Raw genomic sequence first — 90,796 nt, 5'->3', positions numbered from 1 at the left:
CACCCCCAAGTCATCCCGAGGCACCACCCTCGGGAACAGCGCCAGTAAGGCGCTGCGCGCCATGCCTGGCGCACACGCGAAAAAACCCGGCCTTGGCCGGGTTCGTGTGACAGAAGTCGATTTACTTTGCCATCTTCTCAAGCATGGCGTTGACCGCTTCCAGATGCTCCGGCTCGTTGTGGCACATGCCCTGGAACACGGCACACAGGTCGAGAAAGTCCTTCAGCTCGGTGCGCTGAGCCATCTTCATCAGCCGCTTGGTCAGGCGCGTGGCCTTGGGCGGCTGGGAGGCGATCTTGGACGCCAGTTCGCCCACCCTCTCCATCAGCGTCTCGGGCTCGGCGACCTCGAGTACGATGCCGTACTCCTTGGCCTCCTCGGCGCCGATGATGCGACCGGAAAGGGTCAACTCGAAGGCGCGCTGATAGCCGATCAGGCGCTGCATGAACCAGGCGCCGCCGTCGCCGGGGATAATCCCCAGATTGAGGAAGGTCTCACCGAACTTGGCCTTGCTCGAGGCGATGCGGATATCGGCCATGTTGGCCAGGTCGAAGCCGGCCCCGATGGCCGGGCCGTTGACCGCGGCTATGACCGGCACCTCCACGGCCTGCAGCGCCAGAGGGATACGCTGTATGCCGCGCCGGTAGCGCCCTGCCACTTCGGCCACATCGCCGGCGAAATCGCCGCCGCGGCTGGCCATGTCCTTGACGTTGCCGCCGGCGGAGAAGGCCGAGCCCGCGCCGGTGATGACCAATACCGAGACCTCGTCACAGCGATTGACCCACTCCGCCACGGCGACGATGTCATCGGCCAGCGCCGTGCCGGTCAGTGCATTGCGCACGTCGTGACGATCCAGGGTCAGGGTCGCCACGCGTCCCTCCAGGGTGAGCAGCGCATCCTGGAGGACGGGTTGGGGTGGGCAAGTCGAGCGCTCGCTCATGCAACGGACTCCTTGGTAGCGACGTGTTCGCGGTCCACGATAACCCGGGCATCCACCACGGCATAGCCGTCACTGTTGACGATGACCGGGTTGAGGTCGAGTTCGCTGAGTTCGGGGTAGGCATCGGCGATACGCGAGACCTTGAGCAGCAGGTCGACCAGGGCCGACTTGTCCACTGCCTTTTCACCGCGTACGCCGGCCAGGATCTTCCTGGCCTTGATCTGCTCCACCATGTCTTCGGCATCGTGGCGCGACAGTGGAATCGAGCGGAAGGCCACGTCCTCGAGAATCTCGACGAAGATGCCACCCAGGCCGAACATCAGCACCGGGCCGAATATAGGATCGCGGATCACGCCCAGAATCACCTCGACCCCCTTCTTGGCCATAGGGGTGACGAGCACGCCTTCGATTTCGGCGCCAGCGTCGTAGGCGAGGCATGATGCGAGAATCGCCTGGCGGGCTTCGCGCATAGCGGCCTCCCCCACCACATTCAGCTTGACCCCACCCGCATCCGACTTGTGCAGAATGTCCTTGGAAACCACCTTCATGGCCAGCGGCGTTTCACCGAAGCGTTGTGCTGCCTCGGCAAGCTCCGCCTCGTTACGCACTACCAGCTCGAGCGGCACCTCGATGCCGTGGTCGCGCAACAGCTGCTTGGCCTCATATTCGAAGAGGTCGCGCCCCTCTCTCTGGGCACGCTGGAACATGGCGCTCAGCTCGGGCAACGGTGTCACGCTGCGCTCACGGCTCTGGCGCTCCACCTGGGCCAGGTATTGGCCGCGCTCGCCCAGCGCCGAGAGCACCCGCACCGCATGCTCGATGGAGGCATAGATGGGCAGCCCCGCCTCGTGCAGACGTCGCAGCGCCGGCGGCTTGATGGGGGTATAGAGGCTGTAGACCACCAGCGGCTTGCCGGTCGCCTTGGAAAGATCGACCATCGCCTCGGCGCCGCGCATTTCGTCGCCCAGCAGCGACTCGGCGAAGCGGATGCTGTAGCCCCCGAACATGCCCACCAGGAAGACGCTGTCGACGTTGTCGTCGGCGGCGACGATCTCCATGCAGGTGGCCAGCAGCGAAGGATTGGCGTCGGTGGAACCGGCCACGTCCACCGGGTTGACCGTGGAGGCCTGGGGGAAGAGCACTTCGCGCAGCTTCTGACGGGTCTGCTCGGAGAGCTCGGCAAGCTCGAGACCCGCCTCGGAGAGGCGGTCGGAGGCGATGGTCGCCTGGCCGCCACCATCTGAGATCACTGCCACCCGCTTGCCCCTCGCCTTCTGCAAGAGGCCCAGTCCCTCGGCCACCGGCAGGATCTCGTCGGAATGCTGCACCACGCTGACCCCAGACTGCTTGAGCAGATCCACGGTCATGGCGTAGCTGCCGGCCAAGGCACCGGTGTGGGAGCTGGCTGCCTTCTGGCCCGCCGCGGTGGAGCCTGACTTGTAGACCACCACCGGCTTCATGGCGGTGACTTCCCGCGCCACGTCGAGAAAATTGCGCCCATCGCGGAAGCCTTCCACATAGAGCGTCGCCACCCGGGTGTGCTCATCCTCGCCCAGGTAGCGCAGATAATCGTTGAAGCCGATATCGCTCTGGTTGCCCGGCCCGACATAGGTGGAGAAGCCCACCTGGCCGTTGTATTGCGCCTCCAGGGCCAACGACAGCAGCATGTTGCCCGACTGGGAGATGATCCCCACGTCGCCCGGCCTGACATTGTCCAGCGCCAGCAGATTGAGGCGGTGGTGGAGGTTGAAGACACCGGAAGTGTTGGGGCCGATGATGCGCACGCCATGCGCCTTGGCCCTGGCCATCATTTCGCTCTCTAGCGCGGCGCCCTCTGCATCCATCTCGGCAAAGCCGCTGGCAAGTATCACCGCCCCCTTGATGCCCCGGCGGCCACACTCGGAAATCAAACCAGGCACGCTGGCGGCCGGCGTACAGATCAGTGCCAACTCGGGATTGCCGGGAATCTCGGCAATAGAAGGCCAGGCCTTGACCCCCAGGATCATGTCGGCCTTGGGGTTGACCGGATAGATGTCGCCGCGAAAGCCGTCCTTGATCAGGCCGACCATCGCCTTGTAGCCGCGCTTGGTGGGGTCGCTGGAGGCGCCTATCACGGCGATGCCGGTGGGCGCCAGGATGTCGTGCAGCGGACTGCGTATCGGCAGATGTCCTTCGATCGGGTTCATGTCTCGCTCCTTGAGTCTGTCAATGGCCCTTGAATTCAGGGGGTCGCTTCTCGGCGAAGGCGTCTACCCCTTCCTGCCAGTCAGCAGTCGTGGAGCAGGTGAATACGGCATCGAGCTCCTGCTGCAGTTGGCTCTCGAGCCCGGTATCGCTGCCCTGGTTGACCAGCCGCTTGAGCATGGCGATCGAGACCGGTGCCTGCCTGGCCAGGGAGTCGGCCAGGCGCCGAGCCTCCGCCATCAGCTGCTCACTCGAATGAGAAGCGGTCGCTAACCCGATATGCGCAGCCTCGTCGCCATTAATGCGCCGCCCGGTGTAGAGCAGCTGGCGCGCCTTGCTCAGCCCCACCAACTGCGGCAGCAGCTTCGACACTCCGCCGCCGACACAGGTCCCGATACTGGTTTCGGGAAAACCGATCTGGGCCTCCTCGGCCATGACAATGAAGTCGCATGCCACCGCCATTTCGGCACCGGCCCCCAGGGCATAGCCGTTGACGGCGGCAATGACCGGCTTGGGATGGCGCAGGATCGCCTCGCAGACGTCGTTACCCAACTGCAGGTACTGGCGACGCTGGAACAAGGTGCGCTTGGCACCGCCATGCTCCTTCATGTCGGCACCGACACAGAAGGCCCGCCCCTCTCCGGTCAGGATCACGCAACGCACCTCAGGGTCGGCCTGCGCCTCGGCCAGGACCGCAAGCAGCTCGGTATAGAGGGTCTCGATCACCGCGTTGAGGCGATGCGGCCGATTGAAGCGGATCTCCAGGATCGCACCATGGCGGCTGACGAGAAGGGTTTCGGGACTGGCAGTGTTCATGGGGTCGTTCATGGGGTCTTGGGGCACTCTGACGCTGGGATGGATTTGGCATTACGTTCGGCATGACTTTTACCGAACAGAAACAAACGTACCATTATAACAATAGCAACGACACAGTCGTTCTATCGAGCATCCTAGCCAAGGCCAATATCGGCGTCAACACAGACGTGCCGAATTCGAATCAAGGTGGAAACGATTGTTTCGTTTTTCACCGTAGCCATGCGTTACAATGTCGGCTCCCTCCTGGCTGCCCAGTCTTCGGGGCCGCATCGTATCGAGGAGACCAATGTGCTGGAACATGATTCCCATAGCGCCGAGCTGCCGCATGAAGCGCCGTCCCCACCCACGGGGCTGGACGCCGTGAACCAGCAGCTGGCCGCCGCTTATCCCGAGCTCAGTCCGCAACTGAAGCTCGCAGCCGGTTATGTGCTGGAACATCCGGTAGAGATCGCCTTCCAGTCGATTCGCAAGTCGGCCAACGCCGCCCGGGTCACTGCCTCGACCCTGGTGCGTCTGGCCAAACGCCTCGGTTTCGATAGCTACGAGCAGTTTCGCGAGGTATTTCAGTCCGCCGTCCAGGCCGGCCCCGTGGAGCTGTCGGGTCGCGCCAGCAATTTGCGGACCCTGGCCAGCCAGACCGACGACCAGGTGTTTCTCGACGTTGGCGACGCCGCCTTCGACAACATCGGGCGGCTGTTCACCGCCGATAACCAGGCCCGGGTACGCGATGCCGCCATGATGCTGCTCGAGGCAGAGAAGATCGCCGTGGTCGGCTTTCGTGACACCTTTGCCTGCGCCTATCACTTCGCCTACGTCGGCCGCATCGCCATGCCCAACATCCAATTGGTACGCGGCCAGGAAGGAGGACTTCTCACGGAGCTGGCATGCTTCGGTGAAGCAGACGTCGTGGTCGCCTTCGGCTTCGAGCCCTATTGTGCCGAGACGATGCGCGCCCTGGAGATTGCCCGTGCGGCAGGGGTCAAGCCCATCGTCATTACCGACACCCTGCGCTCACCGCTGGTGCCCGGCGCCGCGATCACTTTTACCGTGGCCAACGCCACGCCGCATTTTTTCCCTTCGATCCTGTCCGCCATCACCCTGATCGAGGTATTGCTGGCCGAGTGCGTGGCCTTCGGTCCCGACGACCTGGTCGACAACGTGGCAAGTTTCGAGTCGCGCATGCGCGCCATGGGCGCCTACGTCAGCAACGAATAGCTGTTTCCTTGGCCCAGCAACGCAGAAGCCCGCCTCACGAGGCGGGCTTCGTTTCACCTGATGCGTGCCGGCTTCAGGGCAGCAGTATGGTAGACCCGGTGGTCTGGCGTGCGGCCAGGGCATCCTGGGCCTTGGCCGCGTCGGCAAGGGCGTAGCGCTGACCGATATCGACCTTGACCTTGCCGCTGCCGAGCATCTCGAAGAGGTCGCGACACATCATCTCCAGTCGCTCGCGGGTATCGGCATAGCCGTTGAGGCTCGGGCGGGTCACGAACAAAGACCCCTTCTGGTTGAGGATGCCGAGGTTGACGCCTTCCACGGCTCCCGACGCGTTACCGAAGCTGACCATCAGCGAGCGCGGCTTGAGGCAGTCCAGCGAGGTGATCCAGGTATCCTTGCCCACCGAGTCGTAGACCACGTCACACATCTCACCGCTGGTGAGCTCCCGCACCCGCTCGACCACGTCCTCGCGGGTGTAGTCGATAGTCTCCCAGGCGCCGTTGTCCTTGGCCAGCCGGGCTTTCTCGGGAGAGCTGACGGTGCCGATCACCTTCACGCCCAGCGCGCGAGCCCACTGGCAGGCGATGGAGCCGACGCCACCGGCGGCGGCATGCCACAGGATGGTCTCGCCCCCCTTGAGTGGATACGTCTGGCGCAGCAGATACTGTACGGTCAGCCCCTTGAGCATACTGGCCGCGGCAGTCTCGAAATCCACGCCATCCGGCAGGACGACTGCCTTGTCAGCCGGCAGCACGTGATACTCGCCGTAGGCGCCCAGCGGGCCTTGGGCATAGGCAACCCGGTCGCCCTCCCTGAGGTGATCGACGCCTTCACCCACAGCATCGACCACGCCGGCCCCCTCGGTACCCAGCCCGGAAGGCAGCGACGGGGCGGGATAGAGCCCGGTACGAAAATAGATATCGATGAAATTCAGGCCCACGGCCTGGTTCTTCACCCGTACCTCGCCGGGGGCCGGGTCGGCCGGGGTCCCGTCGACCAGCTCGAGGACCTCGGAGCCGCCGGTGCGGGCAAACTGGATGCGCTTGGCCATCTCTCTCTCCCTTCGTTCCAGTGAGTGAATCTCGCTTTTAACCGCCCTGCCCCATCGTGGCAGAGCACCCTCGCGGTGCCTGGCTCAACCGGGAAAGGCAGCCAGCCGCTCGACGAACAGGGCCTTCTCCTGCTCGAAGAAGCGTGGGTCATGCTTGAAGCGGCGCAGTATCGCTTCGTCATCGAACCCGAGTGCCGGCTGCAGGTCATCGACGCCGCGCGCCGGATGATGCGGCGAGAGCCCGATACGCTTGCCGCCAGGCGCGACGAACCAACGCTCGATGCCGCAGCGCCGAAAGAAGGCCTCTTCGTCCTGATCCCCAGCATCGACCCGCAGCGGCGCCTTCTTGGACAGCTCTCGAATCAAGCGGCGAAGGCTTTCCCGATCGCCTCCTGGAGAGGCGTAGAGCCACAGTGACATGCCCTTGCCCGAGGCATCGAGGGCGAGCAGGGCCAGGGCGCCAGGCCTCCCCTGGTCGTCCACCAGTGCCCAGAGCCGCGCGGCTTCCTGGGCGAACAGCAGCTGGCGCGTACCGGTAAAGGTCACCAACGGCGACAGCCCCGCCTCCTTTCCATAAACATCGGCGCACAGGCGGGCGAGCCAGGCATCGCGCTGCTCGTCACGCTCGGGGGTCATCACCTTCATGCCTTGCCTCGTTGCATACTCAAAGGAGGCAAGCCTAGCATAGTCGCAGGAGATTCCACGCGCCGTGGTTCGTCAAACTGTCATCTCGCATCGCTTAGCCTGTCGCGATCGCCCTGCGGAGCCCGACATGTCCTCATCCCATCCCGACATCGCACTGCCGCGTCTCATTGCCCACCGCGGGCTCGCCGCTCACGCCCCGGAAAATACCCTGGCGGCCGTGCGCGCCGCCCACGAGGCAGGCTGCCGTTGGGTGGAGCTCGACGTGCAGCTGCTGGGCGACGGTACCCCGGTCATCTGGCATGACGCCACGCTCAGTCGCTGCTCCGACGGGAATGGCAGGCTGGCCGCGCTCGACCTCGCCGCGGCACGCAGGTTGGACGTCGGCAGCTGGTTCGGCGACGCCTTCCGCGGGGAGCGCATGGCCACGCTCAACGAAATGCTCGAGCTGCTGCTGGAGCGCAACATGGGCGTCAACATGGAGCTCAAGGTGACCGGCAAGCGCAGCGGCACAGAGCTGGCCGAGGCCGTGGTGCCGCGGCTGCTGGAGGCGCTGCCTGCGGAGCGTCTGATCCTTTCGTCCTTCGACCGACTCGCCCTGCAGCATGCGCGTTCGCTGGCCGACGCTTCGCTGCTGCCCATTGGCGTATTGACCGAAAGCGTGCCGCACAAGTGGCGCTTCCGCTGTGAGTCGCTCGACGCCTTCAGCATACATACCGACTGGACGAGGCTAACCGCCCACCGTGCCAACGAGATCAAGGCGGCCGGCTATCGCCTGCTCTGCTACACCCCCAACGATCCTGCCGCTTTTGCCAACCGCTGGGCCTGGGGGGTCGATAGCGCCATCAGCGACGATCCCACGCTGTTCGACAGCATCGCCCCGCCCCCTGGCGAAGCCCGGGCCTGAGGCTCCCGGGCTCAGGCAAAGATGCCCAGCTGCCAGCGCTGTGACAGCGTCCTTAGCATGCGCAGGCCGGCAACGCTGTTGCCGTGCTCATTGAGCGCCGGGCCGATGACACCGAACCCCAGCCGCCCCGGTGCCACGGCCATGATGGCGCCGGAAACCCCACTGGCAGCCATACCTTCATCGATACACTCCATGTATGCCTCCTCATGACCACGCAACCCCTGGAAAAGTGACCTAGGGTGTACGTCAGGAACACTGCCGCTGGCCACTCAAGCTAGTCGGCTCCACGGAGGAGAGGCAATGGAACTGCTCGACCGGATCACCGATTATCTGATCGACAATGAACTGAAGCTCGCTACCGCCGAATCCTGCACCGCCGGGCTGATCGTCTCGGAGCTGGCGCGGGTGGCTGGCAGCGGGCAGAGTATCGACTGTGGCCTGGGGGTCTATTCCCCCCAATCGAAGAACCGCTACCTCGGCGTCAGCTTCGACACCATCGAGCGCTACGGCCTGACCAGCGAAGCGGTGGCCAGCGAAATGGCCGCCGGGGCGCTTGCGAACAACGATGCCGACGTGGCCCTGGCCAATACCGGCATTGCCGGGCCCAATCCCGGCGACGACGATACACCCATCGGCACCGTCTGCTTCGCCTGGGCATTTCGCCACGCTGGCGACCACTATGATTATTGCGAGACTCGCCGCTTCGACGGCACGCGCAACGAAGTCCGCCTGGCCGCGGCTCATTACGCCCTGGAGCGTCTGCCCCATTACCACGGGCTGTGCCTCGATGCCGCCTCGAGCGGAAACGACAATCAGAGCAGTCGCCACGCCGAGCAGCGCGCCATCGGCAGCCAACTCTACGCCAGGGGCACCATCGACCCCGGCCACGAAGTCGAACGACGGCGAGACTTCCTCTGCCGTGCCATGGCCGAGAGCGGCCAACAGGCACTGGTGCTGGGCATCAGCGGCGGGGTCGACTCCACCGTGGCTGGGCGGCTGGCGCAGCTGGCCGTGGAGAAGCGCCGCGAACAGGGCGAGCCGGCGACTTTCATTGCGATGCGCCTGCCCTACGGTGAGCAGCAGGATGCCGACGACGCCGACCGGGCGCTGGCCTTCATCGAACCGGACGAAGTGCTCGATGTGAACATTCAGGACGCCAGCGATTCGGTGCTCATGGCACTGGAGAGCGGCGGGATGAGATTCAAGGATGCCCATCAGCGCGACTTCGTGCTGGGCAATATCAAGGCACGCCAGCGCATGACGGCCCAGTACGCCGTCGCCGGTGCCCGGAGCGGCCTGGTCATCGGCACCGATCAGGCCGCCGAGGCCTTGATGGGCTTCTTCACCAAGCACGGCGATGGTGCCTGTGATGTCGCGCCCCTGACCGGGCTGACCAAGCAGCAGGTGCGCCGACTGGGGGCGCAGCTGGACGCGCCGGAGTCGCTGGTGCACAAGGCCCCCACCGCCGATCTCGAGTCGCTGGCGCCCCAGAAGCTCGACGAGGAGGCCATGGGCGTCTCCTACGCCGAGATCGATGCCTTCCTGGAGGACCGTGAGGTCTCTAACCAGGCCTTCGAGACCATCGTGAGAACCTACCGGGCCACCGCGCATAAGCGCCAGTTGCCCCGCGCTCCGGACTGAAGGGCCAGCAACGCAAGCGGGCCGACACCCAGAGTGCCGGCCCGCCAAGCATGGCCAAGTGAGGAAGGTCGGGTTATCGCGTCGCCGGCTGGGAGTGCACAGCGTCTTCCTCGTCTCTCTCCACCACCATGTCATCCTCCACCGCGATGGGCTCCTGCTCCTCGGCTTCGCGAGCGCCGCGAGCACGGTGCTCGATCAGGAAATAGAGGATCAGCCCGATGCCCAGGCCCCAGGCCGCGCCGTGGGTGGCCAACACCACGCCCATGATGCCCGCCACGCCCATGGCGGTGGCGTTCTTGATCTGCTCTACCGCCACCGCGATGCACAGGTAGCCGGTGATCAGCAGCGTGATGGAGAGTGCGATGGGCAGCACCGGGCGGAAGAAGGTCACCAGCGGCAGCAGGAACAGGGCGAAGAAGCCGACGATCCAGAATACCCCGGTGCCGGAGTAGATGGTGTCCATCGCCTTGCGTCCGTAGCGGTAGCGCTCGGTCACCGTGGCCATGCCGCCGGTGAAGAGCGGCCCGGCCAGGCCCGGATAAGGGGCCAGCAGCGAGTGCATCAGGTTGCGCAGGCCGGTGATCAGGTGCACCCGGTCGACGTTGACCTCGATCTTCTCGTCGGGACGCAGATGGTCGACGCGCTTGAGCAGGGTCTGCCCCACCACGATGTCGCCGAAGGCGATGATGTAGGCAATGATCGCGGTGGGAATTGCCGCCACCATCAGCTCGATGGGCGGCGCGCCGATGGAGAACGGCAGATAGGCCCAGATACCGGCGAAGTCGGGCGCAGCGAAGCCCCACTCCACGGTGGGCATCGAGTACTCCCCCACGCCCCAGCCGATGGCCATGGTGATCAGCATCCCTGGCACCATGCCGAAGGCGACGATATTGCGCGCCCAGCGATACTTCTCGGCCAGGTCGCGGAAGGAGAGCGAAAACAGCACGTAGAGGGTGATCAGGCCGCCGATACCCAGCGAAATCGGCGTGTTGTAGAGTCGCCCGCCCTCCACGATTTCGCCGCTGATGGCGGCAATACCCGCGCCAAGCAGAATGCCCGCCTTGATCGAGGCCGGTACGTTGTTGACCAGCTTGCTGCCCAGCCGCGTCACCGCCATGAACAGGAAAATGGCCGTGACCATCAGCTGCAGTGCCACCATGGCGCGAATCGCCTCGGGTCCCGGCTCATACTGGCCGATGAACAGCAGGACCACGGGAATGGCCGGCGTGATCCATCCGGCAATGAATGGCACCCCCAGCAGCGGCGGCAGGATGAAGCCGATGCCGCACACCACGACGAAGGCCAGGCCGACCTCATAGGGCACGCCCAGGTACTGTTCGAGCAGTGGGATCATGCCCAGGGAGATGACGAACATCACCATGGCCTGGATGGTTTCCGGGATGGCCCATTGGAAATGGATGAAAGGCAGGCGGACCTTGAAGGGTCCCAGCGGCCAGTATGGGTGCTCCTGGCCATATTCGCGTTTGAGCAGCACGGTATTTCCTCGTCGATTTCTGGTTGTTGAGCGGTCCTCTTCGTCGGTTGTTGTTGTTCTTGGCCTAGGGCGGTTTTACGCGTCTCCGCAACGGCAAGACATTCGACCATGGAACGAGTCGACAAGGTGAGGAAACACGGAACTTGTCGACAACATTACAAACGGAAAAGCGGTTACGAGCTTAAAATCGACCTGCCTTGCTTTCCCAGCATCTCCATTGGCCGAAGTTGTCGACAAGATTTCAATCATTTCGAGGAAGTTTACGTCAACGTCAATAGGACCCAACAAGCCTTGCTGCTGCGGATGACAGGTTGTTTAACAGAGGAGAAACAATGCGGCTCCTGCGGTGCATTGAACTAAAGAACAATGCCGGATCAGCGGTTGAGCATCCGCTCGATAGCGCGCATGTCGAGGTTCGCTTCCAGGCAGTCGGCCAGCCGGTCGAGCTCCCGCTGGCGATGCTCCCGGTAGTCCACTGCCGCCGCCGGTGCGTCGAGCCCGCAGCGAGCGAGCAGCGCAGCGCACGCCTCGGGTCGGTCGAACAGGCCATGCAGGTAGGTGCCCATGACCTGGCCGTCTGCGCTGACGGCACCGTCGGGCCGGCCCTCCAGCTCGATGAGCGGTCTCGCCAGGGCAGACCCCTCGCTCACCCCGTTATGGATCTCGTACCCGGCGATCGGCACCTCTTCGACTAGCAAGCGCCCACTCACATTCCGCAGCTGCTTGCCCGCCACCATGCGCGTCTCAAACTCGAGCAGCCCCAGACCGGGAGTCGATCCTGCCGGCCCTTCCAGGCCTTCTGAGTCGTGCACCACCCGGCCCAGCATCTGAAAACCGCCGCAAATGCCGAGCAGCCGGCCGCCATAGCGCAGGTGCCGCCGGATCGCTTCCTCCCAGCCCTGGGCGCGCAGCCAGTCGAGATCACTACGGGTACTCTTGCTGCCGGGCAGGATGATCAGATCCGCCGCTGGGATCTCCCGGCCCGGCCCGACGAAGGTGAGTTCGACCTGTGGATGCAGGCGCAGCGGGTCGAAGTCGTTGTGATTGCTGATGCGCGGCAGCGCCGGTACCACGACCTTGAGCGTGGCGCCCGGCTCCACCCGGCCGCTGCGACCGATGCTGTCCTCAGCGTCGAGCAACAGCCCTTGCAGGTAGGGCAGGGTGCCGAACACCGGTTTGTTAGTGCGCTCGGTGAGCCAGTCGAGCCCCGGCTCGAGCAGGGCGATGTCGCCGCGAAAGCGGTTGACGATGAAGCCCCGGGTACGTGAGCGCTCGCTCTCGCTGAGCAGTGCCAGGGTGCCGACCAGCTGGGCAAAGACCCCGCCGCGGTCGATATCGCCCACCAGCACCACCGGGCAGTCGACCATCTCGGCGAAGCCCATGTTGGCGATGTCGCCCTCGCGCAGGTTGATCTCCGCCGGGCTGCCGGCCCCCTCGGCGACGATCACGTCATAGCGCGCCGACAGCGCCTGCCACGCCGCCAGCACGCTCTCCCGCGCGGTGCGCTTGTAGGCGTGATAGTCGAGCGCGTCCATGTGGCCGTGGACCCGGCCGCGCAGGATCACCTGGGCGCCGCGGTCGCTCTCGGGCTTGAGCAGCACCGGGTTCATGTCGCTGTGGGGCTCGACGCCTGCCGCCAGCGCCTGCAGCGCGGTGGAGCGGCCGATCTCGCCGCCGTCCACCGTCACCGCACTGTTGAGCGCCATGTTCTGCGGCTTGAACGGCGCCACCGACACCCCGCGCCGCGCCAGCACCCGACACAGCCCGGCCACCACCGTGCTCTTGCCGGCGTCCGAGGTGGTGCCCTGGATCATCAGTGTCGCCATGGGGTTAAAGCTCTATTCCTCGTTGCGCCTTGACGCCCTGCTCCTTGAAGGCGTGCTTGACCACCTTCATTTCGGTGACGGTGTCGGCCAGCTCGATCAACTGCTCGGGGGCGTAGCGCCCGGTGACCACGACGTGCTGCATGTCCGGCCGCGCCTGCAGGTCGTCGAGCACCCGGTCGAGGTCGAGGTAGTCGTAGCGCAGGGCGATATTGAGCTCGTCGAGCAGCACCAGATCGAAGCTCGCATCGTCGAGCATCCCACGCGCCACCACCCAGGCGGCCTCGGCGGCGCGGGTATCGCGCTCGCGGTCCTGGGTATCCCAGGTGAAACCCTCGCCCATCACGTGATATTCGACGCCCGGCACCTGCCGAAAGAAGGCCTCCTCGCCGGTCTCCCGCGTGCCCTTGATGAACTGCACCACGCCCACCTTCATGCCGTGGCCGAGCGCCCTGGCCAGCATGCCGAAGCCGGAGCTGCTCTTGCCCTTGCCGGGGCCGGTCAGCACCAGCAGCAGGCCCTGCTCCTTCTGCGCGTCGGCGATGCGCGCCTGCATGATCTTCTGCTTGGCCGCCATGCGCTGGGCATGGCGCTGGGGGTCCTTGGCGTTGTCGCGCATGGTGGTCTCCTCAGGCTTCTTTCATCTGGGTGAAAAGCAGCGGTTCGCCGCGGAAAATGGCAGCGGCAAGGGCCGGCGCCGAGGGGAAGTAGCCGTGGAAATAGCTAGCCACCAGCTTGCCCTCCACGAAGACCGGCTCAGCGGGGCTGCCGGCCAGGCGGCGGGCATGGGCGGCCGGGGCCAGCGGCGTCTCCAGCAGCGAGTGGTGGTAGGTGTGGCCGCGCAGCTCGCCGGCGTCCGTCGTCAGGCTCTGCAGCCCCAGGGCGCTCAGCTTGCCGGCCATGCGGGCAGTACCGGGCATCAGCCCCAGCATGGCGTGCTCGCGCTCTTCACCGTCGACCAGGGTGTCCATGCACGCCATCAGCCCGCCGCACTCGGCCAGGATCGGCCGGCCGGCACCGTGATGGTCGCGTATTGCGGCGAGCATCGGGGCGTTGGCGGCGAACCTTTCGCCATGCAGCTCCGGGTAACCGCCGGGCAGCCACAGCGCATCGCAGCCGGGCAGCTCACTGTCGCCCAGCGGCGAGAAGAAACGCAGCTCGGCGCCCATCTGGCGAAGCAGGTCGAGATTGGCGCGATAGAGAAAGGCGAAGGCGTCATCGCGGGCCACGGCGATACGCACACCCTCGAGCAGCCGTGGCGGCGGCTCGGGGGCCTCGGCCTCGAGCGTCACCCTGGCCGGCAGGCGGTCGAGGCCCGCCTCCTTGAGCACCTCGGCGGCGGCGTCGAGCTGGGCATCGAGCCCCGCCAGCTCGCCGGCCTGTACCAGCCCCAGGTGGCGGTCGGGGATCTTCATCGCCTCGTGGCGGGGGATGGCGCCGAGCAGCGACAGCCCCGCCGGCATGCTCTCGGCCAGCAGCTTGCCGTGGCCGGGGCTGCCGACACGGTTGGCGATCACCTCGCGGATGGCAAGCTCGGGATGGTAGTTGGCCAGCCCCTGGGCCACAGCGCCGAAGGTCTGGGCCATGCCCCAGGCGTCGATCACCGGCAGCGCCGGCAGCCCGGCCAGGATGGCCAGGTCGGCGCTGGAAGGGTCGCCGTCGAACAGCCCCATGGAGCCCTCTACCAGGATCAGGTCGGCCTCGGCGGCGGCTTCGGCCAGGCGCCAGCGACACTCCTCCTCGCCGGTCATCCAGGGGTGCAGCTGGTAGACCGGCTGGCCCGAGGCCACCTCCTGCACCATGGGGTCGAGGTAGTCGGGGCCATGCTTGAACACCCTCACCTTGCGGCCGGCATTGCGGTGCAGCCGCGCCAGCGCCGCGGTGACCATGGATTTGCCCTGGCCGGAGCCAGGGGCGCTGATCAGGGCGGCATGGGCCTCGCCGCGGATCGTTGTAGTCGTCATATCACCTCACGGGTACGAAAACGGGGGCGCCGTCGATCTCGGCGGTGGCCAGACGCTGGCCATAGAGCCGCTCCAGGGCGGCGGGCACCAGCATCTGCCTTGCCGGCCCCCAACACGCCTCGCCGTCGGGATAGAGCAGCAGCAGGTGATCGCACCAGCGCGCCGCCAGGTTGAGATCGTGCAGGCACATCATCACCGCCCGGCCCTCGGCGGCCTGCTCGGCGAGCAGGGCCATCACCGCGCTCTGGTGATGCAGATCGAGATGGTTGGTGGGCTCGTCGGCGAGCCAGATATGCGGCGCCTGGGTCAGCACCGTGGCGATGGCCAGGCGCTGGCGTTCGCCGCCCGAGAGCGTACTGACCAGACGCTCGGCCAGGTGCGCGACGTCGAGGCGCTCGAGGGCCGCCTCGGCCAGGCGCAGGTCCTCGCCGCTCTCCATCTGCCACGCCGAGAGCCAAGGATGACGACCAATCAGCGCGGTCTCGCGCACCGTGGCGGGAAAGCCATCATGACGCTCCTGGAACACCAGTCCCAGGGTACGCGCCACCTGCCGCCGGCCCAGCGCCGCCAGCGGGCTGCCGTCGATCAGCACCTGGCCACGGCGAGCGGCACGCAGCCCGGCCAGGGTGTGCAGCAGGGTGGTCTTGCCGGCACCGTTGGGACCCAGGACGCCCCACACCTGCCCCGGCTCGACGCTTAGCGCGAGTGCTCGTCCATCGCGCCGCCCCGGCACGTCGATCACCAGCTCGCGGGTCTCGAGGCGGTTCATCAGCGGCTCCGGTACAGCAGATAGAGGAAGGTGGGCACGCCGAGCAGCGCGGTAATCACCCCCACCGGCAGCTGCTCCGGGGCGATCATGGTGCGCGCCAAGGTGTCGGCCAGCACCAGCAGGGCGCCGCCGGCCAGGGCACAGGCCGGCAGGATCAGGCGCTGGTCGTTGCCCAGTACCAGGCGCAGCATGTGCGGCACCACCAGGCCGACGAAGCCGATGCTGCCGGCGGTGGTCACCGCGGTGGCGGTGAGCACGCTGGCGACGAGATAGATGGTCCACTCCAGTGGGCGCACGTTGACGCCCAGGGCCGCCGCCTGAAGTGGGCCTCGGGCCATGACGTTGAGGCTGCGCCCCAGCGGCAGCAGCAGCAGGCAGATGAGCAGCAGCAGCGCCAGCGGCGGCCAGGGGGAGCGCGAGTAGGAGAGATCGCCCATCAGCCAGTAGAGCATGCCGGGCAGTCGCTCGGCGGGGCTTATCGCCAGCATCAGGGTGATCACCGCGCCCCAGCCAGCGGCCACTACCACGCCGGTGAGCAGCAACCGCGAAGGGGTCCAGCTGCCGGTACCGTGGGCCAGGCCGAACACCAGCAGCGTGGAGAGAAAGGCCCCGGCGAAGGCGGAACCGGTGATCACCGCCCCGCCCAGCCCCGCCAGCATCGCCGCCAGCGCCCCGACCGAAGCGCCGCCGGAGAGGCCCAGCACATAGGGGTCGGCCAGGGGGTTGCGCAGCAGCACCTGCATCAATGCCCCGGCCACGGCGAGCAGGCCGCCCACGGCGAAGGCCGAGAGCGAGCGCGGTACCCGCAGGTCGAGGATCAGGGTGCGCGCCAGGGGGCTGCCCTCGCCGCGAGCGACCGCCCATACGTCGCCTAGCGACACGGCGGCGCTGCCCACCGTGACCGACAGCAGTAGCGCCGCCAGCCCCAGCAGCGCCAACGTGGCCAGCGGCGGCCACAGCGAGCGCCGGGGCATGACCATGCCGGCCTCAGCGCTTGCCGCGGGCATGGTCGAGCTGCTCGCAGAACAGGCGGCTGCCTTCCAGCAGCCGCGGCGTGGGGCGCTGAATCAGCGAGGGCGGCACGAAGTAGAGGTTGTCGCGTTCGACGGCGGTCATGCTGGGGTACTGCTGCCAATGGGTCAGCCAGCCGCGGTTCTCCTCGCCCATGCCACCGGCCAGGATCGCCTCCGGGTCGGCGGCCAGCACCGACTCGTCGTCGATGCGCGGCACCAGTCGCGGCAGCTCGCCAAAGACGTTGACCCCGCCGCACATCGATACCACCTGGCCGATCAGGTGCTCGTCGTTGATGGTCATCAGCGGCTCGTCCCACACCTGGTAGAAGACCGAGACCGGCTCGGCGTCGGCGTAGCGCTCAGCCAGCGCCGCCATGCCGTCGCGGAACTCGGCGGCGACACGCTCCCCCTCCTCGCGGGTAGCGGCCAGCCGCGCCAGACGCTCGATGGCGCTGGAGACGCCCTCGAAGTCCCGCGGCTCGATGTAGAACACCGGCATGCCCAGCGCCTCGATGGTCTCGAGCTGCTCGGGCGGGTTGCCGGTCATCCAGCCGATCACCAGGTCGGGGGACAGCGTCACCAGGGCCTCAAGATCCATGCGGGTATGGCTGCCCACCGACTGGACCTCCTGCGCCTCGGGCGGGTAGTCGCTGTAGGCCACCACCGCCACCACCTTCTCCCCCGCCCCGGCGGCGTAGACCAGCTCGGTGGCGCCGGGCGAGAGCGCGGCGATACGCTCGGCGGGCTGCTCGAGGCACACCTCGCGGTCGCGGTCGTCGATGGCACACGGTGAAGCGGCACGCGTCTCGCCGGCTACCGGCCCCGACAGGGCCAGCGCCAGCAGGGCAGCGACAGCGGGGCCCGAGGCCCCGCCGAAGCGCCTGCTACTGGCCGAAGTGAACACTGACGAAGGCCGCGCGGCCGGCGTTGATGTAGTCACGAGCGGTCTCGTACTCCTTGTCCAGGGCATTCTCGACCGTCAGGCGGGCCGACCACATGGGCGCGAACGCCCAGCCGGCGCGCAGGTTGACCAGGCCGAAGCCGCTGATGCGATCCTCGTTGGCCGCATCGTCGTAGCGGTAGCCCTGCAGGATCCAGGAGCCGCCCAGCGACCAGTCGCCCAGTTCGCGGTCGACGTCGAAGCGCGCACTCTGACCGGCACGGCGCTGGATGCGATTGCCCGCATTGGCGCCGCTGCGATTTTCCGGGTCGAGCCAGGTCAGCGCTGCCGCGAGCGTCCAGTCATCGATCTCCGCCCCTGCCGAGAGTTCGATACCGCGGATGCGGGCCTCGGCAACGTTCTGCGGCGCCAAGAAGCCACCTTCGGCCGGCGCCCAGGCAATCATGTCATCGAGATCGGTCTGGTAGGCCGCCAGGTCCCAGTACCAGGACTGATAGCTGCCACGCAGACCGACTTCGACCGTCTCGGACGTCTCCGCCTCAAGGTCGGGATTGCCCGAATTCGGCCAATAGAGATCATTGAAGGTGGGCGCCCTGAAGGCGGTACCGTAGCTGGCCCGCAGCGTATGGGAGCCATCCAGGTCATAGCCCAGCGCCAGGCTGCCGGTGACCTCCTCGCCATAGGCCTCGTTGTCGTCATAGCGCAGGCCTGCCTGCAGCGCAAAGGGAGCAAAATCGAGCAGCCCCTGGGCGAAAACGGCCGTATTGTCACGGCGGCTCTCATCGAAATCCGTGGTCCCCGAGACCCGGTCTTCGCTGTACTCGGCGCCGGCGACCAGCTCGTGCAATCCGAACGCCAGGGTATTCTGCCAGCGGGCCGTCTGGGTGCGCGTCTCGATGAGAGAGGGGAATGCCGTATTGAAGGTGTCGAGTTCGTCACGCGCCTCGCTGAGGGTCAGGCGACTGGTCCAGCGATCAGTCATCGGCAGCTCGGCATAGACACCGGCCACCTGCTGGACGAAGTCGCTCTCCCCGCCATCGAACTCGTTGCTACCACGAGCCCGCAGCGCCAGCACACCCAGCTCACCCCCGCCGTCGAAGGTATGGGAGAGCCGCGCCAGACCGGTGGTATTGTCATAGCCTTTGTCCTCGCCATCGCGGCGCACCGGGGTGCCGTCGGTGTCGAAGCGGCTGCCGGCGAAGCTGTAGTGGGTGCCGCCGCTGCTGCCGGAGAGGGTGGCGCTGTAGCGCTGGGTATTGAAGGAGCCGCCGCCCACCGACACGCTCGGGTGGGGGCCGCCCTCCTGGGCCCCGTGGGTGAAGAGCTGCACTACGCCCCCCACTGCATCGGCGCCGTAGAGGCTGCCTCTGGGGCCGCGGACGATCTCGGCGCGCTGGAACATACGCGGGTCGAGATAGTGCCAGGCCGCACCGCCAGCCGTGGCAGAGCGCAGGCGAATGCCGTCGATCATCAGCACCGTCGACTCGTTGCCGGTACCCCGCAGGTAAACGCTGCTGTTCTTGCCGAAGCTGCCGCTGGTGGTCACGTCCACCCCCGGCTGGCCGCGGAAGAGGTCGGTCACGCTGGTGGGGTCCTGGCGGCGCAGGGTGGCCTCGTCGAGAAGAGTCACCGAAGAGAGCGTCTCATCGGCGGTACGCGGCGCCAGGGTGGCAGTAACCACCATGGGGTTGAGCGCAGCGGTGTCGGTGTCTTCGGCGGTGGTGGTCTGGGCTTGAACGGCCAGAGGAAGTGCGGCCAGGCCGAAGGCGGCCAGGCCCTGCGCGGCCATGTATTGCTTGGTTTTCATTTTGATTCCCTTGCTCGCCGTGCCTACCCGCACGGTCTTCTAGGCGAAGCCGGGGCGGCATGAAGGGGATCGAGAAAGGGAGAAAAACGGCCCTGCCTCGAGATTGCCCACCGCAACCCGGCAAATTACCTCAGGCCGGTCTCCGGGCTGACGAGCGAAGCGAAACGCTTCTGGGCCATCGCCTTCCCATGCCGAAGCACAGTGGCGTATTGATGGACCCACACTCGATCACCGTTGCGGGGGCAGCGTCGGAGTGCGCACTCTTCGACTCAGAAGAGGGTCACCGACTTCCCGTTTAACCTCGATAGCACGATTGAGGCACCTGAGAGTGGGCGTAAGCTAGCAACAGGCGCGGCGTGCGTCAACGCATCGTTGCGTTCAGGGTGATATGGATCAACGACTTAGCTCTTTCACCAGCCCATTCCAGACGTACCAGACCCGCTCGCAGCGGGCCGCGGCGTCCTGGGCCAGCCAGCCGTTGAGGTCGCGCAGGCGCCTGTTCTCCCGGCCGATCGGCACGATGCCGCGGCCCATTTCGAGCAGGATCAGCACCGCCTCGCCACCCCATTCGGCCTCCCAGGCATGCAGCGCGTCGAGCTCCCGCATCATGGCCCGGCGCAGCCGGTCGTCGTTCGGTTCATCGGCGAGCTGCTCGGCGATCCAGCACTCCCAGCCCTCCAGCACCAGGCAGCGCGCCGCGCCCCGCGAACGCCAGGCTTCGAGCCGGCACCCGGCATGGGCGGAGTGCCAATGCGGAGCGTCAAAGCGCTGCGTTACGGCGTCGCGCTTGCCGGCACAGGTACCGCCGATGAAGAGCTGCATTGCCAGCCCTCCCCGTCATGAATGAAAGTAAATCGGCGCCCTTCTGCCTGAACGACGCCGCCCTCCCAGAAGCCAATGCCCTCGAAGCGGCGGCGCAGCTCGCGGGTCACGCCGCCATGGCAGACCACGAGCGTGCGATGGTGGCCGTGTGGCGAGCAACCATCCACGAGGTCGGTGAACCAGGCGTCAAGCCGTCGGCGCAGGTCGGCGGTGGACTCGCCGCCGGGCGGCGGCTGCCTGCCTTCGCTGTCGATCCAGGTGCGATAGAAGGGCTGCGATTTCAACTCATCGTAGGTGCGCCCCTCATAGTCGCCAAAGTCGAGCTCGCGCAGGCGCGCATCGAAGTGCGTCGGCCAGGCCCTCTCGCGCCCTTCGATCACGTGCGCCAGGGTCTGCCGGCAGCGGGTCAGGTCGCTGCAGTGCACGGCGTCGAAGATCTGCTTCTCCAGCTCCCCCCGCAGCCGGTCGAGGCCCGGCAGGGCGTCGGGCAGCAGCAGCGGGATGTCGCGCTGCCCCTGGTAGCGACGCTCGCGATTCCACTGCGTCACCCCGTGACGAACGACCACCAGCTCCAGGCGACCAGCAGCAGCCATAGCTCTCCTCCCTCGATTGCGGTTCCGACGATATCGCCGTTGATGCCCTTGAAGGCACGCAGCATGCCCCAGGCATAGAGCATCAGGAACGGCGCCAGTGCAAGGCACAGCCACATCCCACCCGGCACCAGCACGGCCAGCGGCAGCAACGGCAACACCGCGAACCAGAGATCCCGCGGCGCCAGGTCACGCTGCCAACTGGCGGCCATGCCCTCGGGCCGCGCCGCCGGAGCCAGCACCAGCAGCGCCACGGCAGAAAAGCGCCCCAGCCCCAGAATCATCACCAACAGCAGCAGGCTGGCCCCGGCGTCGAGCAGCACGAACAGCAGCGCGGCCTTCCACAGCAGCAGGAACACCAGCGCCAGGATACCGAAGCTGCCGACATGAGGGTCCTTCATGATCTCCCATTTGCGCTCCAGCGGCGCGTTGCTGCCCAGGGCGTCGGCCACGTCCATCAGGCCGTCCAGGTGCAGCCCACCGGAGAGCGCCACCCACAGCGTGAGCAGCGCCAGTGCCAGCAGGGCGTCGGGCAGCAAGTTCTCGAGCAGCGCGGCGGCCACTGCCAGGAGGCCGCCGAGCAGCATGCCCACCAGCGGATAGCAGCGCACCGCCCAGCGCCGGGTGGCCGGCGTCCAGGGGCAGGCGAAGGGCAGCGGCAGCCGGGTCAGGAACTGCAGCGCCAGCACCAGGCCGTAGGCGGCGTCTTTCATGATGGCTCTCCATCACGGCGTTTCCACACCAGCGGCAGCCCGGCCATCACCTGGATCACCTCGTCCGCCTCCTGTGCCACCAGGCAGTGGACTCGCTGCAGAAAGGCCAGGTAGCGCCATACTTCGGCGTCCTCAGGGGGCATGCCCTCGTTGACGTCGTTGGAGACGATCACCAGCGCCACGTCGCGTCGCCGGGCCTCGGACAGCAGGCGCTCGAGCATGGCAATGCCCTGCGCCTCGGCAAGCTCGCTGGAATAGAGCAGTTGGCTGGCCCATAGGGTCAGGCAGTCAAGCAGCAGCGTGCTGCCCGGCTCCACCCGCTCGAGAGCGGCGATGAGACCCACCGGCTCCTCCAGGGTGATCCAACCCTCGCCCCGGGCTTGCCGATGGCGGCCGATGCGGGCCTGCCACTCGCCGTCGCCGCCGCTCCTGGCGGTCGCCAGGTAGTAGCGCGCTCCGCCCCGCTCGGCCTGCCAGCGTCGTGCCAGAGCTTCGGCATGAGTGCTCTTGCCGGAGCGCGCCCCGCCGCTGATGAAAGCGATCATGGATTTCTCCAGCGGGCGATGGCCTCGACCAGCGCCCGGTTCTCCAGCCGCGAGCGCACCGCCACCCGCAGCCAGGCGCCCTCGAGACCGATGAAATTGTGGGTATGGCGCGCCAGGATGCCGCAGCGCGCCAGGTGTGCCAGCAGCGCCGGCATCGACTCGCCGTGCGCATCCCTGAACAGCAGGAAGTTGGCGTGGGAAGGCACGACATCGAGCCCCAGCGCCTCGAGCTCGCCCTGCAGCCAGGGCCGCTCGGCGTCGAGCCAGGCGCGGGTCCGAGCAAGATAGTCACGATCCGCCAACAGCGGCGCGACCAGACCCGCCGCCAGGGCGTTGACGCTCCACGGCGGCTGCAGCTCGCCGATACGCTCTACCGCTGTGGCCGAGCCCAGCAGGTAGCCCAGCCGCAGGCCGGGAATGGCGTACAGCTTGGTCATCGAGCGCAGCAGCAGCAGGTTGTCGAAGCGGGCCAGCAGCGGCGTGAGCCGCTCGTCCGGCGTGACGAAATCGACGAAGGCTTCGTCCACCACCAGCGTGGCACCATGGTGCTGGCCTGCCGCCAGCAGGTGCTCGATGATCTCTCGCCCGAGCAGCGTGCCGGTGGGGTTGTTGGGGCGGCACAGAAACAGCGCGGCGGCATCGCGCATGGCCTCAGCGGCACTCGCCTCGTCCAGCGCAAAGCTCCCCGGAGCCAGCTCTACGTGCTCCACGGCGATGCCGTAGTGGCGGCAGGCGCGCGCATACTCGCCGAAGGTAGGCTGCACGATCGTGGCCCGGCTCACCCCCTGACTGGCCAGCAGCGCCGCAGCGAGGAAGATCGCCTCGGCGCCGCCGTTGGTCAGCCGCACCTGTTCGGCGGGCAGACCTTCGGCGCGGGCGATGGCCTCTCGCGCCTCGCGATAGTCGGGGTCGGGATAGAGGGCGAGTTCCGCCACGCTGGCGGCGAGCTGCTGCGCCAGCCACACCGGCGGCCCCAGCGGGTTGAGATTGGCGCTGAAGTCGATGATCTCATTGTCGCCAGCGAGGCCGAAGCGCGGCAACAGCTGCTCCGGACGCCCGCCATGGCTCGGCCAGTCGCTCATGCGTCCCTCCCCTCGCTCATATCCATGCGCTCCACGTCCCGGCCATTCCCGCCATCATCAGGAAGAAGACCACCCAGGCGCCGTGCATGTAAGCCACGGCACGCCGGACATGGTCGACTCGCAGCGGCTCACAGGGCTCACCCATCAGTGCCCGCTCGGACACCTGCCCAGCGTAATGATTGACGCCGCCGAGCTGCACGCCGAGCAGGCGCGCCATCATACCCTCGGGCCAGCCGGCATTGGGGCTGGGGTGGCCCGGCGCGTCACGCCAGGTGCCGGCCAGCGCTCCCTGTCTACGCGCCCCCGGCAGCGCCAGGGCGGCCAGCCACATGCTCAGGGCGGTGAGCCGGGCCGGCACCCAGTTGGCCAGGTCGTCTAACTTGGCCGAGGCGTAGCCGAAGTCGGCGTAGCGCTCGCTGCGGTGGCCGACCATGGAGTCCAGCGTGTTGACCGCCTTGTAAGCCAGCACCTGCGGCGCCCCGCCGAGAAGCGCCCAGAACAGCGGCGCGGTGATGCCGTCGACCGTGTTCTCGGCCACGGTTTCCACCGTGGCGCGGGTGGTCCCGGCCTCGTCGAGGGCCTCAGTATCGCGCCCCACGATCATCGACACCGCACGGCGCGCAGCATCGAGGTCACCCTGGGCCAACGGACCCGCCACCGCGAAGGCAGCATCGCGCAGCCCCTTGATCGCCAGCGCGCTGGCCAGCAGCAGCAGTTCGCCGATGAGTCCCAGCCAGGGATGCAGCCCGGCGAGCAGCGTCAGCACGCCCCAGGCCAAGGCATAGGTCAGCCCCACCACGCAGCCGGTGAGCAGAAAGCCCTTGAGCCGGCGAGCCCGGGGCGAGCCCCGGTTCCAGCGGCGCTCCAGCGCTTCGATCAAGCGCCCCATGGCAACCACCGGGTGCGGAAGCCAGCGCGGGTCGCCGATCAGCAGGTCCAGCACAATGGCCCCTAGCAGCAGCGCCAGCAGGGCCAGGCTCAGCGGCTCGGTGCTCATGCTTCGGCGCTCATGACTCGAGGGCAGCGCCAGCCACCCCGGCCGAATCGAAGGTGGCCATCTCACTCAGCATGCGGCAGGCGGCTTCCAGCAGCGGGAAGGCGAGCGCCGCTCCGGTGCCCTCGCCCAGGCGCAGCTGCATGTCGAGCAGCGGCTCGGCGTCGAGCAGTTCCAGCGCCACGTCGTGCCCCGGCTCGCAGGAGCGGTGGCCAAAGATCAGGTAGCCGCGCAGGGCGGGCTGGAGCCGGCAGGCCACGAGCGCCGCCACCGTGGCAATGAAGCCGTCGACCAGGATTGGCATACGTCGGGCCGCCGCGCCCAGGTAGGCGCCGGCCATGGCGGCAATCTCCAAGCCGCCGAGCTTGGCCAGCACCTCGAGCGGCCGGGCCGGGTCCGGCTGGCGCGCCGCCAGCGCCCCTTCGATCACCCCGGCCTTGTGGGCCAGGCGCGAGATATCGATCCCGGTACCTTGCCCCACCAGGCGGGTCACCGGTCGTCCGCTCAGGGCAGCCAGCAGGGCGCTACTGGCGGTGGTGTTGGCGATGCCCATCTCGCCGACGATCAGGCAGCGGCAGCCGGCGTCGTGGCTGCGCCCGGCGGCGCGCATGCCGACTTCGATGGCCCGCGCCGCCTCGGCCTGGCTCATGGCGTCCTCGCGGGCGAAGTTGGCGGTGCCGGGGCGCACCTTGTCGATGACCACGCCGTCGCCTTCGACGACTCCTTTCACGCCCACGTCGACGACTTCGAGCCGCGCGCCGATCTGGCGGGCAAAGACATTGATGGCAGCGCCGCCGGCGGAAAAGTTGGCCACCATCTGCGTCGTGACCTCCTGGGGAAAGGCCGACACGCCCTCGTCGGCCACACCATGATCGGCGGCGAACACGATCACCCCGGGGGGGCTCACCCTGGGTGAAGCATTGCCGCTCATGCCGGCCAGCGACTTGGTCAGGGCCTCGAGGCGCCCCAGGCTGCCAGGGGGTTTGGTGAGGTTGTCGAGGCGTGCCTGCACGGCGGTGGCAAGTGAGTCATCGACCGGCACGATGGCGGCCAGGGTATCGGCAAGCATGAGCGTTTCCTGATAGGGCGTGGGGCAGCCGCCATCTTAACAGGCTGGCTCGGCCTGTCACGGCGCCGTGCCCAGCGCTCCCACCTGTCGGCTCTGCGGTGGCTGCTCGGGCTCCCGCTCGCCGGCCAGGGCCAGGCGTGCCGAATTCGCCACCACGCTGAGCGAGCTGGCCACCATGGCCAGTACCGCCACCAGAGGCGGAATCGGCATGGCCACCGCCAGCCCCAGCGCCAGCAGGTTGTAGACCCCGGAGAGCACCAAGTTCTGGCGCATCACCCGGCGCGTGCGGCGTGCCAGGCGCCAGGCCACCTCGACCCCGGCCACCCCGGGCTTCAGCAGCGCCACGCTGGCCCCCTCCTGCACCGTGGTATTGGCACCCAGCGGCGCCACGCCGACGCTGGCGGTGGCCAGCCCCACCACGTCGTTGAGCCCGTCGCCCACGTAGAGCGACGGCTGGGGCATGGCCGCCAGCAGCTTGGCCTTGGCCTCGGGGCTGCGCCCGGCATAGCACTCTTCCGCCTTGATACCCACGGCATCCGCCAGCCGCCTCACCGCCGACGCCCGGTCACCGCTGATCAGGGCCAGGGCGAGCCCCTCTCGGCGCAGCTCTGCCAGCGTCTCGCTAGTACCGGGCAGGGCCGTCTCGCCCAGGGTGAAGCGGGCCAGCAGGTTTCCGTCGCAGGCCAGCAGTACTTCGCTCTCTCCCGAGTCGCCGGCCTGCTCGGTGGCAACGCCCTGCTCGGCGAGCCAGGTACGGCTGCCCAGCCGCAGCTCTCGCCCGTCGCCAAGCGCAACCTGCCGGCCCCGGCCGCCGACCTCTTCGGCCTGCACGATGTCGAGCTCCCCGCCCGCCCCGGCATCCTGGGCCCCTCGGGCATCTCGCACATCTTGAACATAGCGGCGCACGGCCCGCGCCAACGGATGCTCGCTGCCGCGTGCCGCCACGGAAGCCAGCGCCAGCAGCTCCGGTTCAGACAAACCGGCTGCCGAGTGCATGGCCTGCACCTGCGGCTCCCCGGCGGTGAGCGTGCCGGTCTTGTCGAAGGCGGCGCTGCGAATCCGCGCCAGCGTCTCGAAGGCACCCGGGTCGCGGATCACCACGCCGCGCTCCAGTGCCTGACCGCTGCCCGCCAGGCCGGCCAGGGGAATCGCCAGACCCACGGCGCAGGGGCAGGCTACCACCAGCACCGATAGCGCCCTCACCCAGGCCTCCTCGATCGGCACGCCGGCCAGCCAGGTGGCCACCAGGGTGAACAGCGCCAGCACCACCGCCAGGGGGCTGAGCCAGCCGGCGAAGCGATCCGCCAGCCGCTGCAGCTCGCCCTTGCGCGCCTGTTGCCACCACATCTGCTCGCGCAGCCGGTCCAGACGACACTCGCCAGCGGGCGCAGTGACCTCGAAGACCAGCGCCGCACCGAGATTACGGCAGCCGGCCGCTACGGCATCGCCCGGCAGGCAGCGCCGCGGCGCGCTTTCACCGGTCAACGGCGAGAGGTCGAGCAGCGCCTCGGCATCGCTGAGGGTGCCGTCCAGCGGCAGCGCTTCGCCGGATTCGACGCGCAGCCGGTCGCCCACCGCCACGCTATCCAGCGCACAGGGCTGCCAGGCATCCGCCTCCCAGCGCTGCACCTGCGTCGGCGGCCGATGCAACGCCTGGAGCGCACGCAGCCCGCGATGGCGGCACAGGGTTTCCACCAGCCGGCCGACCAGCAGCAGCGTGACCAGCATCACGGCGGTATCGAAATAGACCTCGGGCGAGCCGCGCGCCAGCAGCCACAGCGATACGCCCACCGCTGTCAGCGCGCCCAGCGCCACCAGCGCATCCATGCCGGGTCGCCACGCCCGGGCCGTGCGCCAGCCGGCGCGGTAGAACGGCAGCGCCACGTAGGTGACGACCGGCAGGGCGAACGCGCCCGAGACCCAGGCCATGATCAGGTCGAGTTCCGCCCTGGGCATGGCACCGGCATAGATCAGCAGCGAAGCGAGCATGGTCCACATGCCGAAGGCCACGGCCATGAGCAGCCGCAGGGTGAGATAGCGGCTCTCGGCATCGAGTCGCGCTTCGGCATCGCCGATCGCTTCCGGGGGACCGAGGCGGTAGCCGAGCCGGCTCAAGGCAGCCGCCAGCCGCGCTTCTTCGAGCGCCTGGGGCTGCCCCTGCACCAGCAGGGTGGCACTGGGGTAGTGCACGCTGGCGGCGCTGACGCCGGGCATGCGCGCCAGCTGCGCCTCGACGGCCAGGGCGCAGCTGGTGCACCACAGGCCCTGGACCGAGTAGAGCGCCTCGCCCTGGCGCTCGAATTGACTGTCGGAGATGGCATCCATACGAAAAGCGTAAGGGAAACCCGAGACGAATGCCCGCGAGATGGCACCGTTCACGATTGGCACGCCTGCCAAAGCCGCCATATACTGGGTATAAATACAGTGAATTGGAGGCTCGCCATGCCCAACTTCGACATCAAGCAAGCGCGCAAGGGCCGCGGCGCCACCTACAACCCCAGCAACCGTTTCGCCCCCACCCACAGCGAAACGGTGGACGACGGCTGGTGGCAGGAGGAGATGCCGACGCGCCTGGCCACGGTGGTCAGCGAGGAGCGGGCGCGCAGCGCGCTGGCGTGGAACGACTCTCCCGACCTGGCCTTCGACCGCTCGCTCAACCCCTACCGCGGCTGCGAGCACGGCTGCATCTACTGCTATGCGCGACCGAGCCATGCCTACTGGGACATGTCACCGGGCATCGACTTCGAGACCCGGCTGATTGCCCGCAGCGGCCTGGTGGATCGCCTTCGCGAGGAGTTCTGCAAACGCAGCTACGAATGCCGCCCCATTGCCTTCTCCGGCAACACTGACTGCTATCAGCCGCTGGAGGCAGAGCGCGGCACCAGCCGCGAAATACTGGATTTCCTGCTCAAGTGCCGCCACCCGGTATCGATCATCACCAAGAGCGCGCTGATCCTGCGCGACCTGGACCTGCTAGGGGAATTGGCCCGCCAGCGGCTGGTGCGGGTCTCGATCAGCCTGACCAGCCTGGACACCGAGCTCAAGCGCAGCCTGGAGCCGCGGGCCGCCTCCCCCACCGCGCGCCTGCGCACCGTGCAGCGCCTGCACGAGGCCGGCATTCCGGTGGGAGTGATGGTGGCGCCGGTGATACCGGGCTTGACCGACCATGAGCTGGACCGCCTGCTGGCAGCGGCACGGGACGCCGGCGCACAGTGGGCCGGCTGGACGCTGCTGCGCCTGCCACGGGAAGTGGCGCCGCTGTTCGAGGATTGGCTCGAAGCCCACTACCCCGAGCGGGCACGCAAGGTGATGAGTCTGGTGCGGCAGAGTCGCGGCGGTGCCGACTACGACAGCCGCTTCGGCAAGCGCATGCGCGGCGAGGGGGTATTCGCCGAGCTGATCGCCCAGCGCTTCGACAAGATCTGCCGGCGGCTGGGCCTCAACGACCCCGCCACCAGCGAATCGCGGCAGCTCGACGTGACCGCGTTCCGCCCGCCGCGAGCCCAGGGCGAGCTGTTCGAGTGACGGCTCAAGGCACGATGACGGCGGCCCCCGTGAGGCGGCCATCACGCAGATCGCTCAGCGCCTGGTTGGCCCGTTCCAGCGGGTAGGCGCGCGTCTCGGTGCGAATCGGCACCGTAGGCGCCAAGGCCAGAAACTCCTCGCCGTCCTGGCGGGTGAGGTTGGCCACCGACTTGACGCTGCGCTCCTGCCACAGCAGGCGATAGGGAAAGGCGGGAATGTCGGACATGTGGATACCGCCGGAGACCACCGTGCCCCCCGGGCGTACCTGCGCCAGGGCCAGGGGCACCAGCTCTCCCACCGGCGCAAACAGCAGCGCGGCATCGAGGGGCTCCGGCGGCGCCTGGTCGGCATCGCCGGCCCAAACGGCCCCGAGCCGCCGGGCGAAGGCCTGGGCCGCGTCGTCGCCCGGCCGGGTGAAGGCATACACTCGCTGCCCGCGCGCCACGGCGAGCTGGACGAGGATATGCGCGGCGGCGCCGAAACCGTAGATCCCCAGGCGCCGGTTGTGCTCGCCTCCGGCCAGACGCCAGGTGCGATAGCCGATCAGCCCCGCACATAGCAGCGGTGCTGCGGCCTGGGCGTCTTCCGCCATCATGGGGAAACAGTAGCGGGCATCCGCGACGCCGTACTCGGCGTAGCCGCCATCGAGGGTATAGCCGGTAAATCGCGCTTGGTCACATAAATTCTCGCGACCGGCCAGGCAGGCCTCGCACTCGCCGCAGGTCCATCCCAGCCAGGGTACGCCGATGCGCATGCCCGGAGAGAGGTGTTCGACGCCCTCCCCCAACAGGGTGATTTCCCCAATAATCTCGTGTCCAGGCACCAGCGGCAGGGAGGGGGAGTCAAGCTCGCCGTCGACCACATGCAGGTCGGTGCGGCACACGCCACAGGCCAGCACGCGGAGCTGTACCTGCCCTGCCCCGGGCTCCGGTCTGGGCACGATATCCAACTGCAGCGGATGGCCGGGGGCATGCAGTCGCATGGCACGCATCTGGGTCATGGCAGGCTCCCTCGAGTTGGCTTTCTTCTCTCGGGAGCATAGCCCAGCGCCACGGCTGAGATCAGCCGACCGCAACCTCGTAGCCGGTGAACTTGCGCAGGTTGATCACCCCGGTATCCAGAATCAGGTACTGCCCCTTGAGTCCCAGCAGGGTGCCGGCCGCCTCGGCCTTCTTGTCGAAGTTGTGCGAGACGATCTTGCGCGGGAACTCCAGCACCGGGTATTCGAAGCTCACTGGCCTCTCATCGAGAACATGCAGGAAGTCGGCACCGAAGCGCTCGCGGAGGCCCGACAGCCCGCCGTCCAGGCTCGCCAACAGGCGATCGCGCTCGGCTTGCAGGTCCAGTGGTTCGACCTCCCCCTTCAACATGGCACGCCAGTTGGTCCGGTCGGCCACCTGTTCCTTGAACAGTACCTCCACCAGGCCGGACTGCTGCCGGGTTTGCACCTCGAGGATCGGCAGCGCCTGGATCGCGCCCTGGTCGAGCCAGCGGGTCGGCACCTGGGTCCCTCGGGTGATGCCAACCTTGAGGCCGGAGGAGTTGGCGAGATAGATCACGTGGGGCTGGAAACAGTGTCGCTCGGCCCATTCCGGCTCGCGGCACGTGCCGGCATCGAAGTGGCAGGTCTCGGGCTTGACGATGCAGGTATCGCACTGGGCCAACTTCTTGAAGCAGGGGTAGCAATAACCCTGGGCAAAGCTCTTCCTGGTCGCCCGGCCGCAGTGAGTGCAGGCGATCGACCCGGTCCACTCCAGCCGCAGCGGCTGGCCGAGCCGCGCGTTCAGGTCGAGGCGATGCTCGCCGGCACGCAGCGTGTAGCGCACCGCGCCGCCCTGCTCGCCCGGTGCGATGGCCATCTTGCTCAGGCAGCCCTGCACCGCGGGCGCGACCTCGATCATGCCGTTATCAATCACGTGACGCATCCCGAGCTAGTCCAGCTAACTCCGGCGGTACGTCAGTGCCGCTGCTGGCACTGCCGCAGGTACGCTGTTGCAGGTAGCCGACCCGCTGTTCCTCGGGCACGTGGTTCTCGTACTCGTAGCGAATCACCGCCTCGAGGCAGAGCTCGGTCTGCTCTGCGGTCAGCATGCGCCCGTCCGGCCATTTGCGCAGCGCCACCGCCTGCTTGAGGCTCTCGTAGACGGCCGGCGTCATCTGCCGGATCATGCGCTCGAAGGTCATATCGCTCATTGGGAACTCTCTCATAGGGGAAACGCTGCCATAAATCGGCGAGCGGGATGAAGCGCAAGGCGCACGGAGCACAGGAACCGGAGCATATGGGGTATATGTGAGGATTCCGCGCACCGCGCAACGCAGCGATTCGCCCGCGCAGCCATTTAGGCAGTGTTTCCTAGCGGCGTGCACGGCCCGAATAATACCATCCCATCGCCAGCCCCACGACCAGACCGCCCAGGTGTGCTTCGTTGGCCACGTTGCCGAAGCCCACGGCGGCAGCCATGTCGGTCATGGTGAAGACCATCCAGCCGAGCATGAATACCACCAGCATCTGGGGCACGAAGAAGCCGCTCTGTGGCGCCCGGCGAGACATCAGCCAGACATAGCCGAGCAAGGCGAAGTCGACGCCCGACATGCCGCCGAACAGCACGGTACCGGTAGCATACTGCGCCAGGTTGGCGCCAACGCCGGCCACCAGCAGGATCGCCAGCATGCGGCCGCTGCCCTGCAGCGTCTCGACCTGGCGGCCAAAATACCATAGCCACAGCATGTTGAAGATCAGGTGCATCCAGCCAAAGTGCAGAAAGGCTGGCGACAGCAGCCGCCATACCTGCCCCGAGGTCAGCGCATCGGAGAGGCTGCCAAAGGCCAGGCTGCCGTTGACGACCCCCACCGGCACGATGGTGAGCATCGCCACCACGATATCGCCCAGCACATGCATCAGGCCGAACACCAGCAGCGAAATGGCCAGCGCCGTAGCCGTGACCGGCGCCTGGCGGAAGGGAGCCGAGAGCGACGCATTGCCGGCGGATGTGCGGCGACGTTCCGGCATGATTCGCTCCCCGCGCTGCCAGCGAGTCAGCAGTTGCATCAAGGCATCATGCTGATCGGGGTCGGCAAGCCACAGCACCTGCCCCTCCGACTCCTCGGTAAAGCGGTGTCCGATCCGGTGGGCCCAGAGTGCACGGCGAAGCTCACGGGTATCCGTCTCGTGGGGAAACAGCATGATGCGGTACATGAACTCTCCCTGGACCATTACATAACAGTATCTTGCGCCGAACAGGGTCGTTTCTCAAATCGACCGGGCGCACAAAAAGAAAAATCCGGCGGAAGGGGGGCCGCCGGACAAGAGCAAGGGATCATTCAAGGGAACACCTATTCAGACGAGCGAGTGGTGAGGAAGTTCAGGACGTTCAGAAAAAAAGTTGTAAAAGTTTGTATCCTTGACTCAGTCGAAGTCGATTTCCCACGGCCGCGGCCTCGCCGCCGCCTCCTGGGGCACTCTCACCCACACGAAATGATTTGCATCGAGCCTTGTCTCCCCGCTCCAGCGATAGGCCACCAGACGACCGAACTTCACCGCGCTGTAGTCCAGACAGGCAATATTGGCCGTCGGCAACGCGGGCACCCCCTCGCACCAGTAGTGGCCGATGAACAGCGGCGGCTGCTCGAGGCCATAGTGAGGCAGACGCTCGAACTCGGCTTCGGTCAGTTCACGCTCCTCAAGATCGCCCGGTAGATTGTCGGGCTGAAAAATCACGTCGCCCCAGACACGCGGCTGCCGGGCCCAGAAGTGTGCCCTGAAGCTGCGCCGGGTAAAGCCATCGCCGGAGTGAATGGCAACCCCTTCAGGCAGTGGCAAGTGTACGCCACGGGTCAGGCGGTCGAGTACACGATAAGCCAGTGTGTCCGGCTGCACGGACTGCTGCAGGAACGCCTCGTCGATGATGCCACCGGGACATTCGCGTTCCAGCGCACCGATCAGCGACTGGTCCCAACAGGCGTGTACGACGCGAAAGGAACCGAAATCGAGATAGAGCGGGATGTCCATGAACCAGGCCAGGGTGTCGTCCCACTCCGCCGGATGATCGCGGTACTGGTCGAGGGTTTCCTTGATGATGCGGTTGTGGCGAGGCGTGTGTTCGCGCAGCCATTCACGGCCCAGGTGCTTCGGTGCACGATGGCAGTAGGCCAGCGCGTTATATTCATGGTTGCCCATGACGATATGCGCCTCGCCCTCTTCCACCATGCGCCGGACAATGCTTACCGCCAAGCGAATCCGCGGCCCCCGGTCGACCAGGTCACCGAGAAAGATCGCCTTGCGCCTTGGGTGGCGATAGACGCCGCCGCGCTGGTGATAGCCCAGCTTCTCGAGCAGTGCACCGAGGGTGGCACCGCAGCCATGCACGTCGCCGATCAGATCGTAGCCTTCGATAGCCGCCTCTCTCACATCAATCCCCCAGCCGGTTGCTCCAGCCCAGCTTGCTGCGTAGGACCTCGTAGAAGTTATGACCGAGCGGATGCACCAATTGCACCCGCTGGGCCTTGCGCTTCACCACCAGCACGTCGTCGGGCTTGGCCACGGCGCGGGTCTGGCCGTCACAGCTGATGTGGGGATAGGTCTGGTTGGTCTCGCCAATGTGCACGTGAATCTCACTGGCAGCATCGATGACGATGGGACGGCTGGAGAGCGTATGGGGAAACATCGGCACCAGCTCGATCACGTCCAGCTTGGGGTGCATGATCGAGCCGCCACCTGACAGCGCATAGGCGGTGGAGCCGGTAGGCGTGGCCATGATCAGGCCATCGCTGCGCTGGCTGCAGACGAACTGCTGATCGATGAACAGCTCGAATTCGATCATGCGCACCGCCTTGCCCGGATGCAGCACCACCTCGTTCAGCGCATCGCCACTACCCACCAGGGTGCCATCCCGATACAGCTCGGCATCCAGCAGGAAGCGCTCCTCGACCTCGAACTGACCATCCAGCACCTGGCCGACGCGCTCCTCGAGTTCGTCGGGTGAAATATCGGTGAGAAAGCCCAGCCGCCCACGATTGACTCCCAGCATCAGGGTGCCGCTGTGGCACAGCGTACGGGCCGCACCAAGCAGGCTGCCGTCGCCGCCCACCACGATGACCAGGTCGCAGAGCTCACCTAGAGTGCGCCGGCTCGCCTCCGGGTGACCATGATCGAGCAGCACGGTCGCAGTACGATCCTCGACAATCACATGCAAGCCGCGCTCATCGAGAAAGCGCATCAGCCGCTTCAAGGTCTCGACCACCTTGGCACTGCCCAGGCGGCCGATCAGACCGATGTTCTTGAACCCGTCGTGCTCTTTTTGCATGCCCTGGCCTCTCGGATCATGGCCGCTCATTATGGGCGTTGGCGAGTACCCCGGCAAACGCGCTCAGACCGTGACCGTAGCCCGGCGCTTCAGCCACCACTCGTTGAGCAGCAAGGAGCCGACGATGATGGCGCCCCCCAACGCCAGCCTCACCAGATCGGCATCTCGGTTCCAGATCACCAGGTTGACCGCAAGTCCAGCGGGTATCAGCGCATTGTTCATGATTGCCAGCGCACCGGCATCCACGCGGGTCGCACCAAGATTCCACAGGAAGTAGCCCAGCCCCGAGGCGACCAGACCAAGCCAGGCCAGCACTCCCCACTGCATGCCGGTAACAGGCATGGCTGAGGCGTTGCCGAGCAAGGCAAAAGCCGGCAACGCGATAACCAGGGCGCCGAGGTAGAACCAGGCAAAGACACTGTGACGCGGGAGTTCAGCGGGCAGGCCCGCAGAAAGGCGCCGATAGCCGACCTGTCCAAGCGCAAAGCAGAAATTGGCCCCCTGGACCACCAGGAAACCAAGCCAGAAGCCGCTGTCGACGCCGTCATAGCGGATTACGGCCGCCCCCAGTACTGCCAAGGCGGCCGTCAGCAGGTAGAACGGTGTGAAGCGCCCGAACAGGGCATCGTCCAGCAGCGTCACGTAGAGCGGCGTGAAGATGGTGAACAGCAGCACCTCCGGCACCGATAGCAGCAGGAAGGACTGGTAGAAAAAGATGTACATGATACCCAGTTGCACTGCACCCAGGCCCATGAGCGCGAGACGCTGACGACCTGCAAGCAACCTGGGACGCAGGAACGGCAGGAAAACCAGGGCTGCCAGACCGACGCGTATCAGCACCGCCAAGTAACTATCCACCTGACCGGCAAGGTAAACGCCGATCAGCGAGAACGAGAAGGCCCAGAGTACGGTGACGCCGACGAGATAGCCCACTGTTAACCTCTTATGCATTGACTGGTTGACCAGGGGGATTATACCGCTCTTGCCTTGCGCTTCAATGAGCGCTCTTCACACCCGGTCGCCTCGACAGGATTGCAAGGTCAATTCATGGACGCGGCGCCAAACCGTGAACTCTCTACTCCTATTGGCGATTCAGCCATCTCCATGCATAGAGACAGCCAGGCAGCCACCCCAACAGGGTCAGCAGCAGACTCACTACGACACGCCGAGCACCTCCCTGGGCAAGGCCGACGGCCAAGGGAGGCAGCATGATGGCAAGCGCCTTGAACGCAAAGCGCAGGGCGGGAGACACTTGCCAGGCCGGTGACACCGTCGAGGTCTTCGATGTCACCGTGCCACTGGCAGGGGGCAGGCCGTCATCGGGAGATGGTATGTACTCCTGCACCCCTGACACGTGCTGTTGCTTTCTCTTGGCCCTTTCATGTGCCTGACGGTGCGCCTCATGATCGATCTTCTGCTCGATGCCATCGGCACCTTCGGCCAATTCCTCATGGTAGCGCTCCCACTCCTCCCAGTCGTAAGGCGTGCCGGCTCTTGGCTTGTGCCCGCCGGCATGGCGAGCGCGATCCCACGCCTTTTCCTCCAGGGTATTGGGGCGCTCATCGTCGCGGCTACCGTCGAGCCCCTTACGCGCCAGGTACTCTCGTGCGTCCACCTGCTCCTCCTTCGCTGATCGCGACGCTGGATTTACCGCCCCAGCCTGCCAGTCGATATCTGCCTGCTTACTCCTCTTCGATCCACTTTGAGCCCGCGGTGTTCCGGCACACGACAGGCGACCGCCAGGAAAGCGCAACGTTGGCCAAGTGTTGAAGAGACTCATCCGGCGCGCAGCGTCTTGGCTATGCTGGGAGTATCCCCGCGCTCAAGAAGGAGATGCGCCATGCAGAACAGGGCACCCACCATCGTTCGTGAGATCATGTCCCGGGATTGCTATCGCGTCACAGCCAACACCTCGATCACCACACTCGCTGAAGGGTTGGCCCTGCACCGCCTGCCCGGCGTGCCGGTGGTCGACGAACACGATCATCTCATCGGCTTCATCTCGGAGCAGGATGTGCTGGGCAAGCTGCTGCAAAGCGCCTATCTCAACGATGAGGCTCCCTTGGTCAAGGAGTTGATGCGAAACGAAGTCCTTTCCGTGTCGCCCACCAAGAGCATCGCCGACCTGGCCCAGGAAATGCTCGGCCTGAAGCCCAAGGTCTTTCCGGTGACGGAGCAGGGCCGTCTTTGCGGCATCGTGACCCGGCGCGATGTGCTCACAGCCATCCTGCGCATGCGACATAGCTGACCTTTCCTACCCTCCCACCTCGCCGACCACCCACCTTCCCACCCTGCTGCCGGCCAGCCCGGCAGCAGGGTGGCTGCCTTTCCCTCGTGCACGCCATGCCTGGCGCACATAAAAAACGCCCATGACAGGGTCATGGGCGGAAAGATCGAAACTGCGAGCCAGAGCAACAGTGTTAGCGACTGCCATCGCGCTGTTGCCTGTATCAAATATGACAGCAGCAAGCAAAAAAGTTCGCCACTGTTCGATAATTTTTTGCCCGGACGGTGACCTGACCGCAAACCCTCCATCCGGAAGACCCCGGCTCAGGTACCTGGCGACCAAAGTGGTACAGGATGAAGCCTTGATAAAACAACAGGCTAGACAATCAGGAGCGGCAAAGCCATGGGACAGCTTGCAATACCCAAGCCCTTGGTTTTACTATCGAAACGCCTCGCGGGTGTAGCTCAATGGTAGAGCAGAAGCTTCCCAAGCTTAAGACGAGGGTTCGATTCCCTTCACCCGCTCCAGAACTCGCAGTGTGCGCTTGAGCAAGCTCCGCTTCGGCCTGCGCACCTGCCCCCAGCGCGGCTTCACCATGGCACTCTTCCTGCTCATCTTCGCCGTTTGCCTGCTCATCATTGGCGGCATGGTATTGATCCTGCTGTTTTCGCGCACTCCGCGCTATCGCACCGAGCCAGAACAGCTGCTGGAGCTGTTCGACAAGGCGCTCGACAACCAGGTGGGAGAGACCGAGTGGAACGTCGTGATCAACTACCCGATTCGCCACGATGACTACCTCGACGGTATAAGACGCCGTGCCCAGCACCTGATGCAGGAGCATGGCCGGCCCTGGCAGGTGGCCCAGGGCAAGTCCCTGCTCGACAAGACCGGTCGCGAGGAGTTGGCCGCCCTGCGCAACCACCTCGCTTCTCACCAGCGGCTGCGCGAGAAGCGGCGCGACGAGACGTAGGGTCGAGCAGGGTGTGGTATGCTGTACATGATAGCCAAGGGCGGAGGTCTTCATGTCCAGCATCATTCGCCAGATCCCTCTCGATACCGCAACCCAGCATCACGCTCACGACTTCCACCAGATCGTCATCGGTCTGCAGGGCCGGGCGGAGTTCGAAATCGAGGGCCTGGGAGGCGCCATATCGGCTTTCTCCGGCTGCATCGTGCCAGCCAACCATGTGCATTACTATGTCGGACAGGGGGAGAATCGCCAGCTCATCCTCGACCTCCCTGCCGATGCCCCCTCGCTCACCGGCTACCACCACGAGCTTTCACGCCTCTTCGATGCCCCGCGTTTCTTCGCCCTCGACCAGCCGCTCAAGCACTACCTCGATTTCCTGCTGCTGGAACAGAGCGGTTGCCCGGAGGATATGAGCGCTGCCCAGAGCGACCGGCTGGCTGCGACCTTTCTCGGCTGCCTGCATGCAAGGCTCGGTGGCACGCCTCCCCAGCCGAGAGTTCGGCAGCTGGACCTGGCCAAGCTCGACCACTTCATCGACCGGCACCTGGCCAACCCCATCGCGGTGGCCGATCTGGCCGCCCAGGCTTGCCTCAGCGAAGCCCATTTCCGCAGCCGTTTCCGTGAGCAGACCGGGCTTTCTCCTTGGCAGTACGTGCGCCGGCGCCGTCTTGAAGCAGCCTGTCGACTGCTCGAGGAGGGACGCATGCCACTCTCGCAAATCGCGTTGAACACCGGGTTTGCTCATCAGAGCGCTCTGTCCCACGCATTTCGCAGCGCCTATGGCTGCCCTCCCAGCCAATTTAGACGCAGCCTGCCGGATCGCCCCCCTGCCAGCCTGAACCGGCTAGATCATGCGACTTAAGTCTAACTATCAGGTTTTTCCCTGCATTCTGCCGCGTTTTACGTAAATTTTTCCGAATTTTTCACAAGCAGCCTTGCCAGTCCCTCCCTACAGTCAATGAAACATACCCATGCTCGGGCGGATCGCCCTGTGCATAACGTTTTGCCGTTTATGACGGTGGCAGTTCGGGGGACACCAATGCTCAACGCCAATTCCATGCTGGATGCTGCCTCATGGCAGCAAGAACTCGATAGCCTTTTTGCACGTATCAGCGATCACTATGTGGTTGACGAGGAAGTCTTCGTCAAGGAACTGGTCGATGTTCTCAGCGCCAACCCGGAAGATTTCCGGCGTATCGCAGGCAAGACTGCCGAACTCGTCCGCGAAGTCCGTGAAATGGACACGGCCGTCGATACGATCGACGAACTGCTGCAGCAATACAGCCTCGATACCCACGAAGGCCTGATGCTGATGTGTCTGGCCGAGGCCATGCTGCGCATCCCCGACAGCGCCACGGCCGATGCCCTGATCGAAGACAAGCTCGGCCCTGCCGACTGGAAGGCCCACATGGGCCAGAGCGACTCCTGGCTGGTCAATGCCTCGACCTGGGGCCTGCTGATGACCGGCCGTGTGGTGACGATGGACAAGCCTCGCGAAGGCAAGCCCTCCGGCTTCATCAACCGTATGGTCAACCGCATGGGCGAGCCGGTGATCCGCCGTGCCATGTACGAGGCGATGAAGATCATGGGCAAGCAGTTCGTGCTCGGCCGTGACATCGACGAAGCACTGAAGCGCTCCCGCCCGCTGTTCGACAAGGGCTACACCTACTCTTATGACATGCTCGGCGAGGCAGCACGTACCCGTGACGATGCCAAGCGCTACTTCGACGACTACGCTCGTGCCATCGAGCGAGTCGGCTTGACCGGCACCAAGCTCTCCGAGCGCACCCCGGCGCCTTCGGTGTCGATCAAGCTCTCGGCACTGCACCCCCGCTACGAGTTCGGCCGCCGTGAACAGATACTGCGCGAGCTGGTGGCCAGTGTGCGAGAGCTGGTCGTGCTGGCTCGCAAGCGTGATGTTGCCCTGACCATCGATGCCGAAGAGGTCGACCGGCTGGAGCTCTCGCTGGAAGTCTTCCGTGCCGTCTTCGAGAGCGAAGCCTGCAAGGGTTGGGGTCACTTCGGCCTGGTGGTGCAGGCCTACTCCAAGCGCGCACTGCCGGTGCTGCACTACCTCAACCGACTGGCCGACCGTCAGGGTGACGAGATCCCCGTACGCCTGGTCAAGGGTGCCTACTGGGACAGCGAGATCAAGGAGTCACAACAGCTTGGCGTCGAGGGGTATCCGGTCTATACCCGCAAGGCGTGTACCGACGTTGCCTACCTGGTCTGCGCGCGCTTCCTGCTCTCCGACCAGACTCGCGGGCGCATCTTCCCTCAGTTCGCGACGCACAACGCCCACACTATCAGCACTATTCTCGAGATGGGCAACGAGACAACGCGCCCGTTCGAATTTCAGCGCCTGCACGGCATGGGCGAAGCGCTTTACGATGCGGCGCTCAAGCGCGCCCCCAAGGGCACCTACTGCCGTATCTACGCACCGGTAGGGGCACACAAGGATCTGCTGCCCTATCTCGTGCGTCGCCTGCTCGAGAATGGCGCCAACTCCTCGTTCGTGCACCAGCTGGTCGATCCCAAGGTGCCGGTGGAATCGCTCTGCATCCATCCGGTCGAGACACTGGGGCAGTACAAGACCTATGCCAATCCGCGCATCCCGCTGCCCAAGGACATTTACGGCCCGAACCGTCCCAACTCAAAGGGCGTAAACCTCAACGTTCGCAGCCATTACGATCCACTGATGAAGGCCATGTCGGGGTTCATGGAGCGCAGCTACGAGGTCGGCCCGCTGCTGGCTTTCGAGGTGCCTCGCGATCCGGCCAACGTGCACGAGGTCTTCAGTCCGTATGACCGCAGTCAGCGCGTCGGCAGCGTGCAGTGGACCAGCCGCGACCAGGCCGCCCGCGCGGTGGATGCCGCCTGGGCCGCCTTCCCGCGCTGGGAGGCCACTCCCGTGGCCGAGCGGGCCGCCATCATTCGCCGCCTGGGCGACCTGATGGAGGAGAACCTGGCCGAGCTGATGGCGCTGTGCTCCCGCGAAGGCGGCAAGCTGCTCACCGACGGCGTGGACGAGATCCGCGAAGCGGTAGATTTCTGCCGCTACTATGCCATGCGTGCCGAAGAGCAGTTCGGCGAGGCCATCGAACTCCCTGGTCCCACCGGCGAATCGAATCGCCTGATGCTCTCCGGCAAGGGGGTCTTCGCCGCCATCAGCCCGTGGAACTTCCCGGTGGCGATCTTTTGCGGCCAGATGGTGGCTGCCGCAGTGGCCGGCAACAGCGTCCTGGCCAAGCCCGCCGAGCAGACTTCCGTCGTCGCCCACCGGGTGGTGGAACTGCTGTATGAAGCCGGCATGCCACGTGACGTGGTCCAGCTGCTGCCCGGCGACGGCCCCACCGTGGGCAGCGTGCTCACCTCCGACCCGCGCATTACCGGGGTCGCCTTTACCGGCGGCACCGACACCGCGCAAATCATCAACCGCGCCCTGGCCGCCCGTGAGAACGCTCCGCTACCGGCGCTGGTCGCCGAAACCGGGGGCATGAATGCGCTGATCGTCGACTCCACCGCCCTGCCCGAGCAGGTGGTGGCGGACGTGATCCAGTCGGCCTTCCAGAGTGCCGGCCAGCGCTGCAGCGCCCTGCGCGTGCTCTACCTGCAGGAGGACGTAGCCGACCGCGTCATCGAGATCCTGCGCGGCGCCATGGACGAGCTGCACGTGGGAGATCCCCGCGACCTGGGTACCGACGTGGGCCCGGTGATCGACGAGGATGCCCGCAAGGGGCTGCAGGCCCACATCGAGAAACTCAAGGGCGAGGGGCGCCTGCTGGCCGAGACGCGCCTCGATCCGGCTCACACTGCACATGGCACCTTCGTGCCGCCGGTGGCCTTCCGCATCGATGCCATCGACGCCCTGGATCGGGAGCAGTTCGGCCCGGTACTGCATGTGGTGAGCTACAAGTCGAGCGAGATCGAGCAGGTGCTCGAATCGATCAATGCCAGAGGCTATGGACTGACGTTCGGCGTACACAGCCGGAATGAATCCTTTGCCCAGCTCGTCGCGCAGAAAATTCGTGTTGGCAATGTGTACATCAACCGGAATATCATCGGCGCCGTCGTCGGTGTCCAACCCTTCGGTGGACAAGGGCTTTCCGGAACGGGGCCCAAGGCGGGCGGGCCGCACTACCTGCTGCGTTTCGCCACAGAGAAGACCGTCACCGTCAATACCGCCGCGCTGGGCGGCAACGCATCACTGCTTGCGCTGGGAGACGAGTGATCACGCTCGTCATTGACCACAACAACATTGAAGGAAACCCCAATGGTTGAGAACAACATGGCTATCGGTTTCACCTTCGTGGTGTACCTCTTGCTGATGCTGGGTATCGGCATCGTTGCCTACCAACGCACCACCAACCTGTCGGATTACATCCTGGGTGGCCGCTCGCTCGGCCCCTGGACCTCGGCGATCTCCGCCGGGGCATCCGACATGTCGGGCTGGCTGCTGCTGGGCCTGCCGGGCGCTGCCTACGTCAGCGGCATTTCGGCCAGCTGGATCGCCGTGGGCCTGCTGATCGGAACCTGGCTCAACTGGCTGGTCGTGGCACGCCGCCTGCGACTCTACAGCTTCAAGGTCAGCGACGCCCTCACCCTGCCGGAGTATTTCGCCAACCGCTTCAACGACAAGACGCAGCTGCTGCGTGTGATCTCGGCGATCTTCATCCTGATGTTCTTCCTCTTCTACACCAGCTCGGGCCTGGTCGCCGGCGGGCGCCTGTTCGAGACGGTGTTCGGCTATGACTACACCCTTGCCGTCACCATCGGCACCATCGCGGTGATCTCCTACACCTTCTTCGGCGGGTTCCTGGCGGTTTCCTGGACCGACCTGATCCAGGGCCTGATGATGGCCGCCGCACTCGCCATCGTGCCGATCATCGCCTTCGGCGACCTGGGCGGCACAGCCGGTGCCGGCGCCGCTCTCGCGGCGGAAAGCGAATACATGCTGGCCTGGTTCCGCGACGCCTCCACCGGTGAAGCGCTGACCCTCATCGGCATCGTCAGCTCGCTGGCCTGGGGCCTGGGCTATTTCGGCCAGCCGCACATCCTGGCACGCTTCGCGGCCATCCGCAGCGACCGTGACATTCCCGCGGCCCGCCGCATCGCCGTGACCTGGACCGCCATCGCCCTGATCAGCTCGGTGGCCGTGGGCCTGCTCGGCGTCGGCTTCGTTCAGCGCGACCTGGCCGATGGCGAAACCGTGTTCATGGTGATGGTCAATCTGATCTTCCACCCGGTGATCGCCGGCATCCTGCTCGCCGCCATCCTGGCTGCGATCATGTCCACCGCCGACTCGCAGCTGCTGGTCTCCTCCTCGGCGCTGACCGACGACTTCTACAAGGCGATCTTCCGCAAGGATGCCAGCCAGACCGAGCTGGTCTGGGTCGGCCGCTTCGCCGTGATCGGCATCGCCATCATTGCCTACCTGCTGGCGCTCAACCCCGATGCCACGGTGCTCGACCTGGTCGCCTACGCCTGGGCGGGTTTCGGTGCCGCATTTGGCCCGGCGCTGATCATGTCGCTCTACTGGCGCCGCATGAACAAGTGGGGAGCGCTGGCCGGCATCGTCACCGGCGGCGTGACCGTGGTGGTATGGGCCGAGATCTCGGGCGGCCTCTTCGACCTCTACGAGATCGTGCCGGGCGTGATTCTGGCCTACATCGCCATCGTGGTGGCAAGTCTTGCCACCGAAGAGCCGGACCTGCGCGTCACCGCCGACTTCGATACCTTCGATGAGGCATGACCGGAAGGCGCCAGCATCCTGGCGCCCCTCAACGCGAGAAAGCCGCCTACGGGCGGCTTTCTCGTCACACCTCGCATCACTTTCAACTCTCATGTCAGCCATAGCGCCCGCAGGAGGACGATCGCCGTAAAGATCGCCAACGCCACCAGGCTGGCCGCCGGCTGAGTGGCTTGACACAGCCAGTGGCGCCGAAACTCCAGCCCCAGCGGGCGCATGAAGGCGGCACCCAGCGCCCAGACGCCCAGTGCGATGACGGGGAGCCGCAGGGCCATGGACATGCCGCTGATGAGCTCGGGGCGAACCAGCAGCCACAGCGCCAGCGCCGCGGCCAGTAACATTGCCCCCATGGTGAGCCAGATCGCCCCCGCCTGAGCTTCTGTTCGCATCGCCTGCCTCCCGCTTTTCCTACACAAGGCTTAGCTGCATCTGAGTAGATGCGCCATGCTGCGCCGCATCATTACTTGTACAATTACTCACCTGGCGTTACCAGATTCGTTTCTTTGAAATTAGACAACCATGGGATTAAGTCTCTCAATCCAAGCTATCAATGCGATAACAAAATTAAACAAGACTTTTAGAAACACTGTTCTTATAGTTTCAAGAGTCCAACGCTGCCGGATCCATGGCTCAAGAAAATCAGGAGGACGCTGTGATGAAACCGACTCGTCTCATTCCCGTGATGGCCCTTGCGGCCACCCCGCTCTTTGCCAGCCAGGCGGTGCTCGCCTACAGCGCCGGCGACACCTTCGTGCGCGGCGGCTTCGCCCAGACAGATACACGCTCCGATAACGGTGTGCTCGACAGTGTCAGCAGCGGTGAGACCGGCTTTACCTTTGGTGCCGGCTACCTGTTCACCGACCAGTTCGGCATCGAACTGAACAGCTCGGAGAAGATCGAGCACACCTTCAGCGCCGGTGGGGAATCCAATACCCTAGACCGCATGCCGGTGAACCTGATGGCCAACTACTATCCGCTGGGCGGCTTCGACTCCCGGGTGCAGCCCTATGTGGGCGCCGGCCTCAACTACACCCGCTTCTCGGGGGAGCCAGAGGGTGTCGATGCACGCCGCTCCTATGGCGCCGTTGGCCAGGTGGGGGTCGACCTGGCCGTGACCGACAACTTCATGCTCAACGGCTTTGCCAACTATGCCGATGTGGATTCCCGCATTTCAGTCGATGGAGAGCGCATCGGTACCGCCAAGGTCGATCCGATGACCATCGGCGGCGGTGTCACCTTTCGCTTCTGAAGCGTAGCCACCTCTCCTTCACACGCCGGGCCCTAGCCCGGCGTCTTGCTTTCAGGTCGTCAGGCAAATCCACAGCCAAGCATAAGAAGCATTAAAAATACCCGTTTAGTCTCAGATAAAACCATTGCCCTGGATCAAGATTTATTATTCATGCGCTGAGTAGACTGACTTCGTTTTAAAGCAGCCTTGAGCTGTCCCATTGGAAACGACAGGAGTCGACCCATGCGCAAGCAAGCTGTTCCCACCCTGCTGACTGCCGGCCTGGCGGCCACCGCTCTTCTGGCCAGCAGCCAGGCCCTCGCCTACAGCGAGGGCGACTTCATTACTCGCGTGGGCGTCGCCCATGTCGACCCCAAGAGCAACAATGGAACCCTGGACGGCGGCATTGATGTCGACGTACGCAGCGATACCAACCTGGGCTTCACCCTGGGCTACCTGTTCCACGACAACTTCGGCGTCGAGCTGCTGGCGGCGCTTCCGTTCAAGCATGACATCCGTCTTGCGGATGGAGCGATCGATGCCTCCACCAAGCATCTGCCACCGACCCTGACCGTGCAGTACTACCCGCTGGGCGGCAGCGGCGCCCAGGTGCAGCCCTACGCCGGCATCGGCCTCAACTACACCAACTTCTTCAGTGAAGAGATTGACCTTCCGAATGTTGATTTAGACCTCAGCAGCTCCTGGGGCCTGGCCGGCCAACTGGGCATGGACGTGCGCCTGGATGATAACTGGGGCCTCAACGTCGCTGCCTGGTATATCGATATCGACTCCGATGTAAAACTCAATGGTGAGAAGGTGGGCAAGACCAGCATCGACCCCTGGGTATTCATGGCCGGCATCAGCTACCGCTTCTGATGTGAACGGCACCAACGCAGCAGGCCCGCCATGGCGGGCCTGCTGCGTTGGTGCGGAAGCTGACTCCGCTTCAGCGCGGTGAGTGGCGCGACAGCCCCAACTGCGCCAGGGTGGGCTCGTCGAGGCCACGAACTGCATCGACCTGGGCCAGGCGGCGGTGGTAGTCGGCACTGAGGAAGGGTTCACCAGCCAGCAGATGCTCCAGGTACTCGTGCGCGGGCCTGAGTGAGGGGGCGGTCATGCCGGGCGCGGCGATATACACCCAGGCCTCGATCGCCCCCTCCAGGGTGACGATGGGCAGGCGGTGGCGCTCATACTCCAGGGGATAGCCCTCAAAGGGGTCCATCCGTTCGATCTGGCGAGGCTCGAGCAGCTCGAAGAGCGCCCCTTCGACACGCTCCCCAGCGAGCGGAACCACGTTGGCATGGGCGATGCCGCTGACGCGCGAGGCCTTGTCGAACCGCAGCGCATGGTCGCGCAGCGTTCCCGCCAGGCTGCGGCGTGTCGTGCCGATGCGTGCCTCGACTCGCGCCACGTTCATGTTACTGCCATAAGCGAAGTAGTAAGGCATCAATCTCGGTCGTCGCTCAGTTCTCGGTGACCAGACGGTCGATCTCTTCCACTGCCTTGCACATCAGCAGCCGGTCGCTGGCGCGAGAGCCCTGCTGAGCCAGGTAGGTATCGACCACCGGAGCCACCTCGCATGTCGCTGGCATCGGCGCCCTGGCCTCGACCAGCGCATCGAGACGAGCAATGAACACGAATCGCAGCCATTGCGGCAGCTCCATGGTATCGATGCAGAACGGCTGCTGGCTCTCGTAGGCTTCGGGTGCAGGCGTGCTCATGCGCCACATGTTGGTAGCCTTCATCGTCGCTTCGAGACGGCGCAAGGCCACATCGAGCTCATCATGGACCGTCATGTCGGGATACCGGCTGTGGGTTTCCCTACATTATCCAGACAGCCTGCCCACCTGGCCAGCACCGCACCGGACTGTTCACAGTTTCACTGAAAGAGGCTGTGGATAAGCTCTGGAAAGACGTCTCGGTAGCAGAGAATCCGCGGCATCGCCAACCATGGTTATTTCTTGACCAGCCGGTTGCCTGATACATGGAGGGGTGGCTGACAAGCGGCGGCCCTCCAATGTAGAGTGCACGCTGAAAAGGGAGCCGATATGCAGCCGATCCACACGCTTCATGATTTCTTTGACCGCACGGGAGCTGACGTGCGCCTCTACCATATGGGGCGTCGGGTCGAGCCGTGCCTCAGGGAGACCCTGGCCAGCCTCGAGCTGGATGCCGCTCCATGGCCCCTGCCCTGGCAAGGCCAGGCTCGCCTGAGCATCGTCTTCCGCCTGGGTGACCTGGCCGATCCGCTGATCTGGTTCCTAGCACTTCCGCTGGACGAACAGGGCCAGTTGGTGCCGGCTCCCCGGGATGCCTTTCTGCAGCGCCTGCTGGTCACACTGGGGGAGACCGTGGCGCGGGTAGGCCAGGAATCGAGCCAGGAGATCGACAACCTGATGCATGACAACCCGCTGGCCTTCACGCCCTCCCTACCCTTCCAGGCGGTGCTGCACGCCATGGCCAAGCGCGACTTGGGCAAGTCGGCGAGCCCGCACCTAGAGCCGGTGGAAGCCTACCTCAGCGGACAACAGCAGGTGGACTGGCAGTTCCTTGGCCTGCAGGGGCTGGCCGATTACGCTGTGCGCCTCGATGAGCAGGCGGCCCGATCGCTTGTCGCGACCCTGCCAAACCTGCCGGAGGAGGTGCTGGTCTCTCTTTGCTACTGTCTGGAACATGTCGCAGTCCCGGACTCACTCGCCGAGGCGCTGCGAGAAAGAGGAGAGCGGGCTGCTGAAGCAGGGAATGTCGAAACCCTGTGCGCCTGTGTCCGAGCGGTCGGGCATGCCAGCCCGGCCGTCGCCGGTAACTGGTATGATGCCCTGCTCGATGACCCTGCCGCGTGCGGCCCCGACCTGCTGGCTGCGCTCGCCGGCCGTGGCTGGAATCACCTGGAAGATGGCAAACGCCTGCCGCGCTTCCTGACCCGCCTGGCGGCTCAGCCGAAAGCCGATTTCGCCGCAGTGGCTCGCGACCTGGCACTGATACCTCGCCTGCGCCTTCCGGTGTTGATGGTACTTCGCGAGGCCACGCAAGACTCCCCCATCGGCCAGCGCCTGGCCGGCCTGGGCCACTGAGTATGGAAAGCCTGGAATAAAGCCATGAAGGAACTGCCCTATACTCCCAAGGCTGTCATCGGCCGGCTGGAAATGGTGACGCTGCCGACTATCGGCATGACGCTGTGTGCCAAGATAGACACGGGGGCTCGCACCTCCTCGCTGCACGCTGAGGATATCGAGATTTTCGAGGAGGAAGGCCACCTCTGGGTCAGCTTTACGACCCGCAACGGCGGGCTGGAATCGCCTCCGCACGTCTATCGCACCCACCTTCATGACCGCCGCAAGGTGATGAGTTCCAACGGCCAGAAGGAGTGGCGCTACGTGATCCGTACGCCGATGCAGTTGGGCCAACTGGAGGTGATGGTGGAGCTGACCCTGGCCGACCGCAGTGACATGCGTTACCCCATGCTGTTGGGAAGGCGCGCGCTTAGCCGATTGCTGGTGGCGCCAGGCGTCACCTTCCTGCATGGCGAACCCTGACCCCACCCGGCAATCCGTACCGGAGCCCCTGATGAAAATCGCGCTGCTGTCACGCAATCGCAATCTCTACTCCACGCGCCGCCTGGTGGAAGCCGCCGAGCAGCGCGGCCACAAGGTGCGAGTCATCGACACCCTGCGCTGCTACATGAGCATTGCCGCGCACCACCCTTCGATCCACTACAAGGGCGAGGAGATCGAGCGCTTCGACGCGGTGATCCCCCGTATCGGGGCCTCGATCACGTTCTATGGCTGCGCCGTGCTGCGTCAATTCGAGATGATGGGTACCTATGTACTCAACGACTCGGTGGCCATCACTCGCTCCCGAGACAAGCTGCGCTCACTGCAACTGCTGTCACGCAAGGGGCTGGGGCTGCCAATCACCGGCTTCGCCCACTCGCCGGACGACATTCCCGACCTGATCACCATGGTCAAGGGAGCCCCGTTGGTGATCAAGCTGCTGGAGGGCACCCAGGGCATCGGCGTGGTACTGGCCGAGACCAATCAGGCCGCCGAGTCGGTGATCCAGGCCTTCATGGGGATGAAAGCCAACATCATGGTGCAGGAGTACATCAAGGAGGCCCGCGGCGCCGACATCCGCTGCTTCGTCATCGGCGACAAGGTCGTCGCCTCGATGAAACGCCAGGCTGCCGAGGGTGAGTTTCGCTCCAACCTTCACCGTGGCGGAACCGCAAGCCTCATTCGCATTACCCCGGAGGAACGCTCCACCGCCATCCGAGCCGCAAAGTCCATGGGCCTCAGGGTAGCCGGCGTCGATCTGCTGCGTGCCAACCACGGCCCCGTGATCATGGAGGTCAACTCCTCGCCGGGCCTGCAAGGAATCGAGACGGCCACCGGCAAGGATATCGCCGGCTTGATCATCGAGCACATCGAGAAGAATGCCCTCGCTTCGCGTAAGGCGCCGCCCAAGCCCAAAGGGTAATTGCGAGAAATGCGCCTGTTTTTGTAGAAAGGCTACATATTTTGCCTGCCGGGGGTAGCAAAACAGTGTTTCCCCCGCCACAATCTGCGTCACCGGAGGAGGTGACCGCTCATGTTTCTCGACAATCGCCAAGTGGCGATGGACAGCGTATTGGAAGCGTTGGCCGACAGCATCGATTATTTCCAGGACAACCTTGAGCGCCTGCGCCCTTCCTTGCGCGAAACGCTCAAGCCTCACTACGAAACCCGGGCCAAGAACCTGAAGAAGCTCCAGGAACTGGCCCGACGGCACCTCAAGCTGCTTCCCCGGGACGCCGACGTCGAGCGTGATGACTACATGTGGCTGTGGAGTCGCCTGAAGAGCTTCGTCGGCAACGAAAGCCAGGTCGTCATAGGCGAGTTGCTGGAACAGGAGCGTGTGCTGATGCAGGCCCTGGCCACCCTCTATACCCACCCCTTGCCGAATCCGCTCGAGCCTGTGGTCGAGCAGTGCTGGAAGGATTGCCGTGGCCTCATTCGCGAGCTGTATCAGCTGCAGAAACAGCGTCGCCCTTGAGACCGAGACGGTATCCGTCGAGCGAGTTCTCGGACTCGACATCGAGCATCTGGCGCCAGGCCGGCGGGGCAATGTTGAGCGGCTCCAACGGCCCCAGGAAGTAGGGCTCGCGTCCCCAGAGATAGAGGTCACCCACGGTCGCCGCCCGAGCCATCCATTCACGCGCCTGCAACCGCCACACCCCCGCCACCGGGCGCGAAGGGGCGCTACAGCCACGCGCTTCGAGCCCCAGGGCATCGGCAATGAACAGCGCCCGCGGCAAGTGCCATTTCTGGGTGACCAGCAGTACCTGCTCGACGCCGAAGACATCACGCGCCCGCGCCAGGGTATCGAAGGTGCTGAACCCGGCGTAGTCGAGGGTCATGTCCTCGTCGCGCACGTGCTGGCTGCGCAGGTCGCGCCACATGGTAATGGGTTCGTTGTACTGGCGGGTGCGATTGTCGCCCGAGAGCAGCAGGTGCTCCACACGTCCCAGGCGAAGCAGCCGCGAGGCGGCATTGATGCGAGCATCGAAGTAGGGATTGCGCACCCCACTGCGGGTCCAGTGGGAAGTGCCGAAGACGATCCCGACACGCTCCGGGCCGCACAGCGGCAGGTCATGCTCGATGCGAGCATGGGTCTTGCCGAGCACCCACAGGTTGGCGCTGACGAACAGCAGCAGACCCAGCAACAGCAGTGCGCCGAGCGTCATCAAGACAAGCTTGAAGGATTTCCACAGCAGCGCCTGCATTGACCCTCACCGGACAGTAGAAAAACGCAAGCCGCAACCGAGCGTCGCAGGCTCAGGGCCAGGCTAGAACATGCCCAGCTCCAGCTTCGCCTCGTCGCTCATCATCTCACGGCTCCAGGGAGGATCGAAGACGATTTCGGTATGTACGCGGCTGATTTGTGGAGCCCCGAGGATCTTGTTGCGCGCATCGGCGGCGATCACGTCGCCCATGCCGCAACCGGGCGCCGTCAGGGTCATGCGGATGGTAACGATGCGCTCACCGGTGATCAGCCGTTCGATACGACAGCCGTAGACCAACCCCAGGTCGACGATATTGACCGGGATTTCCGGGTCGAAGCAGGTGCGCAGCTGATCCCAGACGAACTGCTCGATCTCCTCCTCGCTGGCACTCTCAGGCAGGGTCGGACGCGGCAGCGGCTCGAGGCCCAGGGCGTCTAGATTGCTGCCCTCGATCAGGTAGAGGCGACCCTCGAAACCCACGCTGACCGAGCTGCCCTTGGCCTGCATGACCGTGACCTCGCTGTCCTCGGGCAGCGAGATGGTCTTGCCGAAGGGAATCGAGATGACATCCACGTCGCGCTGCAGCGGCAGCGCCTGGCCCTTCTGCAGGGTGGTTATCTGCTCAATGCTGGACATGTCAGCGCACCATTCCTATCACCCGCTCCAAGGCTTCGACGAAGGTGTCGACCTCTTCCAGCGTGTTGTAGGCGGCAAACGAGGCCCGGCAGGTCGCCGTCACGCCGAAGTGAGCCAGCAGCGGCTGGGCGCAGTGATTGCCGGTGCGAATGGCCACTCCCAGTTGGTCGATCAGCAGCGCGATGTCCTGGGAGTGGGCGCCGTCGACGACAAAGGAGAGCACACCGGCCTTGTCCGGCGCCGTGCCCAGGATGCGCAGTCCGTTGATTCGCGACACCGCCGACGTCGCCCTTTCCAGCAGCACTGCCTCCCAGGCGCCGATGGACTCGAGCCCCACACCGCGAACCCAGTCCAGCGCCACGCCGAGCGCAATCACCTCGGCAATGGCCGGGGTGCCCGCCTCGAACTTGTGGGGGACATCGGCGAAGGTGGTCGGCACATCGAAGGAGACGCTCTTGATCATCTCGCCGCCACCCTGCCACGGCGGCATCGCCTCGAGCAGCTCGGCCTTGCCATATAACACGCCGGCCCCGGTGGGACCATAGACCTTGTGTCCGGAGAAGGCGTAGAAATCGGCATCAATGGCGCGTACGTCCACCGCCTGGTGCGGCGTGGCCTGGGCGCCGTCGACCAGGATCAGTGCACCGTGTTCATGGGCGATGGTCGCCATCTCGGCTACCGGATTGACGGTGCCGAAGGCGTTGGAGACATGGTTGACCGCCACCAGCCGGGTCTGCTCCGTGAACAGCCCACGATAGGCATCGAGATCGAGCACGCCACGCTCGTCCACCGGGATCACCTTGACCACGATGCCGAGCTGACTGGCCAGCAGCTGCCACGGCACGATGTTGGAGTGGTGCTCGAGCAGCGACACCAGCACTTCGTCGCCCGCCTTCAAGTTCGACCGGCCCCAACTGTTGGCCACCAGGTTGATCGCCTCGGTGGTACCGCGGGTGAAGACGATCTCGCGGCGATCCGCCGCGTTGAGGAAGCCACGCACCGTCTCGCGAGTCCCTTCATAAGCCGCCGTCGCTTCGTCGGCCAGGGTGTGCAGGCCACGGTGGATATTGGCGTTGTAGCGACTGTAATAGTCGCGGAAGGTATCGATCACCGCCAGCGGCGTCTGGCTGGTGGCGGCATTGTCGAAGTAGATCAACGGCCGGCCGTGGACCTGCCGCTCGAGGATCGGAAACTGGGCGCGAATCCCGGCCACGTCCAGGGCCGGTGCGTTGAGCGTTCGCTCGGTGGCCAGGTTGGTCATTCGCGTTCTCCTCGACTCACTCTTCGTTCAGGGCCACGGCGGCTTCCACCAGCCCGGCCAGGTTGAAACGCTCCGGCAGCTTGCCCGCCACTGCCAGCTCCACCCGTTCGGAGATGGCATCCAGATCGACCCGCTCCATCACCTCGCCGGCGAAGGCCAGGGTCAGCAGGCCGCGAGCGGTCTGCTCGTCGATGCCGCGGGTACGCAGGGCGTAGACCGCCTCTTCGTCGAGCTGCCCGGTGGTGGTGCCGTGGGAGCACTTGACGTCGTCGGCATAGATCTCGAGCTCCGGCTTGGCGTCGATCTCGGCGCGGTCGGAGAGCAGCAGGTTGGCATTGCTCTGGAAGCCCTCGATCTTCTGGCTGTCGCGCTTGACCACTACCTTGCCGTTGAACACGCCGCGGGCGCGATCGTCGAGGATGCCCTTGTAGTTTTCGTTGGAGAAGGTACGCGGGGCGTTGTGATTGGCCAGGGTGTGGTTGTCGATGTGCTGACGCCCCTGGCCGTAGAACAGCCCGTAGAAATTGGCCTCGGCGCCTTCGCCGTTGAGCTCGCTGATCAGGTCGTTGCGCACCAGGGCGCCGCCCAGGTTCAGGTTGAACGAGGTGTAGCGGCTGTCGCGGTTCTGCTCGACGTGAATGCTGGCCACGTGCAGGTCGCCGAGCGGTGCCTCCTGCAGCTTGTAATGGGTCAGGATCGCCCCGCGGTCAAGCATCAGCTCGGCCACCAGATTGGTGAAGTTGGCCGCTTCGTTCTCGCCGACATGATGCTCGATCAGCGTAGCCTGGCTGCGGGCGCCGGCCTCGACCAGAATGCGCGGGTGGCTCATCACCGGCTTGGCGTTGGCCCGCGACAGGAACTGCAGCACGATCGGCTTCTCCACCACGCTCCCCGGCGCCAGGCGCACCACGGCGCCCTCTTCCATGAAGGCGGTATTGAGCGCCGAGAACGGCGAGAAATCGACGCCGGTCAGACGCCCCAGGGGGCCACCCACCGCCTCGTGGTTGTCGGCCAGCGCCTGGGATAGGGGCACTACCGCCACGCCCCTCGGCAGCTCGCTCAGGTCGGACAGCCCTGCCGAGAACACGCCGTCGACGAAGGTCAGTCTGTGCGCCTCGATGGGCAGCGTGATCGCCGCCGCCGAGGCCTGGGAGAACTCGGCGCTGTCGGTCAGCGCGAAGTCGCCCCGGGCGATGGCACGCACGTCGGTGTACTTCCACGCCTCGACCCGGCGGTTGGGAAAGCCGAGCGCCTCGAAGCGGGCCGCCCCGGCCTGGCGCCGCGCGGCGATCCAGGTCGGCTCGGGCCCTTGTGATTCAGCGCGGCTGGCGCCGCGCTCGGCGAGGCGGTCGAGAAAGGCTTTCACCTCGCCTGACTGCTGTTCGACATCGCTCATGCGGCAGACTCCTCCACGACCCAGTCGTAGCCGCGGGACTCGAGCTCGCGGGCCAGCTCGGCGTCGCCGCTCTTGGCGATGCGGCCGTCGACCAGCACGTGAACATGATCGGGCACGATATAGTCGAGCAGGCGCTGATAGTGCGTCACCAGCAGGATGGCGCGCTCCTCGCCGCGCAGGGAGTTGACGCCGTCGGCCACCACGCGCATGGCATCGATGTCGAGGCCGGAGTCGATCTCGTCGAGCATGGCCAGCTTGGGCTGCAGCACCAGCATCTGCAGGATCTCGTTGCGCTTCTTCTCGCCGCCGGAGAAGCCCTCGTTGACGGCGCGCTGCAGGAAGCTGGCATCCATCTTCATCTGCGCCAGCTTCTCCTTGACCAGCTTGAGGAACTCGGGCGCCGGAAGCTCACCCTCACCGCGCGCCTCACGCTGGGCGTTGAGCGCCGCCTTGAGCAGGTAGATATTCTTCACGCCGGGGATCTCCACCGGGTACTGGAAGCCCAGCAGCAGGCCCGCCTGGGCACGCTCCTCGATCTCCATCTCCAGCACGTCGCGACCTTCGAAGGTGACGGAGCCTGAAGTGACCTCGTAGCCCTCCTTGCCCGCGATCACCGCCGAAAGGGTCGACTTGCCGGCCCCGTTGGGGCCCATGATGGCGTGCACTTCCCCGGCGTTGATGGTCAGGTTGAGGCCCTTGAGGATGTTCTTGCCTTCCACCTTGACGTGCAGATCCTTGACTTCGAGCATCTTGAGTACCTTTTCGATTCTGGCGAGCCGCCGCAGCGACCCGAAAAAATTGGCTGAGTGGGGCCTGCCGCGAGGACCTTAGCCCACCGCTCCCTCGAGGGTCACGTTGAGCAAGGCTTCGGCCTCCACGGCAAACTCCATCGGCAGCTCCTGGAACACGTCCTTGCAGAAGCCGTTGACGATCATGCTCACCGCGTCCTCCTCGGAAATACCGCGGCTCTGGCAGTAGAACAGCTGGTCCTCACCGATCTTCGACGTGGTCGCCTCGTGCTCGATGGTCGCGGTGCTGTTGCCGATCTCCTGGTAGGGGAAGGTGTGCGCGCCGCACTGGTCGCCGATCAGCAGCGAGTCGCACTGGGTGAAGTTGCGCGCGCCCTTGGCCCGCGGGCCGATCTTGACCAGGCCGCGATAGGACTGGTCGCTGCGCCCGGCGGAGATGCCCTTGGAGACGATATAGGAGCGCGTGCCCTCGCCGATGTGGATCATCTTGGTGCCGGTATCGGCCTGCTGGCGGCCGTTGGTCACCGCCACGGAGTAGAACTCGCCGATGCTGTCGCGGCCGCGCAGCACGCAGGAGGGGTACTTCCAGGTGATGGCGGAGCCGGTCTCGACCTGGGTCCAGCTGATGCGCGAACGGTCGCCGCGACAGTCGCCGCGCTTGGTGACGAAGTTGTAGATGCCGCCCTTGCCGTCCTCGTCGCCGGGATACCAGTTCTGCACCGTGGAGTACTTGATGTAGGCGTCGTCCAGCGCCACCAGCTCGACCACGGCGGCGTGAAGCTGGTTCTCGTCGCGCATCGGCGCGGTGCAGCCCTCCAGGTACGATACCTGGGCGCCCTCCTCGCAGATGATCAGGGTGCGCTCGAACTGCCCGGTATTGGCGGCGTTGATGCGGAAGTAGGTGGAGAGCTCCATGGGGCAGGTGACGCCCTTGGGCACGAACACGAAGGAGCCATCGGTGAATACCGCCGAGTTGAGCGCGGCGAAGTAGTTGTCGGCCACCGGCACCACCGTACCCAGGTACTGCTTGATCAGCTCCGGGTAGTCGCGGATCGCCTCGGAGATCGAGCAGAAGATCACCCCCGCCTCGTGCAGCTTCTCCTTGAAGGTGGTGGTCACCGACACGGAGTCGAACACCGCGTCCACCGCCACGCCGGCCAGGGCCGCGCGCTCGTGCAACGGAATGCCCAGCTTCTCGTAGGTCTCGAGCAGCTTGGGATCGACCTCGTCGAGGCTCTGGGGGCGATCTTCGGGACGCTTGGGCGCGCTGTAATAGGAGATCGCCTGGTAGTCGATGGGCGGATAGTCCAGGTGCGCCCAGGAGGGCTCCTTCATCTTGAGCCACTGATGGTAGGCCTTGAGGCGCCACTCCAGCATCCACTCGGGCTCACCCTTCTTGTTGGAAATGAAGGCAATCACACTCTCGTCGAGCCCCGGGGGTACCGTCTCGCTCTCGATGTCCGTTACGAACCCTTCTTTGTATTCGCGACGGACCAGCTGTTCCATTTCCTGACTTGCCATGGTCTCTCCCCTCCCGGGCGGTTGGGCCGGCGAGCGAGCTCGCCTCGGGTAATGAATCCGGTTCGGTGGCTCAGGCCGTGTCGGCGGCAAGGCTCACGCTCTGTATGGGTAGCTGCACCGGCAGCTTGATCGGCGCGCTGTCGGCCAGGTGGGCCAGGGTCACGCTATCGAGCAGGGTGCGCACGGCCAACGATACGCGCTGCCAGTTGTCGGAGACGCCGCAAGTGGCCAGCAGATCGCAGTCGCCCTCGGCGTGGCTGCATTCGGTCATGGCTACCGGCCCCTCGATGGCAGTGATGATGTCGATGGCCGTGATCCTCGAAGCCGGGCGTGCCAGGGAATACCCTCCCTGAGCGCCACGGCGTGACTCCAGCAGCCCCGCCTTGACCAGCATCTTCAAGGTCTTGCTCACCGTCGGGTGGGGCAGCTGCACGGTCTCGGCCAGTTCCGTCGCCGCGTGGGGCTGATCGGGATGCCGCGCGATCTGCGCCAGGATCACGGCGGCATAATCGGTTAGCCGGGATAGTTTCAGCATGCCTGACTCCTGAAAGATGCGAGTGCGCCAAAGCCCCCGCACTCCATTTGGGACCATTTTAGTCCTGTATGATTCCGATGTGAAGACCTGAAGCGACCAGGAGCTCGGTAAGCGTGAGATAGCAGCATGATCGAAGCCATTCCAATGAATAAATGGAATCATTCTCATCAATAGAGTTTACCCTTACCGCTTGCGATAGACACCGGCCACTACAAGCGACTCAGCCGGTCGGTGCGGGTATCTCGACTCTCGTTGCCTTTGAAACTGGCGAGTATGGTCCGGATTCGTCAGACTTGGGGGGAGGGTTAGCGGCATCGGCCAAGGAACCACTGAACGCCACATTGACGAGGCACCCCATGCGCAATCTCAAACTCGACCGCATCGATCGCATGTTGCTCGAAGCCCTGCAGCAGGACGCCCGTCTTACCACCGCCGAACTGGCAGAGCTGGTGAATCTCTCCCCCTCCCCCTGTGCACGCCGTATTCGCCGGCTCGAACAGGCTGGCGTCATCACGCGCTATCGTGCCGAACTGGACAAGGCCCTGCTCGGCTTGACCCTGACACTGTTCGTTCAGGTGCGCCTGAAGCACCACAGGCAGGACCAGATAGCTGAATTCGAGGACACCGTGCGCAGCATGCCGGAAGTCATTCAGTGCCACAGCGTCTCCGGCCATTTCGACTACCTGCTCCAGGTCATCGCTGCCGATATCCATGGCTTCGAGCAATGGCTGCGTCAGCTTCACCAACTCAAGGAGGTCAGCTCCGCGGACAGTACTTTCGCAATACGCACGATCAAGGAAAGCGGCGCCCTGCCCTTGTCCGACCGCTGAGGCGCCAGGTAAACCGGGCACACGAGAAAAGCGAACGGATGAATAAAGTATGTCGAAAGCTCCCATAACCGTATTCGGCGGGACTGGCTTTCTGGGCGCTCAGGTGGTGCACGAACTCGTGGATGCGGGGCACGCCGTACGCATTGCGGCTCGCCACCCGACCCTTCCCGGGTGGGCCGAGCCCAGCGACCCGCTCGAAACCGTGAGTGCCGATATCTGCAGCGAAGCCGATGCGAGACGCGCTCTCGAGGGCGCACGCGGAGTGGTCAACGCCGTTAGCCTGTATACCGAGAATCGCCAGTTGAGCTTCCAGGGGGTGCATGTGGAAGGCGCGGGGCGCCTCGCCAGCCTGGCCCGGTCGGAGGGAGTCGAGACCTATATCCAGCTCTCCGGGATCGGCGCTGCTGCAAATTCTCGCTCCCGCTATGTCAGGGCCAGGGGGAAAGGGGAATCCAGCGTCATCGAAGTGTTCCCCAAGGCGGTGATCCTGCGACCAAGCGTGATGTTCGGACCCAACGATGCCTTTCTCAGCCGCCTGGCCGGCTTGACACGACTCCCCGTGATACCGCTATTCGGGCACGGGGAAACTCGCCTGCAGCCGGTGCATGTAAGGGACGTCGCCCGTGCCATCGTGCGCTTGTTGGGCGAGTCGCCGCCGCGGAGACGCCTGTTCGAGCTGGGCGGTCCGGACATCATGAGTTACCGCGAGGTGCTGCAATTGCTCATGGCCTATCTGGGGCGGGAGCGCTGGCTTCTGCCCTTGCCGTTCCCCCTCTGGCATCTCGCCGCGCTGATGGCATCGCCGCTGGCCAGTCCACCTTTGACCCGCGATCAGGTCGTGATGATGGCGTCCGACAACACGGTCGGCGAAGAGGTCGGCACCTTTACCGACCTCGATATCCTGCCGCGTTCGCTGCGCGATGCCCTACCCGAGTGCCTTGAGGCTCATGCGTCGCCATCGTCTTCATCGGGGTAGAAGTCCAGGTCCTCCAGCCTGCCCAGCGCCGCGGTCGCGATGTTGGCCAGGTGAGCCGCCACCCGCTTGTAATGCCGCGCCAACAGCGAGTAGGCCACGGCCTCGTGGAACTCCACCTTGTCCTCGTCCCGGAACAGCTCCTTGATCAGGCGATCGCAATGGGGCCGCACCTCGCGAGCCACCATCAAGGCCTTGCGCGCACTTGCCTCGTCGGACTTGTCCGCCGCCTTGATGACCAGACCGAACATGTCGGCCACTTTGGAAGCAACCAGGTCCAGTGGCTCCTGGTACTTGGTGACATGGAAGCCTTCGCGGTAGAAGTGCCCGACTTCGAAGACATTCTTGCAGTAGTCGCCGATGCGCTCTGCATCCTTGGCCACGCTCATCAATGCCAGGCAGATCGCCACATCATGCCCGGGGTTGACGGTCAGGTGGCGCAGGATCTTGCGCCGGATCGATCGCTCGAGCTCATTGATACTGCGGTCCCGCTCGTAGAGGGGCTCCCGCACCTGGTCTGCGGGTGCGGAACTGTGCAGCACCTCATTGGCACGATCGAACATCCAGGCGCCGTCATGCAGCATCTGGGTGAGATCCTCAAAGGCCAGGTTGATGGTGTTTTCTGAGGTCAGGGCGCTGAATAGCTGACGAAACATCGAGGAGACTCCTGAAACAGCGCGCTCAGCGCAGGCTCGTGAACAGTTCGACGGCGCCGATTCCCAGCAGCGGTATTACCAGGAATACGCCAATCAGGAAAACGAAGGCATAGCGGGTCTGGCGCGCCGCCAGCTTGCCATACCAGGTGGCCACCTTGAGAGGAATATAACGCAGCGGCCACCAGATAGCGGTACCGGTGAGGTTGAAGATGACGTGGAACAACGCCACCGTCATCGCCGCCGCCACCGGGTTGGCGGTCGCGGCCAGCACGCTGGTCACGGTGGTGCCCAGGTTGGCCCCCATCATGAACGGCAGCACGCGCCGCAGGCGCACCACGCCGGCCCCGGCCAGGGGTACCATGAGGCTGCTGGTAATGGTGCTCGATTGCACCAGGACGGTGGAGACCAGGCCAACGCCATAGGCGCGTGCGTCGCTGCGGAAGAAGTAGGTGCGGAAAAGCCCATCCATGTGCCGCAACAGCGCACCACGCAGGTTCTGTACCATGAAGATCAACGCGGTGAACATCAGCAGCATGCCGAGGCCGGCGACCAGCAGGCCCTGGGCAGCCGGTGTTGGCGTCAACCAGCCACCGACCATGTTGAACAGATCGACGATCGGCTGGGTGATCACCTTGATCGGACTGTTCGGGCGTGCCACCTCCTCAAGGCCGATCAATTCGGTCAACCATGCGGCGAACCGCGAGAACATGCCCCGCCCCGCCTCGTGGAACAGGCCGCTGATCAGCTCCAGCGGGAACACCACGAGGACGGTGAGGATATTGAAGAAGTCATGCATCAGCGCCGCGGTAAAGGAGCGCTTGAAGTTGCGCTTGATGCGCACGTTGGCCAACGCCACGATCACTCCGGTGACCGCAGTACCGATGTTGGCCCCCATGATGGCGAATACGGCGGTGCCCAAGGTCATCTCACCGCTGGCCACCAGGGTCACGATCAACGCCGATGTGAACGAGGAGCTCTGCACGATCATGGTGACCAGGACACCGGCAAGCAGCGCGATGAACGGGTTCTCGCCATAGGCGAAGAGCTGGCTCAGGAAGTCACTGGCCTGGCCGAAGGTGCCCAGGCCGGAACCAAGCACATTCAGGGCCGCCAGGAAGAAGTACAGGCAGAGTCCGGCATAGATGCCACGCATCCAGGCCGGCACTTCGCGAACCGGCTCACGGGCCAGGGCCGCGCGCTGGGACTCGCTGGAGGAAGGGGGTGGTTTCGACATCAAGTGGCCACTTGCTCTCTGCATGGAAATGTGTCGGTTGCATGACAACCTGACTGCTGCGGGCGAACGGTAAACGTCGGATATGACAGTTTCATGACAGCACGGCCACTACTCGCCGATATCCTCGTTCCACAGCTCGGGCGAGGCTTCGATGAAGCGTTTCATCATATCGATGCACTCTTCGAGCTGCATGACCTCGACCTCGACGCCACGGGCGCGCAACAGTTCCTCCTCGCCGAGGAATGTTCGGTTCTCGCCGATGACGACGCGGGGAATGCCATAGAGCAGAATCGCCCCGCTGCACATGGCGCAGGGCGACAGGGTGGTGTAGAGAGTGGAGTTGCGATAGACAGCCGCCGGCTGGCGCCCCGCGCTCTCGAGCGCATCCATCTCCCCGTGGAGCACGCTGCTGCCGGCCTGGACTCGGCGATTGTGGCCCCGACCGAGAATCTGTTCGCGATGTACCAATACCGAACCGATGGGTATCCCTCCCTCGGCCAGCCCCTGACGGGCCTCTTCGATCGCCGCTTGCATGAAGCGATCCATGGCGGCAGCCTCCTGTGTCGATGTCCTTGCGAGCCTCGTCGTGACCATAGCAAATCCCGCTGGGTGCTGCCCGCGATGGCCTCAGGTTCATTATTGCCAGCGCCAACCGTGGCGTTCCCACCACTCCTGTGCAATGGCGCGATTCTCGGCGTTGGCGCCCTCGTTCAGCGTTTCCGTCAGGCGAACATAGTCACCCTCGGTCTGTGCCATCAGTTGGGGGTCCTGGGTGGCCAGCTGCAGGGCATAGAGCAGCAGCATCAGTTCGTAGGAGTCATCGGTCTCGATCAGCGCAAACAGTAGCGGTATGGCCGGCTCCCCGATCTGGCCCAAACTTTCCGCTGCGATGTACCACACCCGCGGGTGATCCTCGCCGCCGTAGACATCGACGAAGCGCCTGTCGGCCAGACGGCTGATGTAATAGTGAGCTTCATCCATTTCCGAGCCGAAGTGAGGCGGAACCCAGAATCGATCTTCACGCGAGGTGCCAACCACAGCAGGACTTGGCTCTGGCGACAACGCCTGCTCGGAAGGGCCCGGATCCTCTGCGGGCGGGGTCGGTTCAGCCTGCGGTGCCGAGCGTGAGGTGCAGCCGCCCAACAGCAGCAGCAGGATCATGACAGTTGCCAATCTCGAATACGCCATCTCGTACTCCGGAGCATGCTAGAGTTTGCTGCGCTGTTTTACGCGTTTGCGCGGCCGCTGGCTAGCCCCCAGGCCAGCAGCCGCGCACGAGAGTACAATCGTTGTCGGAAGGTTGGTGACATTAACAAGACCAGGAGCCGCATGTCGCATCTCACTCGGTCGATCGGGCTGGCTCGCCTGAAGAACACCCTCCAGACCCTGTTGATCGTGGCCAGCCTGGCGCTGGTCCTGGCCCTACCTGGCTACCTGCTCACGGGAATCCCCGGAGTATTGGTGAGCCTGATCGTGGTGGCAATTGTCGTTCAGATCACCGGTTGGGTTCCCGCACGCCTGGTCCTGGCCAGCTCCGGCGCGGGACTGCTGCGGCGACATCAGGCTCCCACCCTGTACCAGGCACTCGATGTGCTCTATCAGCGCGCCGGCCTCGAGCAGCCACCGCAGCTGTACTACACCCCTTCCCCTGAACTCAATGCCTTTACCGTGGGCGGCCCCCGTGAAGGAGGGATCGCCTTGACCGAAGGGCTGGTGCGGACACTGGACCTGGCTCAGCTTGTCGGGGTCCTGGCGCATGAAGTCAGCCATCTCCGTCATGGCGATACCCGCGTCATGTCCATGGCGGCCGCCATGACCCGACTGACCCTGTGGCTAGCCTTGCTGCTGCAGATCTCCCTTCTGGTGATGCTGCCAAGCCTGGTCGCCGAAGGCGAGCCGCTGCCGTGGCTGGCGCTGCTGGCAGCCGCCTGTGCCCCCACGCTCAGCAGCCTGCTGCAGCTGGCGCTGTCGCGTCGTCGGGAATACAGTGCCGACCTGGAAGCCGTCGCACTGACCGGTGACCCCTATGCGCTCGCCTCGGCCCTGACCGTCCTGGAGCGTCATCATGGCGCCTGGTTGATGACGATGTTTGGACGCCGACCGCCGGCCTGGCTCGACTGGCTGCGCACCCATCCGCCCACCCGGGAGCGCATCCGTCGCCTGCTGGCACTCGTTAAAGGCTCTCATGTCAGCGTCTCCCCCACCCACCGCGACGACGCCGCGAGACCCGTGATACTCGAGCGTCCCGGGCCGCTGGGAAGGCGCTACTGGATCGTACGACGCCGCTGAGCTGCGTGCGGGCAAGCGCTGCCCCTATGCTCCACCAGCCTATGGACGACTGACCTCGTAGGCCTGCTGGTCGACATGCTCTTGTCGCTTCTGGGCCAGGTAGCTCGCCTCATCCTGCTCACGAAGCTGTCGAGGGTAGCGGTCGATAGCCGCGAAATAGGCTGCCAGGCGTTCGGCAAACCGCTCGGGCTCGGGTACTTTCAGCGTATCAAGGTGCACCGACAGCCCCAGGTAGAAGTGCATCACGTTGCGCTCGATCATCCCGGGCAGCCCCCCGACATATTGTGGCTGGCCATCCGGCCCCTGGGACTCGACGGTGAAACCCACGCGGTTACGTCCACCAAAGGCAAAGTATGCCCTCAAGGCGAGTCGCGCCGTGGTGCCAAATGCCAGGGAGTAGCGCAGGCTGATCAAGCTGTGCACGGCATCGTCGGGGATCGCCTGCAGGTGGAGCAGGAAGTCCCGCATGGCGTAGGGCCCTCTCGCTCCCTCGAGCCGGATCGCCATGTAGTTGTCACTCAGGGCGGTCGTCCGCAGCAGAAGGTCCAGGCGCTCAGCCTCGGCGATCGACTCCTCGAGACGCCCCACGTACAGCTGCAAGGCCCCAGCCGCCGCCGAGTCATCCGGCAGGCAGGCCTTGACGTTGGGGTGCAGGAAAAGGATCTCGCACCAGGCCGCAGCGGTATCAAGCGCCGTGGCCAGCCTATCGAAAGGGTGAGCGACCCGTGCATGGACGCTGCCGCTGACCGAATAGCGTCGCTCCTCCGAGGAGACATGAACAGGCTGTGCAAAGGGCGAGAGGGCCACGATCGCCCCCCACTGGTCCCGCAAGGTGTCCTGGGCCAGCGCCGAGGAGAGCGGCGAACAAGCCAGCAGCAGGCCAAGCAGCAGCGCCTGCAGGGTGTGAGTGCCTCGACAACTTCGGGTTGGCCCGGTTGACGGGGATGTGCAACAGCGGCGCATCAGGGCTCGCGTCACAAGGGAGACTTCGTCAGCATAGCCGCAGGGCGGCTTTCCCGCTTGGCTGGCTCAGCGCATTACGCCAGTTTCACTGAAAGGGACGTCTCGCAGCAGCAGACTTATGCCGTAGGCACATACCCGGTACCAGACGGGAATCGAGTAATGCTCTTCGACGGGCCATCTCCGAATTATACTGACGCCGTCAATTCAATCAGTGAGGGCGTCATGGAACACTTTCTTGTCGACGTTTACGCCGTTGACCCCCGGGGGCACGACATGCATCTGGGTGGTGGCCTGTTCCAGGCCCCGAGCTCCAAGGCAGCCGAGGACATGGCTACCGAAGAGTACTGGCGACCGCAGCTGGCCAACCAGGGATTCGATATCGGTTTCCACACCGACTTGCCTGGCACCGGCAAGAGGGTCAAGGTACTGTAGCGACTCCGAGCTTCCCCTCGCACACCCCAGCGAGCCCCCTCGGTCGGTCACAACCAGCATCGGTTAAAGATCGACCGGCGATACTCAGCCCGGCGCCAGCATCGAATCATGGGATATTGCCATTGGCGGCGCCAGCGCCGCCACTCCTCCCGGTCAGCCGTCGGCAAGTACCTTCGCAAGTGCCCGAGCCAGTATCGGAGCCAGGTGTACCGCATTGCTTTCATGGGCAATGGTGTCGGTACTCCAGACCTTACCCACTCCAGCTCGGCGAATCACCTCAAGCGCGTCGCCGGCAAACAGCGCATGAGTGACCGCGACATCTACCCCGGCAGCCCCGGCTGCGAGCAGTTGCTCGGCAGCGCGGGCCAGGGTTCTTCCAGAACTGGCAACGTCATCCAGCAGAACGACCCGGCGCCCGGCGATGGGCAGCTCCGGCAACGCGATCTCCACGTCACGGTCGCCATGCCGCACCTTGGTGCACACGCCGAACTCCATCCCCGCCACCTTTGCGGCACTTTCCACCCACTGCGCCGATTCAGCATCAGGTCCCAGCAACAGCGCATCCCCCTGCTGGTTGGCAAGCATTTCGCCAAGCTGGGGGGCGCCTGACAACGCGACGGCATGGCGCAGCGGTACTGCCTGGTCAAGTCGCTCGATACGATGCAAATGAGGATCGACGGTAAGCAACGCATCGAAGAGTTCGGCAAGAAAGCCCCCCACCAGGCGCTGGCTGACCAGCTCACCCGGGTTGAAGGCAATATCCTGGCGCATGTAGGCCAGGTAGGGCGCTACCAGCACCAGCCGCTTGACCCCCTGTTCACGCGCATGACGGGCCAGCAGCATCAGCTCGACCAACTTGTCGTTGGGTCGGTCCAGGCTACGGTAGACCACCAGGGTATCGGGCAGCTTCCCCATCGGAAGTCGAAGACAGAGTTCGTCATCGGGGAAACGGTGACACTCCATCGGGTAAGCATCGATGTCGGCCGTCGAGGCCAGGCGCTGGGCGGGAGGGGCCTCCGCATTGAAATAGAGCAAGGCTGCGTGCATCAGAACTCCACGTTCATGCGGTTGATTTCATCTGCCTGGCCAATACCGTAGCCGCTGTCACGCTCGCTGCACTGGTGGGCAAAACTGCGCTCGCTGCGATAGGCAGCATGGACTCGGTATAGCGGCTGCCCCTGCTCGACCCGATCACCGATCCTGGCTAACAGGTCGACCCCGGCCCCTCTGGCCTTGGGCGCACCGGCCAGCCGCGCGATCCGTGCCAGCCTCAGGTTGTCGATGGCGTTGACCACGCCGGCCTCGGGGGCAAGCACTTCGAACTGATGCGGCGCCAACTCGGGTTTTTCCAGGTCGAACGGCTTCTCCCCCTGGGCGCGAATGATCGCCTGCATCTTCTCCAGTGCACGCCCGGAATCGAGAATGTCGCGGGCGATGCCGAAACCGTCGCCGCCTCGGATATCCGGGTCGAACTCAAGCATTCGTCCCGCCAGGCGCAGTGACTTCAGGCGCAGGTCCATCGGCGCATCAGGGTGGTTGGTGAGTACTTGCATCACGTCCCGGGCCTCCAGCACCGGACCGATGCCGCGCCCGATCGGCTGGCTGCCGTCAGTGATTACCACGTCCAGCACCAGCCCCATGCGACTGGCCACGAATTCGAACAGCTTACGCAGCCGGCGTGCCTCGGGCATGCTGCGCACCTTGGCGTGGGGCCCGACAGGGATGTCCAGCAGCAGGTGCGTTGAGCCGGCCGCCACCTTCTTGGACAGAATGGAGGCCACCATCTGGCCAGGCGAGTCGATGGAGAGCGGTCGCTCCACGGCGATAAGCACGTCATCGGCCGGCGAAAGCTCGCTGGTCCCGCCCCAGGCCATGCAGCCACGGTGAGTACGCACCAACTTACCCAGCTCATCGAAGGGTAGTTCAACCTTGGCCAACACCTCCATGGTATCGGCGGTACCCGAGGGAGAGGTGATCGCCCGCGATGAGGTCTTGGGGCAGAGCAGACCGTGAGCCGCCACGATGGGGACCACGAGCATCGAAGTTCGGTTGCCGGGTATGCCGCCGATACAGTGCTTGTCAACCACCGGATGCTCGTGCCAGTCGAGCCGTCGCCCCACCCGGGCCATGGCGTCACTGAGGAAAAAGATCTCTTCGCGATCCAGCTCACCCAACTCGCAGGCCACCACGAAGGCCGTGAGTTCGATCTTGGAATAACGCAACTCGGCTATGTCGTGCACGATCTCGCGCAGGTCCTTGCGGGTCAGGCGCTCACCGGCGATCTTGCGGCGCAGGGCCGGAATCGACACCGGCGGTTCCGCCTGGGATACGCTGACCGGGTGCCCCTCCTCCACCCCGAGCAGGACGAAGGCATCTTCGGAAAGGCCTAGCTGGGTATGTCCGACGATGGCGGTATCGTCCACCACGTTAAGGGTCGCAAGGATGCGCTGCCCGTTCGCCCGGACCTCCACCTTGGACAGCGCCTGGAAGCCTTCGGCCCGGTACAGGTCGCACTCGCGATGGAGGTAGGCGACATTCTCGCGATAGGTATCTATCGCCACGCGACATAGCGCAAGCGGCAGGCCTGTCTCCTCATTGGTCTCGTTGCTGGTAGTGGAGCAGGAGGGGGTCTCGTTCATGCGGCGCACTATCTTCGGCTGATAAGTCGTGCCAGTCTGCCTCATTTCATGCTGGCTGTGCAGCACCATGGCCAACGCTCATGACTCAGGACAAGCCCCTCGGCAAACGACAGGATCGTGTTGTATGGCGAAGGCATGGCACACGAAACGTCAACATGCCGCTATGCTCCGAGGAACGAAAGACAAAAGAAGGAGGCAGCATGAAGTTCGCCATCATGGGTAGCGGCGGTGTCGGTGGCTATTTCGGCGCTCGCCTGGCCGAAGCCGGTGAAGACGTGACCTTCATTGCCCGCGGCCAGCACCTGGCCGCCATGCAGCAGCAGGGACTTCGCGTAAGCAGCATCAAGGGCGATGTTGTCCTGAATCCGGTAAAGGCTACGGACGATCCCGCCACACTGGGCGAAATGGATTGTGTGATCGTGGCCGTCAAGGCGTGGCAGGTGCGCGAGGCGGCAGAGGCCATTCGCCCGCTGGTTGGTCCCGGTACCATGGTGCTGCCCCTGGAGAACGGTGTCGAGGCGGCTGCCACCCTGGTCGACGTCCTGGGTGAGGCCTCGGTACTGGAGGGACTGTGCGGCATCCTGGCCTGGCGTGAAGCGCCGGGACATATACGCCATGCCGGCGTGGATCCTTTCGTGCGCTTTGGGGAACGTGACAATCACAGCAGCGAACGAACGGCACACCTCAAGGCCGTCTTCGACACCGCGCATGGCCTCAACGCAGAGATCCCCGACGACATTCACGTCGCCCAGTGGAGCAAGTTCATGTTCATCTGCGCCATGAGCGGCATCGGCAGCATTACCCGGGCGCCCATCGGGGTGACCCGCCAACTGCCTGAAACCCGCGCCCTCATCCAGGCCATGCTCGAGGAAATCGACCAGGTGGCACAAAGCCACGGAGTCGCCTTTCCCGCTGATGCCGTCTCGCGAGCGATGCAGTTCATCGATGCCATGCCCGCCGACAGCACTTCCTCCATGCAGCGCAGTATCATGGCCGGCGAGCCATCAGAGCTGGAGTCCCAGAATGGCGCCGTAGTGCGCCTGGGCAAGGCCGCCGGGGTGCCTACGCCAGTCAACGCCATGGTTTATGCCGCCCTGCTGCCGCAGGAGCGGGCGGCGAGGAATGAGTTGCCGGCTACACACGAGCAGGGCTGAGACTGGCTCGCGTCACGCTACGTTGACGCAGCGTCAGACGAGAGGGCTCCAGACCGACCCCAGCAAGGCAAGTGCAGCGGTTAACCGACCGGCTCCAAGGGGCTCCAATCCGTGCGATTGGCCAGGAACTCGGGGCGTGGACGATTGCCGCAGAAAGGCTCCAACAGGCCGTTCTCGACGCTGTTGTAAACGAAGAACAAGTTGCTGCGCGGCCAGCATGACATGTTGATATTGGACCCGTGCATGGTGTTGCACTCGAACATGACCAAAGTGCCGGCCGGCCCCTTCGGCGCTTCGATCTCGCCCTTGAGCATCAGCTCGCGCAGGCTGGTGTTGTCGGGCACGCCCACGTCCTGGCTCTTGAGCGACTCCTTGTAGTTATCCGTTGGCGTGCGGCCGACGCAAGGCACGAAATACTTGTGCGAGCCCGGTATCAGCATCAGCGGGCCATTGAACTCGCCGTTGTCGGTCAGCACGATGGAGCAGCTCAGAGAGCGCATGCGCGGCATGCCGTCCTCGCTGTGCCAGGTCTCGAAATCGGAGTGCCAGTCGAAGCCCTTGCCCTTGAAGCCGGGCTTGTAATTGATCCGCGACTGGTGAATGTAGATGCCCTTGCCCAGCAGCTGCTCGACCATAGCCAGGAGCCGCGGGTCACGGGTCAGGCGACTGAAGCGCTCGGAAATCTCATGGATACCGAAGATCGAGCGTATCTCCTCGCGCCCGGGCTCGAGTACGGTACCTTCGGAAAGTTTGAGATCTTCATCCTCTTCGTAGTCACGCAGCTCCTGGATAAAGGCATCCATCTCCTCTCGGTCAAAAAAACCCTCGAACGAGAGAAAGCCTTTTTCCTCGTATTCGCTAATCTGCTTCTCACTCAGCGGCCCCTCGGCACGCTCTGCCTGCTCGGTGAAAACCACCGGATCGATGCGCTCGAACATGCCTAGCTTGCGCTCCAGGCGCGTAGGAAAGAGATCCTGAACATCCCTTTTCATCGCTTCCTCCTCCTTGATCTAAGCGAAACGCCATTCTATTGGCTGGTAGCCTACTCACCGTAGACGGGCAAAGGTTCGCATGCAAAGCGAGTTTGTATCCGCTTTTTTCCCCAAGGAAAAGTCAGCGTAATCAAGAGGAAAAGCGGCCCCGATTATGTGCCGAATCGCTTACCCAGAGTCAGGAAAAGTGGTTTGGATGGAGTGCAAGGGAGACAGGTTACCGGTGCCCGTAGACTCAACCATGCAACACAGCGACATCGGTCAGCACGGAGACATTGCCTCCGTGCTGTAACAGCCCTTCGACATACCAGCCCCGATCAACTGCGACGATAGGTACCGATCAGTCGATTCATACCCAACAGATGCGGCTCGAGCTGCTTGAGAACCTCCCCGATTCCGAGCCCTTCGGGCAGGTCGGTGGGCTTGTCCAGCGCCAGCACCCAGAAGTAATAGTGATGCTGGCCATGCCCCTCCGGCGGCATGGGGCCAGCGTAACCGACCTTGCCGAAGTCGTTCTTCCCGCTTGTACCCTCACTGGCGCCTTCGGCCAGAGAAGTGGTCGAGCCCGGCAGGTTGTAGAGCAGCCAGTGAACGAAGCCGTAGCTTCCGTGCTGGACAAGGGGGGCATCAGGGTCATGGCAGATTACCGCATACCCCTTGGTGCCCTCGGGGGCATCACGCCAGCTCAACGGCGGCGAGAGATCCTCTCCTTCACCGGTGTGGCGGGCAGGGATGGCGCCATGCGCCTCGAAGGCAGCGCTTTCCAACTGCATGTCCGAAAGTGCGAAGGCCATTAGCGTGGTTCCTCCTGTCTGCGGATAAAGCGGAAGGGTGCCGGAACAGCGTCGGAAAAAGCCGTTAGACTGTCAAACATGAAACGACTTCTGATCGTGGCCCACGCGCCCTCGCCCAATACCCAACGCCTGCGCGACGCCGCCGAGCGCGGCGCACGCCACCCTGATATCGAGGCGGTAGAAATCAGTGTCAAGGCACCGCTGGAGGCGGGCCCCGAGGACGTGACTGCCTGCGACGCGATACTTCTTGGCACTACCGAGAATCTGGGGTACATGAGCGGCGCGCTGAAGGATTTTTTCGACCGCAGCTATTATCCCGTACTGGGAGAGAAACAGGGGCTGCCCTGTGCGCTCTACGTGCGTGCCGGGCACGACGGCACCGGCACACGCCGAGCCGTTGAGAGCATCGTCACGGGCCTGCGCTGGCGCTGGGTGCAGGCGCCGCTGCTATTGCGCGGAGACTGGCAGGAAGACTTCGAAGACCAGGTAGAGGAGCTAGGTCTCTACCTGGCGGCAGGACTCGAGGCCGGCGTGCTCTAGCCCACCAACCAGATATCGGAGGCCTTCCGCGAGCAAAAAACGGGCATGCCCGTAGGCACGCCCGTGGCTGACCGCTTGATGGCAACCGGTGTCAGCTGCTGCACGACCCGCAGCAAACCCCTGGCTCACCATGCTTGGCCTGCTTCTCCGCGTCGGCGCTGATGGCTTCGCCTGCATTGGCGTCTGCAGCTGGCGTCTCAGGCTCAAACGTCTGAACGGCTTGCTTGTCTTCTACCTTGGCTTTCTTGAACAGGTCCTTGAGCCCCATGAGAGTCCCCTCGCAGTAAACTTAAAAGATGCAAAACACATGCATCTTATTGATCCTCCCTCATGGCGTCAACGCATCAAGGAAAGCGGCCCCGCCCTGGTGGAGCGAGGCCGCAGCGGGGCTGACGGCAAAATCAGTGAACCAGCTTATTTCAAGCGTTCGAAGACCGTCGCCACCCCTTGTCCCATGCCGATGCACATGGTGGCCAAGCCGAGGGTAGTCTGCTGCTGCTGCATGACGTTGAGCAGCGTGGTGCAGATCCGCGAGCCGGAGCAACCCAGCGGGTGGCCGAGGGCGATGGCGCCCCCATTGAGGTTGACCTTGTCATCCATGGCATCGAGCAGGCCAAGGTCCTTGAGCACCGGGAGCCCCTGGGCGGCGAAGGCCTCGTTGAGCTCGACGGTCTGGATATCGTCGACGGTCAGGCCGGCGGCCTTGAGCGCTTTCTTGGAGGCCGGCACCGGACCATAACCCATGATCGAGGCGTCACAGCCAGCCACCCCGGTGGAGAGCACCTTGGCGATGGGCTCGAGGCCCAGCGTCTGGGCGCGTTCGTAGCTCATCACCGCCATCGCCGAGGCGCCCACCGATAGCGCCGAGGAGGTACCGGCGGTAACAGTACCATTGCGCGGATCGAAGACCGGCTTGAGACCGGCCATCGACTCCAGGCTGGCATCGGCGCGAATCACCTCGTCACGGTCGACCCGCACGCGGAAGCCGTTGGCATCGTGACCCTCTACGCCGACGATCTCGTTGTCGAAGCGGCCGGACTCCAGCGCCGCCTGGGCACGTTGGTGGGAGCGCACGCCGAACTTGTCCTGCTCCTCGCGGCTGATGCCGTGCATCTTGCCCAGCAGCTCGGCGGTCAGGCCCATCATCATGGCGGCCTTGGCGGCGTACTTGCTGGCCGCGGGGTTGACGTCGACGCCGTGGGCCATGGGCACGTGCTCCATGTGCTCGACGCCACCGATGACGTAGAAGTCGCCCATGCCGGCCTTGATGTTGGCCGCGGCAATGTGCAGCGCGGTCATCGAGGAGCCACACAGACGGTTGACCGTCTGCGCCGGCACCGTACGCGGAATGCCGGTCATGATCGCTGCGTTGCGGGCAATGTTCATCGACTGCTCGAGGGTCTGGTTGACGCAGCCCCAGATCACGTCGTCGACTTCATTCGGATCGAGCCCGGCGTTGCGATCGAACAGTGCCTGCATCACCGCAGCGGAGAGGTTCTCGGCGCGCACGTTGCGGAAGGCGCCGTTCTTGGCCTTGGCCATGGCGGTACGGACGCCGTCGACCACCACGATGTCTCTCGGATTCAAACTCATTTCAACTTACCTCCTGCTCGTGGTGGATTAGCCCTGGGCCTGGCTGGGATAGAAACGCTCGCCGGATTCGGCCATCTGGCGCAGCTTGTCGGTGGGGGCGTAGAGCGGCCCCAGCTCCTCGGCCAGGCCATCGGCCAGCTTGACGAACTCGGCCACGCCCATGGCATCGATGTAGCGCAGCGCGCCGCCGCGGAACGGCGGGAAACCGATGCCGTAGATCAGCGCCATGTCGGCCTCGGCCGGCGTCTCGACGATGTTGTCCTCGAGACAGCGCACCGTCTCCAGGCACAGCGGCACCATCATGCGCGCGATGATGTCCTCATCGGAGAATTCCTTCTCGCCGACCGCCACCTGCTTGACCAGCTCGTAGGCCTTGTCGTCGCTGACCTTCTTCGGCTTGCCCTTGCGGTCTTCCTCGTAGGCGTAGAAACCCTTGTCGTTCTTCTGGCCCAGGCGCTCGTTCTCGTACATGACCTGGATGGCGCTCTTGGTGCCGTCACCGCCCATCTGGCCCATGCGCTCGGGAAAGCCTTCTGCCATGACCTCACCGGCATGCACGGCGGTATCCATGCCCACCACGTCGAGCAGGTAGGCGGGGCCCATGGGCCAGCCGAACTTCTCCATCACCTTGTCGACCCGCTGGAAGTCGGCGCCCTGCTCCACCAGCAGGCTGAAGCCGCCGAAGTAGGGGAAGAGCACACGGTTGACCAGGAAGCCGGGGCAGTCGTTGACCACGATCGGCGTCTTGCCCATGGCCCGGGCGTAGGCCACGGTGGCGGCCACGGCGGCGTCGCCGGTCTTCTCGCCGCGGATCACCTCGACCAGCGGCATGCGGTGCACCGGATTGAAGAAGTGCATGCCGCAGAAGTTCTCGGGGCGCTTGAGGTTCTGCGCCAGGCGAGTGATCGAGATGGTCGAGGTGTTGGAGGTGAGGATAGTGCCCTCGCTCACCCGGCCTTCCACTTCGGTCAGCACCGCATCCTTGACCTTGGGGTTCTCCACCACCGCCTCGACGACGAGATCGACGTGGCCGAAGTCGCCGTAGGAGAGCGTCGGACGGATCAGGGTCAGCTTCTCGGCCATCTGCTCGGTGGTGAGCTTTTTCCGCTCCACCTGCTTGGCAAACAGCTTGCGCGACTCCTTGAGCCCCAGTTCGACGGCCTCCTCCTTGATGTCCTTCATCAGGATCGGCGTGCCCTTGGAGGCGCTCTGGTAGGCGATACCACCGCCCATGATGCCGGCGCCCAGCACGGCGGTCTGCCTGACCGCCTTGGCCTGCTTCTCGAACTTGCCGGCCTTCTTCTTGACCACCTGGTCATTCATGAACAGGCCAACCAGGTTGAAGGCCACATCGGTCATGGCCAGCTTGACGAAGGCCTTGGCCTCGATGGCCTGTGCCCGGGTGCGCTCCTCACCGGCGCCCTTCTGGATCACCTTGATCGCTTCGACCGGTGCCGGATAGTGCGGCCCGGCCTTGCCGGCGACGAAACCCTTGGCGGTTTCGAAGGCCATCATCTGTTCGATGGCGTTGAGCTTGAGCGGGCCGGTCTTCTCGGCGCGGCGCGCCTGGTAGTCGAGCTCACCGGCATTGGCACGCGCCAGGATGTCCAGCGCCGCCGCCTCGAGCTGATCGTTCGGCACCACGGCATCCACCGCCCCGACCTTGAGCGCGGCGTCGGCACGATTCTCGGTGCCGCCGGCAATCCACTCGACAGCGTTATCCGAGCCGATCATGCGCGGCAGGCGCACGCAGCCACCCCAGCCGGGCAGGATGCCGAGCTTGGTTTCGGGCAGGCCGATCTTGGCCTTGTCCCCCATGACCCGGAAGTCAGTGGTCAAGGTGACCTCACAGCCACCGCCAAGGGCCAAACCGTTGATCGCCGTGACCGTGGGGAACGGCAGGTCCTCGATGGCATTGAAAATGTCGTGCACTTTCAAGAGCATCGATTCCAGGAAGTCGGCGCCCTTGCCGAACATGGCCTGGAATTCAGTGATGTCGGCACCGACGATGAAGGCTTCCTTGGCGCTGCCGATCACCAGCCCCTTGAGGCCGCTTTCGGCGCGAATCGCCTGCACGGCCTCGTCGAGTTCGGCGACCACGGCGCTGGACAGCTTGTTGATGGATTCATCCTTCAGGTCGAAGGTGAGCATGGCGACATTGTCGCCCCCGTTCTTGTTACCGCGGGCCACCGTGATGGCGTTGCCTTGATAGATCATCCACGAATCTCCACACAGAGGTTGGCGTTGGAGGAGTGCCAAGTTTCATACGGCCGTTTGATTCCACAGAGCTTGGTTTACTCCAGCCGGCGCGTCAAGCCCTGGTGAACGCTTTGTGCCCCTCGAGCCTGCCGCTTAAGCTGAAACCCGCCACGAACTGGATGTCAGCATAGTGCCTCCGTTGCACAGAGCCGAACGCACCGCAGCCATGACAAGTATCCCTCTCCCCCAGATGCCAGAAAGGGAACCTATGATTAGCGCGTTAATCAAACGCTCACGAGCCGATTTACGTGCGCGACAAGTTGCATTACACGCAAGGGGTCCGGACAATTCGGCAAAGTCAACGATAATGCGGAGTCCCATGCACCAGAACATCGGCTTCCGGCTGTCCCGTCTGCCCCGCTTGTGGCGAGCCATCATCGATCGACGCCTGGCACCGCTTGGCCTGACCCAGACGCGCTGGATCACGCTGTATCACCTCTGGCACCTTGGCGATGGTCAGCCACAGTGCGACCTGGCAAGGGCAATCGGTGTAGAAGCGCCCTCCCTCGTGCGTACGCTGGACCAGCTCTCGGAGCAGGGCCTTATAGAGCGCTGTCCCTGTGAACAGGACCGCCGCACCAAGCGTGTATTTCTCACGGCAGCGGCGGACCCGCTGCTCGAGCAGATCGACGAGGTAGTGACCCAGGCCCGGCGGGAAATGCTGGCGGGACTCAGCGAGGAAGAGCTCCATCAGCTCGATACGTTGCTGGAACATATCGAGAACAACGGCCTGGCGATCCAGGCGCGGGAAAGCGAGGGCTGAGCGCGCTACTCGGGCAAGGCTCCTGTCCCGAATGCACGCTTGCCTCCCGCCTGGTCGGCATGACCGGCCAGTGCATTGCGCAGCTGGCGGAAGTCGTCGACATAGGTCAGGAAACGCTCCGCCGTCTGTGATTCCCACCACCACAGAGTGATGGCGTACTCATTCGATTCCACGACCAGCGCATCCTGTGGCAACCGTGTCAGCAGCGCTTCAAGCGGCAACCAGGCGGCTTCAGGCAATGAGCGCAGCGGCTCGATGCGCCAGCGCCAGTCCGCCGCACAAGGCTTTAGCACAGCGCTGGCCTCGCTCGCCCTGACCAGCAGGAAGCGCGGCCCGGGGGCGTCCGCCGGATATGCCCAGCGATAGCCCGGCATCGGGGTCGAGATGCCGTGCAGCGGTGGCTTTTCCGTCACCACCTTGATGCCCGCCTTGGCCGCCGCGTTACGCAGGGGGGCAATACGGCGCTGCCGGGCACTGGGCTTGAGCCACATCACCGGCGCGATCATCAGCAGTATCGCCGCTATTATGACTAGCCATACCATCGGTTTCTCCTGATACTTGATGCAAGTCGTTGTCTTGGCTCACCAGCCGTCCTAGAGTGAAGGCATCACCGATCACACGCCGTTACGCAGGAGCCCCGTCATGAGCAATGAGTACCGCCATATCCTGGTCGCCGTCGACCTGACCAAGGATTCCCACAAGGTCCTGGAGCGCGCCGTGCAGATTGCCGAACGCAACCAGGCCAAGCTCTCGATCATGCATACCCTCGAGCCGCTGGGCTTTGCCTACGGTGGTGATATTCCCATGGATCTCACCAGCATACAGGATCAGCTCGACGAGCATGCCAAGCAGCGTCTCTCGGAGATCGCCGATCCTCACGTGGCCAAGGAGGACCAGCACGTGCTGGTGGGCATGCCGGATACCGAGATCCACCGCTTCGCCCAGGAACACGGCGTCGACCTTATCGTGGTGGGCTCCCATGGCCGGCACGGCTTCGCCCTGCTGCTCGGCTCCACCTCCACCGGGGTACTGCACGGCGCCCAGTGTGACGTGCTCGCCGTACGGGTGGGGAAGAAAGGCGAAAGCGCCGAGTAGCGGAAACCCTGTTTATCTACTGCGCTCGACGCCCCACAGGGATGTGGGGGTCTCACTCCCCCGCCGCCATGGCTTCCAACTCCATCCACCGCTCGATGGCGGCATCAAGTTCGGCCTGCTTGTCGCTCATGGCCTGTAGCACCTCGGATACCAGCCCCGCTTCCTGCTGATAGAAGGCAGGGTCACCGGCCCGCGCCTCGAATTCTGCCACTTCGGCCTCGAGCCTTTCGATCTCGGCCGGCAGTGCATCGAGCTCCCGCTGCAGCTTGTAGGAGAGCTTGGCGGGTTTTTTTGCGGCCACTGTGGGCTTGGGAGCGGCAACACTCGGCTTCTCACTTGCCGCCGCAGTCGGCTCGACCTGCTGGCGCGCCGCCCCCTCCCAGGGTGCCGGCGGCAGCTTGCCGCCCTGGCGGACCCAGTCGCTGTAGCCTCCCACATATTCGCGCACCATGCCGTCGCCCTCGAAGGCGAGAACGCCGGTAACGACGTTGTCCATGAAGGTTCGGTCGTGGGATACCAGCAGCAGGGTGCCGTCGAAGTCGAGCAGCAGCTCCTCGAGCAGCTCCAGGGTCTCGACGTCGAGGTCGTTGGTCGGCTCGTCGAGCACCAGCACGTTGGCCGGCTGGGTGAACAGCTTGGCTAGCAGTAGGCGGTTCGACTCGCCGCCGGAGAGCGCCTTGACCGGCTGCCGTGCCCGCTCCGGGGTGAACAGGAAGTCCTGCAGGTAACTGATGACGTGCCTGTCCTTGCCACCCACCGTGACGCGGTCGCTGCCCTGGGCGACGTTGTCGTATACGCTCTTTTCCGGCTCCAGCCCGGCCCGCAGCTGGTCGAAGTAGGCAATCTTGAGGTTGGTGCCCAGCTGCACCTTGCCTTCACTGGGCTCGAGTTCACCGAGCAGGATCTTGAGCAGGGTGGTCTTGCCGGCCCCATTGCGCCCGATGAGCCCGATACGGTCACCGCGCTGGATCTCCAGCGAAAGGTCATGAATGATCGTCTCGCCGCCGAAGCGATGGGTCACGCCAGACAGTTCGACGACCCGCTTGCCGCTGCGCTCGCCGCTGTCGACACCGAAGCTGGCCCGGCCCTGCACCTCGCGGCGCTGGCTACGTTCGCGGCGCAGCTGCTCCAGGGCGCGCACCCGGCCTTCGTTGCGGGTGCGCCGTGCCTTGATGCCCTGGCGGATCCAGGCCTCCTCCTGAGCCAGCTTCTTGTCGAACTCGGCGTGCTCCCGGGCCTCCACCTCGAGCTCATGGGACTTCTGCTCCTGGTACTTGCCATAATCACCCGGGTAGCGCCCCAGCCGACCGCGATCGAGCTCGAGGATGCTGGTGGCCAGCCTGGACAGAAAGGCGCGGTCGTGGGTGATGAATAGCACCGCACCGTTGAAATCGAGCAGTTGCTCCTCGAGCCAGGCGATGGTGTCGAGATCCAGGTGGTTGGTGGGCTCGTCGAGCAGCAGCAGGTCCGGCTCGGCGACAAGAGCCCGGGCCAGCGCCACGCGCCGGCGCCAACCACCGGAGAGCGAACTCATCGGGTCGTCGGCGGGCAGCCCGAGCCGGGTCAGCACCACGTCGATGCGCTGGTGGAAGGACCAGCCATCGATGGCTTCGAGGCGGCTCTGCAGGGTCGCCATGCGCTTCATGTCGGGCTCGGCCGCCTGCACCAGGTGGTGGTACTCGGCCAGCAGTTCGCCGGCCTGGGGCAGTCCCTGGGCCACCACGTCGAAAATGGTTTCGCCCGAGGCGGAGGGCAGATCCTGCTCCAGTACGCCGATCTTCAGCCCCGGCGCACGCCAGATGGCACCATCGTCGGGCAGGATATCCCCGGCCACCAGCTTGAGCAGCGTCGACTTACCGGTCCCATTGCGCCCAACCAGGGCGAGACGCTCTCCCTTCTCCAGCACCAGGTCGGCGCCGTCGAGCAGCACATGGGTACCGTAGGCCAGTTGCAGGCGTTCCAGACGTAGCAGGGTCACGCGTTCACCTCTCGATTCATCAAGGCCGCTAGTGTAACGCATGGCTGGCCCGCCGTGGCTTTGGTTACAATGCCCAGCATCTGAAAAAGGAGCGCTCCCATTGGCTGATACCGACGCCACTTTCGACGACTTCCTGCCCGAGGCACTGCGCTTTCATTCGCCTGCCCCGCTGGTGGATATCGGCGCCAACCTGACCCACGACAGCTTCGCCCACGATCTGGAGGCGGTGCTGCGCCGGGCTCGGGCGGCCAACGTCACGACGCTGATCGTCACCGGCACCGATCTCGCCCATGCCGAACAGGCCGTGGCGCTGGCTCAGCGTTACCCAGGACTGCACGCGACCGCCGGCGTGCATCCCCACGACGCCAGCCGCTGGGACAGCGGGCTTGCCGCCGCCATGGGTGACCTTCACCGGCGGCCAGAGGTGGTCGCCGTGGGCGAATGCGGCCTCGACTTCAACCGCAACTTCTCCACCCCGGAGGAGCAGGAGCGAGCCTTCGAGGCTCAGTTGGGCCTGGCAGTGGAAAGCGGCAAACCGCTGTTCATCCATGAGCGCGACGCTGGCAGGCGCATGCGGGAAATGCTCAAGGCGTGGCGCGACGACATCGCCGATGCCGTCGTTCACTGCTTCACCGCCGACCGCGACACCCTTTACGGCTACCTGGACCTGGATCTGCACATCGGACTGACCGGCTGGATCTGCGACGAGCGCCGCGGCCATCACCTGCGCGAGTTGGTGAAGGAGATCCCCCTCGAGCGATTGATGGTGGAAACCGACTGCCCCTACCTGCTACCGCGCGATTTACCTGCCAAACTCAAGGGCAGGCGCAACGAGCCTGCCCTGCTGCCGTGGATCGTGCGCGAGATCGCCCACTGGCGCGGCTACGGCGAGGGAGAGCTCGCCCAAGCCACCAGCGACACTGCACGTGCCTTCTTTCGGCTATCGTCAGTCGAGGGACCGACACCAACAGGCCATGCCCAGCAGAAGGAGTCTTGAAGATGGCCGACATGCCCGGATTCATTGCCGTGGAAACCGGCAACGACAGCGACCTGCCCCTGGCCATTGCCTGGGCGCTGCCCGACGGCCGTATCAAGCACACGCTGATACAGCCGGACGACGACTGGCTCGACGATGAGTTCAACGAGCTCAGCGGCTACAGCTTGGAGGAGCTGCACAGCTTCGGCGCCAGCCCGCTCGACGTGATCCGGGAGCTGGAGAACGACCACTTCAACGCCACCCTGTTCACCGCCGGCATCAGCGGAGATGAAGCCGCCCTGGCGCGACTGTTCGACACCTACGGCATCGATCCCTTCGTCGAGCTGGCGCCGGCCGAGAGCCTCTATCCCGCTCTGTTAGCCGGTGAGTGGAGCCGCGCACGCAACGAGCTGTTCGGTGAAATGGGGCTCGAGCCGATGCGGCCCGAGCACGAAGTGGAAGTGATGCTGCATCTGCATCAGCGCCTAAACGGCGAGTGACTCCCGCCGAGCCAGCAGCCACTCGCGCTGTTCCGCCAGGCCCATGCACAGCAGCTTTGGCTCCTCGGCCTGGCCGCGCTGGAAAGCGCTCTTGTCGCTCCACCCCTGCCAGCCGAGCTGAATCAGCGCCTGGGCCGTGGCCCCGCCCAAGGTCGCTCCCGGGCCGGGAATCACGATGCGGTCAGGCGCGAATTCGCGCACACCGACCCGGATCGCCGCCGTGAAATCGTAGGGCGCGACCAGCTGCTCACCCAGGGTGTAATCCCATAGTGCCTGCGGGTCGGTGCTCCAGGGTGTCCAGACATGGCCGCGGCCGTCGATCATCGGCACCTCGGGTGAGCGCAGCGGCAGGCTGGCCAGCTCGCGGCGCGCCTCGCGCTTCACTCCCTCCTGCAGCGGCGTATGGAAGGCGGCGTGCTGGTGCAGCCGCAGCGGAAACCGCTCGCGGGGCGGCAGCGCCTCGCTCAGCCTCGCCAGCCCCACCTCGTTGCTGCCGAAGACCAGCATGCCGCCCAGGTCGATGGAGAGATGGAGCTCCGCCCCGTCCCGGCCGTGGATGCGCGCGATCAGCCCCAGCAGCTCCCGGCGGAGCGTCCAGTCCGGCCGCCACTCCTCGTCGACCCAGGGGTAGATGACCTGCCCTCCGGCCAGGGTTTTCTGCATGCGCAGCCCCATGCTACCGATCAGGCGCAGCGCTTCATCGGGTCCCAGGGCGCCTGCCGCCGCCAGGGCGATGTACCAACCCATGGAGTTGCCGGTCACCGCCACCACCTCGTAGCGCTCGCGGTCGATGGCCAGCAGATCGGCCCAGGCGCAGGCATAGATCAGCGGGGCGGCGTGTTCGCCGCGCCCGTGCAGGCTCTGGCGGAAGGGTGTCTCCCCGTCCAGTTCCGTGAGCGTCGGCATGCCGGCCTCGCGGCGCATGGCGTCGAAGCGTGCCAGCCACTCGCTGCCGCCCGCCAGCCGGTTTAGAGTGCCCCACTCGGCGGCGTTGTAGGTGCCGCGACCGGGGCACACGATCAGCAGCCGTTCGCGGCTGCCGCTCCGGGGCTCGTTAGCCTGCCGTTGGCTCATGGGGTGTCGCTCCCTGCCGTCGCCTTGCCTGGTGTCTGTGTCATTGCCCCCTCCTGCGCTCCGGGCGCGGCGAGGCGCAGCGCCTGCTCGACGATCGCCGTCACCGAAGGCAGCGTGACCGTGGCCGCCCGCCCCAGCGGGATGAAGCTGTCCTCGGCGGTCAACCGGTGCAGTCGGTCGCTCGGCATGCCGCGTTCCACCAGTGCGGTGATCAGCTCCTCGCTAAGCGAGCCGCTGCGCCGGCACTCGTCCACCACCAGCACCTGGTCGCACTCGGCGACGCGGCGGTACACGGCGTCGTGGTCGATGGCGGTCAGCCAGCGCAGGTCGACGATGCGCAAGCGCACGCCCTGAGCCTCCAGCCTTGCCGCCGCCTGACGCGAGAGGTAGGCCCCGTTGCCGTAGGTGACGATGGCCAGCTCGCGCCCCTCGCCCCACTGGCCGAGCGCCCCCTGCGCCAGGCGATGCCCGGCCCCGGGGTCGGCGAAGCACCACTGCTGATCGCCCTCTTCATGCAGGTCGCGGGTGTGATAGAGCGCGATGGGCTCGATCACCACCACTACCCGCTGCTCCTCGTCGGCCAGGCGCACCGCCTCCTGCAGCAGGCCCACGGCATCGGCGGCGTTCGACGGGCAGGCCACCAGCAGCCCGGGGATGTCGCGCAGCACGGCAATGGCGTTGTCGTTGTGGAAGTGGCCGCCGAAGCCCTTCTGGTAGCCGAGCCCGGCGATGCGCACCACCATGGGGTTGGTGTACTGACCGTTGGAGAAGAAGCTGAGCGTGGCCGCCTCGCCGCGTAGCTGGTCCTCGGCGTTGTGCAGGTAGGCCAGGAACTGGATCTCGAGTATCGGTATCAGGCCGTTCTGCCCCAGCCCGATGCCGAGCCCGAGGATGCTCTGCTCGTCGAGCAGGGTGTCGATCACCCGGTGCGGCCCGAACTGCGCCTGCAGGCGCTGGGTGACGCCGTAGACGCCGCCCTTGCGACCGATGTCCTCGCCAGCCATGACCAGATGCGGATGGCTCTCCATCAGACGGGCAAGCGCTTGATTCAACAGCTTGGCCATCGGCGCCAGCGTGGGCTCCACCTCGCCCTGCCAAGGCCGCGCACGGCCGGGTCGGGATGGCGGCACGATACTCGCCATCACCTGCTCGGCTGTCTCGAGCTTGGGCCGACGGATCGCCTCCTCGGCGACGTGCGCGACCCGCTCGGCCACCGAGCGGTAGAGCGCGGCGATGGCGTCGCGCCCGAGCACGCCGTGGCGCTCGAGCAGCCCCGCCGTGACCAGCAGCGGATCGCGGGCCTCGTCGGCCTTGATCCGCGTGGGAGAGAGGTAGGCCTGCTGCGCGTCGGAGCCGGCATGACCGTAGAGCCGCACGCAGCGCATGTGCAAGAATACCGGCTGTTTGCGGCGCCGGGCAATGCGTTCGGCCTCTGTGGCCGCCCGCCAGGTATCGAGCAGGTCGAGTCCGTCGCAGGCCAGGTAATGGAAGCCGGGGCGCGAGCGCATGCTGGCCTCGACCCAGCCGTTGGGCGTGGGCGTGGAAATCCCGATGCCATTGTCTTCACAGACCATCACTAGCGGCATCGGCGTGCCCTGGTAGGCGGCCCAGCCGGCGGCGTTGAGCGCGCCCTGGGCGGTGGAGTGGTTGAACGAGGCGTCACCGAAGCTGCAGATCGCCACGCCGTCGGCGGGCCACTCGCCGCCACCGCCCAGCCGCCGCCACAGCCCGAAGCTATAGGCGGCCCCCACGGCCTTGGGCAGGTGCGAGGCGATGGTGCTGGTCTGGGGTGGGACATGCAGCGATTTCGAGCCCAGTACCTTGTGTCGCCCGCCGGAGACCGGGTCATCTGCCGAGGCGGCGAAGCTCAGCAGCAGATCCCACAGCGGCGTCTGCCCCGGCACACCGCGACTGCGCTGGATCAGAAAGGCGGCATCGCGATAGTGCAGAAAGGCAGGGTCGGTGGCACGAAAGGCGCGGGCGATGGCGGCATTGCCCTCGTGACCGGCGCTGCCGATGGTGTAGAAGGCCTCGCCGCGGGCCTGCAGGCGCCGGGCATGCAGGTCAAGGTGGCGACTCATCAATTGGGTTTCGAATAGCTCGGCTAGATCCGCCGCAGAGAGCCCGACCTCCTCTAGCGACCAGTCGCGGTCCGGTGTCGGCCAGTCGCCGCTGCGCAGGGCGGTGAAGAAACGCTGCTCTTGGGGTAGGGGTTCGAGCACCATGCTGGCTCCAGGCAAGGACTGGGTGTGTCTCTAGCCTAGCGTGCCAGGCAGGCAAAGCGATAATATCGATATCCTGCCCCAGATATAGACTGCTCCTATGGATATTCGCAGCCTGCGCTACTTCATCGCCGCCTATGAGGGCGGCTCGATCAGCGCCGCCGCCCGGCGTTGCCACGTGGCCCAGCCCTCGATCTCGACGGCGCTGGCACAGTTGGAGGAGCGCCTGGGGACACCGCTGTTCGAGCGTCATCGGCGCGGCATCACGCCGACCGAAGAGGGTCACCGGCTCTACCCTCTGGCGCGTCAGGTCAGTGAAGACCTCAACGCCATCGGCCGGCTGTTCCGCACGCCAGCGCCCGCAACGCCGGTGCGCCTGGGCCTGATGCGTTCGCTCGGGGCCAACCGCATGACGGCACTGCTCAAGGAGTACATCGGTCAGGGCGATAACCTGGCGCTGACCTTGGTCAATCCCGAGGAACGCTGCGACGCCCGCATCATCGGCGAGCAGGATTTGGCACCCGGCGAGGCGTTTCAGCCCATCTGGCACGACAGCTACCTGCTGGCGCTGCCCGGCGGCCACCCGTTGGGGCTAAAGCCGACGGTGCCCCTGAGCGACCTCGACGGTCTGCCGTTCATCTGGCGCCAGCCCTGCGCCGCCATGGAGCAGCTGGCATCGGCGTTGAGCGATGCCGGCGTGCGCTGCCAGGTCCGTGCGCGTCTGCGCACCATCGAATACACCCTGGGGCTGGTAGCGGCCGGCGTCGGTGCTTCGCTGGTGCCGGCCTGGCCGGAGATCCTCAGTCATGCGGACGTGCAGTGCCGGCCTCTCGGCGGACTCGACATTCGCCAGACCGTCGGCGTGGCATATCCGGCGCGGCAGGCCATGCCCGCTCTCGAGCCGCTGCTTCAGCTCGGCAGGCAGGCGTGGGAGTCGGCCGGTACTGCCTGAGGCAGGATATCGAGGCCGCCAGCAACGGCACTATCGAGGGAGAGCCCCTGCCGGTAGAAGGCCTGCAGCGCGGCATGAAAGGCCGCCGCCCGAGCGGGAAGCCCCTCGCGCTCGTAGCGCGCCGCGCGGGCCGTGACCCGGGCCGCGAAGGCGTCACGCTCGACTTCCGCGTCTCCGCCCAGATTGTCGACGCTGACGTGAAAGCGCAGCCCACAGGCGCGGGAAAAAAGCATCTCCAGCGCCTGAGGCGCCATTTCCGCCGCCTCGAAGCGGCGCTGCTGCTCGGCATCGCGACCGTCGGGCAGGTACCAGTAGCCGTAGTCCTCCCACTGGCGCCGCCGCTCGCCGGCGATGCACCAGTGGCTGATCTCGTGCAGCGCGCTGGCATAGTAGCCACGGGCAAAGATGACCCGGTGCCAGGGGCAGGTCGTATCGGCGGGAAGGTAGAGCGGCTCGTCGCCACCCCGCACCAGGCGAGTATTGAAACCATCCTTGAAGAGCCCGTCGAACAGGGCGATCACGTCCTCGAGGCGATGCGTCACGCTGGTTTCCTGTGTGGCTGAACGGCGGGACAGTATAGGCGAGTCGGCCACACAGCGAAATTCACCGGATATTGCTAACATATTCGGTTCTCCTGACGCATTGGTCAGGCTTTCGACACGCATGGAGCCTTCTGCCTTGGCAACGTTCTTCTCCGACCTGCTGAGCGTCAGCCGCACGGAAACGCGGCCGCTGATACGTCTCGCCCTGCCCATCTGTGGCGCGCAGCTGGCCCAGGCCGGCATGAGTGTGGCCGACGTGATGATGACGGGGCGACTCAGCGCCACCGACCTGGCCGCGGTCTCGGTGGGCTCCAGCCTGTGGCTGCCGCTGATGCTGTTCATGACCGGCACCTTGATGGGGTTGACGCCCATCGTCGCTCACCTGCTCGGTGCCGGCACCACCGAGCGCATCCGCCCCAGCGTGCATCAGGCGCTGTGGGTGGCCCTCGCCCTGGGCGTGGTGGCGGCCCTGCTGCTGTGGTTCACGGTGATGCCGATCTTCCGTGTGATGGACGTTCCCCCCGATGTGGCACGTCGCTCGGCAGCCTACCTATCGGCCGTGGCCTTCGGCATGCCGGGAGTCGCGCTGTTCCAGGCGCTGCGCGCCTTCTCCGACGGCATGAACCACACCCGCCCGGCGCTCTGGATCAGCCTGGTCGGGCTCGGGGTGAACATTCCCAGCAACTACGTGCTGATCTACGGCGGCGACGGGCTCACGGCGCTTTTCGGCGACTGGCTGCCCGGCTGGACGCAAGGCCTGCCGGCGCTGGGCGCGCTGGGCTGCGGTATCGCCACCGCCCTCTCCATGTGGGTCATGTGTCTGACCATGATTGCCTACACGCGACGTTCACGGGCCTACGGCGACGTCTCGCTGTGGCACTCCCCCACCCTGCCCCGCTGGCGTCTGATCGGCGAGCTGCTCTACGTGGGTGTGCCCATCGGCGTGGCGATCTTCGTCGAGGTGACGCTGTTCACGCTGATCTCGCTGTTCATCGCCAGCCTGGGTGAAGTGACGGTGGCGGCACACCAGGTCGCGTTGAACTACACCTCGATCCTGTTCATGCTGCCGCTGGCCCTGAGCATGGCGCTGACCGTCAGGGTCGGTAACACCCTGGGCCAGGGCAAGATCGAACGGGCACGCATGGTGGCCTGGAACGGCATACTGGTCTCGGTGCTGATCGCACTGCTCAACAGCGCCTTGCTGTGGTTCACGGCAGAGCCGGTCATGGCCCTCTACACTCACGATACAGCCGTGCAACGCCTGGCCCTGTCGCTGGTCCTGCTGGCCATGCTCTATCAGGTGTCCGACTCGCTGCAGGTCAATCTGGCCGGCGCCCTGAGGGGCTACAAGGACACCCGCATCATCATGGTCATCACCCTGTTCGCCTACTGGGCGGTGGGGCTGGCCGGCGGCCACTGGCTGGGCACCCGCGGCCTGCCCGGCTGGAGCGAACCGCTGGGAGTGCATGGCTACTGGATCGGCCTGATCGCAGGGCTCACCGTGGCGGCACTGCTGCTCGGCGAGCGGCTGCGGCGCAGGGCCAAGGGAGTCGCGCATGGCAGGCAGGAGATACCGCTGGACTGAAGTGCAACGCCATCTGACGGCAGGCATGATGGCAGGGCTGGTGGCATTGCTGGTGACAGGCTGCGGGGGCGGTGAGCAGGGTGACGCCAAGCTCATCGAGTACCAGAGGGCGCTCGCCGAAGCCCTGGGACAACCGGCGCCGGAGAGGACGGCGCCACCCAACATCGGCGCCTTTCCGGAACGCAGTGAGCGCCTCTTCGAGGTTGCCGAAACCCGCGAGGGCATACTCAACGTCTACGCCTTGCGTGAGTGCCACATCACCCAGCTGGTCGCCGCCCGCAACAACCAGCTAGGGCGCGTGGCGCCGCCTAGCCAGCAGTGGATCTATGAGCTGGAACTGTGGCGTCGCCTGCATGCCTGCTGGCACAGCGACGTGCCCGACGGCTTGTCGGACACCAACCTCGAGCGCCTCGAACGGCTCACCCTTATCAAGACCGAGCAGCTGCCGAAGGTGAGCTGGAACAGCCTGTTCGATTCGGAGGAGTGGGTGCGCAGCTTCTCCCGCGCCAGCTCTCCCCTGACACCGGGCGATACACGCGGCATCGAGGCGCAGTTCGAAGCCCTCGCCTGGCTGCATCAAGCCACCCTCAACCAGTTCAACCCCGAATGGCAGCACCCGTCGAGTACGCTGGAGAACCACCTCAACTCACTGCGCAGCCGGCCCCTGACTGCCGAACTGCTGCGCGCCCTGGTACTTGCCGAAAGACGCCTGACCGAAGCGAACGAGCTGCTCTCCGCCAACCTCCAGTCACGGCGTGGCTGTACCGCGCTTGCCTCACCTGCCGATGTACTGAGCGAAGAGATGGCCGACATGGCGGCATTCGCCTGGCTGGACCAGCTGGAGAGCCTGGCCACGCGCTGGCTCGAAGCTGTCGACGACCTGTTCGCAAGCCATGTTCCGCCCCCCGAAGCGGTCGATGACTATCGCCATGCCTGGCTCTCGCTGGAGAACCCCGAGGCCCCCCTGCCTGCCCTGCGCCAGGCACGCAGCGAGCATCGGCAACATTGGCAGGCCCTGACCAAGCGCTGCACGTAAAGCACGAAAAAGGTGCCGACAGGCTTAACTTGGATGCCAACTCTGTGATATTGGTGATTGCAAGAAGGTAGGAGTCGATCCCGTCAGCCTTGCCGCAGCCGTGACCCATCCGCTCGGCCCATGCAATTACTGGAGGGAGGAACATGGGTATGACACTGTCACCCCGCCCTGCCCGGGTCATCGACCTGGACACGATGCGCCAGAAGCGTCAGGCCAGGCAGCGCCTGGTACGACTCTCTCCCGAGCTCGATGGCCTCGAAATGGTCTACAGCCTATCCTCTGATCCCGACGCTTTCTTTGGGATGCCGGTCCTTGCCTGGGGGCTGCGCGAGGATGGCGAGGTGGTCGGTCTGGTGCCCTGGATGGAAACCCTGACCCCTTGCCACCTGCTCGAGGACGCTGAACACGGCTACTTTGTCGGCTACCGCGACCCCGAGACCGAAGAGCTTCTCGAAACCGCCCCGCCTCACAAGGCCTGCGAGCTGGAGCATGCCGCCGCCTACTTCGACTACGAAGATACTCACGAGATCACGCTGATTCAGCAGATACCCGACACGCTGGGCACTCATGCCCTGTGCATGGATGATGATGGACGCCCCTGGCAGCTCAAGCAGGTTTTTGGCTGGCGTCTCTACAGCGATGGCAACGTTGAAGCACTGCTGGCGGATGAATCCCGTGTCCAGTCGACCCCCATACTACCTGGCGACACCTGCCTCTACCCCGGGCACAGCCGACACAGGATGGTCTACTTCTTCCAGCGAAGCATTGCCAACCGAATCCGCGAGCAGGACCCCTCGACCCTTGAGGCGTTGGCAATGATGGTCGTACCCAACACCAGCAGGGAAGCCGAGCGCTGAGGACATGACCGAGGGGTGGCAGTACATCAGCCTAAACGGATAAAGTAGAGGTACTGGCCGTCCGACTCTTGCTGAAATAACAGCTCGTGACCCAGGAAGCTGCAGAACTTGGGCACATCCCGAGTGGTCGCCGGATCTGTCGCCACCACCTTGAGGATCTCGCCGGAGCTCATGTCGCGTACCTTGTTGTGCATGAGCATGATGGGCTCGGGGCAGTAGAGACCGGTCGTATCCAGCTCGACCTGATAGGGAGGCTGCGAGTCGGCGGTTTGGTTCATCGATCGACCTCGGTGTAGGGAACTGCTAGATGATCAAGATAATAATCGAACGTCGTATCATGCCTGGCCTGGAAGAAGAATACGAGGAGGCCGCCCGCGAAGCCATGCGCTACTCGCTTGGGGCCAGGGGCTTCGTGGGCGGAGAGACTCTGGTCGAGCGTGGCCGCAGCGATCGGCGGCTGATGATCGTGAAATGGCGCAATCTGGACGCCTGGAATGAGTGGTATACCAGTGAGGAGCGTGCCCGGGCGATGCAGCGCATCCTGCCGCTTTTGACCGACGACGAATCGATCCGCATCTACGAGCCCTGCTACTGAAAGCCTTCAGGCCGGGCTCGACAGCGTCGCCTCAGTCAAGCAGCCTGACATGCACGGTGACTTCTTCACGATCATGATAGAGATGTCGGCAGCGCAGCGTGGCACGAACGCCGGCATCCTCCAGCGCCTCTTCCAACAGCGCCAGACAGCGCTGCACCTCCTCCCAGCGTCGTTTCATCGGTAGCTTGAGATTGAAGATCGCCTCCCGGCACCAGCGCCGGATCAGCCAGCGCTGAACCATGGCGGTGACCCGGGCCGGCTTGTCCACGATGTCGCAAACCAGCCAGTCCAGCCGGCCAGGCGGCTCCCAGACGAAACCGTCCTCACGCAGGTGCTCCACCATTCCCGTGGCCATCAGGTCGCCCTTCATTGGGCCGTTGTCGATCGCAAACACGTGCATGCCACGACTTACCAACTGCCAGGTCCAGCCACCGGGAGCTGCGCCCAGATCGGCCGCCTGCATCCCTTCTGCCAATCTAGTGTCCCACTCCTCTCGCGGTATGAACTCATGCCAGGCCTCCTCGAGCTTCAGCGTCGAACGGCTGGGTGCGGCCTGGGGAAAGCGTAGCCGGCGGATGCCGCCGGGCAGCTCGCTGCGGTTGCCGGGGAAGCTCATGCCCAACTGCACACGGTCCCCATCCATCCAGAACAGGTGCAGCCGGCGTCCACCGGCCTTGCGTCGCAGGGCTCTCCGCTTGCGCAATGACGACTCAAGCGGGCGCGTCAGTGCCTTGATCAAACCCGCCAGTGCCTTGCCGTCGTTGGTATCGGGCGTCTCATGCCAGATTTCATCGAAACTCCAGCCACTGGCGACCACCTGAGCCACTATGGGGGAGAGCCTGTCATCCCGGTCAAGGCTCAACGGTGGCAATGCCAGCAGGCTCTGGCGGGCAAAGACGAACCGCTCGAAGCGCAGCTCTCGATGCAGCTGATTGGTCGGCCGCCCATCATCGACGACGAAGCGCAGGAAGCCCTGCATGGGAGAGAACTCTACCTGCCCTCGCCAAGCCAGCTGCTCCACGTACCCCGTTACTTCGGCGGCCAGGTCATGTTCGAAGCCAGGACGGCAATAGAACAACAGTTGGTCCGCTACCACCGTGTTTTCGGGCTGACTCATCGCTTGTTTCTCTCGACCAAGAACTGCTCTCCTGAAACTGCTTTCACCGGCGCCCCCAGCGCTTCGTCCAGCCAACGGACTCACCCGCAACTCCGTGGCCACCAATGGTATCAGTCTTGTCCAGAACTGTCGGCACAAGCCGATCGTTAGATACCCGTTTATGCAAAATCACAAATGCTCGATCGTGGTGCACAGTTTTCGTGGCTTTTAAAGCAAATTCGCCTCATATCAATGTCTAATCCCGACATGGCCTATGCATTTGCTGCATAATGGTGCATTGAATTATAGTGGGCACACTCACTTTCCAATCGAGATACGCAGATGACATACGTACACGACACTCTCGAAGGACTTCGAAAGAGCAGCCCGGCTCAGAGCGAGTTCTACCAAGCTGCCGAAGAGGTCCTCGAGTGCCTGCGCCCAGTGCTCGAAACCGTGCCTCGCTATCACCAGCACAGCATCATCGAGCGCATCGTCGAGCCCGAGCGCCAGATCATGTTCCGCGTGACCTGGGTCGACGATTCCGGCAAGGTCCGAGTCAACAAGGGCTACCGCGTCCAGTTCAATTCGGCCCTGGGGCCTTACAAGGGCGGCCTGCGCTTCCACCCCAGCGTCAACGCCAGCATCATCAAGTTTCTGGGCTTCGAGCAGATCTTCAAGAACGCTCTCACCGGGCTGCCGATCGGCGGCGGCAAAGGCGGCTCCAATTTCGATCCCAAGGGCAAGTCCGACGGCGAGATCATGCGCTTCTGCCAATCGTTCATGAACGAGCTCTATCGTCATATCGGTGCGACAATCGATGTGCCTGCGGGCGATATCGGAGTTGGCGCCAGAGAGATCGGCTACATGTATGGTCAGTACAAGCGTCTCACCGGCAGCTATGAAGGGGTCTTCACCGGCAAGGGGCTGAACTGGGGCGGCTCCCTGGGACGCAAGGAGGCTACCGGCTACGGTGCGGTCTATTTTGCCCAGAACATGCTCGAGGCGCGTGAGGACAGCATCCAGGGCAAAACCTGCCTGGTATCGGGTGCCGGCAACGTCGCCATCTACACCATCGAGAAGCTGTACCAGCTCGGCGCCCTGCCGGTCACCTGCTCCGACTCGCGGGGCACCATCTATCATGATCGCGGTATCGATCTCGACACCCTCAAGCTGCTCAAGGAAGTCAAGCGGAGCTCGCTGCGCGAATACGTCGAGCATCATCCCGACGCTGAGTATATCGATGCCATGGACTATCCCAGCGATGGGCACGCCGTCTGGCGTATCAAGGGGGACATTGCTTTCCCCAGCGCCACCCAGAACGAGGTCACCGAAGCGGATGCCGTCGCCCTGCTGAACAACGGCGTTCACTGCATCAGCGAAGGCTCCAACATGTCATCCACGGCCACGGCCGTCGATCGCTTCCTGGAGGCCCGGATCGCCTATGGCCCCGGCAAGGCGGCTAATGCAGGAGGCGTCGCCACCAGCCAGCTCGAGATGGCGCAGAACAGCAGCATGCAGCAGTGGACCCTGGAAAAAGTCGATTCCAAGCTGCAGGCGATCATGGCGGACATTCACCACCAATGCGCGACAACCGCCGCGGAGTTCGACCAACCCAGCAACCTCGTGCTCGGTGCCAATATCGCCGGGTTCCGCAAGGTGGCCGATGCCATGATCGACCAGGGCGTGGTATAACGCCAGGCCACGGCGCAAGCCGCGTAAACGACAAGAGCCCGGCTCAGTTTGAGCCGGGCTCTTGTCTCATAGGGCGCAAAGCCTTTCAGGAAGCCAGTTTCAAGCCCACCAACCCGGCCAGGATCAGCACCAGGCTGAGCAGCCGAAGCGGCGAAGCACTATCGCCATAGATCAGAATGCCCAGCAAGACCGTACCCACCGCACCGATGCCTACCCAGATGGCGTAGGCGGTGCCGACAGGCAGTACCTTCATTGCCTGTGCCAGCAGATAGAAACTGGCCACCATGGCCAGGATAGTGAGCAAACTGGGGAGCGGCCGGGTAAAGCCGTGCGATGCTTTCAGGCCCAACGCCCACGCCACTTCGAGAAGACCGGCCACGACCAACAACAACCAGGCCATTGAGATTTCCTTCTGAGGGTCCGAGGCCGTCCCCGGGTTGGCAGCACACCATCGGGTCGTCCCGCTGGCGATCGGGACCATTCTAGGCTCCCCAAACGACGAAACCCAGCCTCTTTCGAAGCTGGGTTTCTGAATAAGTGCCTGACGATGACCTACTCTCACATGGGGAGACCCCACACTACCATCGGCGCTGAGCGGTTTCACTGCTGAGTTCGGCATGGGGTCAGGTGGTTCCCAC

At 64.9% G+C, this 90,796-nt stretch carries 91 protein-coding genes, 1 tRNA gene, 1 rRNA gene and 1 riboswitch; of the genes, 32 read left to right on the top strand and 61 right to left on the bottom strand.

The window, feature by feature from the left end; genetic code table 11:
* Positions 1–121: 121 nt before the first annotated feature.
* From H1D44_RS14200 to H1D44_RS14190, 3 genes are read right to left on the bottom strand one after another with little or no spacing between them, the layout of a single operon-like run.
* The gene (locus H1D44_RS14200; RefSeq protein ID WP_181515508.1) at positions 122–940 is read right to left on the bottom strand and encodes an enoyl-CoA hydratase-related protein; all 819 of its coding nucleotides are present in this window, start codon (positions 938–940) and stop codon (positions 122–124) included.
* A complete protein-coding gene (locus H1D44_RS14195; protein ID WP_181515507.1) occupies positions 937–3,126 on the bottom strand; it encodes an acetate--CoA ligase family protein in 2,190 nt (729 codons plus the stop codon). Before H1D44_RS14195 ends, H1D44_RS14200 begins: the two co-directional genes overlap by 4 nt.
* Positions 3,127–3,145: 19 nt before the next feature.
* On the bottom strand, positions 3,146–3,940 hold the full coding sequence (locus H1D44_RS14190; RefSeq protein ID WP_181515506.1) for an enoyl-CoA hydratase/isomerase family protein: 795 nt from the start codon (positions 3,938–3,940) through the stop codon (positions 3,146–3,148).
* A gap of 288 nt (positions 3,941–4,228) precedes the next feature.
* Here H1D44_RS14190 and H1D44_RS14185 point away from each other — a divergent pair, with 288 nt between their 5' ends.
* The gene (locus H1D44_RS14185) at positions 4,229–5,155 is read left to right on the top strand and encodes an SIS domain-containing protein (protein ID WP_181515505.1); all 927 of its coding nucleotides are present in this window, start codon (positions 4,229–4,231) and stop codon (positions 5,153–5,155) included.
* Positions 5,156–5,228: 73 nt separating this feature from the next.
* On the opposite strand, the gene H1D44_RS14180 is transcribed toward H1D44_RS14185, so the two are convergent.
* A complete protein-coding gene (locus tag H1D44_RS14180; protein ID WP_181515504.1) occupies positions 5,229–6,206 on the bottom strand; it encodes an NADPH:quinone reductase in 978 nt (325 codons plus the stop codon).
* 84 nt (positions 6,207–6,290) lie between these two features.
* Entirely contained in the window at positions 6,291–6,851 is a 561-nt protein-coding gene (locus H1D44_RS14175; protein ID WP_181515503.1) for a hypothetical protein, read from the bottom strand.
* 127 nt (positions 6,852–6,978) lie between these two features.
* On the opposite strand from H1D44_RS14175, the gene H1D44_RS14170 reads away from it, so the two are divergent.
* Positions 6,979–7,755: a glycerophosphodiester phosphodiesterase family protein gene (locus H1D44_RS14170; protein ID WP_181515502.1), complete on the top strand. Its 777-nt coding sequence runs from the start codon at positions 6,979–6,981 to the stop codon at positions 7,753–7,755.
* Positions 7,756–7,766: 11 nt separating this feature from the next.
* Here the strand turns inward: H1D44_RS14170 and H1D44_RS14165 are convergent, their stop codons facing one another.
* A complete protein-coding gene (locus H1D44_RS14165; protein ID WP_181515501.1) occupies positions 7,767–7,949 on the bottom strand; it encodes a glutaminase in 183 nt (60 codons plus the stop codon).
* A 106-nt stretch (positions 7,950–8,055) separates the two neighbouring features.
* Between H1D44_RS14165 and nadE the strand changes: the two genes are divergently transcribed.
* On the top strand, positions 8,056–9,396 hold the full coding sequence (nadE, locus tag H1D44_RS21195) for an ammonia-dependent NAD(+) synthetase (protein ID WP_181515500.1): 1,341 nt from the start codon (positions 8,056–8,058) through the stop codon (positions 9,394–9,396).
* Between the two features lie 73 nt (positions 9,397–9,469).
* On the opposite strand, the gene H1D44_RS14155 is transcribed toward nadE, so the two are convergent.
* The 16 genes from H1D44_RS14155 to H1D44_RS14080 form a co-directional block, all read right to left on the bottom strand.
* Positions 9,470–10,891 carry a xanthine/uracil/vitamin C permease gene (locus tag H1D44_RS14155; protein ID WP_181515499.1) on the bottom strand — a complete coding sequence of 474 codons (1,422 nt, stop codon included), beginning with the start codon at positions 10,889–10,891 and terminating at the stop codon, positions 9,470–9,472.
* 374 nt (positions 10,892–11,265) lie between these two features.
* Complete coding sequence (locus tag H1D44_RS14150) at positions 11,266–12,717, bottom strand: cobyric acid synthase (RefSeq protein WP_181515498.1); 1,452 nt, start codon at positions 12,715–12,717, stop codon at positions 11,266–11,268.
* Positions 12,718–12,721: 4 nt separating this feature from the next.
* Positions 12,722–13,333, bottom strand: a complete 612-nt coding sequence (gene cobO / locus H1D44_RS14145; RefSeq protein WP_181515497.1) for a cob(I)yrinic acid a,c-diamide adenosyltransferase — start codon at positions 13,331–13,333, stop codon at positions 12,722–12,724.
* Positions 13,334–13,343: 10 nt separating this feature from the next.
* On the bottom strand, positions 13,344–14,678 hold the full coding sequence (locus tag H1D44_RS14140) for a cobyrinic acid a,c-diamide synthase CobB (protein WP_181515496.1): 1,335 nt from the start codon (positions 14,676–14,678) through the stop codon (positions 13,344–13,346).
* Position 14,679: 1 nt separating this feature from the next.
* Positions 14,680–15,447 carry an ABC transporter ATP-binding protein gene (locus tag H1D44_RS14135; RefSeq protein WP_181515495.1) on the bottom strand — a complete coding sequence of 256 codons (768 nt, stop codon included), beginning with the start codon at positions 15,445–15,447 and terminating at the stop codon, positions 14,680–14,682.
* Positions 15,447–16,454, bottom strand: a complete 1,008-nt coding sequence (locus H1D44_RS14130; protein WP_238984534.1) for a FecCD family ABC transporter permease — start codon at positions 16,452–16,454, stop codon at positions 15,447–15,449. The genes H1D44_RS14135 and H1D44_RS14130 overlap by 1 nt, the downstream gene beginning before the upstream one ends.
* Positions 16,435–17,304, bottom strand: coding sequence for a cobalamin-binding protein (locus tag H1D44_RS14125; RefSeq protein WP_238984540.1), 870 nt, complete (start codon positions 17,302–17,304; stop codon positions 16,435–16,437). The genes H1D44_RS14130 and H1D44_RS14125 overlap by 20 nt, the downstream gene beginning before the upstream one ends.
* A gap of 40 nt (positions 17,305–17,344) precedes the next feature.
* On the bottom strand, positions 17,345–19,168 hold the full coding sequence (locus H1D44_RS14120; RefSeq protein ID WP_181515493.1) for a TonB-dependent receptor domain-containing protein: 1,824 nt from the start codon (positions 19,166–19,168) through the stop codon (positions 17,345–17,347).
* A gap of 116 nt (positions 19,169–19,284) precedes the next feature.
* A riboswitch (cobalamin riboswitch) is annotated at positions 19,285–19,509 on the bottom strand.
* Positions 19,510–19,561: 52 nt separating this feature from the next.
* Complete coding sequence (locus H1D44_RS14115) at positions 19,562–19,990, bottom strand: bifunctional adenosylcobinamide kinase/adenosylcobinamide-phosphate guanylyltransferase (RefSeq protein WP_181515492.1); 429 nt, start codon at positions 19,988–19,990, stop codon at positions 19,562–19,564.
* Entirely contained in the window at positions 19,942–20,583 is a 642-nt protein-coding gene (locus H1D44_RS14110; RefSeq protein WP_181515491.1) for a histidine phosphatase family protein, read from the bottom strand. The genes H1D44_RS14115 and H1D44_RS14110 overlap by 49 nt, the downstream gene beginning before the upstream one ends.
* A complete protein-coding gene (gene cobS, locus H1D44_RS14105; RefSeq protein WP_181515490.1) occupies positions 20,535–21,293 on the bottom strand; it encodes an adenosylcobinamide-GDP ribazoletransferase in 759 nt (252 codons plus the stop codon). Before cobS ends, H1D44_RS14110 begins: the two co-directional genes overlap by 49 nt.
* The gene (locus H1D44_RS14100) at positions 21,290–21,838 is read right to left on the bottom strand and encodes a bifunctional adenosylcobinamide kinase/adenosylcobinamide-phosphate guanylyltransferase (protein WP_181515489.1); all 549 of its coding nucleotides are present in this window, start codon (positions 21,836–21,838) and stop codon (positions 21,290–21,292) included. Before H1D44_RS14100 ends, cobS begins: the two co-directional genes overlap by 4 nt.
* The gene (gene cobD, locus H1D44_RS14095; RefSeq protein ID WP_181515488.1) at positions 21,835–22,920 is read right to left on the bottom strand and encodes a threonine-phosphate decarboxylase CobD; all 1,086 of its coding nucleotides are present in this window, start codon (positions 22,918–22,920) and stop codon (positions 21,835–21,837) included. Before cobD ends, H1D44_RS14100 begins: the two co-directional genes overlap by 4 nt.
* A gap of 16 nt (positions 22,921–22,936) precedes the next feature.
* Positions 22,937–23,917, bottom strand: a complete 981-nt coding sequence (gene cbiB / locus H1D44_RS14090; RefSeq protein ID WP_181515487.1) for an adenosylcobinamide-phosphate synthase CbiB — start codon at positions 23,915–23,917, stop codon at positions 22,937–22,939.
* A gap of 10 nt (positions 23,918–23,927) precedes the next feature.
* Positions 23,928–24,983 carry a nicotinate-nucleotide--dimethylbenzimidazole phosphoribosyltransferase gene (gene cobT / locus H1D44_RS14085; protein ID WP_181515486.1) on the bottom strand — a complete coding sequence of 352 codons (1,056 nt, stop codon included), beginning with the start codon at positions 24,981–24,983 and terminating at the stop codon, positions 23,928–23,930.
* Positions 24,984–25,040: 57 nt separating this feature from the next.
* A complete protein-coding gene (locus H1D44_RS14080) occupies positions 25,041–27,362 on the bottom strand; it encodes a heavy metal translocating P-type ATPase (RefSeq protein ID WP_338073500.1) in 2,322 nt (773 codons plus the stop codon).
* A gap of 63 nt (positions 27,363–27,425) precedes the next feature.
* On the opposite strand from H1D44_RS14080, the gene H1D44_RS14075 reads away from it, so the two are divergent.
* Positions 27,426–28,508, top strand: a complete 1,083-nt coding sequence (locus H1D44_RS14075; RefSeq protein ID WP_181515485.1) for a PA0069 family radical SAM protein — start codon at positions 27,426–27,428, stop codon at positions 28,506–28,508.
* A 4-nt stretch (positions 28,509–28,512) separates the two neighbouring features.
* Here H1D44_RS14075 and H1D44_RS14070 read toward each other — a convergent pair whose 3' ends face one another.
* The 8 genes from H1D44_RS14070 to H1D44_RS14035 all read right to left on the bottom strand — a co-directional run bounded on the left by H1D44_RS14070 (position 28,513) and on the right by H1D44_RS14035 (position 35,426).
* The gene (locus tag H1D44_RS14070) at positions 28,513–29,508 is read right to left on the bottom strand and encodes a zinc-dependent alcohol dehydrogenase family protein (RefSeq protein WP_181515484.1); all 996 of its coding nucleotides are present in this window, start codon (positions 29,506–29,508) and stop codon (positions 28,513–28,515) included.
* Between the two features lie 61 nt (positions 29,509–29,569).
* Positions 29,570–30,409: a DUF2797 domain-containing protein gene (locus H1D44_RS14065; protein ID WP_181515515.1), complete on the bottom strand. Its 840-nt coding sequence runs from the start codon at positions 30,407–30,409 to the stop codon at positions 29,570–29,572.
* Between the two features lie 7 nt (positions 30,410–30,416).
* On the bottom strand, positions 30,417–30,701 hold the full coding sequence (locus H1D44_RS14060) for a YeaC family protein (RefSeq protein ID WP_181515483.1): 285 nt from the start codon (positions 30,699–30,701) through the stop codon (positions 30,417–30,419).
* A 160-nt stretch (positions 30,702–30,861) separates the two neighbouring features.
* Positions 30,862–31,704, bottom strand: a complete 843-nt coding sequence (locus tag H1D44_RS14055; protein WP_181515482.1) for a rhomboid family intramembrane serine protease — start codon at positions 31,702–31,704, stop codon at positions 30,862–30,864.
* 210 nt (positions 31,705–31,914) lie between these two features.
* Positions 31,915–32,901: a metallophosphoesterase gene (locus tag H1D44_RS14050; protein WP_181515514.1), complete on the bottom strand. Its 987-nt coding sequence runs from the start codon at positions 32,899–32,901 to the stop codon at positions 31,915–31,917.
* A 16-nt stretch (positions 32,902–32,917) separates the two neighbouring features.
* On the bottom strand, positions 32,918–33,811 hold the full coding sequence (locus tag H1D44_RS14045; RefSeq protein ID WP_181515481.1) for an NAD(+) kinase: 894 nt from the start codon (positions 33,809–33,811) through the stop codon (positions 32,918–32,920).
* Positions 33,812–33,874: 63 nt separating this feature from the next.
* A complete protein-coding gene (locus H1D44_RS14040; RefSeq protein ID WP_181515480.1) occupies positions 33,875–34,744 on the bottom strand; it encodes a carboxylate/amino acid/amine transporter in 870 nt (289 codons plus the stop codon).
* A 148-nt stretch (positions 34,745–34,892) separates the two neighbouring features.
* A complete protein-coding gene (locus H1D44_RS14035) occupies positions 34,893–35,426 on the bottom strand; it encodes a YqaE/Pmp3 family membrane protein (RefSeq protein ID WP_181515479.1) in 534 nt (177 codons plus the stop codon).
* A 225-nt stretch (positions 35,427–35,651) separates the two neighbouring features.
* Between H1D44_RS14035 and H1D44_RS14030 the strand changes: the two genes are divergently transcribed.
* From H1D44_RS14030 to putP, 6 genes are all read left to right on the top strand, one after another.
* Positions 35,652–36,059, top strand: coding sequence for a CBS domain-containing protein (locus tag H1D44_RS14030; RefSeq protein ID WP_181515478.1), 408 nt, complete (start codon positions 35,652–35,654; stop codon positions 36,057–36,059).
* Positions 36,060–36,491: 432 nt separating this feature from the next.
* Positions 36,492–36,565 (top strand) — tRNA-Gly (locus H1D44_RS14025).
* 68 nt (positions 36,566–36,633) lie between these two features.
* Positions 36,634–37,008, top strand: coding sequence for a hypothetical protein (locus tag H1D44_RS14020; protein WP_181515513.1), 375 nt, complete (start codon positions 36,634–36,636; stop codon positions 37,006–37,008).
* A gap of 52 nt (positions 37,009–37,060) precedes the next feature.
* Complete coding sequence (locus H1D44_RS14015) at positions 37,061–37,870, top strand: AraC family transcriptional regulator (protein ID WP_181515477.1); 810 nt, start codon at positions 37,061–37,063, stop codon at positions 37,868–37,870.
* Between the two features lie 177 nt (positions 37,871–38,047).
* Positions 38,048–41,239: a bifunctional proline dehydrogenase/L-glutamate gamma-semialdehyde dehydrogenase PutA gene (putA, locus tag H1D44_RS14010; RefSeq protein ID WP_181515476.1), complete on the top strand. Its 3,192-nt coding sequence runs from the start codon at positions 38,048–38,050 to the stop codon at positions 41,237–41,239.
* 42 nt (positions 41,240–41,281) lie between these two features.
* Complete coding sequence (putP, locus tag H1D44_RS14005; RefSeq protein ID WP_181515475.1) at positions 41,282–42,760, top strand: sodium/proline symporter PutP; 1,479 nt, start codon at positions 41,282–41,284, stop codon at positions 42,758–42,760.
* A gap of 89 nt (positions 42,761–42,849) precedes the next feature.
* On the opposite strand, the gene H1D44_RS14000 is transcribed toward putP, so the two are convergent.
* On the bottom strand, positions 42,850–43,146 hold the full coding sequence (locus tag H1D44_RS14000; protein ID WP_181515474.1) for a hypothetical protein: 297 nt from the start codon (positions 43,144–43,146) through the stop codon (positions 42,850–42,852).
* Between the two features lie 266 nt (positions 43,147–43,412).
* Between H1D44_RS14000 and H1D44_RS13995 the strand changes: the two genes are divergently transcribed.
* On the top strand, positions 43,413–44,006 hold the full coding sequence (locus tag H1D44_RS13995; RefSeq protein WP_181515473.1) for an OmpW/AlkL family protein: 594 nt from the start codon (positions 43,413–43,415) through the stop codon (positions 44,004–44,006).
* A gap of 222 nt (positions 44,007–44,228) precedes the next feature.
* Positions 44,229–44,861, top strand: a complete 633-nt coding sequence (locus H1D44_RS13990) for an OmpW/AlkL family protein (RefSeq protein ID WP_181515472.1) — start codon at positions 44,229–44,231, stop codon at positions 44,859–44,861.
* A gap of 70 nt (positions 44,862–44,931) precedes the next feature.
* On the opposite strand, the gene H1D44_RS13985 is transcribed toward H1D44_RS13990, so the two are convergent.
* Together H1D44_RS13985 and H1D44_RS13980 are read right to left on the bottom strand one after the other, a co-directional pair.
* Positions 44,932–45,432, bottom strand: a complete 501-nt coding sequence (locus H1D44_RS13985; RefSeq protein ID WP_181515471.1) for a gamma-glutamylcyclotransferase family protein — start codon at positions 45,430–45,432, stop codon at positions 44,932–44,934.
* A gap of 16 nt (positions 45,433–45,448) precedes the next feature.
* On the bottom strand, positions 45,449–45,781 hold the full coding sequence (locus tag H1D44_RS13980) for a YqcC family protein (protein ID WP_181515470.1): 333 nt from the start codon (positions 45,779–45,781) through the stop codon (positions 45,449–45,451).
* 252 nt (positions 45,782–46,033) lie between these two features.
* On the opposite strand from H1D44_RS13980, the gene H1D44_RS13975 reads away from it, so the two are divergent.
* The 4 genes from H1D44_RS13975 to H1D44_RS13960 all read left to right on the top strand — a co-directional run bounded on the left by H1D44_RS13975 (position 46,034) and on the right by H1D44_RS13960 (position 49,016).
* Positions 46,034–47,059, top strand: a complete 1,026-nt coding sequence (locus H1D44_RS13975) for a DUF3549 family protein (RefSeq protein ID WP_181515469.1) — start codon at positions 46,034–46,036, stop codon at positions 47,057–47,059.
* A 24-nt stretch (positions 47,060–47,083) separates the two neighbouring features.
* Complete coding sequence (locus tag H1D44_RS13970) at positions 47,084–47,521, top strand: ATP-dependent zinc protease family protein (RefSeq protein ID WP_181515468.1); 438 nt, start codon at positions 47,084–47,086, stop codon at positions 47,519–47,521.
* A 31-nt stretch (positions 47,522–47,552) separates the two neighbouring features.
* Positions 47,553–48,461, top strand: a complete 909-nt coding sequence (gene rimK, locus H1D44_RS13965) for a 30S ribosomal protein S6--L-glutamate ligase (RefSeq protein WP_181515467.1) — start codon at positions 47,553–47,555, stop codon at positions 48,459–48,461.
* 111 nt (positions 48,462–48,572) lie between these two features.
* Positions 48,573–49,016, top strand: coding sequence for a hypothetical protein (locus H1D44_RS13960; protein WP_181515466.1), 444 nt, complete (start codon positions 48,573–48,575; stop codon positions 49,014–49,016).
* Here the strand turns inward: H1D44_RS13960 and H1D44_RS13955 are convergent.
* The 7 genes from H1D44_RS13955 to H1D44_RS13925 all read right to left on the bottom strand — a co-directional run bounded on the left by H1D44_RS13955 (position 48,973) and on the right by H1D44_RS13925 (position 55,844).
* Positions 48,973–49,746, bottom strand: a complete 774-nt coding sequence (locus H1D44_RS13955) for a SanA/YdcF family protein (protein WP_181515465.1) — start codon at positions 49,744–49,746, stop codon at positions 48,973–48,975. The genes H1D44_RS13960 and H1D44_RS13955 overlap by 44 nt on opposite strands.
* Before the next feature lie 63 nt (positions 49,747–49,809).
* On the bottom strand, positions 49,810–50,382 hold the full coding sequence (sufT, locus tag H1D44_RS13950; protein ID WP_181515464.1) for a putative Fe-S cluster assembly protein SufT: 573 nt from the start codon (positions 50,380–50,382) through the stop codon (positions 49,810–49,812).
* 1 nt (position 50,383) lies between these two features.
* Positions 50,384–51,643, bottom strand: a complete 1,260-nt coding sequence (locus H1D44_RS13945; RefSeq protein ID WP_275299100.1) for an aminotransferase class V-fold PLP-dependent enzyme — start codon at positions 51,641–51,643, stop codon at positions 50,384–50,386.
* Positions 51,644–51,659: 16 nt separating this feature from the next.
* Positions 51,660–53,039 carry a Fe-S cluster assembly protein SufD gene (sufD, locus tag H1D44_RS13940; RefSeq protein ID WP_220128096.1) on the bottom strand — a complete coding sequence of 460 codons (1,380 nt, stop codon included), beginning with the start codon at positions 53,037–53,039 and terminating at the stop codon, positions 51,660–51,662.
* Positions 53,036–53,788, bottom strand: a complete 753-nt coding sequence (gene sufC, locus H1D44_RS13935; RefSeq protein WP_181515463.1) for a Fe-S cluster assembly ATPase SufC — start codon at positions 53,786–53,788, stop codon at positions 53,036–53,038. The genes sufD and sufC overlap by 4 nt, the downstream gene beginning before the upstream one ends.
* Positions 53,789–53,866: 78 nt before the next feature.
* Positions 53,867–55,309, bottom strand: a complete 1,443-nt coding sequence (gene sufB / locus H1D44_RS13930) for a Fe-S cluster assembly protein SufB (RefSeq protein WP_181515462.1) — start codon at positions 55,307–55,309, stop codon at positions 53,867–53,869.
* A gap of 70 nt (positions 55,310–55,379) precedes the next feature.
* A complete protein-coding gene (locus H1D44_RS13925) occupies positions 55,380–55,844 on the bottom strand; it encodes an SUF system Fe-S cluster assembly regulator (RefSeq protein WP_181515461.1) in 465 nt (154 codons plus the stop codon).
* Positions 55,845–56,200: 356 nt separating this feature from the next.
* Between H1D44_RS13925 and H1D44_RS13920 the strand changes: the two genes are divergently transcribed.
* Together H1D44_RS13920 and H1D44_RS13915 are read left to right on the top strand one after the other, a co-directional pair.
* Positions 56,201–56,674 (top strand): Lrp/AsnC family transcriptional regulator, encoded by a 474-nt coding sequence (locus H1D44_RS13920; RefSeq protein WP_181515460.1) that lies wholly within the window; start codon positions 56,201–56,203, stop codon positions 56,672–56,674.
* Positions 56,675–56,723: 49 nt separating this feature from the next.
* Positions 56,724–57,650: a complex I NDUFA9 subunit family protein gene (locus H1D44_RS13915; RefSeq protein ID WP_181515459.1), complete on the top strand. Its 927-nt coding sequence runs from the start codon at positions 56,724–56,726 to the stop codon at positions 57,648–57,650.
* Here the strand turns inward: H1D44_RS13915 and H1D44_RS13910 are convergent.
* The 4 genes from H1D44_RS13910 to H1D44_RS13895 all read right to left on the bottom strand — a co-directional run bounded on the left by H1D44_RS13910 (position 57,620) and on the right by H1D44_RS13895 (position 60,725).
* Positions 57,620–58,303, bottom strand: a complete 684-nt coding sequence (locus tag H1D44_RS13910; protein ID WP_181515458.1) for a phosphate signaling complex PhoU family protein — start codon at positions 58,301–58,303, stop codon at positions 57,620–57,622. The genes H1D44_RS13915 and H1D44_RS13910 overlap by 31 nt on opposite strands.
* A 25-nt stretch (positions 58,304–58,328) precedes the next feature.
* Positions 58,329–59,537 carry a Na/Pi symporter gene (locus tag H1D44_RS13905; RefSeq protein WP_181515457.1) on the bottom strand — a complete coding sequence of 403 codons (1,209 nt, stop codon included), beginning with the start codon at positions 59,535–59,537 and terminating at the stop codon, positions 58,329–58,331.
* A 108-nt stretch (positions 59,538–59,645) separates the two neighbouring features.
* Positions 59,646–60,083: a nucleoside deaminase gene (locus H1D44_RS13900; protein ID WP_181515456.1), complete on the bottom strand. Its 438-nt coding sequence runs from the start codon at positions 60,081–60,083 to the stop codon at positions 59,646–59,648.
* Between the two features lie 90 nt (positions 60,084–60,173).
* Complete coding sequence (locus H1D44_RS13895) at positions 60,174–60,725, bottom strand: hypothetical protein (RefSeq protein ID WP_181515455.1); 552 nt, start codon at positions 60,723–60,725, stop codon at positions 60,174–60,176.
* Positions 60,726–60,866: 141 nt separating this feature from the next.
* On the opposite strand from H1D44_RS13895, the gene H1D44_RS13890 reads away from it, so the two are divergent.
* Positions 60,867–61,826, top strand: a complete 960-nt coding sequence (locus H1D44_RS13890) for a zinc metalloprotease HtpX (RefSeq protein ID WP_181515454.1) — start codon at positions 60,867–60,869, stop codon at positions 61,824–61,826.
* Positions 61,827–61,865: 39 nt separating this feature from the next.
* Here H1D44_RS13890 and H1D44_RS13885 read toward each other — a convergent pair whose 3' ends face one another.
* A complete protein-coding gene (locus H1D44_RS13885) occupies positions 61,866–62,789 on the bottom strand; it encodes a hypothetical protein (protein ID WP_181515453.1) in 924 nt (307 codons plus the stop codon).
* 222 nt (positions 62,790–63,011) lie between these two features.
* Here H1D44_RS13885 and H1D44_RS13880 point away from each other — a divergent pair, with 222 nt between their 5' ends.
* Entirely contained in the window at positions 63,012–63,221 is a 210-nt protein-coding gene (locus tag H1D44_RS13880) for a hypothetical protein (protein WP_181515452.1), read from the top strand.
* Between the two features lie 153 nt (positions 63,222–63,374).
* Here the strand turns inward: H1D44_RS13880 and H1D44_RS13875 are convergent, their stop codons facing one another.
* Complete coding sequence (locus tag H1D44_RS13875) at positions 63,375–64,268, bottom strand: ribose-phosphate diphosphokinase (RefSeq protein WP_181515451.1); 894 nt, start codon at positions 64,266–64,268, stop codon at positions 63,375–63,377.
* Positions 64,268–65,860: a thymidine phosphorylase family protein gene (locus H1D44_RS13870; RefSeq protein ID WP_238984536.1), complete on the bottom strand. Its 1,593-nt coding sequence runs from the start codon at positions 65,858–65,860 to the stop codon at positions 64,268–64,270. Before H1D44_RS13870 ends, H1D44_RS13875 begins: the two co-directional genes overlap by 1 nt.
* A gap of 200 nt (positions 65,861–66,060) precedes the next feature.
* Here H1D44_RS13870 and H1D44_RS13865 point away from each other — a divergent pair, with 200 nt between their 5' ends.
* Positions 66,061–67,014, top strand: a complete 954-nt coding sequence (locus H1D44_RS13865; RefSeq protein WP_181515450.1) for a 2-dehydropantoate 2-reductase — start codon at positions 66,061–66,063, stop codon at positions 67,012–67,014.
* Between the two features lie 80 nt (positions 67,015–67,094).
* On the opposite strand, the gene thpD is transcribed toward H1D44_RS13865, so the two are convergent.
* Positions 67,095–68,006, bottom strand: coding sequence for an ectoine hydroxylase (gene thpD / locus H1D44_RS13860; RefSeq protein ID WP_181515449.1), 912 nt, complete (start codon positions 68,004–68,006; stop codon positions 67,095–67,097).
* 317 nt (positions 68,007–68,323) lie between these two features.
* Complete coding sequence (locus tag H1D44_RS13855) at positions 68,324–68,800, bottom strand: YbhB/YbcL family Raf kinase inhibitor-like protein (RefSeq protein WP_181515448.1); 477 nt, start codon at positions 68,798–68,800, stop codon at positions 68,324–68,326.
* Between the two features lie 78 nt (positions 68,801–68,878).
* Between H1D44_RS13855 and H1D44_RS13850 the strand changes: the two genes are divergently transcribed.
* Complete coding sequence (locus H1D44_RS13850; RefSeq protein ID WP_181515447.1) at positions 68,879–69,340, top strand: flavodoxin family protein; 462 nt, start codon at positions 68,879–68,881, stop codon at positions 69,338–69,340.
* A gap of 91 nt (positions 69,341–69,431) precedes the next feature.
* On the opposite strand, the gene H1D44_RS13845 is transcribed toward H1D44_RS13850, so the two are convergent.
* The 3 genes from H1D44_RS13845 to fadB all read right to left on the bottom strand — a co-directional run bounded on the left by H1D44_RS13845 (position 69,432) and on the right by fadB (position 73,150).
* Positions 69,432–69,608, bottom strand: a complete 177-nt coding sequence (locus tag H1D44_RS13845; protein WP_181515446.1) for a CCGSCS motif protein — start codon at positions 69,606–69,608, stop codon at positions 69,432–69,434.
* A 146-nt stretch (positions 69,609–69,754) separates the two neighbouring features.
* Entirely contained in the window at positions 69,755–70,933 is a 1,179-nt protein-coding gene (fadA, locus tag H1D44_RS13840) for an acetyl-CoA C-acyltransferase FadA (RefSeq protein ID WP_181515445.1), read from the bottom strand.
* Positions 70,934–70,960: 27 nt separating this feature from the next.
* A complete protein-coding gene (fadB, locus tag H1D44_RS13835) occupies positions 70,961–73,150 on the bottom strand; it encodes a fatty acid oxidation complex subunit alpha FadB (RefSeq protein ID WP_181515444.1) in 2,190 nt (729 codons plus the stop codon).
* Positions 73,151–73,511: 361 nt separating this feature from the next.
* On the opposite strand from fadB, the gene slyA reads away from it, so the two are divergent.
* Entirely contained in the window at positions 73,512–73,955 is a 444-nt protein-coding gene (gene slyA, locus H1D44_RS13830; protein ID WP_181515443.1) for a transcriptional regulator SlyA, read from the top strand.
* Between the two features lie 5 nt (positions 73,956–73,960).
* On the opposite strand, the gene H1D44_RS13825 is transcribed toward slyA, so the two are convergent.
* Positions 73,961–74,497 carry a preprotein translocase subunit YajC gene (locus tag H1D44_RS13825; RefSeq protein ID WP_181515442.1) on the bottom strand — a complete coding sequence of 179 codons (537 nt, stop codon included), beginning with the start codon at positions 74,495–74,497 and terminating at the stop codon, positions 73,961–73,963.
* 100 nt (positions 74,498–74,597) lie between these two features.
* Here H1D44_RS13825 and H1D44_RS13820 point away from each other — a divergent pair, with 100 nt between their 5' ends.
* Positions 74,598–75,050, top strand: a complete 453-nt coding sequence (locus tag H1D44_RS13820; protein ID WP_181515441.1) for a universal stress protein — start codon at positions 74,598–74,600, stop codon at positions 75,048–75,050.
* Positions 75,051–75,102: 52 nt separating this feature from the next.
* Here H1D44_RS13820 and H1D44_RS13815 read toward each other — a convergent pair whose 3' ends face one another.
* The gene (locus tag H1D44_RS13815; RefSeq protein ID WP_181515440.1) at positions 75,103–77,028 is read right to left on the bottom strand and encodes an ATP-binding cassette domain-containing protein; all 1,926 of its coding nucleotides are present in this window, start codon (positions 77,026–77,028) and stop codon (positions 75,103–75,105) included.
* Between the two features lie 100 nt (positions 77,029–77,128).
* Between H1D44_RS13815 and H1D44_RS13810 the strand changes: the two genes are divergently transcribed.
* Both H1D44_RS13810 and H1D44_RS13805 read left to right on the top strand, forming a co-directional pair.
* The gene (locus H1D44_RS13810) at positions 77,129–78,025 is read left to right on the top strand and encodes a TatD family hydrolase (protein WP_181515439.1); all 897 of its coding nucleotides are present in this window, start codon (positions 77,129–77,131) and stop codon (positions 78,023–78,025) included.
* 2 nt (positions 78,026–78,027) lie between these two features.
* Positions 78,028–78,504: a hypothetical protein gene (locus H1D44_RS13805; RefSeq protein ID WP_181515438.1), complete on the top strand. Its 477-nt coding sequence runs from the start codon at positions 78,028–78,030 to the stop codon at positions 78,502–78,504.
* Here H1D44_RS13805 and H1D44_RS13800 read toward each other — a convergent pair.
* Positions 78,490–79,578, bottom strand: coding sequence for an ACP S-malonyltransferase (locus H1D44_RS13800; protein ID WP_181515437.1), 1,089 nt, complete (start codon positions 79,576–79,578; stop codon positions 78,490–78,492). The two genes, H1D44_RS13805 and H1D44_RS13800, sit on opposite strands and share 15 nt — an antisense overlap.
* Positions 79,575–81,803: a dehydrogenase E1 component subunit alpha/beta gene (locus H1D44_RS13795; protein ID WP_181515436.1), complete on the bottom strand. Its 2,229-nt coding sequence runs from the start codon at positions 81,801–81,803 to the stop codon at positions 79,575–79,577. The genes H1D44_RS13800 and H1D44_RS13795 overlap by 4 nt, the downstream gene beginning before the upstream one ends.
* A 97-nt stretch (positions 81,804–81,900) precedes the next feature.
* On the opposite strand from H1D44_RS13795, the gene H1D44_RS13790 reads away from it, so the two are divergent.
* A complete protein-coding gene (locus tag H1D44_RS13790) occupies positions 81,901–82,752 on the top strand; it encodes a LysR family transcriptional regulator (RefSeq protein WP_181515435.1) in 852 nt (283 codons plus the stop codon).
* On the opposite strand, the gene H1D44_RS13785 is transcribed toward H1D44_RS13790, so the two are convergent.
* Positions 82,710–83,294: an elongation factor P hydroxylase gene (locus H1D44_RS13785; protein WP_181515434.1), complete on the bottom strand. Its 585-nt coding sequence runs from the start codon at positions 83,292–83,294 to the stop codon at positions 82,710–82,712. The genes H1D44_RS13790 and H1D44_RS13785 overlap by 43 nt on opposite strands.
* A gap of 136 nt (positions 83,295–83,430) precedes the next feature.
* Here H1D44_RS13785 and H1D44_RS13780 point away from each other — a divergent pair, with 136 nt between their 5' ends.
* The 3 genes from H1D44_RS13780 to H1D44_RS13770 all read left to right on the top strand — a co-directional run bounded on the left by H1D44_RS13780 (position 83,431) and on the right by H1D44_RS13770 (position 86,772).
* Positions 83,431–84,879 (top strand): MATE family efflux transporter, encoded by a 1,449-nt coding sequence (locus H1D44_RS13780; protein ID WP_238984537.1) that lies wholly within the window; start codon positions 83,431–83,433, stop codon positions 84,877–84,879.
* Positions 84,851–85,915, top strand: a complete 1,065-nt coding sequence (locus H1D44_RS13775) for a DUF3080 family protein (RefSeq protein ID WP_238984538.1) — start codon at positions 84,851–84,853, stop codon at positions 85,913–85,915. Before H1D44_RS13780 ends, H1D44_RS13775 begins: the two co-directional genes overlap by 29 nt.
* A gap of 143 nt (positions 85,916–86,058) precedes the next feature.
* Positions 86,059–86,772: a hypothetical protein gene (locus H1D44_RS13770; protein WP_181515432.1), complete on the top strand. Its 714-nt coding sequence runs from the start codon at positions 86,059–86,061 to the stop codon at positions 86,770–86,772.
* A gap of 26 nt (positions 86,773–86,798) precedes the next feature.
* Here the strand turns inward: H1D44_RS13770 and tusA are convergent, their stop codons facing one another.
* On the bottom strand, positions 86,799–87,050 hold the full coding sequence (tusA, locus tag H1D44_RS13765; RefSeq protein ID WP_181515431.1) for a sulfurtransferase TusA: 252 nt from the start codon (positions 87,048–87,050) through the stop codon (positions 86,799–86,801).
* 29 nt (positions 87,051–87,079) lie between these two features.
* Between tusA and H1D44_RS13760 the strand changes: the two genes are divergently transcribed.
* Positions 87,080–87,367 (top strand): antibiotic biosynthesis monooxygenase family protein, encoded by a 288-nt coding sequence (locus H1D44_RS13760; protein WP_181515430.1) that lies wholly within the window; start codon positions 87,080–87,082, stop codon positions 87,365–87,367.
* A 31-nt stretch (positions 87,368–87,398) separates the two neighbouring features.
* On the opposite strand, the gene rlmM is transcribed toward H1D44_RS13760, so the two are convergent.
* The gene (gene rlmM / locus H1D44_RS13755; protein ID WP_181515429.1) at positions 87,399–88,484 is read right to left on the bottom strand and encodes a 23S rRNA (cytidine(2498)-2'-O)-methyltransferase RlmM; all 1,086 of its coding nucleotides are present in this window, start codon (positions 88,482–88,484) and stop codon (positions 87,399–87,401) included.
* A 321-nt stretch (positions 88,485–88,805) separates the two neighbouring features.
* Between rlmM and gdhA the strand changes: the two genes are divergently transcribed.
* Complete coding sequence (gene gdhA, locus H1D44_RS13750; protein WP_181515428.1) at positions 88,806–90,158, top strand: NADP-specific glutamate dehydrogenase; 1,353 nt, start codon at positions 88,806–88,808, stop codon at positions 90,156–90,158.
* Between the two features lie 85 nt (positions 90,159–90,243).
* On the opposite strand, the gene sugE is transcribed toward gdhA, so the two are convergent.
* Positions 90,244–90,558 (bottom strand): quaternary ammonium compound efflux SMR transporter SugE, encoded by a 315-nt coding sequence (gene sugE / locus H1D44_RS13745; RefSeq protein WP_181515427.1) that lies wholly within the window; start codon positions 90,556–90,558, stop codon positions 90,244–90,246.
* 139 nt (positions 90,559–90,697) lie between these two features.
* Positions 90,698–90,796: ribosomal RNA gene (gene rrf / locus H1D44_RS13740) — 5S ribosomal RNA — on the bottom strand; the annotation flags it as partial.

Origin of the sequence: Billgrantia kenyensis (assembly GCF_013697085.1) — a bacterium.
GTDB lineage: Bacteria > Pseudomonadota > Gammaproteobacteria > Pseudomonadales > Halomonadaceae > Halomonas > Halomonas kenyensis.
This window is presented reverse-complemented; position numbering and strand designations above follow the sequence as displayed.

What these genes read in the sequence shown, in the direction of transcription:
- H1D44_RS14175 (WP_181515503.1), bottom strand. Translation starts at nt 6,851, where the DNA reads ATGAAGGTGATGACCCCCGAGCGTGACGAGCAGCGCGATGCCTGGCTC.
- H1D44_RS13850 (WP_181515447.1), top strand. Translation starts at nt 68,879, where the DNA reads ATGAAACGACTTCTGATCGTGGCCCACGCGCCCTCGCCCAATACCCAA.
- thpD (WP_181515449.1), bottom strand. Translation starts at nt 68,006, where the DNA reads ATGAAAAGGGATGTTCAGGATCTCTTTCCTACGCGCCTGGAGCGCAAG.
- H1D44_RS13875 (WP_181515451.1), bottom strand. Translation starts at nt 64,268, where the DNA reads ATGCACGCAGCCTTGCTCTATTTCAATGCGGAGGCCCCTCCCGCCCAG.
- H1D44_RS13865 (WP_181515450.1), top strand. Translation starts at nt 66,061, where the DNA reads ATGAAGTTCGCCATCATGGGTAGCGGCGGTGTCGGTGGCTATTTCGGC.
- cbiB (WP_181515487.1), bottom strand. Translation starts at nt 23,917, where the DNA reads ATGAGCACCGAGCCGCTGAGCCTGGCCCTGCTGGCGCTGCTGCTAGGG.
- H1D44_RS13895 (WP_181515455.1), bottom strand. Translation starts at nt 60,725, where the DNA reads ATGGCGTATTCGAGATTGGCAACTGTCATGATCCTGCTGCTGCTGTTG.
- sugE (WP_181515427.1), bottom strand. Translation starts at nt 90,558, where the DNA reads ATGGCCTGGTTGTTGTTGGTCGTGGCCGGTCTTCTCGAAGTGGCGTGG.
- H1D44_RS14135 (WP_181515495.1), bottom strand. Translation starts at nt 15,447, where the DNA reads ATGAACCGCCTCGAGACCCGCGAGCTGGTGATCGACGTGCCGGGGCGG.
- H1D44_RS13825 (WP_181515442.1), bottom strand. Translation starts at nt 74,497, where the DNA reads ATGGTATGGCTAGTCATAATAGCGGCGATACTGCTGATGATCGCGCCG.
- H1D44_RS14065 (WP_181515515.1), bottom strand. Translation starts at nt 30,409, where the DNA reads ATGATCGAGGTCGCGCCCGCGGTGCAGGGCTGCCTGAGCAAGATGGCC.
- H1D44_RS13925 (WP_181515461.1), bottom strand. Translation starts at nt 55,844, where the DNA reads ATGCTGAAACTATCCCGGCTAACCGATTATGCCGCCGTGATCCTGGCG.
- slyA (WP_181515443.1), top strand. Translation starts at nt 73,512, where the DNA reads ATGCACCAGAACATCGGCTTCCGGCTGTCCCGTCTGCCCCGCTTGTGG.
- H1D44_RS13900 (WP_181515456.1), bottom strand. Translation starts at nt 60,083, where the DNA reads ATGGATCGCTTCATGCAAGCGGCGATCGAAGAGGCCCGTCAGGGGCTG.
- cobO (WP_181515497.1), bottom strand. Translation starts at nt 13,333, where the DNA reads ATGCGCGACAACGCCAAGGACCCCCAGCGCCATGCCCAGCGCATGGCG.
- putA (WP_181515476.1), top strand. Translation starts at nt 38,048, where the DNA reads ATGCTCAACGCCAATTCCATGCTGGATGCTGCCTCATGGCAGCAAGAA.
- H1D44_RS13855 (WP_181515448.1), bottom strand. Translation starts at nt 68,800, where the DNA reads ATGGCCTTCGCACTTTCGGACATGCAGTTGGAAAGCGCTGCCTTCGAG.
- H1D44_RS13945 (WP_275299100.1), bottom strand. Translation starts at nt 51,643, where the DNA reads ATGACCAACCTGGCCACCGAGCGAACGCTCAACGCACCGGCCCTGGAC.
- H1D44_RS14150 (WP_181515498.1), bottom strand. Translation starts at nt 12,717, where the DNA reads ATGGCGACACTGATGATCCAGGGCACCACCTCGGACGCCGGCAAGAGC.
- H1D44_RS14030 (WP_181515478.1), top strand. Translation starts at nt 35,652, where the DNA reads ATGCAGAACAGGGCACCCACCATCGTTCGTGAGATCATGTCCCGGGAT.
- cobD (WP_181515488.1), bottom strand. Translation starts at nt 22,920, where the DNA reads ATGAGCGACTGGCCGAGCCATGGCGGGCGTCCGGAGCAGCTGTTGCCG.
- H1D44_RS13790 (WP_181515435.1), top strand. Translation starts at nt 81,901, where the DNA reads ATGGATATTCGCAGCCTGCGCTACTTCATCGCCGCCTATGAGGGCGGC.
- H1D44_RS13805 (WP_181515438.1), top strand. Translation starts at nt 78,028, where the DNA reads ATGGCCGACATGCCCGGATTCATTGCCGTGGAAACCGGCAACGACAGC.
- H1D44_RS13970 (WP_181515468.1), top strand. Translation starts at nt 47,084, where the DNA reads ATGAAGGAACTGCCCTATACTCCCAAGGCTGTCATCGGCCGGCTGGAA.
- H1D44_RS14075 (WP_181515485.1), top strand. Translation starts at nt 27,426, where the DNA reads ATGCCCAACTTCGACATCAAGCAAGCGCGCAAGGGCCGCGGCGCCACC.
- sufD (WP_220128096.1), bottom strand. Translation starts at nt 53,039, where the DNA reads ATGAGCGATGTCGAACAGCAGTCAGGCGAGGTGAAAGCCTTTCTCGAC.
- sufT (WP_181515464.1), bottom strand. Translation starts at nt 50,382, where the DNA reads ATGTCCAGCATTGAGCAGATAACCACCCTGCAGAAGGGCCAGGCGCTG.
- H1D44_RS13800 (WP_181515437.1), bottom strand. Translation starts at nt 79,578, where the DNA reads ATGAGCCAACGGCAGGCTAACGAGCCCCGGAGCGGCAGCCGCGAACGG.
- H1D44_RS13760 (WP_181515430.1), top strand. Translation starts at nt 87,080, where the DNA reads ATGATCAAGATAATAATCGAACGTCGTATCATGCCTGGCCTGGAAGAA.
- H1D44_RS13775 (WP_238984538.1), top strand. Translation starts at nt 84,851, where the DNA reads ATGGCAGGCAGGAGATACCGCTGGACTGAAGTGCAACGCCATCTGACG.
- H1D44_RS13770 (WP_181515432.1), top strand. Translation starts at nt 86,059, where the DNA reads ATGGGTATGACACTGTCACCCCGCCCTGCCCGGGTCATCGACCTGGAC.
- H1D44_RS14055 (WP_181515482.1), bottom strand. Translation starts at nt 31,704, where the DNA reads ATGTACCGCATCATGCTGTTTCCCCACGAGACGGATACCCGTGAGCTT.
- H1D44_RS14020 (WP_181515513.1), top strand. Translation starts at nt 36,634, where the DNA reads ATGGCACTCTTCCTGCTCATCTTCGCCGTTTGCCTGCTCATCATTGGC.
- H1D44_RS13890 (WP_181515454.1), top strand. Translation starts at nt 60,867, where the DNA reads ATGTCGCATCTCACTCGGTCGATCGGGCTGGCTCGCCTGAAGAACACC.
- H1D44_RS13980 (WP_181515470.1), bottom strand. Translation starts at nt 45,781, where the DNA reads ATGACGGTCCATGATGAGCTCGATGTGGCCTTGCGCCGTCTCGAAGCG.
- nadE (WP_181515500.1), top strand. Translation starts at nt 8,056, where the DNA reads ATGGAACTGCTCGACCGGATCACCGATTATCTGATCGACAATGAACTG.
- H1D44_RS13910 (WP_181515458.1), bottom strand. Translation starts at nt 58,303, where the DNA reads ATGTTTCGTCAGCTATTCAGCGCCCTGACCTCAGAAAACACCATCAAC.
- H1D44_RS13915 (WP_181515459.1), top strand. Translation starts at nt 56,724, where the DNA reads ATGTCGAAAGCTCCCATAACCGTATTCGGCGGGACTGGCTTTCTGGGC.
- H1D44_RS14000 (WP_181515474.1), bottom strand. Translation starts at nt 43,146, where the DNA reads ATGCGAACAGAAGCTCAGGCGGGGGCGATCTGGCTCACCATGGGGGCA.
- H1D44_RS14170 (WP_181515502.1), top strand. Translation starts at nt 6,979, where the DNA reads ATGTCCTCATCCCATCCCGACATCGCACTGCCGCGTCTCATTGCCCAC.
- H1D44_RS13885 (WP_181515453.1), bottom strand. Translation starts at nt 62,789, where the DNA reads ATGCGCCGCTGTTGCACATCCCCGTCAACCGGGCCAACCCGAAGTTGT.
- H1D44_RS14015 (WP_181515477.1), top strand. Translation starts at nt 37,061, where the DNA reads ATGTCCAGCATCATTCGCCAGATCCCTCTCGATACCGCAACCCAGCAT.
- H1D44_RS13990 (WP_181515472.1), top strand. Translation starts at nt 44,229, where the DNA reads ATGCGCAAGCAAGCTGTTCCCACCCTGCTGACTGCCGGCCTGGCGGCC.
- H1D44_RS13845 (WP_181515446.1), bottom strand. Translation starts at nt 69,608, where the DNA reads ATGGGGCTCAAGGACCTGTTCAAGAAAGCCAAGGTAGAAGACAAGCAA.
- H1D44_RS13995 (WP_181515473.1), top strand. Translation starts at nt 43,413, where the DNA reads ATGAAACCGACTCGTCTCATTCCCGTGATGGCCCTTGCGGCCACCCCG.
- H1D44_RS14190 (WP_181515506.1), bottom strand. Translation starts at nt 3,940, where the DNA reads ATGAACACTGCCAGTCCCGAAACCCTTCTCGTCAGCCGCCATGGTGCG.
- H1D44_RS13905 (WP_181515457.1), bottom strand. Translation starts at nt 59,537, where the DNA reads ATGTCGAAACCACCCCCTTCCTCCAGCGAGTCCCAGCGCGCGGCCCTG.
- sufB (WP_181515462.1), bottom strand. Translation starts at nt 55,309, where the DNA reads ATGGCAAGTCAGGAAATGGAACAGCTGGTCCGTCGCGAATACAAAGAA.
- H1D44_RS14200 (WP_181515508.1), bottom strand. Translation starts at nt 940, where the DNA reads ATGAGCGAGCGCTCGACTTGCCCACCCCAACCCGTCCTCCAGGATGCG.
- cobS (WP_181515490.1), bottom strand. Translation starts at nt 21,293, where the DNA reads ATGAAAGACGCCGCCTACGGCCTGGTGCTGGCGCTGCAGTTCCTGACC.
- H1D44_RS14120 (WP_181515493.1), bottom strand. Translation starts at nt 19,168, where the DNA reads ATGAAAACCAAGCAATACATGGCCGCGCAGGGCCTGGCCGCCTTCGGC.
- H1D44_RS14180 (WP_181515504.1), bottom strand. Translation starts at nt 6,206, where the DNA reads ATGGCCAAGCGCATCCAGTTTGCCCGCACCGGCGGCTCCGAGGTCCTC.
- sufC (WP_181515463.1), bottom strand. Translation starts at nt 53,788, where the DNA reads ATGCTCGAAGTCAAGGATCTGCACGTCAAGGTGGAAGGCAAGAACATC.
- H1D44_RS13870 (WP_238984536.1), bottom strand. Translation starts at nt 65,860, where the DNA reads ATGAACGAGACCCCCTCCTGCTCCACTACCAGCAACGAGACCAATGAG.
- tusA (WP_181515431.1), bottom strand. Translation starts at nt 87,050, where the DNA reads ATGAACCAAACCGCCGACTCGCAGCCTCCCTATCAGGTCGAGCTGGAT.
- H1D44_RS13975 (WP_181515469.1), top strand. Translation starts at nt 46,034, where the DNA reads ATGCAGCCGATCCACACGCTTCATGATTTCTTTGACCGCACGGGAGCT.
- H1D44_RS13920 (WP_181515460.1), top strand. Translation starts at nt 56,201, where the DNA reads ATGCGCAATCTCAAACTCGACCGCATCGATCGCATGTTGCTCGAAGCC.
- H1D44_RS14115 (WP_181515492.1), bottom strand. Translation starts at nt 19,990, where the DNA reads ATGCAGCTCTTCATCGGCGGTACCTGTGCCGGCAAGCGCGACGCCGTA.
- H1D44_RS14195 (WP_181515507.1), bottom strand. Translation starts at nt 3,126, where the DNA reads ATGAACCCGATCGAAGGACATCTGCCGATACGCAGTCCGCTGCACGAC.
- rlmM (WP_181515429.1), bottom strand. Translation starts at nt 88,484, where the DNA reads ATGAGTCAGCCCGAAAACACGGTGGTAGCGGACCAACTGTTGTTCTAT.
- H1D44_RS13985 (WP_181515471.1), bottom strand. Translation starts at nt 45,432, where the DNA reads ATGCCTTACTACTTCGCTTATGGCAGTAACATGAACGTGGCGCGAGTC.
- H1D44_RS14045 (WP_181515481.1), bottom strand. Translation starts at nt 33,811, where the DNA reads ATGCAAAAAGAGCACGACGGGTTCAAGAACATCGGTCTGATCGGCCGC.
- fadB (WP_181515444.1), bottom strand. Translation starts at nt 73,150, where the DNA reads ATGATCTATCAAGGCAACGCCATCACGGTGGCCCGCGGTAACAAGAAC.
- H1D44_RS14165 (WP_181515501.1), bottom strand. Translation starts at nt 7,949, where the DNA reads ATGGAGTGTATCGATGAAGGTATGGCTGCCAGTGGGGTTTCCGGCGCC.
- H1D44_RS14070 (WP_181515484.1), bottom strand. Translation starts at nt 29,508, where the DNA reads ATGACCCAGATGCGTGCCATGCGACTGCATGCCCCCGGCCATCCGCTG.
- H1D44_RS13960 (WP_181515466.1), top strand. Translation starts at nt 48,573, where the DNA reads ATGTTTCTCGACAATCGCCAAGTGGCGATGGACAGCGTATTGGAAGCG.
- rimK (WP_181515467.1), top strand. Translation starts at nt 47,553, where the DNA reads ATGAAAATCGCGCTGCTGTCACGCAATCGCAATCTCTACTCCACGCGC.
- H1D44_RS13880 (WP_181515452.1), top strand. Translation starts at nt 63,012, where the DNA reads ATGGAACACTTTCTTGTCGACGTTTACGCCGTTGACCCCCGGGGGCAC.
- H1D44_RS13955 (WP_181515465.1), bottom strand. Translation starts at nt 49,746, where the DNA reads ATGCAGGCGCTGCTGTGGAAATCCTTCAAGCTTGTCTTGATGACGCTC.
- H1D44_RS14130 (WP_238984534.1), bottom strand. Translation starts at nt 16,454, where the DNA reads ATGCCCGCGGCAAGCGCTGAGGCCGGCATGGTCATGCCCCGGCGCTCG.
- H1D44_RS13820 (WP_181515441.1), top strand. Translation starts at nt 74,598, where the DNA reads ATGAGCAATGAGTACCGCCATATCCTGGTCGCCGTCGACCTGACCAAG.
- H1D44_RS14140 (WP_181515496.1), bottom strand. Translation starts at nt 14,678, where the DNA reads ATGACGACTACAACGATCCGCGGCGAGGCCCATGCCGCCCTGATCAGC.
- H1D44_RS14100 (WP_181515489.1), bottom strand. Translation starts at nt 21,838, where the DNA reads ATGATCGCTTTCATCAGCGGCGGGGCGCGCTCCGGCAAGAGCACTCAT.
- putP (WP_181515475.1), top strand. Translation starts at nt 41,282, where the DNA reads ATGGTTGAGAACAACATGGCTATCGGTTTCACCTTCGTGGTGTACCTC.
- H1D44_RS13795 (WP_181515436.1), bottom strand. Translation starts at nt 81,803, where the DNA reads ATGGTGCTCGAACCCCTACCCCAAGAGCAGCGTTTCTTCACCGCCCTG.
- H1D44_RS14110 (WP_181515491.1), bottom strand. Translation starts at nt 20,583, where the DNA reads ATGGCTGCTGCTGGTCGCCTGGAGCTGGTGGTCGTTCGTCACGGGGTG.
- fadA (WP_181515445.1), bottom strand. Translation starts at nt 70,933, where the DNA reads ATGAGTTTGAATCCGAGAGACATCGTGGTGGTCGACGGCGTCCGTACC.
- cobT (WP_181515486.1), bottom strand. Translation starts at nt 24,983, where the DNA reads ATGCTTGCCGATACCCTGGCCGCCATCGTGCCGGTCGATGACTCACTT.
- gdhA (WP_181515428.1), top strand. Translation starts at nt 88,806, where the DNA reads ATGACATACGTACACGACACTCTCGAAGGACTTCGAAAGAGCAGCCCG.
- H1D44_RS14060 (WP_181515483.1), bottom strand. Translation starts at nt 30,701, where the DNA reads ATGAGCGATATGACCTTCGAGCGCATGATCCGGCAGATGACGCCGGCC.